The 115343-nt window shown below is 70.6% G+C and carries 101 protein-coding genes and 1 pseudogene (1 of these 102 running past the window's edge); 46 read left to right on the top strand and 56 right to left on the bottom strand.

Translation table 11 applies throughout. The features are described 5' to 3' along the window. From ACZ6N8_RS25495 to ACZ6N8_RS25505, 3 genes are all read left to right on the top strand, one after another. Positions 1-388 (top strand): C39 family peptidase (locus ACZ6N8_RS25495; protein WP_466013034.1); only part of this gene is annotated, 388 nt, incomplete at its 5' end. 245 nt (positions 389-633) lie between these two features. Continuing rightward, the gene (locus ACZ6N8_RS25500; RefSeq protein WP_466013035.1) at positions 634-1527 is read left to right on the top strand and encodes a DUF1996 domain-containing protein; all 894 of its coding nucleotides are present in this window, start codon (positions 634-636) and stop codon (positions 1525-1527) included. 72 nt (positions 1528-1599) lie between these two features. Continuing rightward, positions 1600-2205: a DUF305 domain-containing protein gene (locus ACZ6N8_RS25505; RefSeq protein WP_466013036.1), complete on the top strand. Its 606-nt coding sequence runs from the start codon at positions 1600-1602 to the stop codon at positions 2203-2205. A gap of 53 nt (positions 2206-2258) precedes the next feature. Here the strand turns inward: ACZ6N8_RS25505 and ACZ6N8_RS25510 are convergent. Together ACZ6N8_RS25510 and ACZ6N8_RS25515 are read right to left on the bottom strand one after the other, a co-directional pair. Further along, positions 2259-2498: pseudogene (locus tag ACZ6N8_RS25510) on the bottom strand (alpha/beta fold hydrolase); the annotation flags it as partial. Then, positions 2495-3115 carry a TetR/AcrR family transcriptional regulator gene (locus ACZ6N8_RS25515; RefSeq protein WP_466013037.1) on the bottom strand — a complete coding sequence of 207 codons (621 nt, stop codon included), beginning with the start codon at positions 3113-3115 and terminating at the stop codon, positions 2495-2497. The gene ACZ6N8_RS25515 and the pseudogene ACZ6N8_RS25510, both read right to left, overlap by 4 nt. A 105-nt stretch (positions 3116-3220) precedes the next feature. On the opposite strand from ACZ6N8_RS25515, the gene ACZ6N8_RS25520 reads away from it, so the two are divergent. Beyond that, the gene (locus tag ACZ6N8_RS25520) at positions 3221-4324 is read left to right on the top strand and encodes an aldo/keto reductase (RefSeq protein ID WP_466013038.1); all 1104 of its coding nucleotides are present in this window, start codon (positions 3221-3223) and stop codon (positions 4322-4324) included. A 79-nt stretch (positions 4325-4403) separates the two neighbouring features. Here ACZ6N8_RS25520 and ACZ6N8_RS25525 read toward each other — a convergent pair whose 3' ends face one another. From ACZ6N8_RS25525 to ACZ6N8_RS25540, 4 genes are all read right to left on the bottom strand, one after another. After that, a complete protein-coding gene (locus ACZ6N8_RS25525; RefSeq protein ID WP_466013039.1) occupies positions 4404-5372 on the bottom strand; it encodes an alpha/beta hydrolase in 969 nt (322 codons plus the stop codon). Positions 5373-5449: 77 nt separating this feature from the next. Next, complete coding sequence (locus ACZ6N8_RS25530) at positions 5450-6343, bottom strand: acetyltransferase (RefSeq protein ID WP_466013040.1); 894 nt, start codon at positions 6341-6343, stop codon at positions 5450-5452. Positions 6344-6500: 157 nt separating this feature from the next. Continuing rightward, positions 6501-7697 (bottom strand): low temperature requirement protein A, encoded by a 1197-nt coding sequence (locus ACZ6N8_RS25535; protein ID WP_466013041.1) that lies wholly within the window; start codon positions 7695-7697, stop codon positions 6501-6503. A gap of 92 nt (positions 7698-7789) precedes the next feature. Then, entirely contained in the window at positions 7790-8197 is a 408-nt protein-coding gene (locus tag ACZ6N8_RS25540) for a VOC family protein (protein WP_466013042.1), read from the bottom strand. A gap of 193 nt (positions 8198-8390) precedes the next feature. Between ACZ6N8_RS25540 and ACZ6N8_RS25545 the strand changes: the two genes are divergently transcribed. Continuing rightward, complete coding sequence (locus ACZ6N8_RS25545) at positions 8391-9464, top strand: glycoside hydrolase family protein (RefSeq protein ID WP_466013043.1); 1074 nt, start codon at positions 8391-8393, stop codon at positions 9462-9464. 6 nt (positions 9465-9470) lie between these two features. On the opposite strand, the gene ACZ6N8_RS25550 is transcribed toward ACZ6N8_RS25545, so the two are convergent. After that, a complete protein-coding gene (locus ACZ6N8_RS25550) occupies positions 9471-10355 on the bottom strand; it encodes an NAD-dependent epimerase/dehydratase family protein (RefSeq protein WP_466013044.1) in 885 nt (294 codons plus the stop codon). 316 nt (positions 10356-10671) lie between these two features. Here ACZ6N8_RS25550 and ACZ6N8_RS25555 point away from each other — a divergent pair, with 316 nt between their 5' ends. From ACZ6N8_RS25555 to ACZ6N8_RS25570, 4 genes are all read left to right on the top strand, one after another. Then, complete coding sequence (locus tag ACZ6N8_RS25555; RefSeq protein ID WP_466013045.1) at positions 10672-11550, top strand: hypothetical protein; 879 nt, start codon at positions 10672-10674, stop codon at positions 11548-11550. Beyond that, on the top strand, positions 11547-13214 hold the full coding sequence (locus tag ACZ6N8_RS25560; protein ID WP_466013046.1) for a hypothetical protein: 1668 nt from the start codon (positions 11547-11549) through the stop codon (positions 13212-13214). Before ACZ6N8_RS25555 ends, ACZ6N8_RS25560 begins: the two co-directional genes overlap by 4 nt. A 35-nt stretch (positions 13215-13249) precedes the next feature. Further along, on the top strand, positions 13250-13669 hold the full coding sequence (locus tag ACZ6N8_RS25565) for a PPOX class F420-dependent oxidoreductase (protein WP_354828129.1): 420 nt from the start codon (positions 13250-13252) through the stop codon (positions 13667-13669). A gap of 151 nt (positions 13670-13820) precedes the next feature. Next, positions 13821-15143: a glycoside hydrolase family 18 protein gene (locus ACZ6N8_RS25570; RefSeq protein ID WP_466013047.1), complete on the top strand. Its 1323-nt coding sequence runs from the start codon at positions 13821-13823 to the stop codon at positions 15141-15143. Positions 15144-15146: 3 nt separating this feature from the next. Here ACZ6N8_RS25570 and ACZ6N8_RS25575 read toward each other — a convergent pair whose 3' ends face one another. After that, complete coding sequence (locus ACZ6N8_RS25575; RefSeq protein WP_466013048.1) at positions 15147-15506, bottom strand: effector-associated constant component EACC1; 360 nt, start codon at positions 15504-15506, stop codon at positions 15147-15149. 168 nt (positions 15507-15674) lie between these two features. Here ACZ6N8_RS25575 and ACZ6N8_RS25580 point away from each other — a divergent pair, with 168 nt between their 5' ends. After that, complete coding sequence (locus tag ACZ6N8_RS25580) at positions 15675-18476, top strand: M14 family zinc carboxypeptidase (protein WP_466013049.1); 2802 nt, start codon at positions 15675-15677, stop codon at positions 18474-18476. A 73-nt stretch (positions 18477-18549) separates the two neighbouring features. Here ACZ6N8_RS25580 and ACZ6N8_RS25585 read toward each other — a convergent pair whose 3' ends face one another. Together ACZ6N8_RS25585 and ACZ6N8_RS25590 are read right to left on the bottom strand one after the other, a co-directional pair. Next, positions 18550-18975, bottom strand: a complete 426-nt coding sequence (locus ACZ6N8_RS25585) for a hypothetical protein (protein WP_466013050.1) — start codon at positions 18973-18975, stop codon at positions 18550-18552. 246 nt (positions 18976-19221) lie between these two features. Beyond that, positions 19222-21288: a cellulose binding domain-containing protein gene (locus tag ACZ6N8_RS25590; protein ID WP_466013051.1), complete on the bottom strand. Its 2067-nt coding sequence runs from the start codon at positions 21286-21288 to the stop codon at positions 19222-19224. 316 nt (positions 21289-21604) lie between these two features. On the opposite strand from ACZ6N8_RS25590, the gene ACZ6N8_RS25595 reads away from it, so the two are divergent. The 6 genes from ACZ6N8_RS25595 (at position 21605) to ACZ6N8_RS25620 (ending at position 25278) form a co-directional block, all read left to right on the top strand. Then, a complete protein-coding gene (locus ACZ6N8_RS25595) occupies positions 21605-22024 on the top strand; it encodes a YbaB/EbfC family nucleoid-associated protein (protein WP_466013052.1) in 420 nt (139 codons plus the stop codon). Further along, entirely contained in the window at positions 22011-22325 is a 315-nt protein-coding gene (locus ACZ6N8_RS25600) for a type VII secretion target (protein WP_466013053.1), read from the top strand. The genes ACZ6N8_RS25595 and ACZ6N8_RS25600 overlap by 14 nt, the downstream gene beginning before the upstream one ends. 3 nt (positions 22326-22328) lie before the next feature. Beyond that, entirely contained in the window at positions 22329-23525 is a 1197-nt protein-coding gene (locus tag ACZ6N8_RS25605; protein WP_466013054.1) for a WXG100-like domain-containing protein, read from the top strand. Continuing rightward, the gene (locus tag ACZ6N8_RS25610) at positions 23525-23863 is read left to right on the top strand and encodes a hypothetical protein (protein ID WP_466013055.1); all 339 of its coding nucleotides are present in this window, start codon (positions 23525-23527) and stop codon (positions 23861-23863) included. Before ACZ6N8_RS25605 ends, ACZ6N8_RS25610 begins: the two co-directional genes overlap by 1 nt. Before the next feature lie 154 nt (positions 23864-24017). Beyond that, a complete protein-coding gene (locus ACZ6N8_RS25615; protein WP_466013056.1) occupies positions 24018-24533 on the top strand; it encodes a Uma2 family endonuclease in 516 nt (171 codons plus the stop codon). Between the two features lie 37 nt (positions 24534-24570). Continuing rightward, the gene (locus ACZ6N8_RS25620; RefSeq protein WP_466013057.1) at positions 24571-25278 is read left to right on the top strand and encodes a SanA/YdcF family protein; all 708 of its coding nucleotides are present in this window, start codon (positions 24571-24573) and stop codon (positions 25276-25278) included. A 6-nt stretch (positions 25279-25284) separates the two neighbouring features. Here ACZ6N8_RS25620 and ACZ6N8_RS25625 read toward each other — a convergent pair whose 3' ends face one another. Genes ACZ6N8_RS25625 through ACZ6N8_RS25640 form a run of 4 tightly spaced genes read right to left on the bottom strand, consistent with a single transcriptional unit; the run spans position 25285 to position 29497 of the window. After that, positions 25285-26268, bottom strand: coding sequence for a LacI family DNA-binding transcriptional regulator (locus tag ACZ6N8_RS25625; RefSeq protein WP_387123790.1), 984 nt, complete (start codon positions 26266-26268; stop codon positions 25285-25287). Between the two features lie 52 nt (positions 26269-26320). Beyond that, positions 26321-27157, bottom strand: a complete 837-nt coding sequence (locus tag ACZ6N8_RS25630; protein WP_364363611.1) for a carbohydrate ABC transporter permease — start codon at positions 27155-27157, stop codon at positions 26321-26323. Next, complete coding sequence (locus ACZ6N8_RS25635; protein ID WP_466013058.1) at positions 27154-28152, bottom strand: carbohydrate ABC transporter permease; 999 nt, start codon at positions 28150-28152, stop codon at positions 27154-27156. The genes ACZ6N8_RS25630 and ACZ6N8_RS25635 overlap by 4 nt, the downstream gene beginning before the upstream one ends. A gap of 52 nt (positions 28153-28204) precedes the next feature. Beyond that, the gene (locus ACZ6N8_RS25640; RefSeq protein WP_364363605.1) at positions 28205-29497 is read right to left on the bottom strand and encodes an extracellular solute-binding protein; all 1293 of its coding nucleotides are present in this window, start codon (positions 29495-29497) and stop codon (positions 28205-28207) included. A 251-nt stretch (positions 29498-29748) separates the two neighbouring features. Between ACZ6N8_RS25640 and ACZ6N8_RS25645 the strand changes: the two genes are divergently transcribed. The 7 genes from ACZ6N8_RS25645 (at position 29749) to ACZ6N8_RS25675 (ending at position 37987) form a co-directional block, all read left to right on the top strand. Beyond that, the gene (locus ACZ6N8_RS25645; protein ID WP_466013059.1) at positions 29749-31374 is read left to right on the top strand and encodes a glycoside hydrolase family 43 protein; all 1626 of its coding nucleotides are present in this window, start codon (positions 29749-29751) and stop codon (positions 31372-31374) included. 225 nt (positions 31375-31599) lie between these two features. Then, a complete protein-coding gene (locus tag ACZ6N8_RS25650; protein WP_466013060.1) occupies positions 31600-32811 on the top strand; it encodes a chitosanase in 1212 nt (403 codons plus the stop codon). Between the two features lie 132 nt (positions 32812-32943). After that, the gene (locus ACZ6N8_RS25655; RefSeq protein WP_466013061.1) at positions 32944-33336 is read left to right on the top strand and encodes a MerR family transcriptional regulator; all 393 of its coding nucleotides are present in this window, start codon (positions 32944-32946) and stop codon (positions 33334-33336) included. After that, a complete protein-coding gene (gene trxA, locus ACZ6N8_RS25660; protein WP_139586651.1) occupies positions 33306-33653 on the top strand; it encodes a thioredoxin in 348 nt (115 codons plus the stop codon). The genes ACZ6N8_RS25655 and trxA overlap by 31 nt, the downstream gene beginning before the upstream one ends. A gap of 249 nt (positions 33654-33902) precedes the next feature. Next, positions 33903-35153, top strand: a complete 1251-nt coding sequence (locus ACZ6N8_RS25665; RefSeq protein WP_466013062.1) for an HNH endonuclease signature motif containing protein — start codon at positions 33903-33905, stop codon at positions 35151-35153. A 248-nt stretch (positions 35154-35401) separates the two neighbouring features. After that, complete coding sequence (locus ACZ6N8_RS25670; protein ID WP_466013063.1) at positions 35402-36043, top strand: hypothetical protein; 642 nt, start codon at positions 35402-35404, stop codon at positions 36041-36043. A gap of 51 nt (positions 36044-36094) precedes the next feature. After that, positions 36095-37987, top strand: coding sequence for an ABC transporter ATP-binding protein (locus tag ACZ6N8_RS25675; protein ID WP_466013064.1), 1893 nt, complete (start codon positions 36095-36097; stop codon positions 37985-37987). An 84-nt stretch (positions 37988-38071) separates the two neighbouring features. Here the strand turns inward: ACZ6N8_RS25675 and ACZ6N8_RS25680 are convergent, their stop codons facing one another. From ACZ6N8_RS25680 to ACZ6N8_RS25695, 4 genes are all read right to left on the bottom strand, one after another. Continuing rightward, the gene (locus ACZ6N8_RS25680) at positions 38072-38593 is read right to left on the bottom strand and encodes a PepSY domain-containing protein (protein ID WP_466013065.1); all 522 of its coding nucleotides are present in this window, start codon (positions 38591-38593) and stop codon (positions 38072-38074) included. A gap of 106 nt (positions 38594-38699) precedes the next feature. Beyond that, positions 38700-39254: a DUF5872 domain-containing protein gene (locus tag ACZ6N8_RS25685; RefSeq protein WP_466013066.1), complete on the bottom strand. Its 555-nt coding sequence runs from the start codon at positions 39252-39254 to the stop codon at positions 38700-38702. A 28-nt stretch (positions 39255-39282) separates the two neighbouring features. Continuing rightward, the gene (locus ACZ6N8_RS25690) at positions 39283-40572 is read right to left on the bottom strand and encodes a sensor histidine kinase (protein ID WP_466013067.1); all 1290 of its coding nucleotides are present in this window, start codon (positions 40570-40572) and stop codon (positions 39283-39285) included. Continuing rightward, complete coding sequence (locus ACZ6N8_RS25695) at positions 40569-41264, bottom strand: response regulator transcription factor (protein ID WP_466013068.1); 696 nt, start codon at positions 41262-41264, stop codon at positions 40569-40571. Before ACZ6N8_RS25695 ends, ACZ6N8_RS25690 begins: the two co-directional genes overlap by 4 nt. Positions 41265-41366: 102 nt before the next feature. Here ACZ6N8_RS25695 and ACZ6N8_RS25700 point away from each other — a divergent pair, with 102 nt between their 5' ends. Further along, a complete protein-coding gene (locus ACZ6N8_RS25700) occupies positions 41367-41831 on the top strand; it encodes a septum formation initiator (protein WP_466013069.1) in 465 nt (154 codons plus the stop codon). 93 nt (positions 41832-41924) lie between these two features. On the opposite strand, the gene ACZ6N8_RS25705 is transcribed toward ACZ6N8_RS25700, so the two are convergent. The 5 genes from ACZ6N8_RS25705 to ACZ6N8_RS25725 all read right to left on the bottom strand — a co-directional run bounded on the left by ACZ6N8_RS25705 (position 41925) and on the right by ACZ6N8_RS25725 (position 50561). Continuing rightward, entirely contained in the window at positions 41925-45851 is a 3927-nt protein-coding gene (locus tag ACZ6N8_RS25705; RefSeq protein ID WP_466013070.1) for a ThuA domain-containing protein, read from the bottom strand. Positions 45852-46106: 255 nt separating this feature from the next. Then, positions 46107-46478: a hypothetical protein gene (locus ACZ6N8_RS25710; RefSeq protein ID WP_466013071.1), complete on the bottom strand. Its 372-nt coding sequence runs from the start codon at positions 46476-46478 to the stop codon at positions 46107-46109. Next, positions 46462-47877 carry an SIR2 family protein gene (locus ACZ6N8_RS25715; RefSeq protein WP_466013072.1) on the bottom strand — a complete coding sequence of 472 codons (1416 nt, stop codon included), beginning with the start codon at positions 47875-47877 and terminating at the stop codon, positions 46462-46464. The genes ACZ6N8_RS25710 and ACZ6N8_RS25715 overlap by 17 nt, the downstream gene beginning before the upstream one ends. A gap of 102 nt (positions 47878-47979) precedes the next feature. Further along, the gene (locus ACZ6N8_RS25720) at positions 47980-49815 is read right to left on the bottom strand and encodes a hypothetical protein (protein WP_466013073.1); all 1836 of its coding nucleotides are present in this window, start codon (positions 49813-49815) and stop codon (positions 47980-47982) included. A 2-nt stretch (positions 49816-49817) separates the two neighbouring features. After that, a complete protein-coding gene (locus ACZ6N8_RS25725) occupies positions 49818-50561 on the bottom strand; it encodes a hypothetical protein (RefSeq protein ID WP_466013074.1) in 744 nt (247 codons plus the stop codon). A gap of 107 nt (positions 50562-50668) precedes the next feature. On the opposite strand from ACZ6N8_RS25725, the gene ACZ6N8_RS25730 reads away from it, so the two are divergent. Beyond that, complete coding sequence (locus ACZ6N8_RS25730; RefSeq protein WP_466013075.1) at positions 50669-52207, top strand: class I SAM-dependent methyltransferase; 1539 nt, start codon at positions 50669-50671, stop codon at positions 52205-52207. Here the strand turns inward: ACZ6N8_RS25730 and ACZ6N8_RS25735 are convergent. After that, on the bottom strand, positions 52191-53630 hold the full coding sequence (locus ACZ6N8_RS25735; RefSeq protein WP_466013076.1) for an FAD-dependent oxidoreductase: 1440 nt from the start codon (positions 53628-53630) through the stop codon (positions 52191-52193). The two genes, ACZ6N8_RS25730 and ACZ6N8_RS25735, sit on opposite strands and share 17 nt — an antisense overlap. A 145-nt stretch (positions 53631-53775) precedes the next feature. Further along, positions 53776-54297 (bottom strand): RNA polymerase sigma factor, encoded by a 522-nt coding sequence (locus ACZ6N8_RS25740; RefSeq protein ID WP_466013077.1) that lies wholly within the window; start codon positions 54295-54297, stop codon positions 53776-53778. An 81-nt stretch (positions 54298-54378) separates the two neighbouring features. Here ACZ6N8_RS25740 and ACZ6N8_RS25745 point away from each other — a divergent pair, with 81 nt between their 5' ends. After that, the gene (locus ACZ6N8_RS25745; RefSeq protein ID WP_466013078.1) at positions 54379-55743 is read left to right on the top strand and encodes a serine/threonine-protein kinase; all 1365 of its coding nucleotides are present in this window, start codon (positions 54379-54381) and stop codon (positions 55741-55743) included. Here ACZ6N8_RS25745 and ACZ6N8_RS25750 read toward each other — a convergent pair. Next, a complete protein-coding gene (locus ACZ6N8_RS25750; protein ID WP_466013079.1) occupies positions 55740-56486 on the bottom strand; it encodes a hypothetical protein in 747 nt (248 codons plus the stop codon). The genes ACZ6N8_RS25745 and ACZ6N8_RS25750 overlap by 4 nt on opposite strands. 191 nt (positions 56487-56677) lie before the next feature. Between ACZ6N8_RS25750 and ACZ6N8_RS25755 the strand changes: the two genes are divergently transcribed. Beyond that, entirely contained in the window at positions 56678-57475 is a 798-nt protein-coding gene (locus tag ACZ6N8_RS25755; protein WP_466013080.1) for an SAM-dependent methyltransferase, read from the top strand. A 61-nt stretch (positions 57476-57536) separates the two neighbouring features. Here ACZ6N8_RS25755 and ACZ6N8_RS25760 read toward each other — a convergent pair whose 3' ends face one another. After that, positions 57537-58268 carry a cellulose binding domain-containing protein gene (locus ACZ6N8_RS25760; RefSeq protein WP_466013081.1) on the bottom strand — a complete coding sequence of 244 codons (732 nt, stop codon included), beginning with the start codon at positions 58266-58268 and terminating at the stop codon, positions 57537-57539. A gap of 317 nt (positions 58269-58585) precedes the next feature. Here ACZ6N8_RS25760 and ACZ6N8_RS25765 point away from each other — a divergent pair, with 317 nt between their 5' ends. Both ACZ6N8_RS25765 and ACZ6N8_RS25770 read left to right on the top strand, forming a co-directional pair. Next, positions 58586-60004: a WGR domain-containing protein gene (locus tag ACZ6N8_RS25765; protein WP_466013082.1), complete on the top strand. Its 1419-nt coding sequence runs from the start codon at positions 58586-58588 to the stop codon at positions 60002-60004. A 60-nt stretch (positions 60005-60064) separates the two neighbouring features. After that, positions 60065-61066: a DUF3800 domain-containing protein gene (locus tag ACZ6N8_RS25770; RefSeq protein ID WP_466013083.1), complete on the top strand. Its 1002-nt coding sequence runs from the start codon at positions 60065-60067 to the stop codon at positions 61064-61066. A gap of 9 nt (positions 61067-61075) precedes the next feature. Here the strand turns inward: ACZ6N8_RS25770 and ACZ6N8_RS25775 are convergent, their stop codons facing one another. Continuing rightward, a complete protein-coding gene (locus ACZ6N8_RS25775) occupies positions 61076-61870 on the bottom strand; it encodes a helix-turn-helix domain-containing protein (RefSeq protein WP_466013144.1) in 795 nt (264 codons plus the stop codon). A 132-nt stretch (positions 61871-62002) separates the two neighbouring features. Here ACZ6N8_RS25775 and ACZ6N8_RS25780 point away from each other — a divergent pair, with 132 nt between their 5' ends. From ACZ6N8_RS25780 to ACZ6N8_RS25790, 3 genes are all read left to right on the top strand, one after another. Beyond that, entirely contained in the window at positions 62003-62374 is a 372-nt protein-coding gene (locus tag ACZ6N8_RS25780) for a nuclear transport factor 2 family protein (RefSeq protein ID WP_466013084.1), read from the top strand. A gap of 133 nt (positions 62375-62507) precedes the next feature. Then, positions 62508-63386 carry an alpha/beta fold hydrolase gene (locus ACZ6N8_RS25785; RefSeq protein WP_466013085.1) on the top strand — a complete coding sequence of 293 codons (879 nt, stop codon included), beginning with the start codon at positions 62508-62510 and terminating at the stop codon, positions 63384-63386. A gap of 9 nt (positions 63387-63395) precedes the next feature. Then, complete coding sequence (locus ACZ6N8_RS25790; protein ID WP_466013086.1) at positions 63396-64331, top strand: acetamidase/formamidase family protein; 936 nt, start codon at positions 63396-63398, stop codon at positions 64329-64331. Between the two features lie 55 nt (positions 64332-64386). On the opposite strand, the gene ACZ6N8_RS25795 is transcribed toward ACZ6N8_RS25790, so the two are convergent. Then, positions 64387-65178, bottom strand: coding sequence for a S1 family peptidase (locus ACZ6N8_RS25795; protein WP_364363518.1), 792 nt, complete (start codon positions 65176-65178; stop codon positions 64387-64389). 209 nt (positions 65179-65387) lie between these two features. On the opposite strand from ACZ6N8_RS25795, the gene ACZ6N8_RS25800 reads away from it, so the two are divergent. Both ACZ6N8_RS25800 and ACZ6N8_RS25805 read left to right on the top strand, forming a co-directional pair. Then, on the top strand, positions 65388-66368 hold the full coding sequence (locus tag ACZ6N8_RS25800; RefSeq protein ID WP_466013087.1) for an ATP-binding cassette domain-containing protein: 981 nt from the start codon (positions 65388-65390) through the stop codon (positions 66366-66368). Then, positions 66365-67192 carry an ABC transporter permease gene (locus tag ACZ6N8_RS25805; RefSeq protein ID WP_466013088.1) on the top strand — a complete coding sequence of 276 codons (828 nt, stop codon included), beginning with the start codon at positions 66365-66367 and terminating at the stop codon, positions 67190-67192. Before ACZ6N8_RS25800 ends, ACZ6N8_RS25805 begins: the two co-directional genes overlap by 4 nt. Before the next feature lies 1 nt (position 67193). On the opposite strand, the gene ACZ6N8_RS25810 is transcribed toward ACZ6N8_RS25805, so the two are convergent. The 4 genes from ACZ6N8_RS25810 to ACZ6N8_RS25825 form a co-directional block, all read right to left on the bottom strand. Beyond that, the gene (locus tag ACZ6N8_RS25810; RefSeq protein WP_466013089.1) at positions 67194-70370 is read right to left on the bottom strand and encodes a BTAD domain-containing putative transcriptional regulator; all 3177 of its coding nucleotides are present in this window, start codon (positions 70368-70370) and stop codon (positions 67194-67196) included. Between the two features lie 85 nt (positions 70371-70455). Beyond that, positions 70456-70968 carry a signal peptidase II gene (locus tag ACZ6N8_RS25815; protein ID WP_466013090.1) on the bottom strand — a complete coding sequence of 171 codons (513 nt, stop codon included), beginning with the start codon at positions 70966-70968 and terminating at the stop codon, positions 70456-70458. 62 nt (positions 70969-71030) lie between these two features. Beyond that, positions 71031-72164 carry a cupin domain-containing protein gene (locus ACZ6N8_RS25820; RefSeq protein ID WP_466013091.1) on the bottom strand — a complete coding sequence of 378 codons (1134 nt, stop codon included), beginning with the start codon at positions 72162-72164 and terminating at the stop codon, positions 71031-71033. 185 nt (positions 72165-72349) lie between these two features. Further along, positions 72350-73345 (bottom strand): GlxA family transcriptional regulator, encoded by a 996-nt coding sequence (locus ACZ6N8_RS25825; RefSeq protein WP_466013092.1) that lies wholly within the window; start codon positions 73343-73345, stop codon positions 72350-72352. A gap of 131 nt (positions 73346-73476) precedes the next feature. Between ACZ6N8_RS25825 and ACZ6N8_RS25830 the strand changes: the two genes are divergently transcribed. Continuing rightward, on the top strand, positions 73477-74115 hold the full coding sequence (locus tag ACZ6N8_RS25830) for an HD domain-containing protein (protein WP_466013093.1): 639 nt from the start codon (positions 73477-73479) through the stop codon (positions 74113-74115). Here the strand turns inward: ACZ6N8_RS25830 and ACZ6N8_RS25835 are convergent. Further along, positions 74087-75004, bottom strand: a complete 918-nt coding sequence (locus ACZ6N8_RS25835; RefSeq protein ID WP_466013094.1) for a pyridoxal-phosphate dependent enzyme — start codon at positions 75002-75004, stop codon at positions 74087-74089. The genes ACZ6N8_RS25830 and ACZ6N8_RS25835 overlap by 29 nt on opposite strands. Before the next feature lie 193 nt (positions 75005-75197). On the opposite strand from ACZ6N8_RS25835, the gene ACZ6N8_RS25840 reads away from it, so the two are divergent. From ACZ6N8_RS25840 to ACZ6N8_RS25850, 3 genes are read left to right on the top strand one after another with little or no spacing between them, the layout of a single operon-like run. Beyond that, positions 75198-75674: an STAS domain-containing protein gene (locus tag ACZ6N8_RS25840; RefSeq protein ID WP_466013095.1), complete on the top strand. Its 477-nt coding sequence runs from the start codon at positions 75198-75200 to the stop codon at positions 75672-75674. Between the two features lie 9 nt (positions 75675-75683). Further along, positions 75684-76898, top strand: a complete 1215-nt coding sequence (locus ACZ6N8_RS25845; protein ID WP_466013096.1) for a hypothetical protein — start codon at positions 75684-75686, stop codon at positions 76896-76898. After that, entirely contained in the window at positions 76891-77472 is a 582-nt protein-coding gene (locus ACZ6N8_RS25850; protein WP_466013097.1) for a hemerythrin domain-containing protein, read from the top strand. The genes ACZ6N8_RS25845 and ACZ6N8_RS25850 overlap by 8 nt, the downstream gene beginning before the upstream one ends. A 210-nt stretch (positions 77473-77682) precedes the next feature. On the opposite strand, the gene ACZ6N8_RS25855 is transcribed toward ACZ6N8_RS25850, so the two are convergent. The 4 genes from ACZ6N8_RS25855 to ACZ6N8_RS25870 form a co-directional block, all read right to left on the bottom strand. Continuing rightward, complete coding sequence (locus ACZ6N8_RS25855; protein WP_466013098.1) at positions 77683-78396, bottom strand: GAF and ANTAR domain-containing protein; 714 nt, start codon at positions 78394-78396, stop codon at positions 77683-77685. Positions 78397-78528: 132 nt separating this feature from the next. Next, entirely contained in the window at positions 78529-81945 is a 3417-nt protein-coding gene (locus ACZ6N8_RS25860) for a hypothetical protein (protein WP_466013099.1), read from the bottom strand. Continuing rightward, positions 81942-82280, bottom strand: a complete 339-nt coding sequence (locus tag ACZ6N8_RS25865) for a hypothetical protein (RefSeq protein ID WP_466013100.1) — start codon at positions 82278-82280, stop codon at positions 81942-81944. Before ACZ6N8_RS25865 ends, ACZ6N8_RS25860 begins: the two co-directional genes overlap by 4 nt. A gap of 67 nt (positions 82281-82347) precedes the next feature. Further along, positions 82348-84063 carry a hypothetical protein gene (locus ACZ6N8_RS25870; protein WP_466013101.1) on the bottom strand — a complete coding sequence of 572 codons (1716 nt, stop codon included), beginning with the start codon at positions 84061-84063 and terminating at the stop codon, positions 82348-82350. Between the two features lie 289 nt (positions 84064-84352). On the opposite strand from ACZ6N8_RS25870, the gene ACZ6N8_RS25875 reads away from it, so the two are divergent. After that, a complete protein-coding gene (locus ACZ6N8_RS25875) occupies positions 84353-84694 on the top strand; it encodes an ArsR/SmtB family transcription factor (protein WP_139586681.1) in 342 nt (113 codons plus the stop codon). Between the two features lie 80 nt (positions 84695-84774). Then, positions 84775-85071 carry a hypothetical protein gene (locus tag ACZ6N8_RS25880; RefSeq protein WP_466013102.1) on the top strand — a complete coding sequence of 99 codons (297 nt, stop codon included), beginning with the start codon at positions 84775-84777 and terminating at the stop codon, positions 85069-85071. Here the strand turns inward: ACZ6N8_RS25880 and ACZ6N8_RS25885 are convergent. Beyond that, the gene (locus ACZ6N8_RS25885; protein ID WP_466013103.1) at positions 85068-85454 is read right to left on the bottom strand and encodes a hypothetical protein; all 387 of its coding nucleotides are present in this window, start codon (positions 85452-85454) and stop codon (positions 85068-85070) included. The two genes, ACZ6N8_RS25880 and ACZ6N8_RS25885, sit on opposite strands and share 4 nt — an antisense overlap. A 502-nt stretch (positions 85455-85956) precedes the next feature. Here ACZ6N8_RS25885 and ACZ6N8_RS25890 point away from each other — a divergent pair. Then, a complete protein-coding gene (locus tag ACZ6N8_RS25890; RefSeq protein WP_466013104.1) occupies positions 85957-87273 on the top strand; it encodes a hypothetical protein in 1317 nt (438 codons plus the stop codon). A gap of 92 nt (positions 87274-87365) precedes the next feature. On the opposite strand, the gene ACZ6N8_RS25895 is transcribed toward ACZ6N8_RS25890, so the two are convergent. The 4 genes from ACZ6N8_RS25895 to ACZ6N8_RS25910 are packed head-to-tail and all read right to left on the bottom strand — an operon-like array spanning position 87366 to position 91668. Next, the gene (locus ACZ6N8_RS25895) at positions 87366-88520 is read right to left on the bottom strand and encodes a serine hydrolase domain-containing protein (RefSeq protein ID WP_466013105.1); all 1155 of its coding nucleotides are present in this window, start codon (positions 88518-88520) and stop codon (positions 87366-87368) included. A gap of 3 nt (positions 88521-88523) precedes the next feature. Then, positions 88524-89348, bottom strand: coding sequence for a carbohydrate ABC transporter permease (locus ACZ6N8_RS25900; protein ID WP_357994297.1), 825 nt, complete (start codon positions 89346-89348; stop codon positions 88524-88526). Continuing rightward, positions 89345-90316, bottom strand: coding sequence for a carbohydrate ABC transporter permease (locus tag ACZ6N8_RS25905; protein ID WP_466013106.1), 972 nt, complete (start codon positions 90314-90316; stop codon positions 89345-89347). Before ACZ6N8_RS25905 ends, ACZ6N8_RS25900 begins: the two co-directional genes overlap by 4 nt. Continuing rightward, entirely contained in the window at positions 90313-91668 is a 1356-nt protein-coding gene (locus ACZ6N8_RS25910) for an ABC transporter substrate-binding protein (RefSeq protein ID WP_466013107.1), read from the bottom strand. Before ACZ6N8_RS25910 ends, ACZ6N8_RS25905 begins: the two co-directional genes overlap by 4 nt. Positions 91669-91958: 290 nt before the next feature. On the opposite strand from ACZ6N8_RS25910, the gene ACZ6N8_RS25915 reads away from it, so the two are divergent. Together ACZ6N8_RS25915 and ACZ6N8_RS25920 are read left to right on the top strand one after the other, a co-directional pair. Continuing rightward, on the top strand, positions 91959-92984 hold the full coding sequence (locus tag ACZ6N8_RS25915; RefSeq protein WP_466013108.1) for a LacI family DNA-binding transcriptional regulator: 1026 nt from the start codon (positions 91959-91961) through the stop codon (positions 92982-92984). Between the two features lie 73 nt (positions 92985-93057). Continuing rightward, complete coding sequence (locus ACZ6N8_RS25920; protein ID WP_466013109.1) at positions 93058-94011, top strand: family 43 glycosylhydrolase; 954 nt, start codon at positions 93058-93060, stop codon at positions 94009-94011. Between the two features lie 63 nt (positions 94012-94074). On the opposite strand, the gene ACZ6N8_RS25925 is transcribed toward ACZ6N8_RS25920, so the two are convergent. The 6 genes from ACZ6N8_RS25925 to ACZ6N8_RS25950 form a co-directional block, all read right to left on the bottom strand. Next, positions 94075-96471 carry a ricin-type beta-trefoil lectin domain protein gene (locus ACZ6N8_RS25925; RefSeq protein WP_466013110.1) on the bottom strand — a complete coding sequence of 799 codons (2397 nt, stop codon included), beginning with the start codon at positions 96469-96471 and terminating at the stop codon, positions 94075-94077. 68 nt (positions 96472-96539) lie between these two features. Beyond that, positions 96540-97391: a sugar phosphate isomerase/epimerase family protein gene (locus ACZ6N8_RS25930; RefSeq protein WP_466013111.1), complete on the bottom strand. Its 852-nt coding sequence runs from the start codon at positions 97389-97391 to the stop codon at positions 96540-96542. A gap of 6 nt (positions 97392-97397) precedes the next feature. After that, the gene (locus ACZ6N8_RS25935; RefSeq protein ID WP_466013112.1) at positions 97398-98582 is read right to left on the bottom strand and encodes a substrate-binding domain-containing protein; all 1185 of its coding nucleotides are present in this window, start codon (positions 98580-98582) and stop codon (positions 97398-97400) included. Positions 98583-98594: 12 nt separating this feature from the next. Then, the gene (locus ACZ6N8_RS25940; protein WP_466013113.1) at positions 98595-99578 is read right to left on the bottom strand and encodes an ABC transporter permease; all 984 of its coding nucleotides are present in this window, start codon (positions 99576-99578) and stop codon (positions 98595-98597) included. Between the two features lie 2 nt (positions 99579-99580). After that, entirely contained in the window at positions 99581-100552 is a 972-nt protein-coding gene (locus ACZ6N8_RS25945) for an ABC transporter permease (protein ID WP_466013114.1), read from the bottom strand. Further along, positions 100549-102060 (bottom strand): sugar ABC transporter ATP-binding protein, encoded by a 1512-nt coding sequence (locus tag ACZ6N8_RS25950; protein WP_466013115.1) that lies wholly within the window; start codon positions 102058-102060, stop codon positions 100549-100551. The genes ACZ6N8_RS25945 and ACZ6N8_RS25950 overlap by 4 nt, the downstream gene beginning before the upstream one ends. Before the next feature lie 525 nt (positions 102061-102585). Between ACZ6N8_RS25950 and ACZ6N8_RS25955 the strand changes: the two genes are divergently transcribed. Continuing rightward, entirely contained in the window at positions 102586-106140 is a 3555-nt protein-coding gene (locus ACZ6N8_RS25955; RefSeq protein WP_466013116.1) for a ThuA domain-containing protein, read from the top strand. A 79-nt stretch (positions 106141-106219) separates the two neighbouring features. Here the strand turns inward: ACZ6N8_RS25955 and ACZ6N8_RS25960 are convergent, their stop codons facing one another. The 6 genes from ACZ6N8_RS25960 to ACZ6N8_RS25985 all read right to left on the bottom strand — a co-directional run bounded on the left by ACZ6N8_RS25960 (position 106220) and on the right by ACZ6N8_RS25985 (position 112364). Beyond that, the gene (locus ACZ6N8_RS25960; RefSeq protein WP_466013117.1) at positions 106220-106978 is read right to left on the bottom strand and encodes an SDR family oxidoreductase; all 759 of its coding nucleotides are present in this window, start codon (positions 106976-106978) and stop codon (positions 106220-106222) included. After that, entirely contained in the window at positions 106975-108000 is a 1026-nt protein-coding gene (locus ACZ6N8_RS25965; RefSeq protein ID WP_466013118.1) for a zinc-dependent alcohol dehydrogenase, read from the bottom strand. The genes ACZ6N8_RS25960 and ACZ6N8_RS25965 overlap by 4 nt, the downstream gene beginning before the upstream one ends. A gap of 67 nt (positions 108001-108067) precedes the next feature. After that, positions 108068-109288, bottom strand: coding sequence for a mandelate racemase/muconate lactonizing enzyme family protein (locus ACZ6N8_RS25970; protein ID WP_466013119.1), 1221 nt, complete (start codon positions 109286-109288; stop codon positions 108068-108070). A 1-nt stretch (position 109289) separates the two neighbouring features. Further along, the gene (locus ACZ6N8_RS25975; RefSeq protein ID WP_466013120.1) at positions 109290-110117 is read right to left on the bottom strand and encodes a carbohydrate ABC transporter permease; all 828 of its coding nucleotides are present in this window, start codon (positions 110115-110117) and stop codon (positions 109290-109292) included. After that, on the bottom strand, positions 110117-111097 hold the full coding sequence (locus tag ACZ6N8_RS25980) for a carbohydrate ABC transporter permease (protein ID WP_466013121.1): 981 nt from the start codon (positions 111095-111097) through the stop codon (positions 110117-110119). The genes ACZ6N8_RS25975 and ACZ6N8_RS25980 overlap by 1 nt, the downstream gene beginning before the upstream one ends. A 4-nt stretch (positions 111098-111101) precedes the next feature. Continuing rightward, entirely contained in the window at positions 111102-112364 is a 1263-nt protein-coding gene (locus ACZ6N8_RS25985; protein ID WP_466013122.1) for an ABC transporter substrate-binding protein, read from the bottom strand. Positions 112365-112510: 146 nt separating this feature from the next. Here ACZ6N8_RS25985 and ACZ6N8_RS25990 point away from each other — a divergent pair, with 146 nt between their 5' ends. Further along, positions 112511-113281 carry a FadR/GntR family transcriptional regulator gene (locus tag ACZ6N8_RS25990; protein WP_364363436.1) on the top strand — a complete coding sequence of 257 codons (771 nt, stop codon included), beginning with the start codon at positions 112511-112513 and terminating at the stop codon, positions 113279-113281. Between the two features lie 74 nt (positions 113282-113355). Here ACZ6N8_RS25990 and ACZ6N8_RS25995 read toward each other — a convergent pair whose 3' ends face one another. Beyond that, the gene (locus ACZ6N8_RS25995; RefSeq protein WP_466013123.1) at positions 113356-114741 is read right to left on the bottom strand and encodes an RICIN domain-containing protein; all 1386 of its coding nucleotides are present in this window, start codon (positions 114739-114741) and stop codon (positions 113356-113358) included. A 340-nt stretch (positions 114742-115081) separates the two neighbouring features. Here ACZ6N8_RS25995 and ACZ6N8_RS26000 point away from each other — a divergent pair, with 340 nt between their 5' ends. Further along, on the top strand, positions 115082-115343 hold the 5' portion of the coding sequence (locus tag ACZ6N8_RS26000) for an L-rhamnose mutarotase (protein ID WP_364363430.1). Its footprint extends 74 nt past the window's final position; 262 of the gene's 336 nt are visible here — the first part of the coding sequence; it begins with the start codon at positions 115082-115084; the stop codon falls past the right edge of the window.

Genomic DNA, 115343 nt, shown 5'->3' on the forward strand with positions numbered 1-115343 from the left:
GATGGGCACCACCGAGGCCGGCACCAACTCCATCAACGACATCACCCCGGTGCTGAACAAGGAGACCGGTAAGAACGACGCCTACCGGTCGGTGGCAATCTCCACCCCGGCGGCGGACGACAAGCAGACCGACACGCTGCGCGCCGACATCGTCAAGACCGTCGACCAGGGTCGGGCCGTGGTCGCCAACATCGCCGGCACCACCACCGACACCGACGGCGGCGTGCACTCCTTCGAGGGCGGGCACTACATCAGCGTCGTCGGCTACCGCGACAACGGCCAGACGGTGAAGATCGCCGACTCGGCCGACCCGAACACCGCCTCCTACGAGGTCACCGTCGAGCACCTCGCCGACTGGATCGCCACCCGCGGCTACGCCACCAGCTGACCCCCACACCAGGTTACGAAGCGAAGGGCCGGACCCCACCAGGGGTCCGGCCCTTCGTCGTCATTTCCACCAACTGCGGCACGTATTGACAAGAATCGACATAGCGGTGAGGCTGGACGACGAGAGAGAGCGCTCTCTTAGCACGGGCTCAACAGGCCACCACCACGTCTGGCCAGGACACTCCGCTGTCTTCGGCGGCGGCACCGGAGCTGTCCCTGACCCGGCCTCCCGACAGGAGTCACAAGATGGACAGGGCCGCACCCCTATCCGGCATCCCCCGCCGACTGCGCCTCGCCACGGCGATCGGCGCCCTGCTGGCACTGCTCGGCACGTACCTGGTCTCCGCCACCGACCGGGCCGACGCCGCCCCGGTCGCGAACGTCATCCGGGTTGCCGAGTTCCCCGCCGACTGCACCTACAGCCACCGGCTGCCGGACGACCCGATCGTCTTTCCCCGGCTGCCCGGCGCCTCGCACATGCACAGCTTCTTCGGCAGCACGGTGACGAACGCCAACACCACGCTCCCGGACCTGGTCACCTCCCCCACCACCTGCAACCCGCGGGTGGACGTCTCGTCGTACTGGGTGCCGACCCTGTACCGGGACAACGTCGCGGTGGAGCCGGCGATCGCCACGTTCTACTACCTGGGTGAGGGCGTCCGTGCAGACGTCGTCGCGAACACCCAGCCGTTCCCGCAGGGTCTTCGTTTGGTCGCCGGCAACGCGAAGGCCACCGGGCCGAACGACAGCATCGCCCGCTGGTCCTGTCTGCACGCCGGACAGGTGCCACCGTCGAAGGACTTCGTCAACTGCCCGGCCGGCACGATGCTGGAGTCGTACCTGGACTTCCCGCAGTGCTGGAACGGCCGGGACCTGGACTCGCCGGACCACAAGAGCCACCTGGCGTACCCGGTGAACCAGGCCTGCCCGAGCACCCACCCGGTGCACGTGCCGAAGTTGCGCCAGGTTCTGCGGTACCCGGTCAGCGGTGACCCGTCGCACTTCCGGTTGGCCTCCGGGCCGGGCTACACCATGCACGGCGACTTCTTCAACGCCTGGCCGGTGGCGGAGATGGCCCGCCGGGTCCAGGACTGCATCCGCCCGGTCATCAAGTGCGGTCACGACGGCCGGCCGATCTGAGCCGACCGGTCGCACCCGAGGCGGCGGGTCCGGTCACGACCGGGCCCGCCGGCTCGGGCGGAAGGAGGCGGTATGCGAGTCCGGATCGCGCTGCTCGTGGCGGTGACGCTCGTCTCCGGGTGCACCACCGGCACACCGGCCGCCGACGCCAGCGCGCCACCGTCCACGGGTGTGGTGTCCACAGCGCCGGCCACTGGCACCGCCGGGCCGTTCAGCGCCACCGACATCGCCTGGCTGCAACTGACGGTCGCGATGGCGCAACGGCTGCTCCCGGTACTGGACCTGGTGCCGAGCCGTACCACCGACCCCGCGTGGCGGCGCCTGGCCGCGCAGATGCGGGCCGGCAGTGGCACCGACCTGGCACGGTCCCACCAGCTTCTGGCCGACTCCGGCGCGCCGGCGACGAACCCGCACGAGGGCCACGACATGCCCGGCATGATCACCGTCGATGAGCTGGCCGCGCTGCGGTCGGCGACCGGCACGCCCTTTCAGCGGCTGCTCGCCGCGCATCTGCGCGCGCACCTCGCGCAGTCCGTCCGGGTCGCCACAGCCGAGCAGCAGGGCGGCGTCCACCAGGGCACCACCGCGATGGCCACCGCCGTCGTCCGGGCCGGCACGGCCGATCTCGCACGCCTCGACCGGCTCGACCGCCCACCGGCGCCGACGCGACCGGCATGAACGCCTCGGCTCGGACTCCGCCCGTTCGCCGCACGCCCGGCCGTGCCGACCACGACCGGCTGGGCGAGGCCCTCCGCCGCCACCTGGTCGTGCACGACCTCGGCGACCTCCGCCATCCGGTAGGACGCCCGCCGGGGTGAATCGCCGTGACCGGGCAGGTCGAGGGCGAGCACCTGCCGGGCACTGTCGATAAGCGCGAGTTCGCGCCGGACCGGGCCCCACTGTCGCCTGTCGAAGGTGAGGCCGTGCGGCAGCACCAGCGGTGGACGGGGCTCGTTCCTATTCATCGTCATGCCTTCCCTGGCTGCCGGCTTGCCGCGCGCTCGCCCAGCGAGTCGATGGTGAGGTCGAGGGCCGCTTCCAGGTGGTCGGTCCTCCCGGTGGAGAGCAGCAGGAGTACGCCGCCCTGGATGCCGGCGAGCAGGGCCGCCGCGGCGCGGTCGGCGTCCACGTCCGGGCCGATGTCCCCGGTCGACTGCATGTGCCGAATGCCCTCGGTGATCGCCGTCTGCCAGCGCCACATCAGCCCGGTCACGATCGCCTGCGCGCCAGGCGCCCGCCGGCCGGTCTGGCCGAGCAGACCGTTGAGCGGGCACTTCACCCCCTGGGCGCGGTAGCGCTCGATCAGCCGGTCCCGCCAGGCCAGCCAGACCGGCCAGGAGGTCAGGTTGCTGAGCATCGGTTCCTGGTCGACGAGCACCTGGTCGGCCTCGTGCTCGGCCACCGCGAGCAGCAGCTCCTCCTTCCCTTCGGGGAAGTAGTGGAACAGCTGACCCTTGCTGGTGCCGGTGGCGGCCATCACGTCCTCGAGGCGTACCTCGTCGACGCCGCGCTCGCGGATCTCGGCGGCCGCGCCGACGACGATCCGCGCGCGCGTCGCCTCGCCCTTGCGGGTCAGCGCGCGTGTCATGGGCCGACCCTAGCGCGGGTTCTGGACTTGCGGGTCCATTTTTGCCGAGCAAAGGTCTGTGACGCGGTCCGCTGCGGGCCGACACCACAGTCGGGAGGCACCACGATGAACCACTACTACCTGCTCGGCCGGTCCGGTCTACGGGTGAGCCGGCTGGCGCTGGGCACCATGAACTTCGGCACCGGCGGCTTCCACGCGGCGTACGGCAGGACCGAGGAGGAGGCCGAACCGATCTTCCGCCGGTACCTGGAGGCGGGCGGGAACCTCATCGACACGGCGGACTTCTACACCGCCGGGGAGAGCGAGACGATCCTCGGCCGCCTCATCGACCGGGCCGGCGTACGCGAACGGCTCGTCCTCACCAGCAAGGCCACAAACACCGTCGACCCGACCGACCCGAACGCCAGCGGCAACGGCCGCAAGCACATCATGCGGGCCGTCGAGGCGTCGCTGAGCCGGCTCGGCACCGACTACATCGACCTGTACCTGCTGCACACCTGGGACCGGATCACCCCGGTCGAGGACGTCGTGCACACCTTCGACGACCTGGTACGCGCCGGCAGGATCCGGTACGCCGGGCTCTCCGACGTGCCGGCCTGGTACGCGGCTCGGGCGCAGAGCTACGCCGAGACGCACGGGCTGGCTCCCATGGTCACCGTGCAGCTGCCGTACTCCCTGGTCTCCCGGGAGATCGAGGCGGAGTTCGTGTCGATGGCGCAGACCCTGGGGATGGGGCTCACCGCGTGGAGCCCGATCGGCGGCGGCCTGCTCAGCGGCAAGTACCGGCGGACCGCGGAGGGCATGACGGGGACCGGCCGGTTGACCAACCCCGCCGCCGCGGGCCGGCAGATCAGCCCCGGCGACTGGCAGGTCATCGACGCGTTGGAGAGCGTGGCCGCCGACCTGGGTCGCAGCATGGCGCAGGTGGCGATCAACTGGGTGGCCACCCAACCGGCCGTCGGCTCGGTGGTCATCGGGGCGAGCAGCCCCGAGCAGCTGGCCGGCAACATGGACGCGCTCGACTTCGAGATCCCGGCCGACGCCCGTCGACGGCTCGACGAGGCCAGCGCCCCGCGGCTCGGGATGCCGTACGGCATGTTCACCCCGCAGTACCAGTCCTGGGTGGTCAGCCCCGGCCTCGGCATCGGCGACAAGCCGGCCGGCTACACCCCGCCTGTGTTCAACGGCGCGGCCGAGCCCACGAGCTAGGGATGCCCGGGGCACGCGGCCGGCCCCGCGGTCACGACCCGCAGAGCAGGTCGTGGCCGCGTTCGGCGCCCGCACGTGGTCACCGCCGGGTGGCAGTGGCGGTCTGCGTCGACTCCCCCTCGTAGAGCGCGACGTACCGCCGGCGCAGTTCGTCACCCTCGGCCCCGAGGGCCCCGAGGTCGAGGGTGTTGTGGCCGACACCCAGCGCCTCGGGCAGCAGGTACACCCGCAGCGGGACGGCGTTCGCGTCGGCGATCCGACGCGCCACGGTCACCGCCGCGGTCGGGTCCACCACGGCGTCGAGCGGGCTGATCGCGACCGCCGCGCTCGCCAGACCGGTCCGACGCGCAGGTTTCGGCAGGCCACGCGCGATCGTCAGGTACTGGGTGACGGCGGACAGGGAGTAGCCGCGCGAGGTGACACGGTCGGCCAGGAGGCGACGCCCGTACAGCACGATCAGCGGTCTGACCGCGAACGCCGGCGCCTGGCGCGGGTGCGGGCCGAAGAACGGCGACAGCAGCAGGAGATGCCGCACGACGTCACAGTGGACCTGCGCGAGCCGGGCGGCAAGCACCGCTCCACCGGAGATGCCCACGACACCCACCTCGTCCCCGAGGCCCGCCACGACGCGCAGGGCCTCGTCGGCGTACGCGGTCAGCTCGACCGCGCCGACCCGGTGATGGGCGCTGTCGACAGTGCCGTGCTGCGGGGCGCGGGGAATCCAGACGTTGTAGCCGCGGTCGAAGAACTCCCGGGCCAGCTCGTCGTACTGCTCGGGCGCGAGGGTGTAGCCGTGCAGCAGCAGCACGGCCCGGGTGGTGCGGCGGCCGTGGCTCAGCAGGCGGCTGTGGGATTCCGGTCGGACCCGCGGATCGTCGGCGTCGGCCGACATGACGGTCTCCGCGGCGCGTACGGCGTCGGCGAAGTCGAGGCGCTGCCCTGAGGTGCCGGCGGCATGGTGGCGGTCCAGCGGCCAGAGGTACAGCCCGGCGACCGACGTCCCGAGCAGCGCCAGGACGCCGACGACGAGTGCGATGATCTCCGGCACGGGTCAGATCCTGGCAGCGCACGCGGGGCTGGCCGGTCCAGGGGTGCGCCCTGGTGACAGGGCGCACCCCCAACTGGTCAGCCCTCGTCGGCCGGCGCGAACAGCACCCGCGCGCGCAGTTGCCGGAAGCCGGTGCGTTCCAGCTCCGCCAGCACCGACACCCGGTGGGCGTCCACGTCGGCGATCACTTCGCGGGCGCCACCGGCGGCGAGCACCCGGACCGCCTCGGCCAGCAGCTCGGGTCGGGCGGCCTCGTCGCGGAGGCCGAGATAGGCCAGCAGCGGGTAGCAGGCGTCCCCGGCCGTTCCGACCAGGCCCACCGGTTCACCGGCCGCCGAAGCGACGCGCCACCCCCGCACCGCCTCGCCCAGCCAGGCCAGCGGGTCGGTGGCCAGGTCGACGCCGCCGACCGCCTGGGCGATCTCGACCCCGGTCAGCACGTCCGGCTCGGCGATCCGGGCGACCAGCTCGTTGATCTCCGCCGGGTCGGCGGGCGGGCGGAAGTCGTACCGTCCGGAGGACGCCGGCAGGGGCGTGCCCGTCCAGGAGCACCTGAGCCGTTCCCCCCGTTCGACAAGGCCGGCGAGGCGGGCCGCCTCCATCGGAGCCCGGACCACGGCCAGCACCTCCGGTCGGCGTCGCCAGTGCGCCGGCAGGGCCGCGTAGTACCGGGTGGGGCCGCCCAGCGCCTCGTGGGCGGCGCGCAGCAGCTCGGCCCCCACCTCCGGCTCGGCGTCCAGGTCGAATCGCTCCAGCCAGGGGGCGCCGACGGCACCCGGTGGGAGGAGCCAGGCCGCCCGGGCGACCGCCCGGCCGGCCCGCAGGGCGACCCAGGTGGTCTCGGGCCGGTAGCCGCCGCCGGCGATCCCGTCGGCGTAGGCGACCTGACGCAGGTACGGCAGCGGATCGGGCATCGAGTCGAACAGATTTTCCTCGCCCGCGACGAGCGGACGGATGACCAGGTCGGTCATGGTTTGGTCCTCCGGAGAGCGAGCGCCCCGGGTCAGATCCGCGTGGACGCCGGGGCGCGGAGGGGGCGCAGAACATCGGACATTGTTCTGACCTCCTCCCGGCTCGACGGCGTGCCCGACACGATACCGGGCGCGCGACGGGTCTGTCGGCCCCGGCTCACAGCGTCGGGTTGGTCTCCGAGCCGCGTTGGTGCGCCTGCCCGTCGAGGACCGCGATCACGGCCAGGATCAGTGCCGCCGCGCCTGCCACGGCGACCGGCGGAAGGAACACGGTGGGCACCGCCGCCACGGCCAGCGCCAGCGCGCCGATGGACAACATCCGGCAGTGCGGCGCGACGGGGGTCGCCTCCTCCAGGTAGCTGCGCCCGAGCAGGAACAGCACCGGACCGCCGAAGATGATGACCACCAGAGCCCAGTCGATGGGCGGATGCGGGTCCTCGATGACCTGGCCGAAGCCGACGGCGGTGCAGATGATGCCACCGACGATGAACAGCAGGCTGTAGCTCGCCCAGCGGGACAGCCGGATCCCGTCCCCCGCGGCGCTGGAGGTCGCGTGCCGACCGGGCCCGACATGGTAGAAGTAGATCCGCCAGAACGAGACCGTCGCCACGAACGCGGCGACGAGGGTGACGGTCCGCTCGAACGAGAAGCCCGGGAAGCTCACAGCGGCGCCGGCTTCGAGCACCACCTCGGCGAGCGCGATCATGAAGAACTGGTTGTACCGCTCGGCGAGATGCTCCTGTGAGACGGTGACCGTGCTGCTGACCGGCTCACGGCCGAACCGGGGCAGCGGCCAGTTGGTGGACGCGCCGATGAGTTCGAGGGCGAGGGCGAGGGACCAGAAGACGCCTCGGCCGAGGCCTCCGCTGATACCGCCGCTGATCCAGAGCACGCCGGACACCACGTGCCAGGTCAGCACCCGGATCGCGAACGCGCGGCCCGGATGGCCCCGCAGGGCGAACGACAGGTAGAGAGGTCTGCCGACCTGGATGATCACGTACGTGGCCGCGAAGATCACGCCGCGCTGGCCGAACGCCTGCGGCAACGAGACGGCCAGTACCAGCGTGCCGAACATGGTGGCCAGCAGGACGACCTGGAGATCGACACGCCGGGGATCGTAGGTGCTGGCCAGCAGGGCGTTCAGGGACCAGATCATCCACATCGCCGTGAAGAACAGCAGCGTCTGGCCGGCCTCCGACAGCAGCGTGTGCCGGACGATTGTCAGGTCGTCCGCGACCCGCCCGGCGAGGCGGGCGAGCGCGAACACGTAGACGATGTCGAACAGCAGTTCCAGGACGGTCGCCGAGCGCGGGCTCCGACTGTCACCGAGGCCGCGCATCCGGGCGCGCATCATCGCCCCGAGCCCTCCTCGCCGCCTGGTCCCTTTTGAGCGATTTTATCGAGGAAGCCGACGATCTCAGCGGGTATGCGGACAGCGGGGGGAATTCAGGCCCGACTGGAGATCTGCTGCACCCCCCAGGCGTTGCCGTCCGGGTCGGCGAAGAAGATGAATCCCACGTTGTCCAACGGGTCCGGCACCGGCCGCGGATTGGCTCCCACCACCTGGATCTCGCTGACCTCGACACCGCGTTCCAGCAGCTCGGCGCGAGCCTGCCGCAGGTCGGGCACCACCAGTTGCAGCCCCTTGAGCGACCCGGGCGGCATGTCGGGCACCACTCCCCTGCCGATGACGACCGAGCAGCCCGAGCCGGGCGGCGTCAACTGCACGATCCGCGCCTCGTCGTTGATGACTGTGTCGTGGTCCACGACGAAGCCGAGCCGGTCGGCGTAGAACTCCTTGGCCCGGTCCACGTCCGAAACCGGTACGACCACCACTTCCAGCGTCCAGTTCATCCGAGCGTCTCCCCCTGTTGTGGAAGCCGGTTCGCGTCCGCCGAGGACGCGAACCGCACCGTGGACGCCGACGGTAGCCCGGGACGGCACCAGAAACCGTTATCCCGGCGCGAACCGCCGGTCTCCTGAGGGGAGGGCGTTGATCCACCAGCCCGCCGGCCGGATGAGAACACCTGACGAAGGAGCCGAGACGATGCGCGCAACCAACCCGGGTGAGTCGGACGCCGCGAAGGCGACCCGGGGCGTCCACGCGAAACCCCGACGGGGACCGCTGTTGCTGTGGCCGTTCGCCGTCGCCGTCGCGGTGGCCGTACTCGTTGCCGTGGTGATCGTCGTGGTCCAGCCCGCCGGTCCCGCGCCGGCCCCGGCGGCGACGCAGGCGCTCGACACGCCGCCGCCCGCCGTCGCGGCGGCCGGCCCACCCGCACCGACCAGTCCTGCCGCGACGGCGAGCCCGACGACGGCGGTCCCGACGCCCACGACGGCGAAGCCCACGGCGGGACGCCCGGCCGCCGCGACGGCGGCCGGGGTGACGTCCAGGCGCAAGGGCGTCGGGGTGTGGACCTTCGACGGGGTCGACCGGGCGCTGGCAGGCTCCGGGGCGAGTTGGTACTACACCTGGGACGTCGCCCACCCGGGCGTCACCAGCCCGAAGGGCGCCGAGTTCGTCCCGATGATCTGGGGCGCGAAGAGCGTCACCGCCAGCAATCTGCGTCAGGCCAGCACGAACGGGCGGCAGCTCCTCGGGTTCAACGAGCCGGACATGGGCGGTCAGGCGAACATGAGCGTGGAGCGGGCGCTGGAGCTGTGGCCGCAACTGGAGGCCACCGGCCTTGCCCTGGGCAGCCCCGCCGTGGCGTGGGGCGGCGACCGGCCCGGCGAGTGGCTCGACCGTTTCATGACCGGTGCGAAGCAGCGCGGCTACCGGGTCGACTTCATCGCCCTGCACTGGTACGGCGGCGACTTCACCACCGCGAACGCGGTCAGCCAGCTCAAGTCGTACCTCCAGGCGGTGCACGACCGGTACCGGCTGCCGGTCTGGCTCACCGAGTTCGCCCTGATCGACTTCTCCGACGGCGTACGGTTCCCCAGCCAGGAGCAGCAGGCCGCGTTCCTCACCGCGGCGACCAGGATGCTGGGCGGCCTGTCCTGGCTGCACAGGTACGCCTGGTTCGGCCTTCCCGCCACGGACAGGGACCGGAGCGGGCTCTTCCGAACGGGCAGCGAGGTGACCGCCGTGGGCCGCGCCTACCAGGCGGCGCGCTGACCGGGCCTAGACATGGTCGCGCCAGGAGTGCTGCGGCTCGTACCCCAGCACCCGGCGGGCCTTGTCGATGCTGAGCAGCGTCTCGTGCTCGCCGAGTTCCTTGCGGATCTCGACGCCCGGGTAGACCTCGGCCATCAGGCTGGCGCTGGAGCGGGTCATGACGGTGTCCGCGTTGGCGATGATGAAGACGTCAGCGCCCGGCTGGTCGTGGGCGAGGGCCCGCTCGACCGCCTGCGCCCCGTCGCGGGCGTCGATGTAACCCCACAGGTTCCACCGGCGCAGCGTCGGGTCGGCGTCGAAGGAGGGGAACGGGGCGTAGTCCTCGACGTCCATCACGTTGGAGAAGCGCAGACCCACCATGACCAGCTCCGGGTCCCAGCGGCAGAAGTGCCGCGCCATCTCCTCCTCAAGGGCCTTGTTCAACGAGTACGTCGACTCGGGGCGCGGCGTGTACGCCTCGTCGACCGGGGCGTACGGCGGCGGGGTGTCGAACGGCAACCCGAGCACCGTCTCACTCGACGCCCACACCACCCGCCGGATCCCGGCCGCCCGGGCCGCGGCGAAGACGTTGTACGTCGCTGCGGAGTTGTTCGCGAACGTGGTCGCGTTCGACATCAACCCGGGCGCCGGTACGGCCGCCAGGTGCACTACCGCGTCTATCCCACCGGCGTGCTCGTCCGCCCCTCCGGTGAACGCCTCCACCACCTGCCCGTAGTCGGTCAGGTCGACGAGCAGGAACTCGCCGTCCACGTCGCGCGGGTCACGTCCGCCGGCGCGGTCGACGGCGAGGACGTCCACGCCCACGCCGCGCAGGTGCGCGACGACGGCGCGGCCGAGTTTGCCGGTGGCGCCGGTGACGACTACACGTCCGGGCAGTGCGGGATCGGTCATGGCCCCATCCTCTCCGGCGGCGCGCATCCCCGCACGAGCGGGTACGCCCGCCTCGCTGGCACCGTGGGTGGCGCGCCCGAGTGGCCGGCGCCGTCCGTGACGCGCCCCGGGGGGCCGGCGCCGTTGACCCGGGCCGTCCGTGGGCGGCGCGCAGATTAGCAGCCGGCACGTGGGGCTGGAAGCGCTCCGCGTGATCCGGACAGGCCTCCTGCTGAATCATCGGATGTGACGGAACCTTCAGCCGATGGGAGTCACCGGGCCAGAAATGCCACGCTGCCCGGACATTGTGCAGCCGCGCTCCCATCGGGAGGAAACTGTGCTCGACACCCCGCCCTTCATCAACGTCGGCGCGACAGCCGGCCTCTACTCGCAGATCGCCGGAGTACTCGCGGGATTCGCCTTCACCACTCTCTTGTCGTACCTGGCCCGACAGCCCGACGACGTCGCCACGTCGGGCCGAGTTCGTGAGGACTCTCGTCAGCCCGATGTCCGCCATCAGGTGACGGTGGTGCTGTTCAACACCCTGGGCGGGCTGATCGTGTGCGCGCTGCTGTACGGCATGCTGGCCGGTGGAGCGCCGGACAGCGGTAATTCCCTCTCCGGAATGATGGTCAACGGACCCGCCTTCTGCCTCGCCATCCTCGGCATCTTCTTCGCCACCGCACTGGCGGCCACTCCGTTTCCGCACCTTGCGCCGATGCTGGTTTCGGCGCGAGTCCTGTTGGGGTCTGTCGGGCCGACGATTGCCATGCTGCTCGTGGCCGGGTCGAGCATGGACCTGTCCATCGAGGAGTGCCGGCGCGCCGCTACCGCGAATTGCCGCGTTAGCGACCAACTGACGCTCACTGAGCCCTTCGGCCTGGGACTCGGCCTGACTCTGCTGCTGGGCATCCTCACGGCAGCCACGATGATCGCCTTTTGGAGGCCGCGCGTTCCACCGCCGTCCTGGACTGCCCGGGTCATGGCACAGCTCACCATCGGCGTCCCTGCGGTGACCGTCGTCGGTGCGATCGCGGTCGCCAGCATGCCCCCTGACTACCTGCTCCCTGACGGGCTCCAGATCCTCATCGAAGTGGCGAGTTTCGTCTTCCTGGCCGTACTCGCCGTGCTCGCGGCGCGGACCTGTCATCACCGTCCCCCAATTTCGCCCCAAGAGGCGTCCGAGTTGCCGGTAAGCACCGAGGTCGTTCGATGACGCCGTCTCCGTCGCCGACGGACGTGCCCGACCTTCCGGCTATTGCCGGTTACTACTCGCAGCTCGCGGCCGTACTCGCCGGTTTCGGTTTCGCAGGCGTGGTCGGCCTGGTCACCACCCAACTGACGGCTCGTAACGCGACGACGACTGTCGTTCGCAGCCTCGGCCCACTGGTGAGCGCCTTCATCGGGCTGGTGGCGGCCAGCCTCGACTACGCCCTGGTGACCGGTGAGCCGGTCGGCTCGGCGCGGGTGGCGAGCTTGCAGACAGTGGCCGGAATGGGGTTCAGCATTGCCGGAGCGATGCTGATATACGCGATCTACATTCTGCTCTGCGATCTTCAGGAGGACGCGCCGCTGAGCCGTTCGCTGAGCATCGCCGCGATCAGGTTCATGCGTACCATAATCGTTTCGTACCTTCCCACGGTGCTCGTCCTGCTGATGTGGAGCGGCCTGCGGGACCATCTCGAACAACGGCAGGGCGACAAGGCTTTCTACGGCTGGCCCGACTGGGTGGCGATCGCCGCCCTCGTCGCGACCCTGCTGGCGGCATGCCTGCTGCGGCTGTTCTTCCGCAGGGCACCGTCCGGTCGCTTCGACACGGTCACGAGGGTCGCGCGTCTCGCCACGCAACTGTCCTTCGCGTCACTGCTGGGCTCGTCCGCGCTGATCACGTTCACCGAGACGAACACCTCGGTGCCGGCCGGGGTCCCGGTCACGGCGCTTGTGCTCGTGGCGGTCTTCGCCCTGCTGACGGCGTTCTCCGCCAGCCGCTACTTCAGCGAGGGCGGATCACCCCTTACGACGGCGGCAGTCAATGCCGCAGCCGTCCCCGACGAGGTGACCCCGACCGTCACGCCGTCGGAGGGCGGTGGACGACGGCCGTTGCAGCCGCTTCACCCGCGGATCCTGCGGGACCGGTCCATCGAGATCTTCCCCCAGGGCTATCTGATGAACATCAGCATCATCCAGGGTGTGGCACTGAGCGTGCTCATCGTGGAGACCGTCCGGACGCTGACCCGCGAGGACAGCCCGCTGCCGTTGGTGCCCACGCTCGCGCAGTCGTCGTTGACCCTTGCCTGCCTGGTGATCGTCTCGTACGAGTATCTGTGGTTCTCCACCGTCATGCGGTGGACTCCCACGTTCCGCGACACCGCCATGCCCGTCGTGCTCGGCGTCGGAGAGATCGTCCCACCGCTGCTGCTGGGCAACCCGCAGGCGTGGTGGATCGCCACAGCTGTCTTCGCGCTGCTCGGCGCGGTGGCCTTCCTCAACACGGTCACCCGGCTCGAGCCGGAGATGTTCCCCCGGAGCAGGCAGGCGTACACGAGGATCCGAGGGCTTCTCGTCACCCTGGCGGTGACCTGCGTGGCGACGGCGGCCCTGTCCGCGGTGATCGCCTACCTGGTCGGACCTGTCCTCTCGACGATCGGCGCGCTCGTCGTCCTGTTCACCTCTGTGGTTTTCGTTGTCGGCCGCTCGGAGCGGGTCCTCAACGACGTCTACGACGATCACGGTGTCGACCGGAGGCCACCGATGTTCGAGCGGCTACGGGGCGTCGAATCTCGCGTGCGGGAGCGGCTCGGCGCCGTCCCGCCCCTGGTGAGCGGGGGTGACGGCTCCCGCCCCGCCCATCCGAGCGCACCAGAGCCCCCGGGTGCGTAACGTGCAGGGGTAACCGTTGACGCGAGGAGGAACGTATGTCCAAGCCACCGCTTCCCGAAGCCGCGGTCGAGATGTTGCGCAAGCCGAATCCGGCAGTCATGACCACGCTTCGCAACGGTGGTCAGCCGGTGTCCGCTGCCACCTGGTACCTGTGGGAGGACGGTCGGATCCTGGTGAACATGGACGAGAGCCGCCGTCGGCTGGAGCACGTCCGCAACGATCCACGGGTGTCCCTGACCGTGTTGGACGAGGCCGGCTGGTACACCCACGTCAGCATCATCGGGCACGTCGCCGAGCTGCGCGCCGACGAGGATCTCGCCGACATCGACAGGTTGTCGCGGCACTACACGGGCAACGCGTACCCCCGGCGGGAGCGGGCCCGGGTCAGTGCCCTCATCGAGATCGACAGGTGGCACGGTTGGGGGTCGCTCAAGGACAACAGCCAGGTCGGCTGAAGGGTGCCGACTAGACGCCCTGGCCGCTGGCGTCAGGGCGTCGCTGCCCCTGGTGGCCGGACGGCTCTTGACCGTCGAGTGTGGTCGGCTTAGCTTCATCAATCAGATAAGTAACTTTACTAATCTGATTGATTCTTCTGGGAGTGTGCCGATGCGACAACTCCGCCACCGCCGTCTCACAGCCGTCGTCGCCCTGGCGACCCTACTGATCACCGCTGCTCCGCCCGCTGCCGCGAGCGCGGGCGCCAAGCCCGACCGGGCCGGCTACCACCGGGTCGGCTACTTCACGCAGTGGGGCATCTACGGCCGCGCCTTCCCGGTCAAGAAGCTCGAAACCTCCGGCGCGGCGAGCCGCCTCACCCACCTCAACTACGCCTTCGGCAATGTCAGCGAGGACGGACGCTGCTACCTGGACGGCGGGCCGGGCGAGGGCGACGCGTGGGCCGACTACCAGCGTCCGGTACCGGCCGAGGAGAGCGTCGACGGCGTCGCCGACGCCCCGGGCCAGGCGCTCAACGGCAACTTCGGCCAGCTCGCCAAGCTCAAGGCCAAGCACCCCGACCTGAAGGTGCTGATCTCGCTGGGCGGGTGGAGCTGGTCGACGTACTTCTCGAACGCCGCACTCACCGACGCCTCCCGCAAGGCGTTCGTCGCGTCCTGCATCGACCTCTACCTCAAGGGCAATCTCCCGGGCGCCCCGGGCGCCGGCGCGGGCGTCTTCGACGGGATCGACCTGGACTGGGAGTGGCCGAACTGGGACGGTGAGCCGGGCAACGTCATCCGCCCGCAGGACCGGGAGAACTTCACCAAGCTGCTCGCCGAGTTCCGCAGGCAGCTCGACGCGTACGGGCGCACGACCCGCACGCACCACCCGCTGACCGCCTTCCTGCCGGCGAACCCGGCCACCATGGACGCCGGCTACGAGGGCCGCAAGATCTTCAAGTACCTGGACTTCGCGACAGTGCAGGGGTACGACTTCCACGGCGGCTGGGAGGCGGTGGCCAACCAGCAGTCCGCGCTGCGCGTTCCGGCCGGCTCGCCGGACAACCCGGACTTCTCCGTCGAGGTGGCCGTCGACGGCTGGATCGCCCGTGGGGCGCCGCGAGACAAGCTCGTCCTGGGCATCCCCTATTACGGTCGCGGCTGGACCGGCGTCACCGGCGGCGGCAACGGCCTATTCGGGCCGGCCGCCGCGCCCGCGCCGGCCACCTTCGAGGCCGGGTACGAGGACTACAAGAAGCTCAAGACCCTGGCCGGCAACGGCTACACCGTGCACCGCGACCTGCGCGCCGGGCACGCCTGGCTCTTCGACGGTACGACGTTCTGGACGTACGACGATCCGGCGGTCGTCCTGCAGAAGATGCTCTACATCCGCCGCACCGGCCTGGGTGGCGCGATGATCTGGTCGCTCGACGGCGACGACGACAACGCCACGCTCACCAAGACGATAGGCCTCGGTCTGACGACCTGGTAGCCGCTACCCGGGGGTGACCGCGCGCACCGCTTCGGCGATGAGCGCGGTCACCTGGCCCATGTCACGGGCCTGACGCACGTCCATCTCGGCGGACCAACCGTCGGCCCGGCCGAGTGTCACAGTCACGTCGTCGCGGCGATGGGTCAGCCAACCGGCGACCGCCTGGACCAGGATCATGGCGGCACCCGCGTCGTCGACCGCCACCCGCAGCACGTCCGCGCCGCTCTCGGCCGCCCCCTTCGGCGGCGTCACCGTCGCCCCGTCCCGCAGCCGGTCGTAGGCGCGCAGCCAGGACGCCAGCGAACGCTGCGCGTCGGCGGACGGAAGATCCGGACTGACCGTGAGCGTGATGACCTCCGGCACGGTGCGCTCCTTCCCGACGACGGCGGGTCACGCCACCATCCTGCCAGCCGACCCCTGCGCCGGCATCCCACGCAGTCACCGAAGTCGATCAGAGGCTTGACCACCCCGTCCGCCCGTCCATAGGCTCCGGCCACTGCGAGGCTTTCCCCCAAGAAGGGAACCCGAGACATGGCCCCATCGTCACGTCCGTTCTGGCCCCTCCCCCCGAAGCGGCTGGCGAGCGCCGCCACCGTCGCGCTCCTGCTCGGCATGACGCCCCTGCTCGGCGGCCCGTCGGCCGCCAGCGCCGCCCCACCATCGAGGTGCAGCACCGACCCGACCGCCCGGCTGAGCGGCGTACCCACCCCGGAGTCGGTGCTCGGCTTCCCGCTCGGGCTGGGCCAGGAGCGGGTCGTCACCAACGACGAGGTCCGCACCTACCTCGGGGCCGTCGACAGCGCCTCGGACCGCGTCGTCACAGGCGTGATGGCCACAAGCGTGCTCGGGCAGCCACTGCCGTACGCGGTGGTGTCCACCGAGCGCAACGTCCGGCCGGCCGCGCTGCGCGAGATCGCCGACAACGTACGCGACCTGCGTGATCCGCGCCGGACCAGCGCCCGCACTGCCGCCCGGACGGCGAAGGACAGCCCGGCCATCGTCTGGGTCACCGCGAACGTGCACGGCGGCGAGAAGAGCGGCACCGACGCCGCCCTCAAGACGCTGTACGAGTTGGCCGCCGGCCTGTCCTGCGAGGTCGCGCGGCGCAACGACAACCTGGTCACCATCATCGTGCCGACGCAGAACCCGGACGGCCGCGACGCGACGCGACGGCAGAACGAGTTCGGCTTCGACATGAACCGGGACTGGTTCGCCCGTACCCAGCAGGAGACCGACGGCAAGCTCGAACTGCTGCGCCGCTACCCGCCGCAGGTGTTCATCGACGCCCACGAGATGGGTGGCCGGCAGTACTTCTTCCCGCCCAACGCCGACCCGATCCACCACGAGATCGCCGGCGAGGCGGTGGACTGGATCAACCGGATCGGCGAGGCCAACAAGGCCGGCTTCGGCTACAACGGCGCCTGCGACGACACCGTCACCACCGAGTGCTACTTCAACTACGACACGTACGACATGTTCTTCATGGGCTACGGCGACACCGTGCCGACGACCGGCTTCGGCGCGGCAGGCATGACGTACGAGAAGGGCAGCGCGTCGGCTGTCGCGGACCGGGTGCAGCAGCAGTTCCACACCCAGTGGTCGACGCTGGGGTGGGCCGCCGCGAACAAGCGCGAGGTGCTCAGCGACTACTTCGACATCTGGACCGACGCGCTGGCCCAGGGCCGGGCGGGCACGCTGGAGCCGAACGAGGTGGTGCAGCCCACCAACGAGGTCCAGTTCCCGGTGCCGGACGTCACCATCCGCTCGTACTTCCTGCTTCCCGACCGGCAGCTCGCCGACGTCCGCCAGCTCGTCGAGCGGCTCCGCCGGATGGACGTCGAGGTGTACGAGGTACAGAAGGCCACCCGGGTGCCCACCGCGCGGATCTTCGGCGGGCGCAGCGCCACGAACGTGACGGTGCCCAAGGGCGCGTACTGGATCCCGATGGACCAGCCGCAGAAGCACTGGATCCAGGCGATCATGGGCGAGGACCCGTACGTCCCGTTCCCGTACTTCTACGACGTGTCGTCCTGGAGCAACCCGCTGCTGATGGGCGTCAACGCCCTCTACACGGGAGACGCCGTCCGGCCGAAGGCCCAACTGGTCCGCACGGTCTCCGGCGGCCGCAGCGGGTTGGCGTGGCCGTGGGGCTCGTACACGTACAAGCTGGACTCGGCGGCCGCCGCGGAGTTCACGTTCACCCTGCTGGGCAGCGACGTGCCGCTCACGCGTGACCTGGAGACCAACACGGTGGCAGTCGCGGCGACCAGGGTGAGCCGCACTGTCGACGACCTGGCCGAGTCGCTCGGCGTCACCCTGACCCCGGCGGGGCGGGTCACCGGCACCCGGCTGAGCCTTCCGGATGTCGGGCTGTTCCAGGGCACCGGCATCTCCACCACCTCCGGCTCGCACGGCGAGGCCCGGTACGTGCTCGGCAAGCGGTGGGGCCTCGACCTGAAGCCGGTCACCACCGCCGACATCAACGACAACACCGAGGCGTTCACCGGGCGTACGGTGCTGCTGGTCCCGGACGGCAGCAGCCCGACCGGCGGTCTCACCGCCACCGGGCAGGCCAACCTGCGGGACTGGATCGCCCAGGGCCACACGTACGTCGGGCTGCGCAACGAGGGCACCCGGCTGGCCCGCGCCGCAGGCCTCACGTCCACCACCGAGAAGACCAAACCGGCCGACTACCTGGTGATCGGCTCGCACCTGCGGGTCGACGTGGACACCGACAACCCGGTCGCCCTGGGCCGCCCGGCGGAGGACTTCGAGTTCAACAACAGCGACCCGATCCTCAACCCGAGCACCACCGGGACGAACGTGCTCACCTACCCGACGGACGACACGTTCTGGGCCAACGGCTACACCGTCGGCGCGGACACACTGAAGGGCACGGCGGCAGTGGTCGACGAGCCGACCGGCACGGGTCGGGCGGTGCTGTTCGCGTTCAATCCGCTCTTTAGGGCGTACAACGAGAATGGTCTGCACCTGGTGGCCAACGCGCTGCTCTACCCGACGGGCGCGCCGGACGCCCGGCGGACGACGGGCACCGACGCGGCGCGCGCCAGCGCCGCCGCCACGCCCGTGGCGGCGGACCTGGGCGGCGGGTGGCGGCCGATCACCGTCGAGGTGGCGTCGGCGGACCTGCCGCGCGCGCAGGCCATCGTCGGACGCTTCGCCACCGACGCCCGGGTGTCCGTGAAGGACGGTTCGGCGTACGTGGTGATCCCGAACCCGCAGGGACTCCAGGCCGACGAACACCCGTTCGCGAAGGATCTGGTACGCGCGCTGCGCAACGCCGGGGTGCCGCTGCGGTCCGTGGTCGCCTGACGGACCTGGCACGACAGAGCGCCCGTCCCCACGGTGGGGGCGGGCGCTCCGTCGTGCGCGCGGGTGATGGGGACTATGCGCCGAGCCGGCGGAAGACCTCACCACACACGTCGACGCAGTGCGCCAGCACCACGTCGGCCGTCCGCACCCCGGCCGTGGTGAACAGGAAGACCTCGCGGTCGACACGTTCGACCGACTCGGTCCACGGCGCGGCCGTCAGCACCTGCTCGAAGAGGTCGCTGCCGGGTCGGGACAGGCCGAAGACGCCGAGCTTGCCGTCGTCGAAGCTGAGCGTCCACTCCCGGCCGTCCCTGGTGGAGACGGCCAGATAGCCCGGCAGATCCTCCAGCGCCGGATCCTGCGGCAGGCGCGCGGCGGCCTCGGCCACCGCGGGTGACCCGGCCAACGCGTCACCGTCGAAGACGTCCCAGCCGTCGACGCGCTGCGGCTTGACACCGTCGACCGCGTAGTCAGGTCGGGACCGTTGCCACCAACTCATGGTCCTCACTATCGTGGCCCCGCCAAAATTTGGCCCTTGAATGGTTGGTTATCCACATCTGCGACCGACCATTGTCGGCCAGGCCGGGATCCACGCCTCGGCCTCGGTCGCGGCCGTCGAACGGCAGCGCCGGCGCAGGATCGCCGAAGCGGTCCGCCCCCGGGCGTGGACCAGAAAGGACCGGCCCGGTTGATCGGGTGGCCGACCGGCCCGACGAGCGGGCGGGGAGGCCACCCGACGGCAGCGTCAGCCGGTCGCGCACACGGTGCCGTTGAGGCTGAACGCCGTGGGGAGCACGTTGGGGCCGCTGTACGCACCGACGAAGCCGGCGCTCACGCTCGCACCCGGGGCGATCTGCCGGTTGTCGTCGGTCGGGGTGACCCGCACGGCGGTGCCGACCTGTTCCCAGGTGGCGCTCCAGCCGCTGCTCACCTGCTGCCAACCGGTCGGCCAGGTCCAGGTGAGCGTCCACCCACTGATCGGCTTCGTACCGTTGTTGGTGATCTCGACGCCGCCGATGTAGCCGTTGCCCCAGTCGTTGGCGGTGGTGAAGCGGACGGTGCACGCGCTGGCCGTCGGGCTTCCGGTGGCGAAGGTGAGCGGCGGAGAGGACCAGGACACCCGACCTGCGGTGTCCCGGGCCAGCACGTTGACCGTGTACCTGCTGCCCGGCACCAGGTTGCCGACGGTGAACGAGGTCGCGTTGGTCTCGCCCAACTGCTCGCTCACCGCGCCGTTCTGCCGGTACACCTCGTACTTGGCGATGGGGCTGCCGCCCGGGGTTGCAGCCGGCCAGGTGATCGTCGCGGCGCGGTCGGTGACGCCGCTCGCGGTGGGTTGGCCCGGGGCCGAGGGGCGCCCGGCGGACGTGCCGGCCGGTCGCAGCACGATAGTGGTCAACGAGTACGCCGGCAGTGTGCGGCTGGTCGCCGACCCGGACTGGCTGGTGGCGATGCCTGTGGCGCCGTTGGTGAATGTGGACACCGTCGGCGCGACTGCCGCCGGGGTGAACCCGGCGTAGTCGATGGTCACCGGGTGGTCGTTGTCCGGGTCCTTGTTCACCAGCAGCACGGCGAGGTCGCCGTTGCCCCGACGGACGGCGTGGGCGGTGACCAGGGGCTCATCGGTGCCCGCGCGCACGAACTGGTCGCCCGTCCGGGCGAACAACTTCATCATGCTGAGACCGTGGTACGGCGCGAACGGCGTGTTCAGCGGCGGTTCGCAGACCGAGCCGTCCTCGTTGCAGGAGCCGCTGGAGAGCATCCCGAAGTCGCCGTAGTCGGTCTGGCCGGCGACCTGCGTCACCGCGCCCAGCCCGTTGTGCACGTTCCACCACTGGACGGTGAAGACGCCGCTCTCCAGCAGCCCGCTGTAGACGTCGGCCAGGAAGAGCGCCGCCGGCTGGGTGGTCCGGCCCGCGTCGACGTTCAACTCGGTGAAGCTGATGCCGATGCGGTCCGCGTTCGCGCCCGCGTACCGGCTGAGCTGCTGCCGGAGCAGGTAGGTGGCGTCCGGAAGGTGGTTGACGCGGGACAGCGATTCGGCGGCGGTGCCACCTGGGTACCAGTGCACGTCCACGAAGTCGATCTTCGGGCCGGCGATGGAGAGCACCGTCTGGTTCCACGGGCCCGGGTCGCTGCCGGCGGTGATGCCGTCCGGCCAGTTGCCCGGCATCGTCAGCACCGCGCCCACCTTGATGCTCGGGTCGACAGCCTTCATGGCGTCGGCGTACTCGACGACCAGCCGCGCGTACTGGCTGGCGCTCTTGTCCGGGTGGTTGTCCGCCTCCCACGCCGAGCCGTAGTGGCCGTTGCCGTAGTTCTCGTTGCCGACCGTCCAGTAGCGCGCGCCGTAGCCCTTTGTCACGTTGGCGTACCGCACCCAGTCGGCGGCCTCGGCGGGCGTGCCGGTGCCGTAGTTCGCGATGATCATCGGCTGTGCGCCGACCCGCCGGGCCGCGGCCATGAAGGTGTCGAAGTCGGTGTTCGGTGCGACGTACCCGCCGGGCGCGGTGTGGTCCTTCCAGCGGTAGATGTCGGCGTACGAGCCGCCGGGGTAGCGCATCATCTGCACGCCGGCGTCGCGCAGCAGGTCCGACGTCTCGGCGGTGCCCAGGTTCTGGTCCCAGATGGCGTGGTTGACGCCCAACGCGGTGTCCGGCACCGTCGCCAGTCCCGCGCGGGCGTTGACGGTGACCGCGACGGCGGCCGGTTCGGGTGTCGCGCTGGCGGTCGATGGGGTGACGCCGGAGAGAGCGGTCGCGGCGAGCAGCAGGCTCGCCAGCACCGTCGCCCTGCTTCGGGGGATGCGCATGGCGGGGTTTCCTTCGCGGTGAACGACGGTGAGTCGCCCGGCCGGCAGGGCGCCCCGCGCAGGACGGGCGGACTCGTGGACGGACAGGCCCCGGTGCCCTGTCGCTGGTGCCCGTCCCCCGCGATCCGTGGTCGGATCCCGGTTGCCCAGTGGACGGCGTCGGCCCGCGCGTGGCCTGTAATCGACGGCCAAGAATGTCACGGCCGGATCGGGGACCTCAAGGGGCGCCGGGTCAACGGACCTCCGCGCCGAGCGGGGACACCACGCAGCGCCACTGGTTGGTAACGTGGCGGCGGTTACGCGGTGATGGTCGCCGATGTCCCGGGGGGTCGACGTGTGGGCCGATGATGCCGCGTTGGACGCGGCGGACCGCCGCCTCGACGAATGGGAGACGTCCCTGGCCGAGCGGGCCGCCCGCGCGCGAGCCCTCTCCACTCGACTGCGGCCGATCACCGGCACCGCCACCAGCGCCGACGGCGCCGTCGAGGTGACGGTCGACTCGAACGGCCTGCTGACCGACCTGCGCCTCGACGAACGGATCCGCCAGCAGCCCGCCACCCGCACCGCCCGGCAGATCACCGACACCACCCGCGCCGCCCACGCCGACCTCCTCAAGCGGGTCACCGACGCGACAGTCGAAACCCTCGGCGCCGGCGACCCGACCGGGCAGGCGGTCATCGACTCCTACCGGCGGCGGGTGGACCCGACCGAGGACGAACCGGATGCCCGACGCTGACGGCTTCCACGTCGATCCGGACGACCTCACCGCGCACGCCCGTCACACCGACCGCCTCGCCGACCGGGTCGACACCGCCCGTCGAGCTGGCCAGCACGTCCAGTTGGGTGCCGACGCGTACGGGCGGCTCTGCGCGATCATGCCCGCCCTCCTGGACGGTCTTCAGCGCACCCTGGTAGCCGGCATCGGCGCGGCAGCCGAGTCCGCGCGCGACACCTCCGACCGGCTACGCGTCAGCGCGGACCGCTACCGGGCATCCGACGCCCGCGCCGAACAACGCCTGCGCCGCCCACGGAGCTGACCCGTGACGGTCAACCCGCTCATCGGCACCGCCGCCGACACGACTCCCCACGCCTGGGCCGGCATCTGGATCTGCGAGGACATCGACCTCATCGCCCAGGGCATCCGGACCGGCAGCTGGATCGACGGCACCCTCGGTGTGGTCAGCGCCGGCCTCGACGCCCTCGCCCTCGTCTCCGACCCCCTCGGCGCGCTCCTGCAGTACGGGATCGCCTGGCTCATCGAACACGTCAAACCGCTCACCGAAGCCCTCGACTGGCTCGCCGGCAACCCGGCGGAGATCACCGCCCACGCCCAGACCTGGCGCACCGTCGCAGCCTCGCTACGCGACGACGCCACCGGGCTGGCCGCCGCCGTCCGCACCGACGTGCCAGCCTGGGGCGGCACCGCCGGCCCCGCCTACCGCACCTGGGCCGGAGAGCAGCAACAGGCCATCATCGGGCTCGCCCAGGGCGCCGACACCCTGGCCGCGATCACCGAAGGCGCCGCCGGCCTCGTCGCCGCCGTCCGGCTCCTCGTCCGCGACGCCATCGCCACCTGCGTCTCCCGCCTCATCGTGTACGCCGGCGAACTCGTCGCCACCGGCGGACTCGCCGCACCGCTCGTCGCCGAACAGGTCACGACACTTGTCGCGTCGTGGGGGGCACGGATCGCGCGGCTGCTCCGCGGACTGCTGGCCAGCCTCCGTCGACTCATTCCGATGATCCGCCAACTCGGTGGACTCATCGAGAGACTCCAACAGCTCCTCCGACGGCTCCAGAGAGGCGAACCGCCACCGGACCGAAACACCCCAGGATCCGATCCGCGTCACGAGACACCCGCCGCCTCTTTCAGGACGGAGCAGCAACGGATTCATGACCTCGGAATGGATCCGGCGACTGGGAAGTTCCGGCCCGGCGAGGCAGAGACAGCTGTCCGGTTGGAGCAGGAGCTGGGCGTAAGGCTGACCCGCGCTCCGGTGGGGTCGTCGGCGGACTGGCTCGACGAGGCCGGGCGGACCTACGATGCGGTGGGCAACTTTCCGGCGCAGTTCTTTGACCGCCAATGGCCCCAACTGCAGTATCAGATAGTGCGACACCTGGATAAGGCGGATCTGGTGCCGGTGGACGTCTCGAAGTTCACGCCGGCACAGGTAGCGCAGCTCGAACAGTTCGTCGCGGACCGAGGCCTCGGTCCGCGAGTGTTCCTCGTGGGGAGATGATGGCTGGCCTCATCGTGCTGAAACCCGGCGTCGACTGGACCGCGACGGGCGGCTTGTTCGACTGGACGCTCGAGTTCTTGATCTCTCGCCTCTCGGACAGGCAGGCCGCCGACCACCTACAGGAAATCGTCGACAACAATCTCGGTTCGCTCTGGGTCGACGATCTGCCCGCCCCGGCACGGCGCGAGATCGTCGGGCTGTGGCGGGACAGCCTGGTCGAGGCCGGCGAAGGGCAACTCCCCGACACCGAGCAGAAGGCTGACGTCATCCGGCACCTTCAGGAGCTGGTGGACGCCACCTACTCGGCCGGGTTCCCGGGACCGAATGATTCGGAGTAGTGGAGCCGCTGCCAGTCCGCAGACTGGCGGTAGGAGCCGCGACGACACACGTACGGAACGAGCGTCGAAGCGGCTCCCACCAGAGGTTTCCGGAGTTGAACGGTACGATGCGCCCATGAGCTCAGAGGCGGTTGGCAGGTATATGCCCCCGGTCGTGACGCTCGACGACCTCACAGCGATGATGGCCGCAGACGAGAACCACCGGTACGAAATCAGCCCTGAGGGAGTCGTCTCGATCATGCCGCCGCCGGGATATGCCCACGCGATCATCGCGACCCGGCTCATGGTCTGGCTCACGCAGGGCGGTGTCCCGGCCGACCGCGTCGCCCAAGCCGTCGGGCTGCGGATACCTGGCCGTGACGGCGGTGTCGGCGGACGAATCCCCGACCTCGTGGTCTGGAGCAAGCCGCAGGCCGATGGTGTCTGGTTGCCGGTCGCGGACGTGCTCCTCGTGATCGAGATCGTCTCGCCCGGCTCCGAGGGGGTCGACACGGTGACGAAGCGCAGCGAGTACGCCGCCGCGGGCATTCCCCAGTACTGGGTGGTAGACCAGGATGCGGCGCAGACCGTCACGATGCACCGCCTGGACGGCGGCGACTACGTGGCGCGCGCGACGATGCCACTCGCCTGGGTCCTCAACACCGGCCTGGATGAACACGACCTGGGCTGAACAACCCGTCCCGGTTATGACAGGAATGATTGGCGGCATGCGAGGACGACTGATCGCGGCCAGGCCGTGGTACGCGCAGCGCGGGCGGTTGGTGCGCCTCACGCTTCGAGCGCTCATCGCGGGTGCGGTGGTGCTGACGGCGGGCACGGTGGCCAGCGTGTCGTGGATCCGGGACACCGCCCAGGGGCATCTCTACGGCGAGGTCGACGTGCCGGAGGCGCCTGTCGCGCTGGTCCTGGGCACCAAGGTGGACGCGGACGGTAACCCGTCACCTGTGCTGGCGGCCCGGCTGGAGATCGCGCGGCGGTTGTTCGACGCGGGCAAGGTCCGGGCGATCCTGGTGTCGGGCGACAACATGAACGCCGACTACAACGAGCCCGCCGCGATGCGTAGCTGGCTGGTGGGGCGGGGCGTGCCGGCGGGCAAGGTGGTGCTGGACTACGCCGGGTTCGACACGTACGACTCGTGTGCGCGGGCGGAGCGGATCTTCGGGGTGCGGCGGGCGACTGTGGTGACCCAGTCCTTCCACCTTCCGCGCGCCGTCGCGCTGTGCCGGCGGCTCGGCATCGACGCCAACGGGGTGGGCGACGACAGCGCCAAGCGGTACGCCCACACGTGGTGGTTCAGCTCGTCCCGGGAGTACGGCGCCTCGGTGAAGGCGGCGGTGGATCTGCTGTCCGGTAGGGATCCAGCTCACCTCGGTCGCCGGGAGACCGGCGTCGACGACGCGCTGCGCGACGGCTGACGCGCGTCACGACCGGGGTGGCGCGGCGCTGTCCCGTTCGACGAGTTCGGTGGCGAGTTCGACGCGAGGGCTCTCGACCTTCTCTCCCCCGGCGAGCCGCAGGATGGTCCGCGCGGCCATCATGCCCATCTCGGCGAGGGGCTGGCGGACAGTGGTCAGCGGGGGCGAGCACCAGCGGACCTCGGGCAGGTCGTCGAAGCCGACGACGCTTATGTCGTCGGGCACCCGCAGGCCGCGTTTGCGGACCGCCTCGTAGACGCCCAGTGCCATCTGGTCGCTGGCGGCGAAGATGGCGGTGGGCGGGTCGGGCAGTGCCAGTAGCTGCGTGCCGGCGGTGTAGCCGGCCTCGTGGTAGAAGTTGCCGGGTCGGATGAGGGCGTCGTCGACGGCGATGCCTGCGGCGCCGAGGGCTGCCCGGTAGCCGTCCAGTCGGGCCCTGCTGCACGTCAGGTGCGGCGGCCCGGCGATGAACCCGATGCGGCGGTGGCCGAGCCCGATCAGGTACTGGTTGGCGCTGAGGCTGCCCGCCCAGTTGGTGGCGCCGATGGTCGGTGACTCCTGCGGGTCGACGCCGGCGGGGTCGATGATGACCACCGGAAGGTGCAGCCGGCGCAACTCGGCCTGCAGTGGCGGGTTCACCATCGAGGTCACGAAGATGACGCCCTCGGTGGATCGGGTACGCATGTTGTCGAGCCACTGTTTGGCCGAGGAGATGCGCCAGTGGATGGCGGAGACGACGGTCCCGACGCCGCTGCTGCGGGCGACGTCCTCCACGCCACGGATGATCTCCACGGCCCACGGGCTGTCGAGGTCGTTGAAGACCAGGTCGATGAGCGCGGCGTCGTCGCGCCGAGCCGGTGACCGCCGGCGGTAGCCGTGATGGTTGAGCAGGGCCTCGACGCGTTCCCGGGTGTCGGGGGCCACGTCGGAGCGCCCGTTGATGACCCGGGAGACCGTGGGCACCGAAACACCGGCCAGCCGCGCGATCATGGCGATGGTGACATTTCGGCCGTTGTCGGAGCCCACGGTCCGCCCTTCGTTCTCAGCCCTTGACGCTGCCGGTCAGGCCGCCGATGAGTTGGCGTTCGGCCACGGCGTAGAAGCCCAGCGCCGGGAGCATGGACAGCACGACGTAGGCGAGCACCCGTGCGGTGTCGTCCGCGTACTGACCCTGGAACGCCTGGACCCCGACGGGCAGGGTCCACCAGCTCTGGTCACTGAAGACGACCAGCGGGAGCATGAAGTTGTTCCAGCTGGTCACGATGGCCAGCACCGAGACGGTGGCCAGCGCGGGGCGGGCCATCGGCAGCAGGACCCGCCAGAAGAAGCCGAAGGAGCCGCAGCCGTCGAGAACCGCTGCCTCCTCGACCTCGGCGGGGATGGTACGGAAGAACTGTCGCAGGATGATGATGGTGATCGGCAGCCCGAAGGCGGCCTGGGGCAGGATGACGCCGAGCGGGTTGTCGAGCAGGCCCATGCCGCGCAGCAGGACGAACAGCGGCAGGATGGCCACCGCGAACGGGAACATCAGACCGATCGCGAACAGGGTGACCAGGAACTCGCGGCCCCGGAAGGCGTAGCGAGCGAAGACGAAGGCGGCCATCGCCGCCGCGCCGACGACGATGAAGGTGCTGGTCACGGCGATGAGCAGGCTGTTGCCGAGTTGCCGCCAGAACACCCCGTTGCCCAGGATCTCGAAGTAGTTCGGTACCCACGGGTCGGGCCAGCCCAGCGGGTTGGTGGACAACTGGCCGTTGTCCTTGAAGCCGCCGAGCACGCCGAAGTACACCGGAACGACGATGAGCACGCCGACGGCGATGCAGACGAGGTGCAGCACGACGCTGCGGGTCCGCTGGGCGCGACTCGCCGTGGCGGTCATCGCTGGCCTCCCTGGGTGGTGATCGCGCCCGCCGTGTCACGACGCAGGACGATGCGTTGGTAGAACAGGGCGAAGACGAGGCTCAGCAGGAACATCACGATGCTGATGGCGCTCGCATAACCGACCTCGAAGCGACGGAAGCCGAACTGGTACATCGTGACGGCCAGCGTCTCCGAGGAGTGGATCGGCCCACCACCGGTGAGCACCCACACCATGTCGAACAGTTGGATGGTGCCGATGACCGACAGGAAGATGCTGATGCGGATCGTCGGGCCGAGCAGGGGCAGGGTGACGTGTCGGAACGCCTGCCAGCCGGTGGCACCGTCGGTGACCGCTGCCTCGTGCAGTTCCTTCGGGATGCCCTGCCGGGCCGCCAGGAAGAGCATCATGTAGAGGCCGAAGTACTTCCAGGACACCACCAGGAAGACGGCGTAGAGCACGGTGTCCGGGTCGGCGAAGACGGTGCCCGCGTCGGCGCCCAGCCACTGGGCGACGCCCTCGCCCAGCCCTCGGTTCGGTGAGAACACCAGGGTGAACAGGACGGCCGTGGTGACCTCGGAGAGCACGTACGGGGCGAAGAAGATCAGCCGATAGATGGCCCGCCCGCGAAGTGGCTGATTGAGGAGCATGGCCAGGGCCAGCGCAGCAGGCAGCTGCACGACCAGGGACAGCACCACCAGAATCAGGCCACGCCACAGGTCGCCGCGGAACGTCGGGTCGCCGAAGGCACGGGTGTAGTTGTCCCACCCGATGAAGTTCTCCGGCAGGCCGAAGCCGTTCCACTTGAAGAAGCTGGCGTAGGCGGCCACCACGATGGGGGCGAGGACCAACAGCACGAACAGCGCCAGGGCAGGCGCCAGGAACACGGCGAGGACGCCGCCCCGGCCCGGCCGGGGCTGGCGGCCACGCTTGCGCGCGGTGCCCGGCCCCGGTGCCGGCGGATCGGTCGCCGTGTCGCCGCGCCTCAGGTCGGACACGGTCGATGGCCTGGTCATTCCTGCTCCACTCGGGTTCTACGGCCGGCTACGGACGGGTGACGGGTCACGATCAGGCGGTCTTTGCCACCTGCGTGATGTCCTTGACGATCGCCGCCGGGGACTTCTTGCCGGCGATGATCTCCGCGACGCTGTCGTTGATTTGCTGCCCGAGCGCGGGCGCGTACGCCTGGTCGAGGTAGAGCTGGAAGCCGGTGTTCTTGGACAGGGCCTCCGCGACGGCCTTGTTGTTGGGGTCGCTGATGGCGGAGGTGGCGTCCTTCACCGTGGGCAGCACCGCGCCGGTCTGCGCGGAGCGCTTCTGGTTCTCGACGCTGAGCAGGAACTTCAGGAAGTCGATGGTGGCGGCCGGCGCGTCCTTGCCGACGGCGAAGCCGTTGCCACCGCCGAAGACCTCGGTCGCCGCGCCCTTGCCGCCGTCCACGGAGGGGAACGGGAAGAAGCCGAGCTTGTCGCCGAGGCCCTTCTTGCTGGTGGAGCTGGACGCCTGCACCGCCGGCGCCCACTGCCCCATCAGCTCCATGCCGGCCTTGCCGTTGCCCATGGTGGCGGCCTGACCGTCGGGCGAGCCGAACTCCGCGCCGAGGAAGCCCTTCTGGAACGGCTGCAGGTCGACGAGTTCCTTGAGCCGCTCACCGGCGGCGACGAGGTCGGGGGTGTCGAAGTTCTTGCTGTCCACGGCCTTCTGCAACGCGTCGACACCGCCGATGCGCATCGCCAGGTAGGACCAGTAGAAGTGGGCCGGCCACTTGTCCTTGCCGGCCAGGGCGACCGGGGTGATGCCGGCAGCCTTGAGCTTGCGGACCGCGTCGAGCACACCGGTCCAGGTGGTGGGGGTCTCGGTGATGCCGGCGCGGGCGAAGAGTTCCTTGTTGTACCAGAACCCGACCATGCCGATGTCGAACGGAATGCCGTAGATCTTGCCGTCGATCGTGTACGGCTGCATGGCGGCGGGCAGGATCCCGGCGACCAGGTCCTTCACGTCGTCGGTGAGGTCCTTGACCAGGCCCGCGTCCACCTGCTGCTTGAGCACGCCGCCGCCCCAGGACTGGAACAGGTCCGGCGGGTCGCCGGCCTGCGTGGCGGTGGTGAGCTTGGCCTTGAAGGCCTCGTTCTCCAGCGGCTGGATGGTGAACGTGACGTTGCTGTGCGCGGTCTTGTACTCGTTGGCCATCGCCGCCCAGACCGGCAGCATCGGCTCGGTGTTCTGGATGTGCCACCAGTTGATCGTCTGCGGAGCGTTCGGGTCGGCCGACTCTCCATCACTGCACGCGCTGAGCAGGTAGGCGCCGGCGCCGGCGCCGGCGAGGCCGAGCAGCGTTCGGCGGGAAAGGTGCGCTGTCATGATCCATCCCTTCGGGGACTCACGGGTTGCTCGGAACGCCGGCCGAGCCGGCAAGGGTTCGAACCTGGATCTCCGGAACTTTCATTGCTTCGCCGGTATTACCGATCGATGGCGGGGACGCTACGAGCAGTTTCCCCACCGGTCAAGACCCTCTGTCCTATCGCGCGAAGACCGGCTAGCGTAGGCAGGACTTCCAGTCATCCTGGACCGCAAGTTTCCGGAAGTTTTCAGAGTCACCTAGAGGAGCCTTCGTGTCGACCGACACCGCTGACGTGGCGACCGCTGCCCGGTCGATCCGCAATCCCGTCCTCGCCGGGTTCCACCCGGATCCGTCGATCCTGCGCGTCGGCGACGACTTCTACCTGGCCACCTCGACCTTCGAGTGGTATCCGGGGGTACGGATCCACCACTCGCGTGACCTCGTCAACTGGCGTCCCCTCGGCGGTGTCATCACCGACCGCCGCCTGCTCGACCTGCGGGGCTGCGGCGACTCCAACGGGGTGTGGGCGCCCGACCTGACGTACCACGACGGCGAGTTCCACCTCGTCTACAGCGACGTGGCGAGCTTCGCCAGTGGCTACTGGGACCCGCAGAACTTCCTGGTCACCGCACCGGACATCGCCGGCCCCTGGTCGGATCCGGTGAAACTGCACGGCCGCGGTTTCGACGCCGCGCTGTTCCACGACGACGACGGCACCACCTGGCTGTTGAGCATGAGCGCGGACTGGCGACCCGGGCGGGACCGCTTCGGCGGCATCGAGATCCAGCAGTACGACAGGGCCACCCGCACCCTCGTCGGGAGGCCCCGCATCCTCTTCACCGGCACTCCGGTCGGGGTGACCGAGGGGCCGCACCTGTACCGCCACGAAGGCTGGTACTGGCTGATCACCGCCGAGGGCGGCACGAGCTGGGAGCACCAGGTGACCGTCGCGCGCTCGCGCGACCTGTTCGGGCCGTACGAGGTGGATCCGGACGGGCCACTGCTCACCTCGGTGGGCCGGCCGGATCTGCGGTTGCAGAAGGCGGGGCACGGCAGCCTGGTCCGTACGCAGGACGGCGAGTGGTATCTGGCGCACCTGGTCGGCCGCCCCTACTCCCCGCTGGGCAGTTGCGTGCTGGGCAGGGAGACCGCGATTCAGCGGGTCGACTGGCCGGCCGGCGGTTGGCCCCGGGTGCCGGGCGGGGTGCCCGCCGACGAGGTGGCCGCACCCGACCTGCCCACCCACCCGTGGCCGGCGGAACCGGCCACCGACCACTTCGACGACGCCGAGCTGGGGCACTGCTGGTCGACGTTGCGCCGGCCGGCCACCCCGGACTGGGTGGACCTGCGGACGCGTCCGTCACACCTGCGCATCCATGGTGGACAGTCGCCGGTCGGCAGGCAGGCGCCCAGCCTTGTCGCGCGGCGCGTCGGCGCCACCAGGTGTTCGCTGGAGACCGTCGTCGAGTTCGACCCGGTGGACCACCGCCAGCTCGCCGGAGTCACCGCCTACTACAACACCCTCAACTGGCACCACCTCTACCTGACCCGGGCGGACGACGGGCGCACCGTGCTGGAGCTGCTCAGCTCCGACAACGGGCGGCGCACCCCGTACCCCGAACTGACAGTCGACGCGAGCGGCGTCACCCGGGTCGGCCTGCGGGCGGTGTTCGACGGGCCTGTGGTGCGTTTCGACTACGACCTCGGTGCCGGTTGGCAGCGGCTTCCCGTCGACCTGGACGCGACGATCCTGTCCGACGAGCACGCCGCGTTGATCATCGACGGTGAGCCCGCGGCGTGGGGCTTCACCGGGGCGTTCCTCGGCCTCTGGGTGCAGGACCTCGGCGGCGACGGCGTGTACGCCGACTTCGACCTGGCCACCTACCGGGAGCAGTGACAGGCGCGTCGCCCCCGCCTGACCTGGGCGGGGACGACGCGCGCCGGGTCATCAACTGACTGAACAGGGCCCGTCACGCCTCGCGGTCATCGATTGACGAGGAATCGACGCACTGGTATCTGTTAATACAGTTTCCTGATGCTCGCGGTAGCCCGCCGGGGCCGGACCGCCGCGCCGGGCCACCGACCGGCCGGCGGCACGCCGCCCCTTCCCCGAGGAACACCAATGGTTCACAAGAGAACAGCCGCCTACGCCGTGGGCGCCCTGCTGATCACGGTCGCGGGGCTCGGCTACGGCCTGCCGTCGGCCAGCGCCGCGACCGCCGGCCCGATCACCGGCCTCGGCGGCAAGTGCGTCGACGTCGCGGCCGCCAACCCGGCCAACGGCACGCCGGTCCAGCTCTACGACTGCAACGGCAGCGCGGCCCAGACGTGGACCGTCGGCAACTCCGACGCCTCGATCCGAGCACTCGGCAAATGCCTCGACGTCACCGCCGCGTCGACCGCGAACGGCGCCAAGGTGCAGCTGTACGACTGCAACAACACAGGTGCGCAGAAGTGGACCGCCAGCAACGGCGCGCTCGTCAACTCCGGCTCCGGAAAGTGCCTCGACGTCACCGACCGCAGCACCGCGAACGGCGCCCGGCTGCAGATCTGGACCTGCGGCGGCACCACCAACCAGCAGTGGACCCTGCCCGGCGGCGGCACCCCCACCACTCCCCCGCCCACCACCCCCACCGGGGCGAACCTCGACGACCCCGCGAAGAAGGACGTCGCCATGCAGCTCGTCTCGGCTGCGGAGAACTCCTCGCTCGACTGGCGGGCGCAGTTCTCCTACATCGAGGACATCGGCGACGGGCGCGGTTACACCGCCGGCATCATCGGCTTCTGCTCCGGCACCGGCGACATGCTCGAACTCGTCGAGGCGTACACCCGCACCAAGCCGGGCAACGTGCTGGCCGGCTACCTGCCGGCGCTGCGCACCGTCAACGGCACGCCGTCGCACTCCGGCCTCGACCCGAACTTCCCCCGGGACTGGCGGGCGGCGGCCAACGACCCGGTGTTCCAGGCCGCCCAGGAAGCCGAGCGGGACCGGGTCTACTTCAACCCGTCGGTACGCGACGGCAAGAACGACCAGGTCCGGGCGCTCGGCCAGTTCGCCTACTACGACGCGGCAGTCATGCACGGGTACGAGGGCATGCGCCAGATCCGCAACCGTGCCCTGGCCCGGGCCAAGCCGCCGGCCCAGGGTGGCGACGAGCGGACCTGGCTCAACGCGTTCCTCGACGAGCGGGTCATCGAGATGAAGAAGGAGGCGGCCCACTCGGACACGTCCCGCGTCGACACGGCCCAGCGGGTGTTCCTCAACAACGGCAACTTCACCCTGAACACGCCGCTGGTGTTCGCCGTCTACGGCGACCAGTTCCGCATCGGCTAGACCCTCGCGCAGGCGCTCAGGGCGCCGCCCAGCGGCGCCCTGAGTCGTGCCCGGGGAACCCCGGGCGCGGCCTTGCCTTGACGCTGACGACAAGGTTTAGCCTGGTCGCGACGGGCTGGTCGAGGAGGTCTGATGCTGATCGGTGAGCTGGCGGAACGGGCTGGCACGAGCACCCGGACCCTGCGTTACTACGAGGCACACGGGCTGGTGTGCCCGCGGCGCTCGGCCAACGGCTACCGCGTGTACGACGAGGCGGAGCTGCGGGTCGTCCGGGAGATCCGGGCACTGCTCGACGTCGGTTTCGGCCTCGACGACGTCCGTCCGTTCGTCGCCTGCCTACGAGCGGGCAACACGTCCGGCGACGTCTGTCCGGATTCGGTGCAGGTGCTGCGGCGCAAGCTCGCCGAGGTCGACGACTACCTCGATCGGCTCACGGCGGTCCGTCAGCAGTTGCACACCCAACTCAGCCACGCCATCGCGCACCGGGAGGAAACATGCCCCAGGAAACGACAGTCGGGTCCCTGATCACCGTCACCGACGACACGTTCGCCGAGCTGGTGCTGGCCAGCGACCGGCCCGTGGTGGTCGACTTCTGGGCCGAGTGGTGCCCGCCCTGCAAGATGATCGAGAAGAGCCTCGTCGAGCTGGCCGGGGAGTTCGGCGACCGGATGGTCATCGCCAAGCTCAACTCCGACGACAACCCGCAGGCCACGCGGCGCTACGGCGTCATGTCCCTGCCGACGCTTCTGGTGTTCCGCGGGGGCGAGGTCGTCGGCTCGGTCGTCGGGTCCCGGCCGAAGCTGCACCTGCGGCAGAGCCTGACCATGCACGCCGGCCTGTGACCGCCACCGCCGGTCGACTGCCGCCCCCTGCTGTTGAGCGGTGCGACGATGGTCCTCACGGTGGCGGCACGGGTCCTCGCCGGGCGGTGGTGGAGACGGCTGCCGATGGCGCCGACATCGGCGTCGTGATTTGCGGGTGAACTGACCCGGTCGTCGCCCGGGAGGAGTCCGCCGACGAGTCTCCGGTGACCAGCCGGCACATCGATCATGATGACCGACAGTGTCGTACACCTGTTCTAGTCTCGGACCATGGTTGAGGAGTTGGCGCAGGCAGACGATGCGATCTCTGCCTGCGTCGACGCCCCCGCGTGGCCGCTCCCGGAACATGACCTGATCGCCGCGCTCGACGCCGCGCACCGCCTTCAGCAACGCCTCGCCGCCGTCACCCTCACCCTGATCCGTGAGGTCGACGGCCGCGGCACCGCCCGCACCCAAGGAGCCTCCTCCACCGCGGTGTGGCTCCGCGAACGACTGCGGCTGACCGTTCCCGCCGCCCGCCGCCTGATCGACCTCGCCACCGCTTTGGACACCGGCAGCCCCGGCATCCGACAAGCGCTGGCCGATGGCGCCATCAGCCTGGACCAGGCCCGGGTCATCGTCGACACCGTCGACACCATGAGCACGTCGGCCGACACCGAGACCGCCGACAAAGCAGTCGCTGTGCTCGTCGGCTGGGCCGCCCAGTTCGACCCCACCCACCTGCGCAAACTCGGCACCCGCATCCTCGACCACGTAGCCCCCGACATTGCCGACGCCACCGCCAAAGCCGCCCTCGACACCGAGGCACGCCGCGCTGCCCGCGACCGGCACCTGACCCTGTCCGAGCAGACCGACGGCCGACTACGACTCACCGGCACCCTCGACACCGAAACCGCCGGCCTGCTGCGCGCCGCCATCGACCCACTGACCGCCCCATCCGGACCCGACGACACCCGCTCCCCCGGGCAACGACGCCACGACGCCCTAGCCGACGTGTGCCGACTCGCTCTCCGAACCGGCGAGCTGCCCGACGGCGGTGGCGATTCCGCCCAGATCGTCATCACCACCAACTACGACGCGCCGACCCGGCAGCTGTCCGCCGGCACCCTCGACCTCGGCCTCCGACTCACCCCGGAATCCGTGCGCCGACTCGCCTGCGACGCCACAATCCTGCCCACCGTGCTCGGCGGCGCCGGTCAGGTCCTCGACGTCGGTCGACAACGCCGCCTCGTCACCGGCCCGCTGCGCCGGGCCCTCGTGCTCCGCGACGGCGGCTGCGCCTTCCCCGGCTGCGACCGACCACCCCGCTGGTGCGACGCCCACCACATCCACCACTGGGCCGACGGCGGCCCCACCAACCTCGACAACGCCGTCCTGCTCTGCGGCCACCACCATCGCCACCTGCACCACAGCGACTGGACCGTGCGGCTCGGCGACGACAGCCACCCCGAGTTCATACCGCCAGCCTGGCTCGACCCCGACCAACTTCCCCGCCGCAACCACTACCACCGACGAACGTAGGCACCGCCAGCGGAGAGTGGTCGGTCACGCTGGCGGGGTCCACGCGATTCGCGCGTGTGCCGACGTCCAGTCGTGCGTGCGCGCAATGGCCCGCACTACCGCGTTGGTGGCCGGTCGCCGTCGCTCGGCGCGGTCCCGATCAGCACGATCCCGGCTCCTGTCCAGAGTCGCTCAGCGCTCGGGCCGGGTCCGGTGGCTGCGGGGCGTGCGATATCTTTCGCGCGACACTCACCACGGGGACGGAACTCATGACGCGCACGGTGCCGACTGGCTCAGCGATCGTCGGCACGCTGACGTCGACGATCCTGCTGTTCGCGACCGGGTGTTCGGGGCAGTCCGACACTCCCACGGCGGCAGCGGCTACGCAGTCGTCAACTCCCGCCGCGGCGATGCGCATCGACAAGCCAGCCAAGCTACTGGGCACCTGGCCCGAGTCCGTGGATCGGGTCATCCGCGGCCAGGCTGAGCAGACCATGGGCAACTTCACGAAGCTGCTCGCCGCCGGGCCCACAAGCGCGACGGGCACCGCCTACGTCCGGGCCGAAGAGGTGCGCTCCGGAGAGCGTGGTCTGCACATCCCCGGCGATGACCAGCGGGTCATCCAGATCAGCGCGGTGTCCGGCACGATCACCGACCCGACCGCGACACTGGACAAGGTCTTCGCCGGGCTGCCGAAGGTCACCGACGTGGGGTCGGTCGCGCCGGGCCCGCTGGGTGGGGTGGCCGGCTGCGGCACCGGTCAGGCCGGGACGGGCATCCCGGTCGACGTCTGCGTGTGGAGCGATCAGCACACGATCGGCATGGTGACCTTCGTGAACTTCACGAAGGCCGATGACCCGCGAGGTGTGTTCGGTCAGATCCGCGCCGAACTGGAACGCCCCGCGCGGTGACTTGACCTCAAGCGCGGGTGAGGTCCTAACCTCCCGTATCGGAGGTAGGGCATGAGCATGGAATTTGCCGCGTGGACGTCTCTGCACCACGCGATGAACGCGCAGCAAGAACGACCACTGTCCCGTGTCACACTGAAGCGCATCGTGGAGTTCGCGCGGCCGCACCGGGCCCTGATCGTCAGGTTCCTGCTGCTGAGCGTGGTGACGGCGGTCCTCACGGTGGCGGCGCCCGTCCTCGCCGGACGGGTGGTGGAGGCCATCGTGGACGGCGCCGACAGCGGCGTCGTGATCCGGTTGGCGGTGCTGATCGCGGTGATCGCCCTGGCTGAAGCCGGCCTGGGTATGGTGACGCGGTTCCTGTCCGCCAGCATCGGCGAGGGGCTCATCGTCCAGTTGCGGACGGCCGTCTTCGACCACGTGCAGCGCATGCCTGTGGCGTTCTTCACCCGGACGCGCACCGGTGCGCTGGTCAGCCGCCTGAACAACGACGTGATCGGCGCGCAGCGGGCCTTCAGCGACACCCTGTCGAGCGTGGTCGGCAACGCCGTCACGTTGATGCTGACGTTGGCCGTGATGCTCAGTTTCTCGTGGCAGATCACGGTGCTGGCGCTCGTGCTGCTGCCCATCTTCGTTCTCCCGGCGCGCCGGATGGGTTCGAAGCTCGCCCAGTTGCAGCGTGAGGCGGCCGAGCACAACGCGGCCATGAGCACACGGATGACGGAACGCTTCTCCGCGCCCGGCGCGACCCTGGTCAAGCTGTACGGGCGGCCGGCCGAGGAGTCCGCCGAGTTCGCGGCGCGGGCGCGTCGGGTGCGGGACATCGGCATCCGCACCGCCATGCTCCAGTGGGTCTTCATCACCGCGCTCACCGTCGTCGGCTCGCTGGCGCTGGCCCTGGTCTACGGGCTGGGCGGTCTCTACGCCCTGCGGGGCAGCCTCGACGCCGGGACCGTGGTCGCCCTGGCGTTGCTGCTGTCGCGCCTCTACGCGCCGTTGACCTCGCTGGCCAGCGCCCGGGTGGAGGTGATGAGCGCGCTGGTGAGCTTCGAGAGGGTGTTCGAGATCCTCGACATCAAGCCGCTGATCCTCGACCGGCCCGACGCCCGCCCGCTTCCCGACGGGCCGGTCGCTGTGGAGTTCGACGACGTACGGTTCGGCTACCCGTCAGCGGACAAGGTGTCGCTCGCGTCTCTCGAAGACGTGGCGAAGCTCGACGCCCGAGGCGGCGAGGAAGTGCTGCACGGTGTGTCGTTCCGCGCCGAGGCGGGGCAGATGGTCGCCCTCGTCGGTTCCTCCGGGGCGGGCAAGTCGACGATCGCGCAGCTCGTCCCCCGCCTGTACGACGTCGAGGACGGCGCGGTGCGGCTCGCCGACGTCGACGTACGCGACCTGTCGGCCGAGTCGATCCGGACGGCGCTGGGTGTGGTCACTCAGGACGGGCATCTCTTCCACGAGAGCATCCGGGCCAACCTCGCGTTCGCTCGACCGGACGCGACCGAGGACGAGATGTGGGAGGTCCTGCGGCGGGCCCGCCTCGACGACCTGATCCGCACACTTCCCGATGGGCTCGACACAGTCGTCGGTGAACGCGGGTACCGGTTGTCGGGCGGGGAACGGCAACGGCTCACCATCGCGCGACTGCTGCTGGCCCGTCCACGCGTGGTCATCCTCGACGAGGCCACGGCGCATCTCGACTCCACCTCCGAGGCCGCGGTTCAGGAGGCTCTCGCCGAAGCCCTGACCGGCCGTACGAGCGTGGTCATCGCACACCGACTCTCCACCATCCGGGCGGCCGACCAGATCCTCGTCGTCGAGGACGGACGCATCGTCGAGCGTGGGCGACACGGCGACCTGCTCGCCGCCGGCGGTCGGTATCAGGAGTTGTACCGCACCCAGTTCGACCAGGACCAGCCGACGGTTAAGGAGCAACGCGTCGCCATCTGAGGCCGGCGCACCGGCCGCGCCCGCTGCCGGACCAGAGCCGCCGCCCGTCGCGGGGTCCCCGCGACGGGCGGCGGCGCCGGACGGTCAGTCGTCGTCGTTGTCGTTGTCGTCGTCGTCGTCGTCGTCGTCGTTGTCGTTGTCATCGTTGTCGTCGGCGTCGTCGTCGTCGACCGGCTCCTGCTCGGCCTTGACCACCGAGCCGTTGTCCCGGTCGACGTCCACCTCGTGCTCGGTGTCGCCAGCGACGATCTCGACGCTCCACACCTGTCGACCGTTCTCCTGCTCGGACTCGACCTCGACGATCTGACCACCGCCGGCCTTGGCGAGCGCGATCTCGCCGGCACGCTTCTCGTCGACGGTGCCGCCCGCCGACGAGGTGCCGGCCGACGGCGTACCCGACGGGGTGCCCGCCGACGGCGTGCCGCTGGCCGACGGCGAACCGCTGGCCCCGGGCGCGTCCGTGGCCGTCGGCGCGACGGTCGCCGCGGCCAGTGCCGTGCCGCCGGTCCGCGAGTCGTTCGCGGCGTTGACGCCGAGCGCGACCCCGGCCACCGCAAGCACCGCCGAACCGCCGACCGTCGCCAGAAGCAGATTGGTGCGCTTCATGGTGGTGTCCACCTTTCCTCGGTTTTCGACTCCGAGGATCGGTCAAATCGGGATAGCAGCGCGCTGTCGGGACGCTAAGGCCGGGTTAAGGTGGTCGACGGGCACGTCAGCCGCGCCTGTCGAGTTCCGCTTCGAGCCGCCGGACGAGCGTCTTGCGATCCTTGCTGGCGCGCTCGTTGCGCAGCGCGGTCCTGAGCTGGCGGGTATCGAGCCCACGGACCAGCTTGGCGGCCTCGGCCACCGACATCTCCGACATCCGGCCGGCCGTGGTGGCGTCCCGACGTGCTCGCTTGGCGGGCCCGGTGTTGGCGACGTACTGCCTGCCCGTCCGGGAGGCTTCGCGCTTCTTGGTGTCGGTGGCGCGTTTCTGGCTCTCCGACATCTCGTCCCAGGCCTTCTTGGGCAGGTATCGGCTCGTCGTACCGTCCTTGCGGGCCCGGGTGTCGCCCTCCTTGGTCTGCCACTTCTCGTTGCCCCAGCGCTGGAGGGCCTTCTGCCGCTCGTCCTTTTCGCCGAGGAATCCCCCGCCGCGCCTCTTGTACTCCTGAGTGACCAGCTGTGACTTGCGCGCCGACCACTGCCCCGGCCTGCCACCCTTGTCGGAAGCCTTGATCTCTTCCTTGATCTGCTCTCTGAGCTCGGGTTTCGTATACCGCGCCATAGGGGGCAGCTACCCGGCACCGCAGCGCCTATGCCTGCGGTGGCGACGTCGGGGGGCCGAGCCGAAGCAGCACCTGCGCCCCACCCCGCGGGCCGGTCCGCACCTCCAGGCGACCACCGCCGGCCTGCGCGGCACGCCTGGCGATGTCCAGGCCGAGGCCCGTGGACCCGGCCGCGCTCGCGCCCCGCCGGACCGCGCCGTCCGGCATACCGGGCCCCTCGTCGGCGATGGCGAGGACCACCTCCCCCGCCTCCCGGGCGAGCCGGACCGCGAACGGCGTGCCGTCGGAGGTGTGCGCGAAGACGTTGCCGAGCAGGGCGTCGACGGCCGCGGTCAGGTCGTCGGCCGGTACGCCGACGGGGAGCGGGCCGGCGGCCAGGTCGAGCGTGACGGCCCGGCCGGTGTCCTCGGCCAGCACCGACCAGAACGCGACCCGCTCTGCGACGATCGCCGCCGCGTCCGAACCCGCCGGCGCCACCGCCGGTGAGTGACGCCACCGGGCCTGCCTGATCAGTCCGGTGACCGCGCGTTCCAGTCCGTCGGCGGCGGCGGTGATCCGGGCCACGTCGTCCGGGTCACGCAGCGACTCCGCCTCCAACCGCAGCGCCGTCAACGGTGTACGCAACCGGTGCGACAGGTCGGCGACATGCTCGCGTTCCTGCACCAGGAGCACCTGGATACGGCCGGCCAGGTGGTTGAGCGCGCCGGCCACCTCGCGCAGCTCGGCCGGGCCGGCGGGTGTGACACGGGCGTCCAGTTCGGCGTTGGCCAGCCGGTGCGACACAGCGGACAGGTCGCTGATCGGCCGGACCAGGGTGCGTGCCAGCCGGTCGGCCACCGCCAGCCCGATCAGCACCAGGAGCACACCGAGCAGGGCCAGCACCAGCCACGCCCGGGTCACGCCGGCGGTCAGCTCGTCCCTGGGCACCACGGTACGGATCACGCCGGTGCCGTCCGCCCTGCCCTGCACGGCGATGACCACCTCCCGCCCGGCCCCCGACGCACCGGTGAGGCTCTGCCCGCGCGCGGCCAGGGCCACCGCGGGCGTACGCGGCGCCGACGCGCCGAGCACCGTGTCGTCGGGCAGGAAGACGCTCACCGGTCGACCGGACTCGGCGGCGAGCTGCTCGACGGTGAGGCGGATGGTGGCCGCGTCGGCGGTGCCGACCACCGGCACCAGGCTCTGCGCGTCGGCGGTGGCCCGGACGGTGGCCCGGTCCTCCGCGACGGTGCGCACGAGCAACGCCAGCGGCACCAGGAACGCGATGAGGGTGAGCACGCTCACCGCGGCGACCAGCAGCGCCAGGCGCGCCCTCACGGCTGCGCCGCCGGCGCTTCGAGGCGTACCCCGACGCCACGGACGGTGTGCAGGTAGCGGGGCTGCTGGGCGTTCTCGCCCAGCTTGCGGCGCAGCCAGGACAGGTGCACGTCGACCGTCTTGTCGGCGCCGCCGTACGGGATCTGCCAGACCTCGGTGAGCAGCTCGCGTTTCGTGACCACCTGGCCGGGACGGGCGGCGAGGTGGTGCAGCAGGTCGAACTCGCGGGGCGTCAGCTCCACCGCCACCCCGTCCAGGGTGACCTGCCGGGACCGGGGGTCGACGCGCAGCCCGCCGACGACGAGCGACGGGTCCTGCCCGTCGGTGCCGGACGGGCCACGTCGCAGCACCGCCCGTACGCGGGCGTCGAGCTGCGCGGCGGTGAACGGCTTGACCACGTAGTCGTCGGCACCGGCGTCGAGCACCCGGACGATCTCGGCGTCGTCGTCGCGGGCGGTGGCCACGATGACCGGCACCGAACTGACAGCGCGCAGCATCCGCAGCAGCTCGCGTCCGTCCAGGTCGGGCAGGCCCAGGTCGAGTACGACGAGGTCGGGCCGGTCGTCCAGGGCGTCGCGGAGGCCGGTCATCGCGGTCGAGGCGGCGGCCACCGCGTGCCCGCGTTCGCGCAGCGCCCGGATCAGCGGGGTACGAATCGTCAGGTCGTCCTCGACGAGCAGTAGGCGGGCCACAGGTGGCAGGCTAACCGCTACCGCTGGCGGCGAGGCGGACGTTAACCGTGCCTTAGCGTCCGGATGTGCCGCCGACAACTGTGGATCGGGGATAGTCAGGTGATGGGCCGTCGTTCGATCCTCATGGCCGCCGGGTGGGTGGCCACCGCCGCCGTCGCCACCCTGATCGGGCTGGGCGCCATCCGTCTGGTCGGCGAGAGCATCACCGGCACCCCCGGCGGGGTACGAAGCGAGGCGGAGATCGAACGGGCTCTCGCCTCGCCCGAGCCGGCGCCGACCGGGGCCACGGGCGGCGCCTCGCCCGGCGCGTCCACCGGGACCGTCGCGCCCAGCACCAGTTCCGGAGTCCGCCGGGTGTTCGCCACCGACGGCGGTACGGCGGTGGCCGAGTGCGGCGCCGGCGGCGTACGCCTCGTCTCCTGGGCGCCCGCGCAGGGCTACCGGGTCCGGGACGTCGACCGTGGCCCGGACGACGACGTCGAGGTCACCTTCGCGGGGTCGGCCGGAGAGCACGAGCTGAAGGTGCGCTGCATCGGCTCGGAACCGGTGGCGGTCGCCGACGACTGAGCCCGCCGGGTCAGGCGAACGGCGTTCGACACTGCCGGGGCCGACGGGGACCGGCACGGAAGACTCCGCGCCGGTCCCGTCGCCGGTGCCGGTTCAGCTGGCGTACGCCTCCAGCTCCCAGAGCGAGTGGCCGTATCCGGTGCCCCGCGCTGTGCCGTAGATCCGCAGGTAGCGGCCATTGGCTCCGAGCGCGGTGTGCTCGTCCACCCCGCCGTCGGCGCCGGTCACCGTCTTCACCGTGGTCCAGGTGGTGCCGTCGTTCGAGGTCTGGATCTGGTACGCGCTGCTGTACGCCGCCTCCCAGCTCAGCTTGACTCGACCGATAGCGGTGGGGCTGCCGAGGTCGACGCGGATCCACTGCGGGTCGGAGAAGGTGCTCGACAGGCGGGTGGTGACGCTGCCGTCGACCGCCTGGGCCCCGGACACGTCGGCCCCCTCGTTGCTGGACGTCGCGGTGGGTTTGTTGAGCAGCAGGTTGTCGCCGGTCGGTCCGCCGGTGCCGCCGTACACCTCGAACTCGAACAGCGAGTAGCCCCACGCGGTGCCCCGGGCGGTGCCGAGCAGCCGGACGTACCTGCCGGAGCCGATCAGCCCGGTCAGGTCGTCCACGCCGCCGTCGCCTCCGGTCACCGTCCGGATCGTGGTGAAGGTGACCCCGTCGGTGGAGGTCTGGATCTGGTACCCGCTGCCGTACGCCGCCTCCCAGGTCAGCTTCACCCGACCGATGGCGTACGTGGCGCCCAGGTCCACATCGATCCACTGCGGATCGCTGAACGAGCTGCCCCACCGGGTGCCCACCGCCCCGTCGAACGCGTTGGCCGCGACGAAGGCGCCCTCGAAGCTGGACGCTCGCGCGGGCTTGCCCCGGGCCAGGTTCGCGCCCGGCTCGGGATCCGGGTCCGGCCCCGGCCCGCCGGGGCTGCCGGAGAGGGTGAACTCGTCGATGTCGAACCACGGGCCGGCGCCCTTGAACACCAGGAACAGGGTGCGGGTGCCGGTCGCCGCGGTGACCCCACCGGTGACGGTGGCGAAGTTGGCGTACCCACCGGTGGGTACGACGGTCGCCGAGCCCACCAGCGGCCCGCTGGGTGAGTCGACCCGCAGCTCGAGGGTGCCACCGCCACCGGCCGGCGCGCCCACCCGGGCGCTGAAGGACTGGACGCCTGTCAGGTTGTACGGCCGGAACGAAATCCAGTCGTTGTTGTCGATGTAGCCGACGGCGGCCCCGCCGTGCCCGGCCGCCCCGGCGACGACCTGGACGCCTGACGAGTCACCGAAGTGCTCGGCCTGGCGTACCCGTGGTTGCAGCACGGCCTGGGTGTGCGTGGTCAGTGGCGGCTGGCCACCGCCCAGGTCGGTGTACTCGGCGTCGATGATGCCGAAGATGTTCGCGGCCGTGTCGTGCTCGCCGTCGGCCGAGGTCTGGATGACCCCGGTGCAGCCCTGCGCGCTGCCGAGCTGGTGCCCGTGCGAGTCGTGCCCGAGGACGTAGTTCACCTTGACCCGGGCGCAGTCGACGGCACCGTCCTGGGCGTCGGTGACGGTGACGCTGAACGGCACCGCGTCCCCGAAGCTGAAGGTCTGCCCGTTCAGCGGGGTGTTCACGGTGACCACCGGGGCGCTGTTGCCGACCGTGACGACCACGCTCGCGGTGGCCGTCTTGCCCGTGGTGTCCCGGACCGTCAACGTCGGGCTGCGGGTCCCGTTCGTGGTGTACGTGTAGCTCGGGTTCGCCGCTGTCGAGTCGGTGGTGCCGTTGTTGTCGAAGTCCCAGGCGTAGGTGAACGGGTCACCGTCCGGGTCGAGTGTGCCGGCCGAGGAGAAGGCCACGGTCAGCGGCGCGGTGCCGCTGGTCGGGTTGGCCGACACCTTCGCGACGGGCGCTCTGCCCTCGCGGGCGTACTCGATGCGGTACAGCGCCGAGTTGGCGTCGCCGTTGAACCAGCCGGTGCCGTAGTCGAGCACGTAGAGGGCGCCGTCCGGGCCGAACTCCATGTCCATGACCTGCGTCCCGGTCCACGGGAACGGGTTGATCTTCAACGGTTGGCCGGACGCGTCGAGCTTGATGTTCTTGATCCAGCGACGGCCGAACTCGCCGGCGAAGTAGGTCCCGTCGTAGTACTCGGGGAACGCCACCGGGGACGTGTTGTTCGGGTCGTACCGGTAGACGGGCCCTCCCATCGGCGACAGGCCGCCCCCGGTGAACTCCGGCGGGGAGCCGGAACCGCCGTACGGCAGCCACGCCGGGATGGCCGGCGGCAGCTGGGTGATGCCCGTGTTGTTGGGTGAGTCGTTCACCGGCCCGCCCGCGCAGTTGAACTTCGCCCCGGACGGCCCGGACGGGAAGGTGTAGTCGTTGTACGCGTCGTTGCGGGCCGTGCAGTACGGCCAGCCGTAGAAGCCCGGCCTGTCGATCCGGGCGAACTCGACGTTGCCCGCCGGCCCCCGGTTCGGGTCGGCGGTGCCCGCGTCGGGACCGTAGTCGCCGAGGTAGACGATGCCTGTGGCCTTGTCCACGCTCATCCGGAACGGGTTGCGGAAGCCCATCGCGTAGATCTCCGGGCGCGTCCGCGCGGTGCCCGGCGCGAACATGTTGCCCGCCGGGATGGTGTAGCCGCCGGCCGCGCTCGGCTTGATCCGGAGCACCTTGCCGCGCAGGTCGTTGCTGTTCGCCGAGGTGCGCTGCGCGTCGAACGCCGGGTTGCGTCCGGCCCGCTCGTCGATCGGGGTGAAGCCGGCCGAGTCGAACGGGTTGGTGTCGTCGCCCGTGGACAGGTACAGGTTGCCGGCCGCGTCGAAGTCCATGTCACCGCCGACGTGGCAGCACATGCCCCGGCTGGTCGGCACGTTGAGGATCAGCGTCTCGCTGGCCAGGTTGATGGTGTTGTCCGCGTTCACTGTGAACCGGGACAGCCGGTTGACGCCGTCCCAGACGGCGAAGTCGGAAGGGGTGCCGGTGGCCGGGGCGCCGCCGCCGGGCGTGCTCAACGGTGGCGCGTAGTACGCGTACACCCAGCGGTTGCCGGCGAAGTTGGGGTCCGCCTTGATGCCCTGCAGGCCCTCCTCGTCGCCTGTGTAGACAGGCAGGGTGGCGGCGACCTTGGTGTTGCCGGAGGCGTCGGTGTGCCTGATCACGCCGTTGCGCGAGGTGTGCAGCACCCCCCGGTCGGGCAGGACGGTGAGGCTCATCGGCTCGCCGGTCTCGGCCGCCCCCTTGGCCAGCTCCACCTGCTGGAAGCTGCTGGTGACGGTGGGACCGCAGTCGGCGTCGACGGCCCCGGCCGCGGTCATGATGCCGCCGAGCAGGTGCTGGCGGAAACCGGCCTCGGTGTACGACGCGTCGGTGTGGCCGAGGCCCGTGTACCAGGCTCGACCGCCTGAGTAGTTCTGGCACCAGGAGATGGGGTGGTCGGCTCCCATGCTGCCGCCGGTGTAGGTGCTCTCGTCGAGGGTGGCCAGCACGTGCACGTTGCCGCGGGGGTTGGTGCGGTAGTTGTACAGCTCGTCGAACCGGCTCCACCGCTGCGGTAGCGCCCTGGTGGACGGGTGCACCTGGTCGGCGACCTTCACGGTGGCGGTCTGCTCGGCGGGGTGCGAGGCGAAGTACGCGCCGACGAGGCCGCCGTACCACTGCCAGTCGTACTCGGTGTCGGAGGCGGCGTGCACTCCCACGTACCCGCCACCGCCGGTGATGTAGCGCTCGAACGCGGCCTGCTGGGCGGCGTTGAGGACGTCGCCGGTGGTGGACAGCCAGATCACGGCCGCGAAGCGGTCCAGGTTGGCGTCGGTGAACTGGGCGGCGTCCTCGGTGGCCTCGACGGTGAACCCGTTGGCGGCGCCGAGCTGCTGGATGGCGGCGATGCCCGGGGTGATGGATCCGTGCCGGAATCCGGCTGTCTTGCTGAACACCAGCACGGTGAACGGCGCGGCGCTGGCCGTGGGGGGCGCGGCGACGACGCCGCCCATCACGAGGATCGCGCTCAGCACGGCACCGAGCCACGATCTCAGGGATCTGCGCACGGGAGGTCCTTTCGCGGTGCGGGGGGACGGCGTGCGCCGATCACGCCAGGCGGTGGAGACGAGCCATGTGAATGCATCGTTACGGCTCGATCACATCCGCGTCAAGCGTTCTCCCACCATCCGTGAGAGCGCTATCTCCGCAGGTCAGGGCCGACCGTGCAGGACGAGATCGAATTACGCTTTTCCGCCTGCGAGTCGTACGGCGCAAGAACCGCGAGCCCCGGGCCGTGCGGCACACGACCCGGAGCGCGACGCCTACAGCGCGGCGAAGTCCGAGTCGGGAGCGAAGCGCGCGGCGTTCTGCCGGTACCGGTTCCGCAGGAACTCCCCCAGGTCGCCGTCGACGAGGTTCGCGATCTGGGCCGAGTGCATGAGCAGGTCCGCGACGGCGGACGCCAGCGACTCACGCAGATCGCCGACGTCGACCGGCTCGCCACGGTGGTCCGTGTGGTCCGCCGGCTCGACGAGCTTGGCGATCTTTCCGACCGTGACCGACAGGTGGATGTGGACGTGGCGCAACTTCGCGAAGGCGGGGTCCTCGATGTCCCACATCGCGTCGTCGTACGCCCGCTGCGCCTCCTGCATCGCGACGAGGCCGGCCTCGGTTCGCTCAAGAAGCTGGCTCACCCCTGCCGTGCTTGCCACCCCAGGGAAAGACGAAGTCTCCATCGACTACCTCCTCATAGAAGTCCACTGCGGATGTCTGTCGGGGATCGACCACCAGGGCGGCACGGCGAACCTCGTAGCCGAAGCCCTTGAGCATCTCGGCGATCGCGTACTGCACCCGCCCACCCACGACCCGGTCGTCGAAGATGAGGGCGCGCGAGCCCGCCGGGAAGTCCCGGATCACATTGGGAAGGAACACGTCCCACTTGTCGGACTCGTGGTGGAGCCAGCCGCCGTTGGACGCCAGTTTCTCGAACGCCAGATTGTGCCGGCTGCGATCGGGTCGGCGGGGAAACGTCACCGCCGCCAGCAGCGGCGGATCCTCGCTGGAGTGCGCCAGGCAGTACGCCGGAGCGAAGTTTCCCGGCCCCGACATCGCCACCAGGAAGTCGGGCGCGAAACTCCTCGCGATACGTCTGTGAAGTCGCATCAGTTTGGGGGCCAGCGACTCCCAGGTGAACTCCTTGATACCCGGTGTCGGGACCGCGTTGGCCTCCCGCACGATGTCGGCCAGATACAGCTCCAGATCGTCGTACGCGTCGCCGTAGGCCAGAGCGTTCACACCGAGCGCCCGGAATCGGGACTGCGCGGACGCGAGTTCCCTGTTTCTGACCAGAACAGCGGGTGCGATACCACTCGACCCGAGGGTGGATGTCAGCCACGTCGTGAGGGCCGCGAAATTCGGGTCTTCCAGGCCCTGGCCGAAACCGACGAAGACGATCGCCTTGGTGGCCAGCAACGCGCGCAACATCGCCTGCGACTCCGAGTCACCGATGACCCGTGCGTAGCTTTCGTAACCGAAGACGATCGTCTCCGGCTCACGCCAGTGCCCGTGCAGGTGGACGATGAATCGGCCCGGCTGCTTGATCTCGTCCTGCAGATGGGAGATCCGCTGCCAGGTGGCGGCGTCCCGACCGGTGCCCTGTTCCAGAAGGCTGTCGTAGTTCGTCGTCAGGACCGGCGCTCCGGAGTCCTTCAGGACGTCGATGATGCCCCTGCGAACCATCGGCAGGCTGCCTACCGTCTCGGCGAGAAACTTGCCGTAGTGATTACCGGGAATCTGCTTGAGGTGGCGTTCCACCTCCTGCGCCACACTGATCATCTGGGCGCTGTCGGCAGTGGACGACAGGGCCTTCAGTTTGCTCGACCGCCACCGCCCGGAAAGGGATTGGTCGAGGTCGGCGGATCGGTCGACGCCGGCCCGGATCAGCCCTTTCCACGATGCACTTTCCGCGCCGTCCGAGGCGAGCAGAGAGACGCCCGCGCCGACGATGAAGATCGCGTCGCCGCGCCGGATTGCTTCCACGATCTCGTTCCGAAGGTAAGGGCTCACCGGAACCTCCGCGTCAACCTTGATCAATTGTGCAAGGCTGCCGTCATAGTAGCGGCGCTGGTCTGGATCTTCGGACGGCGAACAATACCTATCGGTAACTAAGTTGCCCTCGGCGAGACCAACTGTCCGTCATGGCCGGACGCCGTCGAGCCTGTCGATCAGCCGGGTCGCGACGTCGACAAGCGCCTCACCGGCGAACAGGGGCCGTCCGTCGGGCCGACCGGCGACGTAGTCGCGAAGGGCCTCGGCGACCAGGGCGCGGGCTCCGGGAAGGTCACCGTCGGCGGCGGCCAGCACGGCGAGGGTGACCGCACAACCGGCGGCGCCGGGCAGGTCGTCGGCGGCCCGGTAGGTGGCGCGTAGCGCGCGCATGTCGTCGCGAACGTCCACCGGGCCAGGTCGGGCTCCCAGCAGGGCGACCAGCGCCCGCAGCAGCCCCCGATGCTGCCGGACCAGCGCGAGGCGGTTGCCGTTGCGGGCCAGGCGCGCCGCCTGTCCACCCAGGACCGCGGCGCCCCGGCAGAGGATGGCGACGACAGGCCACATCGGCCGTGGCGCCACAAGCACCAGTCGTTCCAGCAGGCGCAGCGATGTCTGCTGGAGCGCCCGGTACGCGTCGCCTGCCTCCTCCGGCTGACGGCGACCGTTGCGGGTGACGACTATGACGTGCGCCGGCCGCGCGTACGCCTCGACCAGGTCCGACACGATCCGTACGCCTCTGGCGTCGCGCGCCGCCCGACCCCGCGCGATGTCGCCCAGCCGCAGCAGGCAGTGCAGCCGGGTCGCCGCGTCCGCCGCGCCGGCCGCCACAGTCCGGAACATCCGGCCGGCTCGGACCCGGTCGTCGCCCCGGGCCCGGTTGTAGAGGATCTCCGCGTGTCGCAGCCGCGCGCCAGGCGCGTCCTCGGGCAGGGCGCTGAGCATCGCCTCGGCCGCGTCCAGGTCGCCGATGTCGGCGATCAGCCACGCCCAGGACTGCGCGACCAGCTCGTCCGGATGCGCCGCGCGCAGTCCCCGCCTCCACCTCTCGAAGCGCACCTGGTAGCCGTCGCCCGGGATGCGTACCGACGGCCAGGCCGGCGGCGGGACCCCGCCGAGGAGCCCCCGCAGCGCGGTGACCGCCAGTCCGTCAGGCACCCCCTGCACCAGGTCGATACCGTGCCGGCGCGCGTCCGCCGGGACTGTCGAGGCGACGGGCAGGCTCAGGCAGCACCAGGTGGTGGACGTGCGCGCGCCCGCCGCCAGCAGCGGGCCGTACACGTCCGGGTCGCCGCCGGAGTACCCGGTGATGAGGAGACGATCGGCGTCGCCGAGACCTTCGACCGCTGCCGCCCGTTCGGCGGTGAGCTGGGCGAGCTCCTCGATGTCCACCACCACCACGTCGGCGAGCGTGCTCTGCCGCCGGTCCAGGCCGCCGTGCACCTTCAGCAGCGCGGGAGGTCGACCGGCGCGCAGCCAGTCGGCGAACTCCCCGTGGCTGGAGACCGCGAGCAGCGCCGGCGGATCGGACGGCGCGAGCGCCCGCCAGGCCGGGAGAGCGTCGTGATAGTCGTGCGGCGCGTCGGCGGGCAGGTCCGCGCGGCCGCAGATCAGGTCGTACGCCAGCTCGATCCCCACGTCGAAGTTGACTGTCACGTGGGTGCCACCGCGCAACAGGTGCAGCGCCGCCAGCAGGTGCGCCTCGTTGGGTACGCTCACCCGCAGCGCGAAGACGCAGTTCAGCGCGTCCGGCCCGACGGTGCCCCAGAGCCGGCCGAGGACCACCTCGAGTTTGTACGACTCCGCGCGCACGGCCTCGAGCTGCGCGTCGGTGACCAGGCCGGCCAGCCGACGGCGGGCCGCCTCGTGCATCGTCGCCAGCACGTCGTCGCGCAGGCCGAACCCGCGGGGCAGGGCGGCTGGCTCGTCACCGCTGATGCCCGCCCCGGTGAACACGGCGGCCGGCGCGACGCGGGGCCCAGCCACCGTCACGACCCGTCGGTTTCGAGGGTCGAGCGCCAGATCTCCTCGAACTGGTCGAGCCAGTACGTGTACCACTGGCCGTCGTCGCGGGTGAGGTGGATGTGCATGCGGGAGCGGATGGCGTCGTTGCGGAAGCCGTGGAACTCGACGTTCGCGTACCCGCCGGCGGCATGGGGATTCACCGCGACCAGGCTGAACCCGGGGTTGAATCCGATCTCGCCCCAGGCGAAGGTGCCCTGCACCGTCCACTGCCGCATCGACGCGAGCCGCGCCCTGGTCTCGCGCAGCGAGTCGGCGGCCCGCTGCACCGGGAAGTCGAGCAGCGCGTCGAGCTGCTCCGATATCGGGTCGCCCGCGTCGAATTCCTGCAACACCACGATCCGGACCGTGCCGTCGGCCCGCGCGAGCGGGCCCCGGCGCAGCACGTCGCAGCGCTCCTCGGTGAGGAAGTTCGAACCGACCGGGGCGAAGATCCACACATCCCGGGCCGTGCGGAGGTCCTCGGTGATCGGGTTCCTGTCGTAGTCACTGCGGTCCAGGAACCGGTCCTCCCGGTGGTTGGCGAACGCCAGCCGCAGCAGCAGGAATCCCAACCCGGCGAAGAGCAGCGACCACCGGACGCTGTCCGGCAGATCCGCGCCGACGAGCAGCAACGCCGCGAAGACGAACGCGACGACTGTGGTGGCGTACAGGTCGATGAACCGACGGTGCCGCAGGTCCGCGAGGATGTGCCTGATTCGCCGCCGCACTCCGTCATGATGCCGTGGGCGAGGTCTCGCGGTGCTCCCCCGTTCAGGCGACGCGCGGTACCGACTCGCTATGCTCGTGCGTCCCACTCGGCTCCGCACCACATGGGGTGATCACGATCGGCCTGCCGCCACGGTTCGTGCTCTTCCCGGGCCGTCACCATCTGCTGACCCGTTTCCAGGCGGACTACCTCGGTCGACTCGCCCGCTCCGGCGACACCACGATCGTCTGGGCGGTGACCTCCGCCAACCACGACAACACCAGGCGCAACCCGGTGCCGTACCACCGCCGCGAGGCCGCGATCGAGCGGTTCAGCGCGCCGACCGGGCTGCGTTCGCTGGTCGTCCCGGTCTTCGACACCGCGCCCACCGACGCCTTCGCCGAGGTGACCCTCAAGACCATCACCGTCGCCACGGGCCTCGATCTCACCCCCGCCGACACCGTCGTGGCCTGCTCCACGCCCGCCGTCGCGAAGCTCTACGAACGGATCGGCTTCCCGATCGCACAGGTCGAGGCCGACCCTGAGCTGGACGTCGTCCCGGAACGCCCCTGGGATGTGCTGCTCCGCCTGGCCTCGGGTGACCCGGCCTGGCGCACGCTTGCCCACCCGGCGACGATCGACGTCTTCGAGCGCTACCGCCTGGTCGAGCAGGTCCGGTCGGTGGTCAACGACCCGCTCGTCGGTGACGAGGGCGGTCTCACCGCCACCCGGGACTACCGGACGTACGTGGACGCCTTCACCGAGGCCGCCGAGCGCAAGTGGACCGCCGTACGCCGGCACGTGCAGCCCGGGCGCATCGTCGACATCGGCTGTGGCGCCGGTTCCGTGCTGGAGCTGGCCGACCGGGAGGCCGCGCTGCACGAGAGTGACCTGATCGGCGTCGAGGTCGCCCGACACCTCTACCAGGAGTGCGTGCACAAGAAGGCGCAAGGCGTCTTCCGCAATGCCAACGTGTACTTCTACCAGCGCAACGTCCTCGGCGGCGCGATCTTCGCCGACCGTTCCGTGGACACCACGCTCACCTTCGCCCTGACCCACGAGATCTGGTCGTACGGGCGTCAGCGGGAGTCGCTGTTGCAGTTCGCCCGCCGCATCCACGACCACACCGTGCCGGGCGGTGTCTGGATCAACAGCGACGTGTGCGGGCCGGCCGACCGGCGACGCCAGGTGGTCCTGCGCCTGGCCACCGAGGACGGCGCCAACCCGCCGGCCCCACGTCACGACCTCGCCGAACTATCCGAAGGCGAGGTCAGGCGGTACGTCGGCGGGTTGTCGACGCGGGCACGGCTGGACCAGTTCGCCGTCGACTTCGCGTTCCCCTTCGCGTACGAGGTTGTCGACGAGAGCGCCGTCCGGCTCGAACTCGGCTCGGCGATGGACTACCTGACCCGCAAGGACTACGTCGACAACTGGCTGTCCGAGACACGTGAGCAGTTCTGCGGCCTCGGCTTCGACGAGTGGCTGGAGCTGCTGGCCGAGGCCGGATTCGAGATCGACCCGGCGTCCGCGCCGCTGCGGAACGACTGGGTGATCGACAACCGGATCGCCCCGGTGGCAACGCTTACCGACACCGACGGCCGGCCGCTGGACTGGCCGGACACCCACCTGCTGGGGATCGCCCGGCGGCCCCTCACCGAGGAGCCCTGACGACGGCCGTCGCGGCCGGGCGGCGGAACAGGCCGAGCCGCAACGCCCGCAGCAGGGTGCCGGGGCGGCTCAGGGTCGCCGGATGCTCCAACATGGTGGTGACCCGACCCAGCCGGTCGTTGAGCACCGGATCGGTGAGCGACGTGCGGAACAGCAGGTCCCCGAACCACTTGGTGATCCGGTAACCAGGCGGGTACGGCCCGTCGACGTGCGGCAGCTCGATGTCGGCCGACGTGGAGATCTGCCAGGCGGCGTCGACGATCACGCGGACCTGCTCGAAGTACGCCCGCGCCGGCTGCTCGTGCGGTGCCGGGCCGGAGCGCAGGTACGCGGACAGGCAGGAGGCGTGCAGCGTCGCGGAGGTCATGCCCTGGCCGTACACCGGGTTGAACGACGCGACGGCGTCGCCTGCCGCGACCAGCCCGGCCGGCAGCCGGTCGAGCTTGTCGAAGTCACGCCGCCGGCTGTCGGCCTGGTGGTACGTGACCACGCCGCCGAGCATCTCCCCCCGCTCGGCGATGTCGCCGAACATCTGCGGATAGTGCTGGCGGCAGCGGGTGACGAAGTCGGTGACGTCGCGGCTGGGCCGGTCCTCGTCGTAGCCGGCCACCAGCATGATCCAACGGTCCCCCTCGACCGAGTTGATCCCGCCGATGCGCGCGGTACGGCCCTTGCCGGCCATGGTGTGGTAGACCGCCACCCAGGCGTCGCTGACCGTCTCGTCGCGTCTGAACAGCGCCGTCGCGTAGTTCAGTCTGATCGGCATCCGGCGCATCGGCGGCCGGGGCCAGCCGTTGTCGGCCAGCCAGTCGCCCAGTCGGCTGGACCGCCCCATCGCGTCGACCACCAGGTCGGCCGGCTCGACGACCGGCTCGGCGCCGCCCTCGGGCACGTAGCGGGCGCCGGTGACGCGTCCGTCGGCGAAGACCAGGCCCTCGGCCCGCCCGTACACCATCGTGATGTTGTCGACGGCGAGGGACCGCCGGCGGACCAGCGCCTCCAGGAACGGCCGCGTGGTGATCAGCGCCGGCCCGGCGCCGGACGGCGCCGGCGGCAGGCCCAGCTCGCCGTTCACGAAGATCTTCGCCCGGGCGCCGCCGTCGCTCGGCGGCTGCGGCGCGCCGAGCGCGAGCGCCTCCTCGGCGAAGCCGGGAAACCAGCGCTCCAACTGCACCTGGCCGGCTGGCAGCAGGGCGTGCACCTGGCTGCCCTGCGGAACGCCGGGCCGTGGGCCGCCGTCGGCATCGGACGGGTCACGCTCGACGATCAGCACCTCCTCGGCGTGGTCGCTCAACACCCGCGCGGCCATCAGGCCGGCGATGCTGCCGCCGAGCACCACCGCACGGCGCATCACCACGCTGGTCCGCGCCGGTCGTTCGGCGGTCGTCAACTGGGCGAAGACCCGGGACGGGGAGAGCGGCATGCGATCACTCCTGAAAGGGGCGGAGAGCCGGCACCACGACCGTAGCCAGTTCCGCGCCGGTAGTCACCGCCACAGCCGACGACGAGTGTCCACTGGAGGTCGGGCGAACACCGGGAGTCCTGTCGACAGGCATGACCGGCGGGGCTCACCCGCCCTGCAACGTCGTGCGAACGTGTCTGCGGGCGTGATGGATGCGGGACTTCAACGTGCCGACCGGGATGCCGAGCTGCGCGGCGATCTCCTGGTAGTCCAGTTGGCAGACATCACGAAGCACCAGCGCCGTCACCAACTCCGGTCGGTGGGCCTCCAACCGCTCCAGGGCGTCGAGCAGATCCAGACGCGATCCGGCGATGACACTCGTCGTACGGGGGTCGGCCACCGCGACGGGCAGCAGCGCGCTCGGCCGCTCGGCTGCTCGGCGCCGCAGCGAGCGGTAGGTCTGGCGGGAGCAGTTGGCGACCACCGTGTGCAGCCAGGTCGAGAACAGCGACCGCCCCTCGAACCGGTCGATATGGCGGGCCACCTGCATCAACGCGTCCTGTGCCGCCTCCTCGGCGTCCTGCCGGCAGGGCAGGAACCGCGCACACTGGTCGAGCACCCGCGGACCGATCGCGGCCAGTAGCTCGTCGAGTGCCGCGCTGTCGCCGGCCGCCGCCCGGCGTGCCATGTCCTCGATGGAATGCCCGTCCGCCACCCGCGCCCCCGCTCGTGTGCGTCACCGGCGTACCGGTCATCGGATAATACGGTGGTGTCCATCCCGTCACAGGTCGGCAGGTATCGCGTCGTGCGCCCCGTCGGCGCAGGAGCGTTCGCCACCGTGTGGCTGGCGTACGACGACGAGTTGCAGTCCCCAGTTGCCGTGAAGGTGCTGGCCGACAACTGGTCGCAGCGTGCCGACATCCGGGCTCGCTTCCGCCAGGAGGCCCGGTTCATGCGACAGGTCGACTCCGATCACCTGGTCCGTGTGCTGGACGTCGGCGAGTTGCCCGACGGCCGGCCGTACCTGGTGATGACGTATGCCGGCGGCGGCACTCTCGCCGACCGGCTGACCGACGGCCCGCTGCCGGTGTACGAGGCGCTGCGCATCGCCGTCGACATCGCCAGGGCGGTCGCCGTCCTGCACGACAACGGAGTGCTGCACCGCGACCTCAAGCCCTCCAACGTCCTCTTCGACACCGCTGCCGCCGGCGGCCGGGTGCTGGTCGCCGACCTGGGCCTGGCCAAGACACTCGCGCACGCCTCCGGGTTCACGGTGGTCGCGGGCACACCCGGTTACATGGCGCCTGAGCAGCTCGTCCCGGGCGGTGGGCTGGACGCCCGGGCCGACGTGTTCGCGATCGGCGCCCTGACCCATCACATGGTGACAGGTCTGCCGCCGGGGCAGACCGCGGTGACGACGCACCGCGCACCGGCCACCGTCGAACGGGTCGTACGTCGGGCGCTGCACCGCGATCCGGACCGCCGCTGGCCGTCCGCGGCCACGTACGCCTCCGCGCTGGAGGAACTGCTCGCGGCGCACCGGGTCCCGGCCCGCCCCCTGCTGCGGCGTACCCGCCGGCTCGTCGCCGCCGTCGGCATCGTCGCCGCGACGCTGCTCGCGGCAGGGTCGTCCGCCGTTCCCCCGACACCACCGGGCTGGACGCGGGTGAGCGACGTGACGGGCACCGTCTCCGTCGCCGTACCCGACGACTGGGCGAGGCAACTGCGCGATGCCGGCTGGAACCCGGCAGTGGTCGGCCTGCCCGGCGGACGTGGGCCCGGCCTGCTCGTCGGGTCCGACCTCACCGTCTGGCCCGACGTCCGCAGTCAGGTGTCCGGGGTCTTCGCCGGGGTGAGCCGGTCCCTCACCGGCGGTCGCCGGCCAACGCTGCCTGATCACAGCGGTTGCATCCGTCAGGCCGACCGCGCGATCGCCGTCGGCACCCTGCGCGGAAGCGTCGGGCGATGGACGCGGTGCGGCGGCACCGCCACCTCCTTCAGCGAGGTCACCCTGCTCGCGGCCGATGGCTCGTTCGGGGTCTACGTCCAGCTCAAGCAGATCGGGGAGACGGATCGCACCGACGAGATCCTCGGTACGTTGCGGGTGGACGGGTCGGCGGTCGAGCACGGCTAGTACCGCTCCCAGTTCCCGCTGCCGTCGGCCTTGCGCCACCGACGGGTCTCGGTGCTCCCATCCAGCCTGCGGACAGTCGCTTCCACGTTCTGCCCCACCACCCGGTAGGAGAGGAACGTCATGACCTGGGAGCCTGTCGAGCTGGAACGGTCCCCCTTGATGACCGGCCACGCGTACCGGCCCCGTCCGTTGTCCGAGAGCTGGACCGGCACGAGGGCCTGCTGCCGTGCGGCGCCGGGGTTGCCCAGTTCGACGAGTACGAGCGCGTCGTCCGTCGAGGGCGCGTTCGCCGGCTCCTCGACCACGAACTCGGCGTACACCGGCTGCGCACCACCGGGCAGGATCGTGCACGGTATGTCGAGGCCGTTGGACCCGTTGCGGAACGTCACGCTGTCGTCGGACTCCCCGCAGAAGCCCAGGTTGCTGATCACCGCGTTGCGCCAGTCGGTGTCTCGGATGTCGCTCGCCTGACCACCTTGTCCCGGGGTGCGGGTGGGCAGAACACCCGGGGCGGCACTGCGGGTTGCCGGCGCACCCGGCCCGGAACCGTCGGTCGCCGGAGCACCCGGCCCGGTGGTACCGGGCGCCGGCGTACTCGACGCCGATGGGTTCGACGGGCTGGCGGTGCCGGGTGGCGAGCCCGCGGGTGCCGCGTCGCCGCCGAGACGATCGATCGGCGACGAGCACCCGGCGACGACGATTGTCAGGCCGGACAGCACACCGATGAGCGGTCTTGCGCGCATGGGCGTTCCCTTTCCCTGGAGGATCTGTCAGAGAGTTGGATGCCCCGGACCGGGCGCCGGTTCACGCCGTTGTTCCCACCCGGGTCGCTTCCGGCCAGCTCCTCGACACTCACGTCGACAGTGGACCGCACGGGGGTACGATCCCGGTCTGTTGTAGGTCTGTTCGTCGAACCCCTCGATAGGAGCCTGGCATGGCCGGCCCGGATGCCGAACTCGCCGCGAAGCTTCAGCCCGACGTGCCGCACGCGGCGCGGATCTGGAACTACTGGATGGGCGGCAAGGACAACTTCCAGTCCGACCGGGCGGCCGGCGACGCCGTGGCCGAGGTCTACCCGGAGATCGTCCTCATGGCGCAGCAGTCCCGCGTGTTCCTCGTGCGGGCGGTGCGCTACCTGGCCGCCGAGGCCGGCATCCGGCAGTTCCTGGACATCGGCACCGGCCTGCCCACCATGCAGAACACGCACGCCGTGGCCCAGGGGATCACTCCCGACGCGCGGATCGTCTACGTCGACAACGACCCGATGGTCCTCGTGCACGCCCGGGCGCTGTTGTCCAGCGCGACGTCCGAGGGTGTCACCACCTACGTGCCCGCCGACTACCACGACCCGGAGAAGATCCTCGCCGAGGCGGCGCGGACTCTCGACTTCGACGAGCCGATCGCCGTGATGTACATGGGCGTGATGGGTTACGAGCCGGATCTGGACGTGGTGCGCTCGATCGTCGGACGGACGATGGACGCGATGCCGTCGGGCAGTCACCTGGTGCTGTGGGACGGCACCAACACCAGCCCGGCGGTGGTCTCCGGGGCCGAGCGGCTGGCGCAGTCCGGCGGTGTGCCGTACATCCTGCGCAGCCCGCAGGACCTCGCGAGCTGCTTCTCGGGGTTGACGATGGTCGAGCCCGGTCTGGTGCCGATCCCGCTGTGGCGCCCCGAGGCGGCCGACGCGGAGGGCATCGACGCGTACGGCGCGGTGGCCCGCAAGCCCTGACCGATGTGCCGCCGCCCCGCTCTCGCCACGACGGCGGAAGCGGGGCGGCGTTGTTCACCCGCTAGCAGGTGAGCGTCAGCCCGTCGGGCACCGCGCTCGTCGACACGACCAGCCCGAACGTCGTGGCGGCGCCGGGCGCCAGCGTCCCGTTGTACGGGGCGTTGCGCACCGTGACGTCAGCACCCGCCGTCTCGGCCACCCCGCCCCAGACCGTCTGGACGCGTTCGTCCCCGGACCAGCGCCAGGAGACCCGCCACGCGTCGATCGACTCCGTTCCGGTGTTGCGGACGGTGGCCGTGGCGACGAACCCGTTGCCCCAGCGGGCGTCGATGGTGGCCGTCGCCCGGCAGGTCGACTGGGCGAGGGTACGGGCCGGCCCACCGACGATGTACGGGTCGCGGCGGCCCTCGACGTCGCCGAACCGGTACCAGTACTCGGTGTCGGGCGTCAGCCGGCCGATGGTGATGGTCCCGTCGCGCTCCGGGCCGGACACCGCCTCGGCCACCGGGTTCAGCCACTTCATGGCGTCGTCCCGGCTGGCGAAGAGCTGGACCGCAATCGGCGGGTCGTAGCCGCAGGGCGGCCGCAGGAAGATCGAGTACGAGAGGGTCAGGCTCGTGGTGGTCGCCCCGGCCACGGTGGCGGTGATCGGCAGCACCGGCGGGCAGGTGAGCGTGGGCGTCGGCGTGGGCGTGACCGACGGGGTGGGCGTGGGCGTCGCCTCGGTGGCGCTGCTCGTCGGTGTCCAGGCGACCAGCGCCAGGGTGGTGACGGCGAGGAACGTACGGAGCATCGGTACCTCCGGTGGTTACCGGGCACCGGGCGACCGAACTGGCCGGTGCCGCACACGGGTGTCCGGCCACCGACGAGGACTGCCCGGCACGGGTGGCGTGGCCACCTCGTGCGTCCCGTGGGCCGGAGAGGACGCGGGTCGCGCTGGCTCCCGAGCACGACCGAACCACAGCATGGCAGTCGACATCCATCGATACAAGGCCGTCGCATGGGGCGTCGTCGCCGCACCGGATCTTGTCGGGGGTGGCGGTTAGCGTGTGGGCACCGTCGCCGCGCCGGCCATGTCGGGCCGGCAGCTGACCCCTCTCGGAGGCCCCCATGTCCCAGGAGACGACCTACCTCGAACTGTCCGAAGTGGATGGTGCGCACAAGTTCTACGAGGTCGTGGTCGACAACGCCACGCTGACCGTGCGCTACGGGCGGATCGGCGACCAGGGGCAGGTCAAAGCCAGCGCTTACCCGGACAACGCCCGCGCCCGCGCGGCCGCGGCGAAGAAGATCGGGGAGAAGGTCCGCAAGGGGTACGCGCCGGCGGTCCCCGGCGTCCGCCAGAAGCGCAGCGTCTCGCGGCGACAGATCGTCAGCACCCGGTCCACGGCGCACACCGCTCCGGTGCTCTGGCGGTACGACTCCGGTGCTCCCGCCTTCGGCATCTTCGTCGACGACGAACACTGCATGGTCGGCAACGAGCACGGGGTGATCACCACCCTCGGGCACGACGCCCAGGTGCGCGGCCAGGTCCGCCTCCCCGACGGAGTGAAGTGCATAGTCGCCGACGACGCCTGGGTCTACGCCGGCTGCGACGACGGCAACGTCTACGACCTCTCCGGAAAGGTGCCCCGGGTCGCGTACGCGATCGCCCCCGAGATCGACATCTACTGGCTCGACATCCACGACGGCGTCCTCGGCGTCTCGGACGCCGACGGCGGGATCGCCGCCATCGACCACGAGGACGAGTTCCTCTGGCGTCGGCCCGGGCGGGGCCGCTCGGCCTGGATGGTGCGCTGCGACGCCGACGCGCTCTACCACGGCCACTCGCAGGGCGTGACCGGCTTCGACTGGCGTACCGGCCGGGAGCTGTGGCACACGAGGACCGGCTCGGTGCTGTTCGGTTGGCAGGAGCGCGGCAGCGTGTTCGCCGGGACGGGCACCCGCGAGGTGGTGCGCCTGGCCAAGGACGGCCGCGTCGAGCGCAGCTACCGGTGCGACGCCCCGGTCTTCTCCTGCGCGACGGCCCAGGGCGGCGAGTACGTCTTCGCCGGCGACAGCCAGTCCTCGATCTACTGCTTCGACGCGGCCGGCACCCGCCTGTGGAAGCTCGGCACCGGCTGCGGCTCGGCGTACTCGATGCAGTATCACGACGGTCGGCTCTACGTGGTGACCACCGGCGGTCACCTGGCCTGCGTCGACGCCAGCGAGCCGGCGATCCGGGCGGCCCAGCTCGGCGACGTGCCGCAGGTGCGCGACATCAAGGCGCCCCGCGAGACGCCGCGTACCGTGCAGCCGACGATCGTCGAGGTGGCCGGCGACTCGGGCGCCGGGGTCGTGGTGCAGTGCCTGGACGACCGGGGACGGCTGCGGGTTCAGGTGCTGTCCGACGGGTATCGGCGGGACTGGGCCGTGCAGTTCCCCAAGGGCATCCGGGAGCCGGGCGCCCGCTACCTGGTGACCGAGGTCCGCGAGTCCGGCCGGGGTGGCTTCTACCGGGCGTACGGCGACATCCGCCGGCTCCGCTGATCCCGGCCACCCGTACACAATCGGCTTGTCCGCCGCGGGTGTGCGGACGAGCATGGCGGCATGGGCGGGGGTTCGGGTGTGCGGTCGCCACTTCAGGGCGGGCTCCCGCCGAGCGGCCCGCTGGTCGGCGCGGTCGTGGAGGTCGCCTGCGACGAGTCGGGGTTCTCGGGCACCAACCTGCTGCACTCGACCGCCCCGGTGATCACGCACGCGAGTGTCGACCTGGCCGTCGACGAGGCCGTCGCGCTCGTCACCGCGCTGCGGTCCGGGTTCCGGTTCTCGCCGCACGAGTTCAAGTCCGGGCACTTCCTGCGCCGACCGGGTGCGGACGAGGCCCTGGAGTGGTTCCTCGCGGCGTTGACCGGTCGCGCACATGTCCACCTGATCGACAAGGAGTTCTTCCTCGTCACCCGGATCGTCGACCTCCTGCTGACCGAGCCGTCGTACGCGGCCGGCACCCGCCTGGCCCGCGACCACCACCAGGCCGCAGTCGCGCTGCACGATGCCGGCCGCTCGGCCGGGAGCGACTGGGCGCTCTTCCTGTCGGCGTTCGTCGATCTCGTGCGGATGAAGCGGCGGTTGCCTGTCGACCTGACGGTACGGCGGTTCTTCGAGGCCCGGGACGCGCTGCTGGGTCACCGGCTCGGTGCGGCGGCGGACGCCGTCCTGGACGGGCTCGACCCCCGGCGGGTGCGGGCCCTGGTGGCCCGGCTCGACGGGGACGACAGGTCGGTCCCCCCGCCGCTGGAGCCGTTGCTGCCGGCATTGGCGGAGACGGTCCTGTCGTGGAGCGACGGCCGGCGGCAGGTGCTGGTGACGCACGACGAGCAGAGCGCCCTGACCGCCGACCGGTTGACCCGTCTCCAGCGGGCGCTGGCCGGCGCGCCGGAGGCCGGTGCGCTGCCGCCCGGGGTGTCACCCCTGGCCGGCCTGCTCATGGTGGACTCCCGCGACGACCCGCGCGTCCAGGTCGCGGACCTCCTCGCGGGGGTGGCGCGGCGGATGCCGGGAATCATCGACGACCGACTCCGCCAGCCGCTGCCTCCCCAGCGCGATCCGTAGGGGTGAGGCTCACGACGGGGCGATAGCGCGCAGCACCTCGGTGGTCACCGGGTCGGCGGGAAAGAACGCCTCGACGGCCAACCCGGCGACGGTGACGTCCAACGGCGTACCGAAGAGGGTCGTGGTGCTGACAAAGGCCAGTTCCCGGTCGTCGTGTCGGTAGCGCAGGGGCACGAGGACACGGGACAGGGTGTCGCTGACCGGTGACGTGCTGGCGTCGGCACCGGGGTAGCCGAGGAGTTCCTCGTACAGGTCGGACAGGACCGGATCGTTTGTCACGTCGACCTGCTGGCGCAACCTGTTGAGCAGGTGGGAGCGCCACTCGGGCAGGTTGAGGATGCGCGGCGCCATGCCGTCGGGATGCAGGCTGAGCCGCAACACGTTGACGGGTGGCGTGAGCAGGTGGGGCCGCGCGTCCGCGGTGAACAGGCCGACGGCGGGGTTGGCGTCGACGAGGTGCCAGTGCCGGTCCACGAGCAGCGCCGGGTACGGGCGGTGCCCGTCGAGGATCTGCCGGACGGCGGCACGTACGGGCGCCAACTCCGGATCGCTCAGCTCGTGGCTCGGGTACGCGGGCGCGTACCCGCCGGCGAGCAGGACCGTGTTGCGCTCGGCCAGCGGCATGCCCAGGTGTTCCGCAAGCCGCAGGATGAGGTCCGGGCTGGGTCGGGATCGGCCGGTCTCGACGAAACTCAGGTGCCGGGTCGACACGCCCGCCTCGATCGACAGGTCGAGCTGACTCAGCCCGCGGGTCCGACGCCAGTCACGGAGCAGCTCCCCCACCTGTCGCCCGGTCCTGGTCATGATCGTCACTTCACCGACCCTAGTTCCGCGGCGGCGCACGGACCATTACCTCCGACGTAATCGACAGCGCACCACGGCCCGGGAAAGGCTCCTCACCGGAAACAGCAGTTCCCCGCTGACGAGGAGAGACCCATGACGACCGCGTTCGACAAGCTGGCCGAGCGGTACATCGCGACCTGGAACGAGACCGACCCGGAGCGACGACGCCGCGACATCGACGACCTGTGGGCCCCCGACGGGCGCTACGTGGACCCGATGGTCGTCGCCGAGGGCCGCGACGCGATCGACGCGACGATAGCGGCCGTGCAGAGCCAGTTCCCCGGCATGATGTTCCGGCTGGTCGGACCTGTCGACTCCCACCACAACCAGACCCGTTTCACCTGGGAACTCGGACCGGACGACGTCGAGGCGCCGGTCGTCGGTTTCGACGTGGCGGTGACCGACGACAACGGCCGGCTGACCCAGGTGCTGGGCTTCCTGGATCGGGTGCCCCCGACGTCGTGACACCCCCGTGGGCCGCGGACCCGCCGGACGCCTCCGCGGCCCACACCCTCGCCCTCACGACCAGCGCCGAAATCCGCCGCGCCACGTGCTCATCGCACTCCCGGACGGATCCGCCGGCCGTAGTCTCACCCGCATGACGGACATCCGGACGCACAGCCTCTCCATTCCCGGCGTCGACCTCGTCTACGACGTTCGCGGGCCGCTGCCCCCGGCCGGCGGTCACCGTCCGCTGCTCATGATCGGCCAGCCGATGACGGCGGACGGCTTCGGAGCGCTCGCTCCGCACTTCACGGACCGCACGGTCGTCACCTACGACCCGCGCGGCCTGGGTCGCAGCGTCCGCACCGACGGCCGGATCGACAACACGCCGCAGCAGCAGGCGGCCGACCTGCACGCGCTTATCGAGGCGCTCGACGTCGGGCCGGTCGACGTGTTCGCCAGCAGCGGCGGCGCGGTGACCGCCCTCGAACTGGTCGCCACCCACCCCGAGGACGTCGCCACGCTCGTGGCACACGAACCGCCGATCAACGCGGTCCTGCCCGACGCCTCGGCCGCCGAGCGCGCCCGGGCCCGCTTTCACGAGGCGTACCAGGCGAAGGGGCGCGGCGCGGGGATGGCCTCGTTCATCGCGATGACGTCCTGGCAGGGCGAGTTCACCGACGCCTACTTCGCCCAGCCGAGCTCGGACCCGGCGATGTTCGGCATGCCGGCCGACGACGACGGCACCCGCGACGATCCGCTGCTGTCGAAGAACTCGTGGGCGATCACCGACTACCGTCCCGACGCCACAGTGCTCACCGCGGCCCCGACGCGGATCGTGATCGCGGTCGGCGAGGAGTCGGCGGGGACGTACACCGCGCGCACGGCCCTGGGCACCGCGACGCTGCTCGGTCAGGAGGCCGTGGTCTTCCCCAGCCACCACGGCGGATTCCTCGGCGGCGAGTTCGGTTACGCCGGCAAGCCCGAGGAGTTCGCCGCCCGACTGCGGGACGTCCTGGACGCCGGGGCATAGCCTGCCCAGATGCGACACACCCTCACCCCTGGCGACGCCACCCTGCACGGTCACTTCTCCGTCGACTTTCCGCCGGTGTTGACCATCGACCCCGGCGACACCGTCACCTATCGCACCCTGGACTGCTGGTGGTCGGCCGGCCCGTACCCCGGTGGGTACAACCGCGACCGACCCCGGGTCCCGCAGCGCCAGCCGGAGCACGGGCACGCGCTGATCGGCCCGGTCGCGGTGCGCGGCGCCCGCGCCGGCCAGACCCTCGAGGTACGCGTCGACGCGATCACCCCGGGCACCTGGGGCACCACAGTGGCCGGCGGCTGGCCGAGCGGCTTCAACGAGCGCTACGGCGTCGAGCACGACCAGGTGGTGCACTCGTGGGAGTTGGACCCGGTGACGATGACCGGCCGCAACCAGCACGGCCACACGATTCCACTGCGCCCGTTCATGGGGGTGCTCGGTATGCCGCCGGCCGAGCCGGGGCGGCACTCTACGACCCCACCCCGACCGCACGGCGGCAACCTGGACTGCAAGGACCTGACGGCCGGCAGCACCCTGCTGTTGCCGATCCCGGTCGACGGCGCGCTGTTCTCGGTCGGGGACGGGCACGCCGCGCAGGGCGACGGGGAGGTCGGCGGCACCGCGATCGAGTGTCCGATGGAGGAGGTGACGTTGACCTTCGACGTCCGGGACGACTTCCCGATCACCGGCCCGGTGGCCCGTACCCCGGACGCCTGGTTGACGCTCGGCGTCGGCGCGTCCCTCGACGACGCCACGTTCATGGCCCTGGACTCGATGCTCGCCCTGCTGCAACTGTCGCACGGTGTCAGCCGCGCGGACGCGGCCGCGCTGGCCAGCGTCGCGGTCGACGTACGGGTGACGCAGATCGTCAACGAGACCGTCGGCGCGCACGCGGTCCTGCGCGACGACGCGCTGCACTTTCCCGGATGACGACTGCCGGGCGGCCCGGACCGCGTGGTCCGGACCGCCCGCCGGGCCGTACGGGTCAGCCGCCGAGGCTCGCGGCGGCCGAGGCGATAGTCGAGGCGAAGTAGCTCACCTGGGTGTAGACACCCGGGTAGTTGGGTCGGGCGCAGCCGTTGCCCCAGCTGACGATGCCGACCTGGATCCAGGCGTTGTTGGCGTCGCGGCGGAACATCGGGCCACCGGAGTCACCCTGGCAGGTGTCGACGCCGCCGCTGGCGTACCCGGCGCAGATCTCCTGGGCGGCGATGATGTCGCCGCCGTAGTAGGAGTTGCAGGTCGAGTCGCTGACGAACGGCACTGTCGCCTTGAGCAGGTAGCGCTGCTGGCTGCCGCCCTCGCGCGCGGCGCCCCAGCCGGCGACGGTGAAGGTGCCGCTGTCGTAGGCGGTCGTGTTGGCGATCGGCAGGGTGCTCAAGCCGGTGACGGGGGTGGCCAGCCGGATCAGCGCCCAGTCCCGGCCACTGCCGTTGTAGCCGGGGGCACGGTAGACGTAGTTCGACCGGACGGTGATCCGGCTGGACGACTGGAGGTCGACCACGCCGAGGGTCGCGGTGATGCTGGTGTTGGTGCCCGTTGCGCCCACGCAGTGCGCCGCGGTGAGCACCAGCCGGGGGCTGTACAGCGCCCCGCCGCAGCCCATCGAGAGACGCACCATGAACGGGAACTCGCCCTGGGCGGCGCGGGTGCCGCCGACGACGTTCGGGGTGATCGGGCTGTCAGCGGCGGCCGGGGCCGCGAGCGTGAGGCTGCCCGCGGTCACCGCGGCCAGCGCGGTGGCCAACAGGCCGGTGAGGGTGCGCCAGCGAACCATGCATTCCTCCGCATCGGTACGGCACGCCCCGTGAGCGCACCAGATCGGGATAGCGGTCATCATATTGATTGCCGTGGATGTTGCGCGTCATCCCCTCTGGGTCGTACTCCCCGGGTTATGGATCTACCGCCCCGCCGACCCGCCCGTGTCGGTGGCGGTGTCGGTGCCGTGTCGGCGCGGTGTCAGGAGCCCGGCGCAGGCTGTGGGACATGACAGCTGACCTGGTGATCGAGGCCGAGGGCCTCGTGAAGAACTTCGGGAAGACGAGGGCGCTACAGGGCGTCGACCTCGCCGTACCCCGGGGGACTGTGCTCGGGGTCCTCGGACCCAACGGCGCCGGAAAGACCACCGCCGTACGCATCCTCTCCACGCTCCTCACCCCGGACTCCGGCACCGCCCGGATCGGCGGTTTCGACGTCGTCCGCGACGCCGAGCGGGTCCGCCAGAGCATCGGCCTCACCGGCCAGTACGCCTCCGTCGACGAGGACCTGACCGGACGGCAGAACCTGGAACTGTTCGGGACGCTGCTGGAGCTGGGCCGCGTCGGCGCCCGGCGGCGGGCCGCCGAACTGCTCGACTGGTTCGACCTGACCGAGGCCGCCGGCCGGCCGGCGAAGACGTACTCCGGCGGCATGCGCCGGCGGCTGGACCTGGCCGCCAGCCTCGTCGGATCACCGGACGTGATCTTCCTGGACGAGCCGACGACAGGCCTCGACCCGGCCAAGCGCGAGGACATGTGGGAGGTGGTCCGGTCGCTCGTCACCAACGGCTCGACGGTGCTGCTCACCACCCAGTACCTGGAGGAGGCCGACGCGCTCGCCGACTCGATCACCGTGATCGATCACGGGCGGGTCATCGCGCACGACACCCCCGAAGGGCTCAAGCGGGTGGTCGGCGGGCAGACCCTGGAGGTCCGGCCGTCCGACCTCGCGGACCTGCCCCGGATCGCGGCGATCCTGTCCGAGGTCGGCTCCGGCGCGCAGGCCGACGAGATCCGCAAGGGCGTACTCGCGGTACCGGTCACCGACGACCGGGCGCTCACCGGGAGCGTCGCGCGGTTCGCCGCCGCCGGCATCGCGGTCACCGAACTCTCCCTGCACCTGCCGAGCCTCGACGAGGTGTTCTTCACCCTCACCGGGCGTACGGCATCCGAGGACGACACCACCCACCGCACGGAGGTCGCGGCATGAGCACCCTGGTCGGCGCACCACCCACGGCGAGTTCCGCCCTGTCGACGGTCGCCCCGAACCCACGACCGTTCCGGCTCGTACGACACTCGTTGGCACTCGCCAAGCGCAGTCTCATCAAGACCTGGCGTACGCCCGAGGCCCTGATCGACGTCACGCTGCAACCGGTGCTGTTCCTCGTCATCTTCGTGTACGTCTTCGGCGGCGCGGTCGCCGGCTCCACCCACGACTACCTGCAGTTCCTGCTGCCCGGGATCCTGGCGCAGACCATCGCGACAGGGGCCATCGCGATCGGCGTCAACCTCAACACCGACATCGCCAAGGGCATCTTCGACAGGTTCCGGTCGCTGCCGATCCCGCGCTCCGCGCCGCTTGTCGGCGCGGTCCTGGGCGACGTCGTCAGGTATGTGATCGTCACGGTCTCGACACTGGCGATCGGCTACCTGATGGGGTTCCGGATCGAGACCGACCCGTTCCGGGCAATCGCCGGTTGCCTGCTCGCGGTGCTGTTCGCGCTCTGCCTGAGCTGGCTGCCGGTCTACGTGTCGATGAAGGTCCGCACCCCGGGCGCCGTGCAGGGGCTGATGTTCGCGCTGATCATGCCGCTGAGCTTCGCGTCAAACGTGTTCGTCGGCGCGGACACCCTGCCCGGCTGGATGCAGGCCTTCGTGGACGTCAACCCGATGACCCACCTGGTGGATTCGGTACGCGGGCTGTTCCTCGGCACTCCGCTCGGCGCGCACGTGTGGTGGACCCTCGCCTGGTGCGTCGGCTTCGTGGCGGTGTTCATGCCGCTGGCGCTGGGCGCGTACCGCAGGAAGATCTGACCTACGCCAGCAGGTCGTCCATCAGCTCGCGGATGCGGGCGACCACGACGGCGACCGGTCGGCCGCGCCACACGGCAAGTGACGGCTCGCGCTGCTCCTCGTCCCCGAGGACGGCGTCGAGCCGTTCGCCGTGCCCGAGCGGGAAGAGCGTCTCGACGTGCGTGCCGATCCGCGTCCCGAGCGCGGACAGTTCGCGGGCGGTGCCGGCGTCGCCCCGGTACGCGGCGAGTTCGGCGCCGCCAAGCGCCCACGCCCCGATCACCGGCAGGTCCCGGGCGGCCAGCGCGTCGTCGGCGGCGACCGCCAACAGGGCGGCCACCTGCGGATCGACCTCGTCCGCCGGAGTCCGGCACACCTCGGCCACCCGCAGCCGCAGCACCGCCACGGCGACCCGGAGCAGGGCACGCGGCTGCGGTGGCGGCCCGACGTCCCGGCTGAGTGTGCGGACCACGCCGTCGGCGTGGGCGAGCGCCTCGTCGTACCGTGCCCGCTGCCAGGCGAGGTGCGCCAGACCGAGACGCGCCTGGGCGACGTCCATCTGCTCGGCCTGATCCGAGGTCGCCGTCTCGGTCAACCGTCGCTCGGCCTCCGCGTCCCCGGACAGGGCGAGCTGCATGTCCAGCCGCACCCGGATCGACCGCGCGTCCTGCGTGGCACCGATCATCTCCATGTGCCGGACACTGCGCGCCAGCCAGTCGGCCGCCCGGGGCTCCCCGGCCGGCGTCACGAACTGCCCCACGGCTCCGGCCGCCATGGCCATGCCCCAGTGGTCGCCGACCGCCTCGAAGCGGTGGTACGCCCGCTCGGCGTCGGCGATGGACGCCTGCGGCATGCCGCCGTTCTCCCGTACCGCCGCGCGGGCGAACAGGCCGAGCCCCTGCATGTACGGGTCCGGGTGCGCGATCATCTCGGTGGCGCTCTCCAGGCTCTTGTCCAGGTCGGACTCGTCGAAACCGGGCAACGCCGACGCGAGCGCGGTCATCCGGGGCGACAGCTCGCCGGGCCGCTCGGCCAGGACTCTCCGCAGGACCCGCCGGGCCAGTCCGGCGAGCCGCAGTTCACCGCTGATGCCGGCATTCACCCCGATCAGCAGGGCCAGCCAGGCGAGGCGGTCGGCGTCGGGCAGTGCCCGGTCGACGACCCGGCCCTGGATCGCCGAGCGCCGCCGCCGCAGTGGGTCGTCGATGTGCAGCAGACCCCGCGCCCACCCGGAGACCTCGAGGTGTAGGCCGCGCACCGTCCAGAGGTGCAGCAGCGCGGTGGCGACGTCGACCGCGGCCGGCTCGTCGTCGTGCCCGAGGGCCCAGCGCAGAGCCGCGATCAGGTTGTCCTGCTCGGTGGCGCAGTCGTCGAGCGCCTCGACCTGGTCGGGGCCGACGAACCGGCTGGCGAGGTCGACGGCTCGCGCCTGCGCCCAGTCGACCAGCCCGGCCATGGTGCGGTCCCGGTCACCTGCCGCGTCGAGCCGCGCTTCGCCGTACTCGCGGACGGTTTCGAGCATCCGGTATCGCGGTGGCCCCTCCCCCTCGACCAGGGTCAGCAGGGACTGTTCGACGAGCGTCGCCAGACCGCGCCGTACGTCAGGGGTTCGGGCGACCGAGGCGGCGAGATCGGCGGTGAACGCGGCGGGGACGACAGCCACCCGCTGGAGCAGCTCACGGTCGGCCGGCGCGAGCAACTCGCGGCTCCAGTCGACCATCGCCCACAGGCTCGCGTGCCGCTCCGGCAGGCCACGCAACGCGTCGTCGAGCAGCGCGAACCGGTCGGTCAGACCGGCCAGCACGTCGTCGATCGGCATGTGCCGCAGCCGCGCGGCGGCCAGTTCGAGCGCCAGCGGCAGGTTGTCGAGCCGGTGACACAGGGCGAGTGCCCGTTCGTCGTCCCAGGTCGGCACCGCGCCTCCGGCCCGCGCCCGGGACTCGACCAGGGCGAGCGCGTCGGCGTCCGGCAGGGCGGTGAGCCGGTGCACCAGTTCGCCGGCCAGGCCCAGCGGCGCCCTGCTCGTCGCGAGGACCGCGAACTCCGCCGATGTCACCGCTACCAGGTCCGCGACGACGGTGGCGGCCGCGTCGAGGACGTGCTCGCAGTTGTCGAGCACCAGCAGCCCGTCGAGGTCCGGCGCCACGGCGCGCAGCCGCTCCACCGGGTTGAGGACGCGCCGTTCCAGGCCCAGGTTGCCGCCTGTCGGCGACGTGTCCGCACCGCCCAGCGCGGCGAGCACCGTGGGCAGCACCTCGTCGGGTGAGCGCAGGCCGGCCAGCTCGATCACCCGTACCGCCTGCCCGGCCGCCGCCGCGCGCCGCGCCACCTCGGCGGCGAGGCGGGTCTTGCCCGCGCCGCCGGTCGCCACGATCGTCACCAGCGCCGTCCCGGTCAGCGCGTCGGCGACGGCTTCGACGTCACGCTCCCGCCCGACGAGGGCGGTCAGTGGCCGACGCCACGCGGCGGGCAGCGTGATCCGTGCCGGCTGCCGGGGCGGCGCCACGACGGTCGGGGTGGTGAGTTCGCCGCGCAGCAGGGCCAGGTGGACCTCGGCGATCACCGGCGACGGGTCGGTGCCGTACCGGTCGGCCAGTTCGGCGCGCAGCCGCTCGATCACCTCCAGGGCCTCGGCGTCGCGGCCCTGGGCGGCGAGCACCCGGACCAGCAGCGCGGCCGACGGCTCGTCCGGTGGGGTACGCGCGGCGAGCCGGCGCAGGTCCGCCTCGTCGAACGGCCCCGCACCGGCGAGCGCCGCCCGCGCGCGCAGCGCGGCGACGTCGGCGAACAGGCGGGCGTCCTCGGTGGTGTCGAGATCCGGGACCTCGGGGAACAGCGCCCGCGCCCGGTCGGCCACGTCCCGGGCGGCCGACGGATCCCCGGCCCGGAGCGCGGAGTTCGCCCGCTCGACAAGCGCCCGCGCCTCGACCACGTCGACGGTGATCTCGTCGGAGGGCAGCCGGTATCCACCCGGTACCGCGACGACCGGCAGCCCGAGACGGCGTGCCCGCGACACCAGCGCCTGGACGGCGCCCGTCGCGTCGTCCGGCGGGACGCCGTCCCACACGGCGTCCACGAGCAGCGCGGTGGAGACCGCCCGCCCACGCGCGTCGACCAGGGCGCGCACCACCGCCGCGAGCCGCTCGCCCCGGACCGGTCGACCGTCGACGGCGAGCGGGCCGAGGATCGTGATCTGCACGCGACAAGCATCCCCCACCGACGTTCACCGGCCGCCGGCAACCCGTGGGACGTGCCGGTCAGCTGGTGCCGTGCCGATGCGTACGTCAGGGATTCGGCAGTGCCCGCTCGTCGGCGCGGGCGTCGTCGGGCACGGCCGGCGCCCGCAGCGGTACGCCCCGCAGGTTGAGCAGCAGGACGATGCCGACACCGACGACGAGCGCGATGTCGGCGACGTTGCCGATGAAGAACCCGGCGTAGTCGATGAAGTCAACCACGTGCCCCCGGGCGAACCCGGGCTCCCGGAAGAGGCGGTCCAGCAGATGGGTCGCCGCCCCGCCGAGCACCAACCCCAGTGCCACGGCCCACTGACGTGAGGTGACCCGTCGCGCCACGACCGTCACCGCGACGACCGCCGCGGCCGCCGTCAGCCCGAAGATCCAGGTGTACGACGAGCCGATGGAGAAGGCGGCGCCCGGGTTGTAGACCAGCCGCAGTTGCAGGAGGTCACCCACGAGGGGAACGGCCTGCCCGTCGGAGAGCGTGGACTCGGCCCAGAACTTCGTCGCCTGGTCCACGGCGAGCACCACGGCGGCGATGATCACGACGATGCGGAACACAGCGGAACCCTAGCCGGTCGCTCTCGGGCCCCACCACCAGGAGAGTCTCGCACCCGTCCACGTCAGATCACTGTCTGTTTGGTGGCCGGCAGCTCGTCGATGATCGACTTCTCGACGTTGATCGTGTCGGCGATGATCTCGTGGGGGGTGTTCGCCATCCACTGCATCACCGAGATGTCCTCGAACCGGGGATGCTTGAACATCTCCAGGAACACCAGAGGTTCGTCACCGGTGTTCTCGATGTAGTGGCCGTAGGCGAAGGGCACGTAGCCGACGTCGCCGGCCTGGAAGTCGAACGTCCGGGCGCTGGCCTGGGCCGCGTACACGCCCATCCGTCCGGTGCCCGAGATGTAGTACTGCCACTCGTCGGTGGTCGGATGCCAGTGCAGCTCGCGCATCCCCCCGGGTTCGACCTCGACGAGGGCGGCGGCGGTCGTGGTGGACGCGGCGAAGTTGGTCGAGTCGGTGATGCGGACCGACCCACCACGGAAGCGCTGCGGGGTCTGGGCGGTCATCCGGTGTTTGAAGCTGCGCGGGATGTCGCCGGTGGGGCTGATCACCCGGTCGCTCTGCAGGGGCGGCGGGACGTCGCCCTGGAAGATGTACTTCTCCCGCTCGGGCAGGTTCTCCATCTGTTGCGTCGTCCAGCCGAAGTTCTTCGCCAGCACGTGCCGGGGCGTGTGCGCGAAGAAGTCGCTGAGCAGGAACGTGTTGTTCTCCGAGAAGGCCCCGTCGTCGAAGACCAGCAGGAACTGTGCGCCCTCGTCGAGCGCCTGGATGTTGTGCGGCACGCCCTGCGGAAAGAACCACAGGTCGCCCGCCTTGACGTCCTCGATGAAGTTGCGTCCCTCGTGGTCGACGGCGCTGATGCGGCAGCTGCCGCTGAGCATGTACGCCCACTCCGACTGCTGATGCCAGTGGATCTCCCGGTACGCACCCGGTTCGAGTCCGAACTGGACGCCCGCCATCATCGTGGCGATCGGCAGGTCCCGGACTGTCACCTCGCGGGTCCAACCGCCCCGCTCCACCCGGGTGTGCGCCTGGGAGAACGAGAACTTGAGGTTGGGTACCAGCCGGCTGTCGGTCGTCGGCGGTACGAGGAGATCCGGATTCTGCCGCTCCAGCTCGACGTTACGGCCCGCGATGGGCGCGCTGCCCTCGTCACCGCGACGCGGCTGGGGGTCGCTGTTCGCCATGGTCACTGACTCCTCACTCCGATCGGACCGGATCCGGGTGCGAGACGCCGCCGTCCTTCGATCCTCGGGGTTGAGCAGGTGCGCCCACATCACGCGATCGCGCCATAGCCGCTCGTCGCACCGGGGACGGCACACACGATTCGACGCAGCGTGTTCCGTTCCGGGCTCGACGGGGCGGGGAACGGTCAGTCCTCGTCGTCCGGCGCCGCGCCGCGCGTCGACGTCCGGAACCGCTGCTGGTAGGCGCTCGGCGAGACCCCGACCCGCGCGAGGAACATCCGGCGCAGTGTCTCGGGGCTGCCGACGCCGACCCGTTGCGCACAGGTGGTGACCGAGTGCCCGGCGTGCAACAGCCGGATGGCCGCGTCGACCCGCACACCCTCCACGTACTTGGCGGGGCTGCTGCGGGTCTCCTGCCGGAACATCCGGGAGAGGTGCCGGGGGCTGACATGCGCGCGGGCGGCGAGCGCCGGCACCGAGTGGTCGGCGGCCGGGTCGGCGGCCACCGCGTCGGTCACCTGCCGTAGGACGGGGCTGCTCGGCCGGGGCAGGGTCAGTGACGGCGAGAACTGCGACTGACCACCGGGCCGTTGCAGGAACACCACGAGCGACTGCGCGACCGATCGCGCCACCTCCTCTCCGTGGTCCCGCTCCACGAGCGCCAGGGCGAGGTCGATGCCGGCGGAGACGCCCGCGGAGGTGATGATCGTCCCGTCCTCCACGAAGATCGCGTCGGGCTCCACCCGAACGCGCGGAAAGGCGGCGGCGAGCAGCCGGGTGTGCCGCCAGTGCGTCGTGGCCCGACGGCCGTCCAGCAGGCCGGCCTCGGCCAGCAGGAACGCGCCTGTGCAGACCGACGCGGTACGACAGGCGCGGCCCGACAGCGACACCGCAGCGGCCCTGAGCTCGGAACTGATCGGGGTCGTCGGCAGGTCGTCGCCGCCGACCACCAGGGCGGTTCCGACATCCGTCGCCGACTCGACGTCCCCGTCGACGGGGACGCGCAGGCCGGTCGAGGAGCGGACCGGAGCACCGTCGCCGGACCGCACCTCCAGCTCGTACCGGGCACCGAACCTGACGGCCTCCGCGAACACCTCGAACGGTCCGGCCAGGTCGAGCATCTTCATCCCGTCGAAGACGAGGGCGCAGACCCGGTGCGCCCGTTTTGCGTGGTCCGTCACCGTGCCGCCCTCCCCGACGTGTCCCGATCTGAGGGAAGCATGGCAGACAGGACAGGGCAGCGGACGGCCTCCCGGCGTGACGCTTGACGCACCGGAGCACGCCACGGGCTCCCCGGACCGACAGGACATCCATGATCCAGACAATCGCGGGGGTCAAGATCCCCGACTCGCCGCTCGCCACCGAGGCCACCGACCTGGTCCGGGCCGCCACCGACGACCTGCTGTTCCACCACTCCCGGCGGGTCTTCGTCTTCGGCACCCTCCAGGGCCGGCGGCTCGGTCTGACGGCCGACCCCGAGCTGCTCTACGTGGGGGCGATGTTCCACGACCTGGGCCTGACCGAGCGGTACCGTCGCGACGACCAGCGCTTCGAGCTGGACGGCGCGGACGAGGCACGCCGATTCCTGCGCTCACACGGGATCGGCGAGCACGAGGCGCGCCTCGTGTGGGAGGCGATCGCCCTGCACACCACGCCCGAGGTGCCGCACCGGCTGGAGCCCGAGGTCGCCCTCGTCAGCGCGGGCGTCGAGACGGACGTGCTCGGCATCGGCTACCGGGAGCTGTCCCCCGCCGACATCGCCGCGGTGGTCGCGGCGCACCCACGGCCGCACTTCAAGCGCGCCATCGTCGACGCGTTCGCCGACGGGTTCCGGCACCGACCGGACACCACGTTCGGGACGGTCAACGGCGACGTGCTCGAGCACCGCGTGCCCGGTTACCGCCACATCGACTTCGTCCGGGTCATCGAGGAGTCGGACTGGCCGGAGTGAGGTCCCCGACCTCGGCATGACCGAAGAGTCCCGGCAGTCCACCGCTGTGCACGAACACGACCCGGTCACCGTGCGGGAAGCTGCCTTCCAGCAACGCCGCCATCGCCCGACCCGTGTACGTCGGGTCCAGGAACACGCCCTCCTCGCGGGCGGTCGCGTACAGGGCCGCCCGCACGGCGTCGGTGACCGTGCCGTAACCCGCGCCCACCTGCGATCCGTCGATGCGCAGGGCGGCCGGCTCGACCTGACCGTCAAGCAGGTCGGCAACCGTGGCGCGGGGGTCGGGTATCGCGCCGGTGTCCACGCCGACCACCCGCTCGGCGCCCAGCTCGCGGACCAGCCCGGCCATCATGCCGCCGGAGGCGAGCGCCACCACGACCTCGACCCCGTCGATGTCCGGCACCTGGGCGCGCAGCTCCCGGCCACAGTCCACGTAGCCCTGAAGCGACACGGGCGAGGTTCCGCCCAACGGAATGACGTACGCCGACCGCCTCTGCGCCTCGACCGCCACCACCTCGGCGATCGGCCGGTCCCCGCTCCAGACGATCTCCGCACCGGCCAGCTCGTCGAGGAGCAGGTTTCCGCGCCGGTGCGGAGCGGGCGGGCCGGCGAGCACCAGCACGCAGGCCAGGCCCAGACGCGCGGCCGCCGCGGCGGTCAGCCGCGCGTGGTTGCTCTGCGGCCCACCCGAGGTGATCACCGTGGTGGCACCGACGGCCACCGCCTCCGCGCAGGTGTAGCGCAGCTTGCGGACCTTGTTGCCACCTCCGCCGAGCCCACTGAGGTCGTCGCGCTTGAACCACAACTCCGCCAGCCCCAGCCGGGCGGCGAGGCGCGGCGCGGCCTCCAGAGGGGTCGGCCACGTACCGAGGGAGACCGGGGTCGTCATCCGCACAGCTAACCACCCCGCTCCGGGTACGCGCCTCCGTCCGCGCCACGCCGCCCCGACGACCGGCTGTTTCACCTCCGGAGACGGCGGGTAGGGTGACTGTCGGGTCAAGACATGCGCCCTCCAGTGGTCAACCCTGCCCCGGCACCACGCCCGGCGGGTGGGCCACCCTCGTCGAGGGCGGAGGCAGCATGTGACAGACCAGTTCACCGATCGCCGGCAGCTGCCACCGGGCCTGCACACGCCGATCATGTCCCTGGCCTGGAGCCGCGACGGCTCCACCAGTTTGATCACCGTCGCCGGTGAGATCGACATGAGCAACTCCCACCTGCTCACCGAGCTGGTGGAGTTCCTGTGCCGGTCGCCCGTACCCCTGATCGCGGTGGACCTGTCGGCGGTTCGCTTCCTCGGCGCACACGGGATCACCGCCCTGCTCCAGGCCAACAAACTCGTCACCTCGACCGGAGCCCGGCTCACGCTTCGTGATCCCTCACCGTTCGTACTCCGCGTCCTCGGCGCGGCCGGGGTGATGTCTCAGGTGGACCTCGACGGCGCACCCACGCCGGGCGGCACTGCGCCCACGGACGTCGTCCTGCGGCTTGCCCGCCCCCCACCGGCGCGACGGTCCTCGAACCGCGTGGCCGGACAGCGCCCATATTCCCCCAGATAGAGGAGAGACATGTTCAATCCACTGGATCACAAGGGGATCCCACTGGAGAGCCAGATCCGCAACTGGCGCGAGCTGAACGTCGAGCCCATCGACCCCGAGGCCGTCGACCCGTACACCCGCTGCCGGATCATCACCATGAACGGCATCGAGGTCGAGGCGATCAACTTCCAGCACCAGTTCGCCCGCAACTGTCCGGACCAGGAGGTCCGCCGGCAGCTCGCCTACGTCCGGTACGTGGAGAGCCAGCAGCAGCGGGTGGTGAACTGGCTGCTTCCGGGTGTCGCCAGTGTTTTGGAGACGACGCTCGGCTACGAGCAGGTGGCAGTCGACCTCACCGCCTGGGTGGCCCGGCACGAGCCGGACCCGTACCTGAAGCAGGCGTACGAGTTCGGCGTGCTCGAGGACTTCGACCACCTGTACCGCTACGCCAACCTCTACGAGATGGTCGAACGGCGCAAGGCGGAGAAGATCGTCAACGGTCTCACCGAGGTCATGCCGGGGCGACCGACCATCGTCGAGCACCGGCACCCCTTCGACGAGGTCCGCACCCCGTACGACCGCAACTCGGTGGACCCGCGTTCCAAGCTGCACGCGCTGACGATCCTCTCGGCGGAGCAGCAGGTGATGTTCTACTACATGAACGTCGGCCCGCAGTACATGGAGCCGATCGCACGCCAGCTCTACCAGGAGATCAGCCTGATCGAGCAGGAGCACGTCACCCACTACGAGTCGCTGCTGGACCCGGGCGAGAACTGGTGGGAGCGGCTGCTCACCCACGAGTACAACGAGTGCTGGCTCTACTACTCGTTCCTCGAGCAGGAGAGCGACCCTCGGATCAAGGCGGTCTGGGAGCTGCACCTGCAGATGGAGCTGGCCCACCTCCAGCAGGCCGCCGACCTGCTGCGCCGGCACGACGGCCGGGAACCCGAGGAGATCGTCGGCAGCGCCGGACTGCCGGAGCCGCTGACGTTCGAGCCCAACAAGGACTATCTGCGGCACCTGCTGGCCACCCAGATCGACGTGAACAAGCTCGGTGAGGGTTACGTCCGGGAGGCCCACGAGCGCTTCGAGTGGATGCAGCAGCAGCTGCACGACGGCCAGAAGCCGCCCAGCGAGCAGGTCATCGACATGCACCGGGAGCGCTTCGGCGACGAGTACCGCATCGAGACCGAGGGGCCGCACCCGGTCGAGTCGCTGCGTCCCACGGGAGGCAGCCATGCCTGAGACCGGCATCCCTGCCACGCCGGGTCCCGAGGAGGACGTGGTGGACCTCCTGCTCGCCCAGCACGCTCAGGTCGAGCAGCTCTTCCTGCTGGTCATCGGCAGCACCGGCGACACCCGCCGGGAGGCCTTCGACGACCTGGTGAAGCTGCTCGCCGCGCACGAGACCGCGGAGGAGGAGGTCATCCATCCGCTCTCGCGTGGCCTGCCGGGCGGTGGCGGTGACGCCATGGTCGACGACCGGCTCGAGGAGGAGCGGCAGGCGAAGGAGACACTGCGGACGTTGATCGCGGGCGGTGTGGACGCCGACGGCTTCGACACAGGCATCCTCCTGCTGCGCGACGCGGTCCTCACCCACGCCCGCTACGAGGAACGCTACGAGTTCCCCCTGCTACGCCAGCACGTTCCGGCCGAGCGGCTGCGGAGCCTCGCCGCCGCCGTCCGGGCGGCGGAGAAGACAGCGCCGACCCGGCCGCATCCCAGCACCCAGTCGGCGACGGGCAACCTGGCCGCCGGTCCGGCACTGGCCGTCATCGACCGAGTCCGTGACGCCGTGCGCAGGCCCTCGGACAGCTGACCCGAGGCCATCCGGCGAAGGGCCGCCCGTGCTCCCCGCACGGTCGGCCCTTCGCCGTCACCACACCCGCGTCAATGCGCATACTGACGGGCGCGCTCAGCCGGACGATCGTGCCGAAGTGCCCCGGCAGCGCCGCGGAGTCGTCGGGCAGGCTGGCGAGGGCGAGCAGCGCCTCCGACAGGTCATCGGATCGCTGGTCCGGGCTCGCCCTCATACCCGGGCGCCCCGCGCCGCCCTCGCGGCGATCGCCTCAGCGACGTCGCGCACCTTACGGTTGGTGTCCTGGGAGATCTTCGACAGCAGCGCGAATGCCTCCTCCGGCGAGCACCGGCGCTCACCCATGATGATCCCCTTCGCCTGCTCGATCACCGCCCGGTTCCGCATCGCCTCCCGCATCTGCTCGGCGAGCGTGGCGGCGCTGTCGTACAGGTGCGCGTTGGCCAGCGCCACCGCCGCGTACGCGGCGAAGCCCTCCGCGACGGCGATCGTCGACGGGTCGAAGGCGTTCGGTGCGGCACCGTAGACGTTCAGCGCACCCACCACCGACTGCTGGATCGGCAGACCGATGGACAGCGAACTCCCGGCTCCCGCGGTGCGGGCGACGGCCGCCCAGGTCGGCCAGCGCTGCTCGGCGACCATGTCCGGCACCGAGATGGTGTCGCCGCTGGCGGAGGCGTCCAGGCACGGGCCCCGGTTCTGCTCGTACTGCCACTCGTCCAGTTCACGCGCGAGGTCACCGGTGAATGCCGCGGTCCAACCGGCCCGACCACGTACGAGCGTCACCGACACCTCCCTGGCACCGGGAACGCTCCGGCTGGCCAGCTCGGCGGTGCGGCTCAACATGTCGTCGAGGCTGGTCTCGTCAAGCCTGATCCGACCCAACTCGGCCAGCGCGTCGGCCGGATCCAAACTCGGCTGCGTCATCGCGGAAGTCCTTGTCGGCCGGCGTGCGCCGGCAGGTCGGGGCCACGGGCCGGCGACCACCCGTCAGATGTCTGGCAGCATCTCGCCGGAGCGGCCGTCGTGGCTGTTGTCCCTACCCCTCGGGTCCTCCGCTCACACCTGCCCCGAGGAGTGGCCCCGCTCGCGGCCCTGCCTTTCCCTCTGCTGGAGAGTGACGAACTCATCGACGATCGCCGGCAGATCGGCAGGACAAACCCGCGCGATCGTTTCCAGTGGACCGTGCCATCGCAGCATCGGGTACGCCGTGGCAATGAGCTTGACCGCTGACGCCTGATCGAGCGCCTCGGCGAGCCGCAACAGAAGCCATGGGCGTCCGTGGGCGTATTCCGTCGTCGGCCGCAGCTCCACGATCGTGCTGGAGAGTCGCCGTGCGCGGTCGGCCTCTCCACCGACGGCCACGTCGACGAGAACGTCGGCACGAACGTCGGGCGACGTGATCATGGCGGCGATCTGCTCTGCCTGATCCAGTTCGCCGGCCTGCACGAGTCCCTGGACGCGTGCACGGGTCAATCGTTCGTGCTCGATGGGGTCAACTACCGACTTCGCGATAGCGGTCACGCGCTCGATGTGTCTGCCGGCTCGCACCGCCGTCTCGATGAGGACACAAGCCGCTCGCAGCGCCGCGTCGGAATCACGAATGGCACGCACGAGTTCTTCAGCTCGTCGGACGTCACCGGCGACGAGCACCGCGTTGGCGAGCGAACCAAGCACGCTTCCTTCCAGGTGCGGGTCGTCGATTGATTCCAGAACGTCCTCCACGTCGACCACGGACTGGCTGAACTGGTCAGCGTCACCCAACGTGGCGTAGATGGTCGCGAGTCCGGCTCCACGCTCCGCCCGCCCATAGGTCTGGGACACCGAGGGCAGAAGAGCGCGGATGATCTCGGCCAGGCGACGAGCACGATCGTGATCATCGGCAGCGATCGCCGCCTCGGCGATGCAGAGCAGATGCCCCACCTGATCGAGATGGTCGGTGAGCGTAAGAGCGTGGCGTTCCGCCTCGCACAGGGCGCCACGTCGTATCAGGCCCCGAACGCGTGCGTCGACGACGTGATCGAGTCGCTCGGGTTCGACCCAGGCGGTGACGCGGGATTCGGCACCGACCGCGTAGCCGTTGGCCGCCGTGATCGCCTCGATCAGGTCACAGGCCTGTCGGTCCCTGTCGCGCACGTCGAAGACGAGATGGGTCGCCTGCTGCGCCTCGTGAGCGAGTGCGAGAGCTTCATCGGGGTGGCCGGCTGACAGCCTCGCCAGAGCAAGCCCAGTCAACCCGGCAGGCCGCAGGTCTGGGGTGGTCTCGACGAAGGCTCGGGCACGGTCCAGATCCCCCGATTCGGCGACGCCGAGGACCAGGGCGCCGTACGCCTCGGCGCGGAGATGACGATCGGCAATCATGGCTCCGATCTCGGCGGCCCGCTCGAACGCATGCGTCTGCGCATAGGCGCGCACCAGGTTGAGTCGCGCTTTGGACAGTAGGTAGAGATCCTCACCCTCCCGGCACAGCGCCTCGGCCCGGCTGAGATCGCCGGCCTGGGTGGCCGCACTGACCAGGGCCGCCACCGCGGCAGCCGACGCACTGGTCTCGGTCACCCGTGCCTGCATCGCGTCGGCCCGTTCCACCTGGCCCGCGAGCGCCAGGCTCCCCATCAGCACCGCCGCAGCCCGAGGGCCAAACAGCCAGTGAGTGATGGATCTGGCGACTGTCTCGGCCTCGTCGTAGTCCGAGGCCGCTGCCAACGCCTCGACAAGTCGGACCAAGGCCCCTTGCCGGTCCTCCGGATCTGCAAGCGAGAGTGCCAGCGCCCGGACGTCGCAGGCCAGGGTCCGGGCCCGCCGCACGTCGCCGTTGGAGGCCTCGGCCCAGGCGAGTGCGGCGAGCGCGCTGGCCCGCTCCCGCGCGCCGACGAGACCTGCGGCGACGACTCTGCACCGCTCGAGCTCGCCGGACCGGGCCAGGATCCGGATCAGATCGGCGCTGCTGTCGGCGAGCGCGTCCGGTTGGTCGGCGAGTGGCTGAACGAGCCTCTCGGCCCGGCCGGCGTGTTGCGACGACACGAGCACCCGCATCAGGTTGGCCCGGGTCTCGGCTGTCGGATCGACCTCCTGGGCGAGCAGAGCTAGTTTCTCGGCTCGCCCGAAGTGCCCGAGCATGGCCCAGAGGGCGGGTAGGTAAGTGGGGATGTGCGTGTTGCGGTCGTACAACCTGTCCCGGTGCATGGTGATCCGGGCTAGTGCCGCCAGATCCGGCACGGCCGAGTCAACGATCGCTCGCTGGGTCACGAGGAGGTTGTCCAGCGCCTGCGCATCGCTGCCGGACCTGTCCAGCATCCGGTCGTGGCGGGCGGCGTCGCTCGCTGACGCGATCATACGGCCCAGGTCACACGTACTCGTGAGCATCCGGTGGTACCCGCGGAGGAGGTATTCCGGAGTGCGGTCCGGCCAGTCACGGTCCCGGTATCCATCCGCCCACTGGTGCAGTCGTTGCCGGTAGGCGGCCAGTCTGGTCTCACCCAATTCCGCGACGGCGGTTCGCTGGAGTTCCTCGTGACCCATGACATAGGTGACCGGCGCATCCGCCGAAGCCCAGTGGCTGGGTCGGGACGCAAAGGACCGGCCGGCGACCCTGCTCAGCTTCCGTTCGACCTGGCGTAGAGAGCAGCCGGTCAGGTCGGCAAGATCATTACTACTCAGTCCACCGCCAGCGGCCACAACCAGCCCGAGAAGGTCCTGGTCGGTCTGCGGTCCGGCCAACATCCGGTCGAGATCCCGTTCCATGTCCGCGCGGACCGCCCGCGCCGCTGGGGACGGGTGCAACGGTCGCACCACCGCCGGATCTCGCAGTGGGTGATGGTCCGGAACGTCGCCGGGGATCGGCGGGTCGGGGCGTCCGGAGACGATGACCCGCATGTCGGCGGCGGGCTGGGCCGGTAGCAGCGCGGCGACGCTGTACGAATCTGGACCGGTGTCCTCATCGAGACCGTCCACCAGCAGCACCAAACGCTCGCCGCGCGCGCGGCACAGGTGCGCCGCCTCCCTGAGCAGCCCCAGAAGGTGCGCTTCCCTGGTCGTCGGCGTGAGGTAGGCAGGAACAGGTTCCTTGGTCAAGGCCGCCACCTGTTCCAGGACGTTGTCCGCGAAGGCGACCCGATCGTCCTGACTTGCCAGCCGCGCGGTGACGAAGAACGACACGATGCGGACCGCTGGCGGCGGGTTCAACACGAACCAGGACATCAGCGCGGACTTGCCGGCCCACGCCTCGGCCCGCCACCACATGTACGGCGTGGGCACGTCGGCAGCGGTGCAGAAGGTGGCCAGCTCAGCCAGTTCCTCGTCGCGGCCGACCAACTCCGGCGGCGCGATCCGCCGAACCTGCTCCTCGTAGCGCGATCGGACCGGCACACCGGCGAAGACGTCGCCGATGACGACTCCGGAAACCGCGACCCCGCCGCGGTCTGCGGACGCGGACCCGGCCTTCATCGATGTGACCGAACCGGCTTCCACCTCGGTCAATCCAGCCGTATGCCGGATGTCGCCTGTCCGTCGCCGACACTCGCGGCATCTCCGGTGCGATCGGCACGCATCTCCGCGGCCGTGCCGGACGCCTGTACGCCGCTGACGGCCACACCGCCGTCAGCGGTCGCCGCACCGGATCGGGAAACTCGAATCGAGTTCACCCGTCCCGGCGTCGCTGCCCAGATCGCCACCCCAACAGCGGCGACCGCACCGAGGGCCGAGGCCATGGTCGCGACCCGATTCGCGGAGTCCCACCGCAACAGAACGAACGTCGCAGCCAAGCCCGCCACAACAACACAGGTGACCACCGCGACGACACGTCGAACGTTCACATCAGCAGGATAGCCCCGTCCCGCTCGGCCGCCACGGCTCGCCTGGCGCGAGGTCGAACGTCGTCGGTCAGGCTCGGCCGGCCTCGGCCGACTGGGTGCTCGCGCGGCGACGAGGGGTCTCCGAGGCCGGTCGCGGATCCGCGTCGTCGCGCCGGCGCTGCCGGGGTCGCGGCGCCGGTCGTTGCTCCGTGGCACCCTGCGCCCGGTCGGACGACGCGGTGGGTGGCGTGACGCGGCTCGCCGCGGCGTCCACGAGGTCCGGCAGGTCCCGACCGACCACCAGGGGCAGCTCCCGGGTGTGTGCGGCGAGCGGTCCCGGCTCCCCCACCGGGTCGGCGACCCGAGCCACCCGGGCCCGTCCGGTCGCGGTTCGCGCCGTCGGCGTGGCGCTACGGCTGGTCGCGACCGGCGCTGCGGTGGCCGGCGGTCCGGCGGCCGGCGCTGCCTCTGCCGCCCGTGCGTCCGTGGCTGGCGGCACCTCAACCCGGCTGGCGTCCGATCGGTCAGGCGTGTTGCGCGTCGTCCGTCGCGGCGCGGCGGCCGGCAGGAGCGGGGCGAGCTCCGCGTGCAGCGCGGCCCAGTCCGAGGCTCGGGGCGGGTCGGGCTGATCGCCGGTCGAGGCGGGCTGGTCCGGGGCCTCCGACCGCGTCGCCGGCTGGCCGCCACGGTCCGGTGTCGTCCGGGAGCGTCGTGCCGTCGGTCGCTCGGCGCCGTCGTCGACCCGCTCGATGGTCCTGGGACGCTCGAAGAGATCTGCCGGCGGCCCGTCCCGGTCGGCGTCGGCCGGGGGCGTGACGAGCTCGGGCGCCGCGACCACGGCCGGCTCGGGGACGGCCGGGAGCAGTCGCTCCGGGGCGTCGGCGAGCAGCCGCGCGGCCGACGCCAGCGCGACCGGGTCGGGGTGGCCGGAGCGACGCCACAGTCGGCGGCGGCCGTTCGTCGGCAGGTTTCCGGCCAGTACCCGCGCGGGTGCCAGATCGGCGGCGATCAGCGCGGTCAGCCCGTCGTAGTCGGCGTGCTCGGCCAGCCGCCGGGCGATCTCGTCGAGGTCGTACACCGCCACGGCGATGTCGGCGGTGGTGGCGTCCAACGCGCGGGTGATCTTGCGGTGCAGCACCTTGCTGAGCGCGGCCTGCCGCCGTTCCGCGCGGATCTGCGCACGGGCGGCGTCGAGCGACGCGTACAGCCCGAGGCCCGGGTCGGCCTTTGCCAGCGAGCGGGCACGACGGGTCAGCCAGGGGTGCCGCAACCAGTGCCCGATCGGCTCGTACGCCGGCGTCGTGGGCGGCAGCTGCCGCTTGGCCCGTAGCCGGTCCCGCCGCTGGTTCCCTGTGTTCATCAGCCAGACCAGATAGCCGAGCAGGGACATGCCGGCGTAGAAGCCGCCCTCGAGGTGGTTGCTGTGCGCCAGCCAGTTGAAGGCCACGGCGGCGACGGCGATGGCGGCCGACAGCACCCGGGACAGGACCGCCTGTTCGCCGAGCCGGCGCCGCAGGTCGGCGTTGGCCAGCACCACGACACCGCCCAGCTCCAGCGCGCCGACGGCGGGGAGCGCCACGTACCAGGGCATGTCGAGCCGTTCCATCGCCCCGGACACCTGACCACCGAGGGCGACCAGCAGGACGACGACGTAGAACCCCGTACGGACCACGGCGACCCGCCGTACCGCCCTGGCGAGTTCCGCGTCCCACGCCTCCGGCGCGGGGTTGTCCGACGCGCCACGGCGCGTCCCGTCGAGTGGCTCTCCGCCGATCATCTGACTCCGGTCCGGTTCCTGGAACACGCCGAGCAGGTTCCTCTCTCACTGCGACCCCGGCGCACCGGCGCCGCGACCGCCGGTCCGGCACTGTCGCGGCGAGTCGTGCCGGAGCGCGCTCCGACTGCCGCCCGTCGTCCGCCGCATGCTACAGGTCTCATGTTCCGACAGGTGACGACGAGTACGGCGACCGTGCGCGTCAGGTGGCCGACGTGGACACCGCCGGATGACGCCTTCGAGGTACTCGTGGCGGTTCCACCCGTCTATCCCTGGTGTTGGTGGGACGATGGGGAGCGTGGGAGCTGCGAAAACCGATATGCCTGCTATCTCGCCCCTGGTTGGCGAGCCGATCAAGCGCGTCGACGCCGAGCGACTCGCGGGAGTGCTCAAGGCACTCGCCGACCCGGCTCGGCTGCGACTTCTCAGCCTGATCCAGTCCGCTCCGGAGGGAGAGGCGTCGGTGAGTGACCTCACCGCGCCACTCGGCCTCTCCCAGCCGACAGTGAGCCATCACCTTCGGATCCTCACCGAGGCCGGCCTGCTCGAGCGTGACAAGCGCGGCGTCTGGGCGTACTACAGTCTGGTGCCATCCGCCATCGGGGCGATCGCCGACCTGTTGACGCCGCCGCGCAAGCGGCCGACGAAGAGGGCCCGTTGAGCACCTGAGGCGGCACGACATCGTCGCGGGCCGAATCACTGGCGGAAGGGCTCTGCCCCTGGCACGCGGGCCGGCTCGCCGTGAAGGACCGGGACCGGCTGCCGCTGCTTGACCGGGTTGCCGGTGAGGCGATGCGTGACTGGCGGGCCGTGACGGTGCCGCCGGCCGCCCCGCTGCGGTTCGTCGAGCTGTCCTACCGGGAGGCCGGCGGCCGGAGGAGATGCGGAACGGGCTCGGCGTGGGCGCAGCTCGCCGCGGGTGTGTCAGGCGCGCTCGCGGTCACCGTCGTCGTCGCCGCCCGGGAGCCGCCCCTGGCCGGAGGGCAGCGGCAGGCCGCGTACAGGGCCGGTCGGCTCCCCCCGTCAGACGCCGCCTAGGCGAACGCCATGACGAGGCCCACCAACGTGGCGACGACCGTGAGCCCGCCGACCAGATAGACCCAGCCGGCGTTGAGCCCGACCCCCTTGCCCTCGAGCTTGTCCAGCCGACTGGCCAGCTCGGTGATCTGCCCGGCGTGGCTTTCCCGCACCACCTCGAACTCGACCCTGGCGATGAACGTGTTGGTCTGGTCGGACAGGGTCTGCCGGAACTCGTTGACGCTCTCGAAGCGTTTCTCAGTGGCGGTTTCCGCCTTCGTCACCGCCTTGTCGGCCGCCGCGAGAGCCAGTCCAACCTGCGCGGCCTGCGCGTCGATCTTGGTGGTGAGGTTCGCCAGCTTGGCATCGGTCAGCCGTTCGAGGGAGCTGAGGCGCTGCTCCATCCGCCACTCCACCGCGTAACGCAGATCAGCGCTCGGGTCGAGGTTCCTCGGGGTTGACTGTTCGTTGTCCACTTGTCACAGCTCCTCCCCCTTCCGGCGCCGCCACGGGCTCACCCGTCGATCGTCACCGCCGACGGGGACTGCGGTAGCAGCCTCACCGGTGCAGCGACTTCCGGAAGACGCGCTGCCGTTCGGTCCTCGGTGAAACGAAGAACAGCATCCATGCCGCCGCGCTGAGGCATGCCCACCATAAGCCGGTCAGCGAATAAAAGACCAGGTCAGAGCCCATATACGACAGCAATCGCCGCGCCGCGCGACCCGGCGGCACAGATGAAGTTCACCGGGTGCCGCCGCGGCACACTCCGCGTCGGCCGTCACCACCCGCAGGTCTCCCACGTTTTCGCGGGAGCCGGGTATTGACACGTCCCGAGTCGCCCCCCATGCTCTGCTAAATCAGTTTAGCGGCCGTGTCGCACGACATCTTCTTCGAGAAAGGACTCGCGTGAGACTGCGAAGAGGACTGATCCCGCTCGTCACCGCCCTCGTTCTGACCGCCGCCTCGGGCACGGCGTACGCCCTCCCGGACGGCGGCCCGCGCGAGGACGGAATCCGCGGCATCACTCCGATCACCACAGTCCAGACGTACGGGCAGAAGGTCTCCGCGGTGGCGATCGAGTACGCCGCCACCGTGAACCCCCGCAGCCTCGACACCACCACGTTCACGGTGGCCGACACGATCTACAACTTCCGGTTCAACCCCGTCGAGGACCTGCCGAAGCTCGCCGACCGGACCGTCACGCACACCTACACCAACGATGTACCGGACATCCGGGCCGACCACCGGTCGGCACCCGGCAGGTACGTCATCGTGGAGCTGGACCCGGCCGACCCGGGTGGCTGGACGGTCGTCGTCTCCAAGTGCCCGACGTTCCTGTGCACGGTGAAGGTCAACCCCGAGTTGCCGACCCGGGTGGTGCAGCGCAAGGACGTGCACGGCCAGCCGGGCCGCGGGTCCGGCAAGGGGCCCGTGCTGGCCGGGGCGACCCCCCGGGAGTCCCGCCCGGTCACCGAGAAGCCCGTCAACCGGCTGGTCGACGAGTTCAGCTACGGCTCCTTCCTCAGCGGCGGCATGGTGCTGCCGTACCACTACCACCTGCCCAAGAACTACCAGCCCGGACGCAGGTACCCGCTCATGGTCGTCCTGCCGGGCCACGGCATGGGCTGGGACGGCGACAACCTCGGCGTCCAGCTCGCCGCCGACATCCCGGCGACCGCGTGGCTGCAACAGGAGTGGACCGGCACCTCCGAGGACGTGATCGTCCTGGCGCCGCAGCACCAGCGGGTCGGCGGAGCGGCCGAGGCAGACCTGCTGATCAAGCTGCTCGACGACTTCGTCAAGCGGTTCGCCGTGGACACCAGCCGGGTGTACGCGACCACCGTGTCGTACGGCTCCCAGCTGCTCTGGGCGGCGTTCACGAAGCGACCGGACCTGTTCGCCGGCGGGCTGGTGACCGGCGGCTTCCCGGTCGACGCGACGCAGGCCACCGCCATCGCGGCGGCCGAGATCCCACTGTGGATCACGCACGGCGAGCACGACCACCTGCTCAACGTCTCCGGCGCGCGGAACTCCTCGGCGCTGCTGCGGCAGGCGTACGAGGCTCGGGGCCGGTCCCCGGAGCAGGCCGCCGACCTGGTGCGCTACACCGAGTACGCCGACGAGTCGTTCTCGTTGCCGGACTACCACGCGGCGTTCGGCCCGACCTACGAGGACGGCGACATCCTTCGCTGGCTGCTCGACCAGGACAAGACGGCGGACTGAGGCCGGGCACGCGACGCGGGGCTCCGCGGTGTCGACGCCGCAGCGGACGGACACACCGGGGAGCCCCGCGTCGTCGGCGCAGGCCGGGCGGGTCAGGCGTCGAGGCAGTCCCGGACGGCCGCGGTGAGACGGTTCGCCCGGTCGTCGCCGACGCCGCGCATCTGGTTGACCACGTAACCGAAGCCCACCTGATGATCCGCGTCGCCGAAGGCGAGGTTCCCGCCGGCTCCGTCGTGGCCGAAGCTGCGCTCACCGAGCAACGGCCGGGCCGGCGGGGAGTGCAGCAGGAAGCCGCTGCCCCAGCGCTGTCCGGTGTCCGGCGGGCCGTGCCGCTGCGGGCCGCGCGACCGGACGACAGTCGCGTCGTCGAGGGACGACCCGCTGAGCAGAGGCTCGTCCAGGACTGTGGAGACGCAGGCGGCGTAGAGACGCGCCAGGCCGTCCGCGGTGCTCACCGCGCCCGCGCCGGGGACGCCTGCGGCCCGGATGGCGGGGTCGTTGAAGCTGACCAGCCCGTCGGCGTCGGCGGGGAAGGCGAAGGCGCCACCCATGGTGATTCCGCGCTCGGCGACCGGGTCGACGAACGGGTCGGCGTCCGGTGGTGGCGCCAGTCCCCAGGCCACGCTGTCGTTCTCGGCGGCGGGAAGCCCGAGCCAGGTACGCAGGCCGAGGGGCCCGGCCACGGTGTCCCGGAAGAACGCGCCGGGCAGCTGGCCGGTGATGCGGTGGATCACCTCGCCGACCAGCCAGCCGTAGGTCATCGAGTGGTAGCCGTGCGCGGTGCCCGGCTGCCACAGCGGGGTCTGCGCCTCGATCGCCTTGATGACCGGATCCCACGCGAGGACCTCGTCGAGGGTCAGGGGTCGGTCCAGGGCGGGGAGGCCCGCCTGGTGGGTGAGCAGCCAGCGCACGGGGATGTGCTCCTTGCCGTGCTGCCCGAACTCCGGCCAGTAACGCGTCACCGGAGCGTCGAGGTCGAGCCGACCCTGCTGCACGAGCAGGTACGCGCAGATCGCCAGGATCCCCTTGGTGCAGGAGAAGACGACGACGGGCGTGTGCGCGTCCCAGGGCCGACCGGTGCGGGTGTCGGCGGTCCCGCCGTACAGGTCGACGACCTTGCGACCCCGCACGTAGACGGTGACCGCCGCGCCGACGTCTCCCCTGGAGGCGAAGTTGTCGCGGAAGACGTCGGCGACGCGTCCGTAGCGTTCGTCGACGTCGCCGTGGATCTGCGGCTGTGTGACCACTGTCTATCCCTTCAGTGACCCCTGGATCAGGGCCTTGATGAACTGTCGCTGAAAGATCAGGAACACGATCAGGGTGGGGGTGAGGATCAACAGCGATCCGGCGCACAGGAGCACCAGGTCGGTGCCCCACTGACCCTGGAACGCCCCGAGCGCGCCGGCCATCGTGCGTTTGGTGGCGTCGTCGACCAGGACGATGGCCAGCAGGAACTGGTTCCACGTCCAGAGGAACATCAGGATCGTCAGCGAGGCGATGGCCGGGCGTGCGAGCGGCACCTGGACCCGCCAGAAGAGCTGCCACGTGCTGCTGCCGTCCACCCGCGCCGCCTCGGACAACTCGACCGGCACGTTTGTGAAGTGCGCCCGCATCCAGAAGACCGCGAACGGCATGTACAGGCCGATCAGCGGCAGGATGATGGCCCACCGGGTGTTGAGCAGGCCGAGATCCTGCATCTGGTAGTAGAGCGGGGTGACCACGGCCTCGAAGGGCAGGGTGAGACCGAGCAGGAGGAGACCGAAGACGATCCGGCCGCCGGGCACCCGCAGCTGGCCGAGCCCGAAGCCGGCCATGGTGGCGATGAGCACGGACACGGGTACGACACCCGCCACGATGAGCAGGCTGGAGCGCAGCAGGGCACCCATGTTGGCGGCGGTGAAGGCGTCGGCGAAGTTCCCCCACTGGGGGTCCGACGGCCAGGCCAGACCGCTGGGCACTGTGCCACGCGGCTGCAACGCCGCCGAGAGCATGCTCACGAACGGCAGCAGGGTGACGAGGATCAGGGCGATCAGGAAGACCCGTCCGGTCACCTGTTCACGTCGGCTCAGGTTCACGGCTTCTCCCCTCGGGTCAGGCGCTGGATCGGCAGCACACACACCAGCACCAGCACCATGAGGACGACGGCGAGCGCCGAGGCGAGCCCGACCTGCCGCTGCGAGAACGCCAGCCGGTAGATCTCCAGGCCGGGAACGGTGGTCTGCAGGCCGGGGCCGCCGCTGGTGGAGATGTAGACGATGTCGAAGCTGGCCAGCGCGGCGATGATCGTGACGGTGAGGCAGACGCCGATCTCCTGCCGCAGGCTGGGCAGGGTCACCGCGAGGAACTCGCGGACCGGCCCGGCGCCGTCCAGGCGGGCGGCCTCGTAGAGGGCCGGGTCGATCTTGCTCATGCCGGTGACGAGCAGGATGGTGCAGAGGCCGAGCAGGACCCACGCGCCGATAACGCCCACGGCCGGCAGCGCGGTGTCGAAGTCGCCGAGCCAGGCGCGGGCGACGCCGCCCAGCCCGACGGCGCGCAGCGCCTGGTTGATCAGGCCGTTCGAGGAGAGCAGCCAGCTCCACGCGATGCCGGCCGCCACCAGGGGGATGACCTGCGGCAGGAACAGGACCGTGCGGACGACCGTCCCGAACGTGCCGGTGGTGATCCGGCGGACCATGCTCGCCACCAACAGCCCCAGCGCGACGGGGATGAAGCTGAAGAAGACGATCAGGATGATCGCGTTGGAGATGATTTTCAGCAGGTCGCTGTCGGTGAACACCGTGAGGTAGTTGTCCAGGCCAGTCCACCGGGCCACCCCGATGCCGTTCCAGTCGTAGAACGAGTACTGGACCGTCAGGGCGAGGGGGCGCAGCACGAAGACCGCGTACATCACCAGGGCGGGCAGGACGTACAACCAGCCGGTCCCGGCCGCGCGGGCCCACCGGCGTCGGTGGGCCCGCGCGGGCGTGGGGCGGGCGGGACGACCCGGTGACGACACCCGGTCGTCCCGCCCGGTTGGTGCGCTGCCGAGGGCAGACGTCATCGGGACAGTTCCTTCGCGTACTCGGCCTGGACCGCCTTCACGTACCCCTCGGGCGTCTGCTGGCCGGCGACCAGCTTCTGCATTTCAGGCGTGATCGCGGCGGCGAAGATGCCACCTGTCGCGTTGGCGGTGAAGTCCACCGCGCCGTTCTCCGCGCCGAGCTGCTGGGACGCCTTCAGCGTCTCGGCCAGCACGGTGTTCGGGGCGGCGGTCGGCACCGGCAGGTCGCTGGGTCCGCCGGGGCTGGAACCGCCGACGGTGACGGCGATCTCGCGGGCCTTGGCGTTGGTGTGTGCCCAGTTCAGGAAGTAGGCGGCGGCGTCCGGGTTCTTGGCCTTGGCGGAGACACCGAAGGTGTTCGGGGCGGACATCGCCACGTGCTTGCCACCGGCGGTCTCGGCGGGAAACAGGAAGAAGCCCACGTTGCCGGGCATCGACTTGTCGAGGTTGGCCGACTCCCAGTCGCCGTTGAACATGAACAGGCCGTTGCCCTTCTGGAACTCCCCCACCATGGCGGCGTAGTCCAGGGCGTTGGCGTCCTTGGGGAAGTAGCCGGCCTGGGCCCACTTCTGGATGGTCTGGGTGGCCTTCAACGCGGCAGGGGTGTCGAACGTGGCCCCCGGCTTCTGGAAGATCCAGTCGGCGACCTGGGTCGGGTCGCCGAACTGGTTCTGCAACGCCTGGTGCGGGAAGTTGATGCCGGCGGTGTTCTTGTTGAACTGCATGATCGGCTGTACGCCGCTGGTCTTCGCCTTCGCCAGCAGCTGCTCGAACTCGGCGACGGTGGCGGGCGGCTGGGTCATGCCGACCTGGGCGGCCAGCTTCTTGTTGTAGAAGACGCCTGTCACGCTGTAGCCGAGCCCCATCCCGTACAGCGAGCCGGTGCCGCGGGTGTTCTCGCCTACCCGCAGCTGCATCAGCTGGGACGCGGGGAACCTGTCCCAGCCGTACGCGGTGAAGTACGGGTCCAGGTTCTTGAGCAGGTCGTCCTTGACCAGGTCGACCATGGTGGGGAGCCGGATGATGTCGGGCGAGTTGTCCGAGGCCATCACTCGCGGCGCGTTCTCCACGATGACCGTGAACTGGTCCTCGCGGATGGTGAACTTCACGTTCGAGTGCTGCTTGGAGAACTCGTCGGCCAGGGCCTTGGCGAGCGGAAACCCGGTCTCGGCGTACATCTCCAGCGTGATCGGTTCGGTCCCGAGGTCCGTCTTGACGACGGCGTCGGACCCGGTGGTCGACGACCTGTCCGCGCCCGGCGCGCTACAGGCCGTCGCGGCCAGCCCGACGGCGAGCAGCGGGGCGAGGACCGCCATCCGACGTCGCGGGAACCTGGTCAACAACTCTGCCACTTCACGACTCCTTGACTCCTCCGCGCGTCGCGCGGCCGATGGCCACGCGACCGCTCCCATCGGAAATTTCGGGGCCGCGGGAACGGCCACGAGGTCATGTGTTCACGTGCAAAAGGTGGTCGCTAAACTGATTTAGCAGAGCATGCGCGTGGCACGGGAGGCTGTCAAGGACGAGTTGGCAACGGTCCGGAAACACCTGCTTCACAACCCCGGCGGACGTGTCGTCGGACGCCGACGCATCATGATGGGCAGGAGCGGGCCCGTGGCACCGCGCCTGATTCGGAGGACTGATGGGCCGCAACAGAGCAACCCTGGCCGACGTCGCGCGGCGAGCCGGGCTCTCCAAGACCGCCGCGTCGATGGTGCTCAACGGCAGGGAGGGCACCCGCCTCTCGGCCGACGCGCACCAACGCGTGTTCGCCGCCGCCGAGGAGCTCGGCTATCGGCCCAACGTCGCCGCGCGCAGCCTGCGTACCCGCAAGACCGCGACCATCGCGTTCGTCTCCGACATCGTCGCCACCACCCGCTTCGCCGGCGGCCTGATCCGGGGCGCGCTCGACGCCGCTCGGGAACGGGACCACGTGCTGCTCATCACCGAGACACAGGGCGACGCAACGTTCGAGCAGTACGCCATCGAGGCGATGCTCGACCGGCAGGTCGACGGAGTGATCTACGCGGCGATGGCGACCCGCCGGCTGACGGTGCCCCCGGCCATCCTGGGCGGCCCGGTGGTGCTGCTCAACGCCACCAGCTCCGACGACCTGCCGTGCGTACTCCCCGACGACGACCGGGCCGGTCGCTCGGTCGCCGCCGCCCTGCTCGAACACGGTCACCGCGACGGGATCGCCCTGATCGGCCGCAACCGCCTCAAGGAGGGCGACCCGGAGGTGTCGCTCGCCGCCGAGGCCCGCCTGAACGGCATCCGGCAGGCGCTCGGCGAAGCCGGCGTGACCCTGCTGGCGGAGAGCTTCTGCACCGAGTGGCTGCCGGAGCACGGCTACGCCGCGACGCGTGGGCTCCTGAACCGGTCGCCTCGACCCAGCGCGATCATCTGCATGAACGACCGCCTGGCCTTCGGGGCGTACCAGGCGCTCGGCGAGGCCGGGCTGACCGTGCCGGACGACATCTCGGTGATCTCGTTCGACGACGACCCGATCGCCGCGTGGCTGCGTCCGGGTCTGACCACCACCGCGCTGCCTCACGAACCGATGGGCCGACGCGCGGTCGAGCTGCTCCTGGACGGCGCCCCGACGGGCAACGCACTGGTGCCGTTGCCGATGCGCCGACGCAGGTCCCTCGCGCCGCCCGCCGGATAGAGGCGTCGACGGTCCGACCCGACCGGGTCCGCCGCACTCGCTGGCTAAAACGATTTAGTGCTAGGTTCCGGCCATGCTTCGTCTAGCCGACCACTGGGTGTGGGACAGCTGGTACGCGCGGGACGACGACGGCCTCTGGCACGTCTTCTTCCTGCGCGCGTCCCGTGCCCTGCACGATCCGCACCGACGCCACCGCCGTGCCACGATCGGCCACGCCGTCTCGGCGGACCTGCGCTCGTGGCGCCTCGTCGCCGACGCGGTGGTGCCCTCCGACGCTCCCGGCTGGGACGACCTGGCGACCTGGACCGGCTGCACCGTGCGAGGCCCGGACGGGCTGTGGTACCTGTTCTACACAGGCGTCGGTCACGCCGAGGGCGGGCTCGTCCAGCGCATCGGTCTGGCCGTCTCGGACGACCTGACGACGTGGCGCCGGCACGGCACCGAGCCGATCGTCCAGGCCGACCCCACGTGGTACGAGCTGCTGGACACGGACCTGTGGTACGAGCAGGCCTGGCGCGACCCGTGGGTCTTCCCCGACCCGGACGGCGCGGGGTGGCACATGCTCATCACCGCCCGCGCCAACACCGGTCCGGCGGACACGCGCGGCGTCCTCGGCCACGCCACCTCCAGCGACCTGCTGACCTGGACGGTGCGGCCACCCCTGTCGACGCCGGGCGGCTTCGGTCACCTCGAGGTGCCCCAGGTCGCGGTCCTCGACGGACAGCCGCTGCTGCTGTTCTCCACCGACGCCACCGGCAGCGCCCGGCGGGACGACCACCGGATCTGGGTGGCGACCGGCGAGACCACCCTCGGCCCGTGGGACATCGCGTCCGCCCAGCCGTTCGCACACCCGCACCTGTACGCGCCCCGGCTGGTCCCCGAGCCCGCCGACGACTGGTCCCTCATCGGCTTCCTCGACCACGTCGACGAGACGTTCGTCGGGGAACTCACCGATCCCATTCCCGTGCGGTACCGGGCCTCGACCGGGCTGGTCGTGGACCCGACGCGGGCGAACGGCGGGCGCTAACCGGACAGGTCCGGGCCGGGGTGCGCCCCCCGAGCCCGGACCTGCCGGTCTCCGGCTGCTACCTCAGCTGCGCGGCTGCCACTGCTGGTTCGCGCCGCCGTTGCAGGACCAGAGGATCAGTTTGGTGCCGTTCGCCGTCCCGGCGCCGTTCGCGTCCAGACACAGGCCCGACTGCACCCCGGTGATCGTGCCGTTGGCGTTGATGGTCCACTGCTGGTTGGCCTGGCCGTTGCAGTCCCAGATGACCACAGCGGTGCCGTTGCTGGTGCCCTGGCCGGAGGCGTCCAGGCACTTGGTGCCGTAGACCACGAGCTGCCGGCTGGCGGTGGCGGTCCACCGCTGGTTGGTGGCGCCGCTGATGCAGTCCCAGATCTGGGCCTGGGTGCCGTTCGTCGTGCTGGACCCGCCGATCTCGGCACAGCGACCCGACTGGACGCCCACGAGCTGCACGTTCTGCGGGTTGGTGCTGCCCCCGCTCTGCACACCAGCCGCGTTGATCACCGTCTGCGCGCCGGCCGGCCAGCTCCCGTTGCTGACCGTCACGTTGCCGTTGACCACGTTGCCGCGGTCGCCGTTGGTCACGTTCGTGCTGTTGTTCGTCGACCAGTTGTTGGTGACTGTGAAGTTGCCCATGTTCTCCGCGTACCAGTAGTTGGCGGTGGCCCAGGTGCCGGTGGAGGAGAACACGTTGTTGCGGGCGGTGTAGTAGCGGGAGCCCTCGTCGAAGTAGAGCCCGAACCAGCCGTTGGTACGCAGGCAGTGGTTCTCGTTGATCGTCCCGCCCGGGTTCGCCGAGAGCGTGTAGATGCACCCGCCGTCGGTCATCTGCTGCATGACGTCGTGCACGTAGTTGCCGATGACCTGGTTGTTGGCAGCCGTGGTGGCCGTGGTGTAGCGCGGCTGGTAGTTGTACAGGCCACGATTGGCGTAGTGCTGGCTGCCGCCCGCGTCGTTCGCGCCCCAGCCGTAGCCGACCGACAGGCCTGTGTACGGCATGTTGTAGACCTCGTTGTGCGAGACAAGCGCGGTGTTCACGTAGGTGGTCAGGATCGAGACCACGCCCCGGTACTCCAGCCCGAGATCGTGCACCCGGTTGTTGCTGATGGTGATGTTGCGGTTGACCATCCGCTGGTCGCTGGGGTGGTGGGCGTCGGCACGTACGCCGCCGACGACGATGCCGCCGGCCGAGTTACGGGCGATCTCGGAGCGGGTGACAGTGATGTTGCTTGCGCCCAGCCCGACGCCGCTGGCGTGGGCGTTGGCGTCGTTCCCGATCCCGATGGCCGTCTGCCCCAGGTTGACGAACTGGGAGTCGCCGAAGGTGATGGTGTTGGCGGCGGAGACCTGCACGGCGGCGGGCATCTGGTTCCAGTTCGGCCTGGTGGCCTCGAACTGCGGGCAGCCGGCCTGGCAGGACGTCAGCGCGTCGGACGGGCGGGACCAGGTGCCGGTGATGTGCGCGCCGGTCTGCTGGTCGGCGAAGCCGTTGCTGCTGCTCGGGCCGAGCCAGCTGGTGCCCGTGAAGGTGATGCCGCTGAACGAGATGTGGTGCGCCGGCGCGTCGTAGGTGCCGCCGATGGCGACCAGGGACTGCAACTGCGGCAGCTCGACGCTGACGGTGCTCATGTTCTGCCCCGCGAGCGGGATGTAGTTGAGCTGGCCGTTGCCCGGGTTCAGATACCACTCCCCCGGCGAGTCCAGGAACTCGTACGCGTTGGTCAGGTAGAACGGCCCGGCCCGGTGCGGGCTGGAGAGCGTGTCGAAGCCGAACGTGTTGTTGTTCCACGCGGGCTGCTGCATGGTGAGGACGTTCCCGCTGATGCTCTGCACCGGCGAGTACCTGTCGGTGAACGAGCCGACGCTCTCCACCTCGACGCGGTTCTGGTTGCCCAGGTTGTTGAGGTAGCTGAGCGCGCTGGTGCTGAACCGCATTCCGCTCGTGGTGAAGGTGAAGTCGGACCGGTTCACGGCGGTGCGCGCACGCGTGGCGACGGCCCCGTTCACGTAGAGCTGACGGGAGTCGAGCCCGGCGGGAACGTTGGCCCGCCAGATGTTCTTCCCGGAGTCGACGAGCGACCAGCCGGTGACCGCGCGGGCGCCGGTGATGGTCGGACGTGCGCCGGAGGCCGCCCGCCAGATCACCTGATAGCCGTTGGTGCCCGAGTCGGCAGCGGAGAACCGCAGCGGCGACGAGAGTCGGTACGCGCCGCCGGCCAGCTCCACCACGATGTCACCGGACATCGTGCTGTTGACCGCCCGCACCGCGGTCTGCGCGGCGGACAGCGAACACGGCTGGCTGGCCGAGCAGGTGGTGCCGGTGCCGGAGGGTGACGCGTAGAGGGTGGTGGTCGCCGCCTGGGCCGGGGACGCCGAGGCGGTCACCGCGACCAGCGCGGTGAACGCTGTCGCGGCCGCGCCGGCCAGCAACCGGCGCGGCGTTGCGATGGACGGGACGGGCACGGGATGGTTCTCCTGACGTGAGAGGGGCGCGGCGCCTGGACGGCGCGGGTTCCGAGCACGGCGGCGGATCAGGCGAGCACCTCCCGCAGGTAGCGCAGACCGTCGGTGGCGAGACGGTCCTGCGAGGGTGCCAACGGTCGCCAGATCGACGCGGCGGTGGCGATGGTCTCGTTCTCCGCCGTGAACGACTCGATGCAGACGGCACCCCGGTAGCCGGTGTCGCACAGGAAGGTGAAGAAGCGGGGCCAGTCGAAGTGGTCGGTGCCGGGAGCGCCGCGGTCGGTGCCGCTGACCTGGACGTGCTTGATGTGCCCGCCGGCGACGGAGAGGGCCGCGTAGGGATCGGACTCCTCGATGTTCATGTGGTAGGTGTCGATCATGAGGCCGACGTTCGGTGGCAGTCCGTCGATCAGGTCGAGGGTCTGTTCGACGGTGTTGACGACGCTCGTCTCGTAGCGGTTCAACGCCTCCACACCGATGCTGACGCCCGACTCACCAGCCTGCTCCGCCACCGGTGCCAGAGCCCGCCGGAAGTCCGCGTAGCAGGCCGCCCGGGCCGTCGGCGACATCCGCCAGGTGCGGCCGACCGAGGCGTAGACGGGACCGCCGACGCACGGCGCCCCGACGGCCGCCGCGCTCGCCACACACCCCATGAGGTACGCGACTGTCGACTCGACGACGGCCGGGGCGGCGTCCACCAGGTCCCGACCCGGCGGGGTGACCGCGCAGACCCCGGCCGCGACGAGACCGTGCGCGGCCAGCAGGTCCCGGGTACGGATCGGGTCCCAGTCCCCGGGCTGCTCGATCGGCAACTCGACCGCGTCGAAGCCGAACGACGCGATCCGGGGAATCAGCTCGGCGAGGGCCTCGTCGTCGACAGGCGAGGCCCACACCCAGGGGTTGACGCCGATGGCGTACACCGGAACCTACTTCCAGCGCTGCGGGTAACCGGGCAAGTCGGTGCAGCCGCACATCGCGTAGTGCAGCGGCGGCATGTTCGGGTCGAGGTACCGGTCCAGGTTGTCCTGGGTGATGGTCGGCTGGGGCAGCTTCCAGGGGTTGGAGACCTGCTCGCCGTCGAGGATCCGCAGCGCGGCGATGATCGGCGTACGCCACTGGTAGGTCGGGTAGGTAGGCGCGATGGCGGTGAGGTTCTTGTCCTTCCAGATCTTCAGGAAGTCGAGCTGGTCCTCGCCGTTGATCGGTGGAACGGGCTTGCCCGCGTCCTGGAACGCCTCGACGGCGGCGACGGCGACGGCCCCGGCGTCCATCCAGATGCCGTCGATGGTGCCGTACCGCTGGATGTAGTCGTCGACGATCTTCTTGGTCTTGGCGGGGTCGCCGTCGGTGAACTCGACGCCGACGACGTCGACCTTCGCCTTGTCGAACGCCACCTTCGCCGCCGACCAGCGGGTCTCCAGGACGTCGACACCGGGCAGGATCCGCAGGGCCAGGACCTTGCCGCCGGGCTTCATCTTCTGGCTGACGAACTCGGCCCCGACGTGACCGAAGCCGTAGCCGCCGATCGGGTTGATGAACGTCACGGGGCACTTCGTGTTGACACCACGGTCGAAGACGACGACCGGCAGCCCCGCCTGGCAGGCCGCCTCGACGGCAGGGGTGAGGGTGGCGGTGGTGTTCGGCGAGACGATGAGCGCGTCGCAGCCCTTGCCGAGCAGGTCGTTGATGTCCGCGATCTGCTTCTGGTCCTTGCCTTCGGCGTCGACGTGCACGAACTCCTTGATGCGACTCTTCTGCGCCTCGACCTCGGCCTGCATGGTCTTGAACCCGACCTGCCGCCACGGGTTGTTGAGCGCCGCGTTCGAGAAGCAGATCTTGTGCGGGCCGTTCTTCTTGAACTTGGCGGTGTCCACCATCGTCGGGTTGAGCACCTGCTCCCACGGCTTGTCGGCCGGGCCGGTCGGGGCCGCGTCGAGCAACGCGAGCTCGGCGTCGTAGTCGGCCTGCACGAAGAACTTCGACTGGTCCCCGGTGCCCGACCCGGCGGCGGCGGAGGCACTGCCCGAGGGGCCCGCCGCCGGCTCGTCCGTGGCGCACGCCGCGAGGGACAGCAGGGTGACGGCGGCCAGAGCCGCCATGGAACGTCGCACTATGGTTTCCCCTTATCTCGACGAAGAACGGGTTGCCGAGACCGCCACGGCGAGCAGGATGATCGCGCCCTGGACGGTCGACCTGAGGGCGCCGGAGACGCCGTAGAAATTCATGAGGGCGAACAGCAGTTCGAGGGTCAGGGCGCCGAGCATCGCGCCGACGACGGAGCCGCGACCCCCACCCAGGGCCACACCGCCGAGGACGACCGCGGTGATCGCGCCGAACTCCAGGCCCGCGCCGGCCTGGAACGAGACGCCGCTGTAGCCACCCAGGAGGATCGCCGCCACGGCCGCCGCGAGCCCGCTGAGGATGAAGGCGATGGTCCGGGTACGCCAGACGCGTACTCCGCTCAGCTCGGCGGTGCGCGGGTTGTCGCCGACGGCGACGAGCGTCCGGCCGAAGTCGGACCGCATGAGCAGCACGGCGAGGGCCGCGAGGACCAGCAGGACCAGCAGGGCGTACGGCAGGCGACCGAGCACCGGCACGTCCTCGACGGCACGCCTGCCGAACCGCCGGAACTCCTCGGAGAGCTGACCCTTCGGAGCGCCGTCGGACCACAGGTAGACGGCGCCGACGAGGATCAGGAACATGCCGAGGGTGGTGATGAACGACGGCACCCGCAGTCGCGTCGTGATCAGGCCGTTGACCAACCCGACCACCGCCCCGAAGGCGAGCAGCAGCAGGACCACCGGCCAGGTACGCGCCGGATCGCCGTCGATCAGCCGGGCGGCCACGACCACCTGTGCGGTGACCAGCGAGCCGACGGAGAGGTCGAACTCGCCGGAGACGATCACGAAGTACTGGCCGGCGGCGAGCAGGATGATCGGCGCCGACCGACCGAGGAACGACATCAGCGACGACGGGGCCAGGAAGTCGGGCTGCCGGATGCCGACGAGCACCAGCAGCACCGCGAGGATCGCGAGGATCGGCAGGACGCCACCGGGCCGGAGCCGGGGCACCCGCAGCGACAGCGTACGGGGCTGGACGGTCTGCATGGCTAGGCCGCCTTTCGCATGGCGCGGCGGGCGTAGACGGCGACCGCGGCGATGATGATGGCGCCCCGGATCACCTGCTTGAAGAAGGCATCGACCTCGAGCTGGTTGAAGATGGCGTCGATGCTGGCGAGCAGCAGCACGCCCCCGACGGTGCCGACGACACCGCCGCGCCCACCGGCGAGGGCGGTGCCGCCGATCACCACAGCGGCTATCGACTCCAGGTCGTACAGGCCCTCGGTGCCCACCCGGGGGGCGCCCGAGCCGAGCCGGCTGGCGAGGTAGATCCCGGCGAGCCCGGCACACAGCGAGCACAGCACGTGGGCGGCGACGAGAACCCGGTCGTTGCGGACGCCGGAGAGCCGGGCGACCTCCGGGTCACCGCCGACCGCGACCAGGTGGTGGCCGAAGCGGGTCCGCGAGAGCGCGAACCAGGCCGCCCCGGTCACGGCGACCAGCAGCAGGAACGACAACGGCACCGGACCGATCCGCTGGTAGCCGAGGGTCTGCACCAGGGTCGGCGAGGTGGTGCCGGCGGGGCCGTCGTAGCCGCTGTCGAGGTAACCCTTGAGCAGCAGCCCGACGCCGAGGGTGGCGATGAACGCGTTGACCCGGAATTTCGTGAACAGAAGCCCGTTGAGCAGCCCGACAGCCGCGCTGACCCCGAGCGCCAGGAGAATCGCCGGCAGCAGCGCGCCGTCGCTGCCGTTCATCGTCTCGGCCGCGACGAGGGTGCTGAGGCTGATCACGTACGCCACGGAGAGGTCGAGCGAACCGCCGAGGATGACAAGGGTCTGACCCACGGCGACGAGCCCGAGGCCGGCGGCGACGTGCAGGAGGCTCACCGTCGTGGACTGGTTGAACAGTTGACCACCGTCGACAAGGACGACCAGCCAGCCGATGGCGAGAGTGAGGGTCAGGGCCACGAACACGCCCGGCACGGGGCGTCGGGCCGGCAGCAGCGACAGGGCGCTCATGCGGCGGCCTCCCGTACGGTGCCGACGGCCAGGGCCATGACGTCCTCCTCGCTCGCGCCGGCGGGCAGTTCGCCGGCGATCCGGCCGTCGCGCATGACGACGATGCGGTCGCTCATCCCCAACAGCTCGGGCAGATCGGACGAGATCATCAGCACGGCCGCGCCGTCTCGGGCCAGACGGCGGACGAGGTCGTGGATGGCCGACTTCGCTCCCACGTCGATGCCGCGGGTCGGTTCGTCGAAGAGCAGGATCCGTGGGTTGAGCGCGAGCCACCGGGCCAGGACGACCTTCTGCTGGTTGCCGCCGGAGAGGAAGCGGATCTCCTGGTCGTCGCCGGCGCCGCGGATCTCCACGGCGGCGAGCAGGTCCCGTACCCGTGCGGTGCGCGCGGCGTGACCGGACCGGGCCGCGAAGACGGCCCGGCTGGCGAGCAGCGCGTTGTCGAGCACCGACTGCCGGGGCACGATCCCCTCGCCCTTGCGATCCTCGGTGACGTAGGCGATGCCGGCCCGCGTCGCGGTGCGCGGAGAACGGAGCCGGACCGGTCGGCCGTCGAGCGTGACGTCGCCGGTCGTGAACGGGGAGACGCCGAAGAGCGCGCGGGCCAGCGCCGAGCGCCCGGAGCCCTGGAGGCCGCCGATGCCGAGCACCTCGCCGGCGCGCAGCTGGAGGCCCACGTCGCGCAGCTTCCGGTTCCCCGCGGCGCGGACGCTGAGCCGTACCGGGCCGATGTCGTCGGGCGCGGCCCGGTCGGGGTAGTAGCTGGACAGCTCCCGGCCGACCATGTGCCGCACCAGCTCGTCGGCGGTGGTCGCGGCGGTGTCCACAGTGGTAACCCGGCGGCCGTCCTTGAGGACCGTGATCCGGGTGGACAGGTCGAAGACCTCGGTGAGCCGGTGCGAGACGTACAGCAGGCCGATCCCCCGCTCCTGGAGCCGGCGCACCAGCCCGTAGAGCAGCTCGACCTCGTGGTCGGCCAACGCCGCTGTCGGTTCGTCCATGATCAGCAGGCGCGCGTCCAGGGCGAGCGCCTTGGCGATCTCGACGACCTGCTGCTGCGCGACCCCGAGGCGTCCCACCCGGGCGTCGGCCGGCAGGGCGGTCTCCCCGATCGAGGCGAGCAGCCGAGCGGTGCGGTCGAGCATCTCCCGGCGGTCGACCAACCCGCGGCGGACCGGCTCGTGTCCCAGGTAGACGTTCTCCGCCACGGTGCGCTCCGGCAGCAGGTTGAACTCCTGGTGGATGATCCCGATGCCGGCCCGCTGGGCGTCGCGCGGTCCACGGAACACACGTGGCTCGCCGTCGAGTTCCACGGTCCCCCCGTCGGGGGCGTACCCGCCCGACACGATCTTCATGAGGGTGGACTTCCCGGCGCCGTTCTCCCCGACGACGGCGTGGACCTCGCCCGGCGCGACGTCGAGGTCGACACCGTCGAGCACGCGTACACCGAGGAAGGACTTGCCGATGCCCCTGAGGGTGAGCAGCGGCGCCGGCCGTGGGTCTGACATCCCGAAAGCCCTCGCAGACAGTAGTCATCAGCAGGATTCGATGTGACCCTACGGTCACGTCAAGGACCTGAACATCGAACTTTCGTAGACATCGACGGATACTTACGTTCTTGCGGTACGAACATTCCCTTGACATCGCCGAAACATCACACGTATGAAGATAGATGTTTGGATAGGGGTCCGCAATCCTCGACCGGGGCTGATTGACGGGGCCACAGTAGGAGCCGTCGGCGGTCCCGCCGCCGGCGGGTCGATCTCGCTCGCCGTCCACTGGGCAGGACGGCGGCGACGTTCATTGATTGACAGCTACCTATTGCTGGCTCATCCTGACCCCGTGAATCATCAGACGAAACTCGCGAGCTTCATCACGCTGGGTGACGTCTCCCGGTTCTGACTGCCGTCTTCGGCGAACGGCACGAGGACCGACCACCACAGTCGTGCCCTCGCGCGCGTCCAGGCACAACCTGGCGCGGCGCGGGGCCCATGGCCGCTACCGCAGTTGCCCGTCCGACCTAGGAGACGCCCATGCGTCGCAACACACTGCTCATCGCGATGATCGCCGGCTTGTTACTGGCGCTCGGCCTCGCGCCACCCGCCTCGGCGGCCCCGGCCTTCCGCGCCCTGCTGTTCACCAAGACCGTCGGCTACCGGCACGACTCGATCCCCGCCGGGATCTCCATGTTCCAGCAGCAGGCCGCGGCCAACAACTTCGAGCTGGTGCAGACCGAGGACTCCAGCGTCTTCACCCCGGCCAACCTCGCGACCTTCGACGTCATCATCATGTTCCAGACCTCCGGCATGGTCTGGACCTCCGCCGCCCAGCGCCAGGCCGTCGAGGGCTACCTCGCCAGCGGCAAGGGCATCGTCGGCGTCCACAACGCCACCGACATGGGCATCGAATCCGAGTACCCGTGGTGGGACCAGACCATCAACGGCGGCGCCCACATGCCCGAGCACTCCCCCGGCGTGCTGCCCGGCACCGCCATCGTCGCCGACAAGCAGCACCCGTCGACGGCGGGACTGCCGGACCGCTGGAACCGCAGCGAGGAGTGGTACAACTTCGACAGCAACCCGCGCGGCAACGTACACGTCCTGGTGACCGCCGACGAGCGGACGTACAACCCGGGATCCCGGGCCATGGGCCCGGACCACCCGATCTCCTGGTGCCGCAACGTCAGCGGCGGTCGGGTGTGGGCGACCGCGATGGGCCACGCCATCGACTCGTACAGCGAGACGAACTTCCGCAACCACGTCCTCGGTGGTGTCAAGTGGGCCGCCGGGAACGTCCCCGGCGACTGCGGTGGCACGGTGTGGGGCAACTTCGAGAAGAGGACCCTCGACGACAACACAGTCGACCCGATGGCGCTGGCCGTGGCACCTGACGGACGTGTCATCTACGTCCAGCGCGGCGGACAGGTCAAGATCTTCAAGCCCTCGACAAACAGCACAGTCACCGCCGCCACGCTCAGCGTCTACACCGGAGGTGAGGACGGCCTGACCGGCATGGCGTTGGATCCGAACTTCGCCAGTAACGGGTACGTGTACCTGTACCACTCGCCGGCGAGCAGCACGACCGACGTCAACCGCGTCTCGCGCTACACGCTCACCGGTGACACGCTCAACCTGTCCAGCGAGGCCCGGATCATCGACATCCCCGCCTACCGCGACCGCACGTTCCCCGAGCCCGGCCACACCGGTGGGTACATCGACTTCGGGCCGGACGGCAACCTCTACATCGCCACCGGAGACGACACGCCGCCGAACCTCGACCCCAACTGGCAGGGCTACGCACCGCTGGACTGGCGCTCGGGCAAGTCCAACCTCGACGCCGCCCGCAGCGCCGGAAACACCAACGACCTGCGCGGCAAGCTGCTGCGCGTCAAGCCCTCGGCCAGCGGCGGCTACACCATCCCGACCGGAAACCTCTACCCCCAGGGTACGGCGCAGACCCGGCCGGAGATCTACGCGATGGGCTTCCGCAACCCCTTCCGGTTTTCGATCGACAGGGCCAACGGCTGGGTCTACCTGGCCGACTACGGGCCGGACCGGAACCCGCCCACCACCAACCGCGGGCCCGAGGGGCTCGTCGAACTCAACGTGATCAAGTCGGCCGGCAACTACGGCTGGCCGTTCTGCCACGGGGACAACCAGCCCTACGCGCCGTACAACCCGGACACGGGCGTCGTCGGCGCGAAGTTCAACTGCAACGCGCCGGTCAACAACTCGCCCAACAACACGGGCCTGACCAGCCTCAAGCCGATCGTCGCGCCGAACATCTGGTACGGGTACGGCACCTCGCCGACCTTCCCGGAGCTGGGCTCCGGCGGCTCCGCGCCGATGGGCGGGCCGGTCTACCGGTACGACCCGGCGAACCCGTCCGCTACCAAGTTCCCGCCGTACTACGACGGCGTGCACTTCTTCTACGAGTGGTCCCGCAGCTACATCAAGGAGGTGCACTTCGACTCCGCCACGGCGGTGACCAGGACCAACCCGTTCCTGCCCAACACGCGCTTCAACAAGCCGATGGACATGGAGTTCGGCAAGGACGGCTCGCCCTACCTGTTGGAGTGGGGCACCAACTTCGGTGGCGGCAACAGCGACTCCGGGCTCTACCGGATCGACTACATCCAGGGCGGCCGCTCGCCGATCGTCAAGGCCACCGGCACTCCGACCAGCGGCAGCGCGCCGCTCACCGTCCAGTTCAGCAGCGCGGGCACTGCCGACCCGGACCCGGGCAACACACTGAGCTACCAGTGGACGTTCGGCGACGGCACCACCTCCACCGCCGCCAATCCGTCGCACGTCTACACCTCCAACGGCAACTACACGGCGCAGTTGAAGGTCACCGACAACACAGGCAAGACAGGCTTCGCCAACGTCCAGATCACCGTCGGCAACAGCGCGCCGGTGGTCACCATCACCACCCCGACCAATGGCGGGATGCTCACCTTCGGTGACAAGGTGCCGTACCAGATCAGCGTGACAGATCCGGACGGCGGGACGGTCGACTGCTCGAAGGTGTTCCTCAACCCGGCGCTGGGGCACGACGACCACGCGCACGAGACCACTGAGTACCCGGGTTGCTCGGGCACCATCTCCACCGACCTGCTCGGCGGGCACCCCGATGGAGCCAACCTGTTCTACGTGTTGAACGCGCGGTACACCGACAGTGGCGGTGCGGGTGGCGCGGCTCCGCTCACCGGCACCGCGCAGGCAATCCTCCAGCCGAAGCACAAGCAGTCGGAGTACTTCAGCAGCCAGTCCGGCGTCCGGGTCGTCGACCAGGCGGCGGCGGAGAGCACCAAGCGCGTCGGTGACATCTCCAACAACGACTGGATCGCGTTCAGCCCGATGAGCCTGTCCGGCATCTCGACGGTCAGCTACCGGCTGTCGTCGCCGTCCGGTGGCGGCACGATCGAGCTGCGGGCCGGTTCACCCACCGGAACGCTGCTGGCCACGACACCCGTGCCGAGCACCGGCGGCTGGGACAACTACCAGTCCACGGCGCCGGTGAGTGTCGCCGCCCTCGCGGGGACGCAGACGCTGTACATGGTGTTCAAGGGCAGCACGAACAACTGGTTCGACCTCGACTCGCACACCTTCGGCGGGGCAGGGGTCGGCGTTCCCGGCACCGGCACGGGCACCGGCGTGGCGGGCAAGACCTGGACGCTCACCGCGCAGCACAGTGGCAAGCTGATGGACGTCAGCGGCGTCTCCACCGCCGACGGCGCCCAGCTCACCCAGTGGGCGGCCACCGGGGGCAACAACCAGAAGTGGCAGGCCGTCGACGCCGGCGGTGGCGCGGTCTACCTCAAGGCGGTCCACAGCGGCAAGTGCGCCGAGGTGATCGGCGGCTCCACGGCGGCGGGCGCGTTCCTCCAGCAGGCCACCTGCAACAACAGCAACCAGCAGAAGTTCACCGCCACGGCCACGACGACGGCCGGGATCTACACGGTACGCAACGTGCAGAGCAACCTCTGCCTGGACGTCAACAGCGCGTCCACGGCGGACGGCGCCCGGCTCCTGCAGTGGACCTGCCACGGCGCGAGCAACCAGCAGTGGAGGTTCACCCAGGTGTGACGAAACCGCACTGACGACGGCACGCCCCGGTCGGGGCCGGCACCGAGCAACGGAGCCGGTCCCGGCCGGGGCGCTCCCGTCACCTGCCGAGCCAGCCGCCGTCGACGGGCAGCACGATCCCGTTGACGTAGTCCGACGCGGCAGACGCCAGGAACACCGTGGCACCACCGAGGTCGTCGGCGCGACCCCACCGGCCCGCCGGGATCCGGGCAAGGATCGCCGGTTCGCGCTCCGGGTCCTCGCGCAGGGCCCGGGTGTTGTCGGTGGCGATGTAGCCGGGGGCGATGGCGTTGACGTTCACCCCGTGGCCCGCCCATTCGTTCGCCAGCGCGCGGGTGAGCCCGGCGATGCCCGACTTGGACGCCGCGTAGCCCGGGACGGTGATGCCGCCCTGGAAACTCAGCAGCGACGCGGTGAAGATGATCTTGCCGTGGCCACGCTCCACCATCGTCCGGCCGATCTCCCGGCTCAGCACGAACTGACTGCTCAGGTTGACCTCGATCACGTGGTCCCACATCTCGTCCGGATGGTCGACGGCCGGCGTACGGGCGATCGTGCCCCCGTTGTTGACCAGGATGTCGATGGGGCCGAGGGCGGTGAGGTCCCGGCTCAGCCGGTGCACGGCTGCCCGGTCGGCGAGGTCGGCCCGCAGGGCGGTGAACCGGCGGCCGGCCGCGCGCACCAGGCGTTGCACCTCGCTGCCGTCGGCTTCGAGCTGGGCGGAGACCCCGATGACGTCGGCGCCGGCCAGGGCCAGCGCCTCGGCCATCGCGAGCCCGATCCCGCGCCGGGCGCCGGTCACCACGGCGGTCCGTCCGGTCAGGTCGAACAGGGTCATCGGTTTCCCTCCGACAGGTCGAGCAGGACCTTCATGACGCCGCCACTCTCCAACGCCGTGAACGCGGCGTCGGCCGCCTCGACGGGCTCGACCCGGGAGATGAGCTGCCGGGCCGGGATCGCGCCGGACGCGACCAACCGGATCGCCTCCACCACGTCGTCGCGCTGGTAGAGGCGTGCGCCCAGCAACTCCAGTTCGCGCCAGAAGAACCGGTGCAGGTTGACCTCGCGCGGCCTGGGGTGGATCGCCACCATCACCAGCCGGCCCCGGGTGGTGAGGACGTCGACCGCGGTGGCGACACCGCCTGCGGAGCCGGAGACCTCGAACGCCACGTCGGCGCCCGCGCCGTCGGTCCGATCGTTGACAAGTGCCACGACGTCGGTCGTCGTCGGGTCGACCGCCTCGACCCCGATCCTGCCCGCCACGTCGCGGCGGAACGGGTCCGGCTCGACGAGGAGCACGCGCGCCCCCCGACCCCGCGCGACGGTGGCGATGAGCACCCCGACCGGACCGCCGCCCACCACGACCACCTGGTCGTCGGCGCTCACGTTCCCCCGGCGGACGTCGTGCACCGCGACGGCGACCGGTTCGACGAGCGCCGCGTGGTCCAGGGGCAGATCCTCGGGCAGCGGCAGGACCAGGTCCGTCGGCACCGTCCAGGAGGACTGCATGGCGCCGGGTGAGTCGATGCCGAGGAAGTTCATGGAGTGGCAGATGTGGGAGAGCCCGCGTCGGCAGGCGGCGCACTCCCCGCACGGCCGGGCCGGCATGACGGTGACGGCCTGGCCGACGGTCAAGCCTGTGGCGCCCTCGCCGACTGCCGCGATCCGTCCGGACATCTCATGCCCGATGATCGCCGACGCGCCGACCCGCGCGTCCATGTCTCCGTGGTAGATGTGCAGGTCGGTGCCGCAGATCCCGGTGTAGGCCACCTCGATACGCACCTGGCCTCGGCCCGGTGCCTCCGGTTCCCGTTCCTCGACCCTGAGGTCTCGCGCACCCCGGTAGACGACTGCCTTCATCGATCCTCCAACTCGGCGGTCGGAACGCCGTTCGTCCCGACCGGGTGGGTGGTCAGCTCACGTGTTGTCAGTGACGTGCGGTGGACGACACCTCGTTGTGCGAGTTCAGCGGCACCACGGGGACCTTGCGGGCGGAGACGCCGTCGACTCCTGCCAGCAACCGGCGCCCGGCCCGTTCCGGCCGGACGTTGGGGCTCTCGGCCGTCTGCGCGTGCGGGCGGCGGCTGGCCGCCCGGATCCGCTCCTCGTCGACGCGGACTCCCAGTCCGGGTGTGTCGGCGAGAACGAACGCACCGTCCTCGACGTGGTGGTCGACTGTGACGCCGACCGGTGGGCGCAGGTCCTGAAGTTCGCTGGTCAGGTGGTTCGGGACCGATGTCGCCGCGTGCAGCAGCCCGATCGGGCTGTTGCCGATCGGGCTGACCGGCAGGTCGTGGGCGTGTGCCAGCGCCGATGCCCGCAGGAAGTGGGTGACGCCCCAGACGGCAGCCATCTGGACGATGTCGACCGCGCCGGCGGCGATCAGCGGCCGGTACTGTTCGAGCCCGGTGAGGTTCTCCCCGGTGGCGACCGACGCGTTGATCCCCCGGCCGACCGCCGCGTGGCCCTCGGCGTCCCAGCGCCGGACCGGCTCCTCGATCCAGATGAGGTCCAGGGCGCGCTCGATCTCCACCACGTGCCGGACCGCCTGCTTGCGGGTCCACGCCTCGTTCACATCGAGCATCAGACCCGGCCGCAGCCCGTTCCCGGCCTCGGTCAGCACGTCCCGGACCAGGGCGAGGCGGTGCCTGTCGCGCTCGATGTCCAGGCCACCCTTGAGCTTGGCGGCCCGCAGGCCGTGGCTGGCGTAGACCTCGTACTCCGCGACGAGTTCGTCGTCGGTGAGCCCGATGTCCAGGCCGGACGCGTAGGCGGGTACCCGCCTGTCGCGTCCGCCCAGCAGTCGCCACAGCGGCTCCCCGACGGCCTGCGCCTTGATGTCCCACAGGGCCGTGTCGATGGCGCCGATGGTGCCGAACACCGGGCCCGCGTGGCCCGCCTTGAAGGTGTGCCGCAGCATGCGGTCGTACAGCGTGGTCACCGCCCGCGGATCCTCACCCTCGACGGCGGCGAAGATCCGCTCGATCTCGACGTGCGGCCCGAGGCCGACCCCCGAGATGCCCTCGTCGGTCTCGACGATGACGATCGACACCGGGACCACCCCGTCGGCGAAGACGCCGTTGGCATCGCCGACCGGCCGCCCCCATTCCTGGACCGTGGCGAGTGTCCGATATCCAGTGATCCGCATGTCAACCCTTCGTGGAACCGGCGGCGACGCCGTCGGCGATCTGGCGCTGGAGGAACAGGTAGACCAACAGGACGGGTATCGCGGCGATCAGAACGCCCGAGGCGAAGGTGGGGATGTTGTCGGAGTACTGCCCGCGCAGGGACGTCACCCCGACCATCAGCGTCCGGTGCTCGGCCGAGGGCATCATCACCAGCGCCATGAGGACGTCGTTCCAGCAGAACAGGGCGTTGAGGATGCCGACCGACAGCAGCGCGGGGGTGCCCAGGGGCAGCATGATCCTGCGGTACACGCCGTACACGGTGTTGCCGTCGATCCGGGCGGCGTCGACGATCTCCGGCGGGATGCCCCGGTAGTAGCTGGTCATCAAAAAGACGGTGAAGGGCAGGAACTGCGCCACGTAGACGAGGATCAGACCGGGGTACGTGTCGATAAGCGCGGTGTCGGACATGATCCTGGCGAGCGGCACCATGATCACCTGGAACGGGATGAAGAGTCCGGCCAGGCATCCCAGGAACAGCGTCGACGAGCCACGGAACCGCAGCTGGCTCAGGGCGAAGCCGGCCATCGACCCGAGCAGCAGCAGCAGGACCACCGACGAGGTCACCACGAACAGCGAGTTGGCGAAGTAGCGGCCCATGCCGACGCTGTTCCAGGCGGTGTCGATGTTCTCCCACCGCAGGGTGTCGGTCAGAGAGAACCGGTCCAGGATGTAGTCCCGGCGGGTCTTCATCGCGACGTTGGCGGTGAACAGCAGGGGGTAGATCGTCGCCACGGCGAGCAGCGACATGGGGATGGCGATCAGCCATCGTCCCAGGCGGAGGCGAGGCATCAGTCCTCCTTTCCGGAGCGCTCGAGCAGCTTGATCTGCAACAGCCCCACGACGAGCATGATCATGAAGAGGACCGTCGACGCGGCCGACGCGAGAGCCGGCCTGTTCATCTGGCCCTGCTGCTTCCAGATGTAGAACTCCGGCAGGTACGTCGCACCCTCCGGCCCGCCGCTCGTCATCACGTAGAGCAGCCCGAACATCGAGGTCAGCATCCCGATCATCGTGGTCACGAAGACGAACTGGATGGTGCGCGAGAGGCTCGGAACGATCACGTGCCAGACGACCTGGGGCATCGACGCGCCGTCCACACGTGCGGCGTCCAGCAGCGCGGCGTCCAGGGTGGCGAACCCTGCGAGGAACACCACAAGAGCCATGCCGAAGGTGGCCCAGATGTGCACGCCGACCACCATGAACATCGCGACGCTCGGGTCGCCGAGCCAGTCGATCGGGCCGACCCCGGCCGCCCCGAGGACGGCGTTGAGGGGGCCGTCGAAGGCGAGCAGCAGGTTGAAGATCGCGCCGACGATGACCGGGGACAGTACGGCCGGGAAGAAGTAGACGCTGCGGTAGAAGCGGTGCCCGGGCACCCGCAGGTAGATGAACGTGGCGAGCAGGCCGGGGATGGCCACCGCCACCGGCAGCAGCAGCACCAGCAGCCCGACGTTGCTCAGCGCGGTCCGGAACAGCGGGTCGGCGAACAGCTCCCGGTAGTTGCCGAACCCGACGGCCGTCCCGTTCTGCGCGCCGTCGCCGGTGAAGGAGAAGTTGACCCCCAGGACCAGCGGGTAGAGCCGCAGCAGGACGATGATCAGCACGGCCGGGGCGACCAGGATGTAGGGGGCGAGGCGCTCGGCCCCGGCACCGCCGCCGGCGCGACGGCGGAGGGTGCCGCCGCGCCGGGTGGACGAGGTGACTGCGGGCCCGCCGGCCCGCCCGGCCGGAGCCGGACGGACCGACGGGTGCGTGTTTCCGATCGGCACGTGCTCAGCCCGCCTGGTCGGAAGCGGCCAGTTGCTTCACCACCTCGTCGACGGTGATCGAGCCGCTGAGCAGCTGCTGGGAGAGGCGTCCCATCAGGTCGATCGTCTTCGAGGAGAGCGCCACGTGCAGGGCGGGCTTACCGCTCTTGAGCTCGCCGACGATCGTGGCGGCGGCCGGGCCGGCCTGCGACACGTCGATTGTGGTGTCGGCGACGATCGCGCCCGCGCCGGAGTAGAAGGCGTTGAGCGCCTCGGTCGACGTCAGGGAACGCACCAGGTCGGCGGCCACCTTCGGGTCCTTCGTCCACTTGGCGACCGCGTAGCCGATGCCCCCGTCGTACGGGAGGCTCGGCGTGGTGCCGGCGGTGACGATCGGCGGCTTCATGACGCCCAGCTTCTCCGGGGTCAGGAACTCGTTGAAGTCCTGCCAGTGCCCGACATCCGACATCAGGCCCATGACGTGGGCGGCCTTGCCGGACTGGAAGAACGCGAAGGAGTCGTTGAACATGGCCGTCGAGTTGGCCCCGTCGCTGTTCATCTTCCGGTCGGCGGCCTCCTTCCAGAGCTGGAAGATCCGCTTCACGTTCGCCGAGTTCCAGTCGCGCTTACCGGCGATCCAGGCGTCGTACTCCTGGGAGGTGAGGGTGGTCGAGCCCAGGCTGGAGAGCCAGAACTGGATGCCGACGCCCTCCTTGTTGCCGAGGGCGAAGCACTTGGCGCCGGCCTTGGCGATGGCGGCGCAGTCGGCGACGAACCTGTCCCACGTGGTCGCCGGGCTCGCCGGGTCGAGACCGGCCTTCTCGTAGATCCCCTTGTTGTAGTAGATGGGATAGCCCTGCAGCGTCACCGGGCCGCCGTAGATCTTGCCGTCCTTGGTGAACGCGTCCCAGCCGGCCAGGCGCTGCTTGTCCTCGGCCACGTAGTCGGTGAGCGGCACGAGCGCGTCCACCCGGTCGCGGATCTGGCCGCCGCCGTTGAACATCATGACGTCCGGGCCCTTGCCGGACTGGATGGCCGCTCCGAGCAACGTGTAGTACTGGTCGAACGGCTGCGCGACGAACTCGACAGTGACGTCCGGGTGCTTTTTCTTGAAGTCCGCCTTCGCCTTGTCCAGATAGGATTTGGCGAACGCCTCACCGGACTTGAAGTCCCACACCACCAGCTTGCCGTCCGAAGTGGTGGACTTTCCCGAATCGCTGGCACTTCCACAGCCGGCCAAGGCCAGGCTCACAACGAGGACGGCCGACCACATTGCTCGCTGTCTCATCAGTTGTCACCTCTGAAAGTGGGGTGGCCGGCGGGCGTCCCGCGAGCCAATATTGACGGGAAGGTAACTCGTATGACGTGTGACGTCAATAGTCGGCCGTACACTGAGCCGGACGTCGTGCCACGGCGAGCAGTTCGGAGGGGGACATGACGCCACCGCAGGAGACAGCCCTGAACAACTCGGCGACCCCGGCGTGGGTTCATCGACCGGCCAACCTCGCCAGGGCGGTCACCGCCGAACTGGTGGAGCGCATCGTCCGCGGCGTACACCCGTCCGGGACGTCGCTACCTCCCGAGCCGATCCTCTGCGAGACCTTCTCGGTGAGCCGGACCGTCGTCCGGGAGGCGGTGAAGATCCTTCAGGAGAAGGGGCTGGTCCAGGTCCGCCAGGGCGCCGGCACCATGGTCACCCCCGAGTCGGACTGGCACATGCTCGACGAGCTGGTCCTGGCGGCCACCATCGCCGTGGACGACAGCCTCGCCATCCTCGACGACCTCGTCGTCACCCGGCGGGTGCTGGAGTCCGACATGGCGAACGTCGCCGCCCGGCTCGCCGACGCGGAGACCGTCGAGCGGCTACGCGCCCAGGTGGACCGGATGGACGAACTCGTCGACGACCAGGTCACCTACCACGAGCACGACAGGGCCTTCCACGACACGATCATGCAGGCGTCGGGCAACCGCATCGCCCGCGGCGTCGTACGGGCGCTGGAGAGCCAGGTCATCAACACCGCCCGCTACATGGGGCGGACCGAACGGTCCCTGTGCGTGGCCTCCAACAAGGGTCATCGGCGCATCTACGAGCGCATCGCCGCACAGGATCCGGACGGCGCCGCCGAGGCGATGTTCACCCACATCACCGAGGCGTGGCTGGTCCGCCGCAGCGGTTCGGGCAAGCCGGTCCGCCTCCAGCGCTGACCGTCGCGGACGGTACGGCGGCGCCCGCCCCCCGGCACACGGGAGCGGACGCCGCCGCCTGACGCCGACCGACGTCACGAGAACTGCGAGAAGAACCTCCAGATCTCACCCTTGGTCCAGGTCGTGATGCCGCTCTCGGCGTACGTCCCGTCCACAGGTCCGGGCATGTGGCCGTTGTCGTACGCGGCCCACTGCACCGGATAACCCGACCGGCAGCCGGAGTAGGTGGTCGTGATGTGCGTCCGGCTGCCCGCCGCCGGCTCTGGCGGGTTCTGGGCGGTGCAACCGTTGTTCCGGACGAACGTGTCGCGCAGCGCCCGCCCCTGGGAGATGTTCAGGACGTTGTCCGAGATGCCGTGCAGCCCGAAGTAGGCGATGGGCTGCGTACCGCCGCTGCACCCGCTGATCTGCGCGCCGGAGATGACCGCGACGGCCCGGAACACGGTGGCCCGCGCGCAGGCCACGGCGTAGCTCATGCCGCCACCCCAGCTGAAGCCGAGGGCGAACCGCTGCCGCGGGTTGACACACAGGCCGCTCTCGATCCGGCTGATCATGTCGTCGACGAAGGTGATGTCCTCGCCGCCGGCGTTGCCCCAGCCGTTGCCGAATCCCTGGGGCGCGACCAGGATCGCGCTGTTGTTCGACTGCTCCTGCTGCCCGTAGTAGGACCACGCGGCCCCGCTGGTGCCGCCGGAGGAGATGTCCTGCATGGTGCCGCCCCGCCAGTGGAACGCGAAGATCAGCCGGTACGGGTTGCTGTTGTTGTAGTTCGCGGGCACCCGCAGGATGAACGTCCGGCTCTTGCCGTTGCTCTGGATCGTGTGCGTGCCGCTGGCCAGCGTCGGCGCCTTGCCGCACCCGCTGCCGCCCGACGGCGGCGGCTCGGTGCTGCCGGTCGGGACGAGCTGCCACTGCTGGTTGGCGCCGTTCCAGTCGGAGTACTGCACGACGTTCGCTCCGTCGGCGGTGGAGGCGCCCTGCACCTCCACGGCCTTGCCGCTGTGCCTGCTGATGAGCCGAACGTAGCCGCCGTCCGAGTCGGCCAGGCGGAACTGCTGGTTCGTGCCGTTGAGGTCGGACCACTGCACGACGGTGCCGCCGTCGGCTGTGGAGAAGTTGGACACGTCGAGGACCTTGCCCGAGTGCCGGGACTTCAGCCGGTAGTAGCCGCCTCCCGAGTCCACGAACTGCCACTGCTGGTTCGCGCCGTTGTTGCGCGTCCACTGCGTGATCCGCGCGCCGTCGTTGGTGGCCGAGCCGTACAGGTCCAACGCCTTGCCGCTGTTGCGGTTCACCAGGACGTACGAGGCGTTGGTGTCCACTGTCGCCGCCGCCGCGGGCGCCGCGTCGACCGCGACGAGCGTGCCGGCGGTCAGGACCGCGGCGGCCGCCGCGGCCGACGCCGACCGCCAGCGACGTCTCGGTCGAGAGGCGGGACGAGCCTCACCGATGGCCTTCATGGTCACTCCTTCGGTAGGGGTCACCCACGGGCGAGACGCACGCGCGTGCCCTGGCGTGTGTGCCGGCGTCCGATGGTGGCGTCAGCACGGTGGGGGGTGTGGTGCGGGCGGGATGCGGCCGGCCCGGTGGAGCGCTGCCGCGCATCCGGGCCCCCGGCGGCCCACGCGACCCGCGAGTCAGAAGTTAGCGCTCACAACGTCATACGTCAAACGACTGCCATCGATACGACGCGCGCGTCTCGACGGCCATCGGACGGGTCGGTATGGTCGCGGCGTCCGGCAGGGGCAGGCGCGCCCAGGCGCGTGCCGACGCCCCTGTCCACTATCGCGGAGGCGTGAGATGCGACGACACGCAATGGTCATCCGGCTCCGGCCGGAGCACCGGGAGACCTACCTTCGGCTGCACGCCGCCGTCTGGCCCGCCGTCGAGGAGACCCTGCGGCAGGCGAACATGCGCAACTTCAGCATCTTCCTGCACGACGACCTGCTGTTCGGCTACTACGAGTACGTGGGCGACGACCACGCCGCCGACCAGGCGCGGATCGCCGCCGACCCGCAGACGCAGGAGTGGTGGAAGCTGACCGAGCCGTGCCAGGAGTCGC

The sequence above is a fragment of the Micromonospora sp. NPDC047521 genome, assembly GCF_055587305.1.

Excerpts from the sequence above, each read along its gene's own strand:
- ACZ6N8_RS25500 (WP_466013035.1), top strand. The coding sequence starts at position 634 with ATGGACAGGGCCGCACCCCTATCCGGCATCCCCCGCCGACTGCGCCTC.
- ACZ6N8_RS25505 (WP_466013036.1), top strand. The coding sequence starts at position 1,600 with ATGCGAGTCCGGATCGCGCTGCTCGTGGCGGTGACGCTCGTCTCCGGG.
- ACZ6N8_RS25515 (WP_466013037.1), bottom strand. The coding sequence starts at position 3,115 with ATGACACGCGCGCTGACCCGCAAGGGCGAGGCGACGCGCGCGCGGATC.
- ACZ6N8_RS25520 (WP_466013038.1), top strand. The coding sequence starts at position 3,221 with ATGAACCACTACTACCTGCTCGGCCGGTCCGGTCTACGGGTGAGCCGG.
- ACZ6N8_RS25530 (WP_466013040.1), bottom strand. The coding sequence starts at position 6,343 with ATGACCGACCTGGTCATCCGTCCGCTCGTCGCGGGCGAGGAAAATCTG.
- ACZ6N8_RS25535 (WP_466013041.1), bottom strand. The coding sequence starts at position 7,697 with ATGATGCGCGCCCGGATGCGCGGCCTCGGTGACAGTCGGAGCCCGCGC.
- ACZ6N8_RS25540 (WP_466013042.1), bottom strand. The coding sequence starts at position 8,197 with ATGAACTGGACGCTGGAAGTGGTGGTCGTACCGGTTTCGGACGTGGAC.
- ACZ6N8_RS25545 (WP_466013043.1), top strand. The coding sequence starts at position 8,391 with ATGCGCGCAACCAACCCGGGTGAGTCGGACGCCGCGAAGGCGACCCGG.
- ACZ6N8_RS25550 (WP_466013044.1), bottom strand. The coding sequence starts at position 10,355 with ATGACCGATCCCGCACTGCCCGGACGTGTAGTCGTCACCGGCGCCACC.
- ACZ6N8_RS25560 (WP_466013046.1), top strand. The coding sequence starts at position 11,547 with ATGACGCCGTCTCCGTCGCCGACGGACGTGCCCGACCTTCCGGCTATT.
- ACZ6N8_RS25565 (WP_354828129.1), top strand. The coding sequence starts at position 13,250 with ATGTCCAAGCCACCGCTTCCCGAAGCCGCGGTCGAGATGTTGCGCAAG.
- ACZ6N8_RS25570 (WP_466013047.1), top strand. The coding sequence starts at position 13,821 with ATGCGACAACTCCGCCACCGCCGTCTCACAGCCGTCGTCGCCCTGGCG.
- ACZ6N8_RS25580 (WP_466013049.1), top strand. The coding sequence starts at position 15,675 with ATGGCCCCATCGTCACGTCCGTTCTGGCCCCTCCCCCCGAAGCGGCTG.
- ACZ6N8_RS25585 (WP_466013050.1), bottom strand. The coding sequence starts at position 18,975 with ATGAGTTGGTGGCAACGGTCCCGACCTGACTACGCGGTCGACGGTGTC.
- ACZ6N8_RS25590 (WP_466013051.1), bottom strand. The coding sequence starts at position 21,288 with ATGCGCATCCCCCGAAGCAGGGCGACGGTGCTGGCGAGCCTGCTGCTC.
- ACZ6N8_RS25595 (WP_466013052.1), top strand. The coding sequence starts at position 21,605 with ATGTCCCGGGGGGTCGACGTGTGGGCCGATGATGCCGCGTTGGACGCG.
- ACZ6N8_RS25600 (WP_466013053.1), top strand. The coding sequence starts at position 22,011 with ATGCCCGACGCTGACGGCTTCCACGTCGATCCGGACGACCTCACCGCG.
- ACZ6N8_RS25610 (WP_466013055.1), top strand. The coding sequence starts at position 23,525 with ATGGCTGGCCTCATCGTGCTGAAACCCGGCGTCGACTGGACCGCGACG.
- ACZ6N8_RS25620 (WP_466013057.1), top strand. The coding sequence starts at position 24,571 with ATGCGAGGACGACTGATCGCGGCCAGGCCGTGGTACGCGCAGCGCGGG.
- ACZ6N8_RS25625 (WP_387123790.1), bottom strand. The coding sequence starts at position 26,268 with ATGATCGCGCGGCTGGCCGGTGTTTCGGTGCCCACGGTCTCCCGGGTC.
- ACZ6N8_RS25630 (WP_364363611.1), bottom strand. The coding sequence starts at position 27,157 with ATGACCGCCACGGCGAGTCGCGCCCAGCGGACCCGCAGCGTCGTGCTG.
- ACZ6N8_RS25635 (WP_466013058.1), bottom strand. The coding sequence starts at position 28,152 with ATGACCAGGCCATCGACCGTGTCCGACCTGAGGCGCGGCGACACGGCG.
- ACZ6N8_RS25640 (WP_364363605.1), bottom strand. The coding sequence starts at position 29,497 with ATGACAGCGCACCTTTCCCGCCGAACGCTGCTCGGCCTCGCCGGCGCC.
- ACZ6N8_RS25650 (WP_466013060.1), top strand. The coding sequence starts at position 31,600 with ATGGTTCACAAGAGAACAGCCGCCTACGCCGTGGGCGCCCTGCTGATC.
- ACZ6N8_RS25655 (WP_466013061.1), top strand. The coding sequence starts at position 32,944 with ATGCTGATCGGTGAGCTGGCGGAACGGGCTGGCACGAGCACCCGGACC.
- trxA (WP_139586651.1), top strand. The coding sequence starts at position 33,306 with ATGCCCCAGGAAACGACAGTCGGGTCCCTGATCACCGTCACCGACGAC.
- ACZ6N8_RS25665 (WP_466013062.1), top strand. The coding sequence starts at position 33,903 with ATGGTTGAGGAGTTGGCGCAGGCAGACGATGCGATCTCTGCCTGCGTC.
- ACZ6N8_RS25670 (WP_466013063.1), top strand. The coding sequence starts at position 35,402 with ATGACGCGCACGGTGCCGACTGGCTCAGCGATCGTCGGCACGCTGACG.
- ACZ6N8_RS25675 (WP_466013064.1), top strand. The coding sequence starts at position 36,095 with ATGAGCATGGAATTTGCCGCGTGGACGTCTCTGCACCACGCGATGAAC.
- ACZ6N8_RS25680 (WP_466013065.1), bottom strand. The coding sequence starts at position 38,593 with ATGAAGCGCACCAATCTGCTTCTGGCGACGGTCGGCGGTTCGGCGGTG.
- ACZ6N8_RS25685 (WP_466013066.1), bottom strand. The coding sequence starts at position 39,254 with ATGGCGCGGTATACGAAACCCGAGCTCAGAGAGCAGATCAAGGAAGAG.
- ACZ6N8_RS25700 (WP_466013069.1), top strand. The coding sequence starts at position 41,367 with ATGGGCCGTCGTTCGATCCTCATGGCCGCCGGGTGGGTGGCCACCGCC.
- ACZ6N8_RS25735 (WP_466013076.1), bottom strand. The coding sequence starts at position 53,630 with ATGCCGCTCTCCCCGTCCCGGGTCTTCGCCCAGTTGACGACCGCCGAA.
- ACZ6N8_RS25740 (WP_466013077.1), bottom strand. The coding sequence starts at position 54,297 with ATGGCACGCCGGGCGGCGGCCGGCGACAGCGCGGCACTCGACGAGCTA.
- ACZ6N8_RS25750 (WP_466013079.1), bottom strand. The coding sequence starts at position 56,486 with ATGCGCGCAAGACCGCTCATCGGTGTGCTGTCCGGCCTGACAATCGTC.
- ACZ6N8_RS25755 (WP_466013080.1), top strand. The coding sequence starts at position 56,678 with ATGGCCGGCCCGGATGCCGAACTCGCCGCGAAGCTTCAGCCCGACGTG.
- ACZ6N8_RS25760 (WP_466013081.1), bottom strand. The coding sequence starts at position 58,268 with ATGCTCCGTACGTTCCTCGCCGTCACCACCCTGGCGCTGGTCGCCTGG.
- ACZ6N8_RS25765 (WP_466013082.1), top strand. The coding sequence starts at position 58,586 with ATGTCCCAGGAGACGACCTACCTCGAACTGTCCGAAGTGGATGGTGCG.
- ACZ6N8_RS25770 (WP_466013083.1), top strand. The coding sequence starts at position 60,065 with ATGGGCGGGGGTTCGGGTGTGCGGTCGCCACTTCAGGGCGGGCTCCCG.
- ACZ6N8_RS25775 (WP_466013144.1), bottom strand. The coding sequence starts at position 61,870 with ATGACCAGGACCGGGCGACAGGTGGGGGAGCTGCTCCGTGACTGGCGT.
- ACZ6N8_RS25780 (WP_466013084.1), top strand. The coding sequence starts at position 62,003 with ATGACGACCGCGTTCGACAAGCTGGCCGAGCGGTACATCGCGACCTGG.
- ACZ6N8_RS25785 (WP_466013085.1), top strand. The coding sequence starts at position 62,508 with ATGACGGACATCCGGACGCACAGCCTCTCCATTCCCGGCGTCGACCTC.
- ACZ6N8_RS25790 (WP_466013086.1), top strand. The coding sequence starts at position 63,396 with ATGCGACACACCCTCACCCCTGGCGACGCCACCCTGCACGGTCACTTC.
- ACZ6N8_RS25795 (WP_364363518.1), bottom strand. The coding sequence starts at position 65,178 with ATGGTTCGCTGGCGCACCCTCACCGGCCTGTTGGCCACCGCGCTGGCC.
- ACZ6N8_RS25800 (WP_466013087.1), top strand. The coding sequence starts at position 65,388 with ATGACAGCTGACCTGGTGATCGAGGCCGAGGGCCTCGTGAAGAACTTC.
- ACZ6N8_RS25805 (WP_466013088.1), top strand. The coding sequence starts at position 66,365 with ATGAGCACCCTGGTCGGCGCACCACCCACGGCGAGTTCCGCCCTGTCG.
- ACZ6N8_RS25820 (WP_466013091.1), bottom strand. The coding sequence starts at position 72,164 with ATGGCGAACAGCGACCCCCAGCCGCGTCGCGGTGACGAGGGCAGCGCG.
- ACZ6N8_RS25830 (WP_466013093.1), top strand. The coding sequence starts at position 73,477 with ATGATCCAGACAATCGCGGGGGTCAAGATCCCCGACTCGCCGCTCGCC.
- ACZ6N8_RS25835 (WP_466013094.1), bottom strand. The coding sequence starts at position 75,004 with ATGACGACCCCGGTCTCCCTCGGTACGTGGCCGACCCCTCTGGAGGCC.
- ACZ6N8_RS25845 (WP_466013096.1), top strand. The coding sequence starts at position 75,684 with ATGTTCAATCCACTGGATCACAAGGGGATCCCACTGGAGAGCCAGATC.
- ACZ6N8_RS25850 (WP_466013097.1), top strand. The coding sequence starts at position 76,891 with ATGCCTGAGACCGGCATCCCTGCCACGCCGGGTCCCGAGGAGGACGTG.
- ACZ6N8_RS25855 (WP_466013098.1), bottom strand. The coding sequence starts at position 78,396 with ATGACGCAGCCGAGTTTGGATCCGGCCGACGCGCTGGCCGAGTTGGGT.
- ACZ6N8_RS25875 (WP_139586681.1), top strand. The coding sequence starts at position 84,353 with ATGCCTGCTATCTCGCCCCTGGTTGGCGAGCCGATCAAGCGCGTCGAC.
- ACZ6N8_RS25885 (WP_466013103.1), bottom strand. The coding sequence starts at position 85,454 with ATGGAGCAGCGCCTCAGCTCCCTCGAACGGCTGACCGATGCCAAGCTG.
- ACZ6N8_RS25905 (WP_466013106.1), bottom strand. The coding sequence starts at position 90,316 with ATGACGTCTGCCCTCGGCAGCGCACCAACCGGGCGGGACGACCGGGTG.
- ACZ6N8_RS25915 (WP_466013108.1), top strand. The coding sequence starts at position 91,959 with ATGGGCCGCAACAGAGCAACCCTGGCCGACGTCGCGCGGCGAGCCGGG.
- ACZ6N8_RS25920 (WP_466013109.1), top strand. The coding sequence starts at position 93,058 with ATGCTTCGTCTAGCCGACCACTGGGTGTGGGACAGCTGGTACGCGCGG.
- ACZ6N8_RS25940 (WP_466013113.1), bottom strand. The coding sequence starts at position 99,578 with ATGCAGACCGTCCAGCCCCGTACGCTGTCGCTGCGGGTGCCCCGGCTC.
- ACZ6N8_RS25945 (WP_466013114.1), bottom strand. The coding sequence starts at position 100,552 with ATGAGCGCCCTGTCGCTGCTGCCGGCCCGACGCCCCGTGCCGGGCGTG.
- ACZ6N8_RS25950 (WP_466013115.1), bottom strand. The coding sequence starts at position 102,060 with ATGTCAGACCCACGGCCGGCGCCGCTGCTCACCCTCAGGGGCATCGGC.
- ACZ6N8_RS25955 (WP_466013116.1), top strand. The coding sequence starts at position 102,586 with ATGCGTCGCAACACACTGCTCATCGCGATGATCGCCGGCTTGTTACTG.
- ACZ6N8_RS25960 (WP_466013117.1), bottom strand. The coding sequence starts at position 106,978 with ATGACCCTGTTCGACCTGACCGGACGGACCGCCGTGGTGACCGGCGCC.
- ACZ6N8_RS25965 (WP_466013118.1), bottom strand. The coding sequence starts at position 108,000 with ATGAAGGCAGTCGTCTACCGGGGTGCGCGAGACCTCAGGGTCGAGGAA.
- ACZ6N8_RS25970 (WP_466013119.1), bottom strand. The coding sequence starts at position 109,288 with ATGCGGATCACTGGATATCGGACACTCGCCACGGTCCAGGAATGGGGG.
- ACZ6N8_RS25975 (WP_466013120.1), bottom strand. The coding sequence starts at position 110,117 with ATGCCTCGCCTCCGCCTGGGACGATGGCTGATCGCCATCCCCATGTCG.
- ACZ6N8_RS25985 (WP_466013122.1), bottom strand. The coding sequence starts at position 112,364 with ATGAGACAGCGAGCAATGTGGTCGGCCGTCCTCGTTGTGAGCCTGGCC.
- ACZ6N8_RS25990 (WP_364363436.1), top strand. The coding sequence starts at position 112,511 with ATGACGCCACCGCAGGAGACAGCCCTGAACAACTCGGCGACCCCGGCG.
- ACZ6N8_RS25995 (WP_466013123.1), bottom strand. The coding sequence starts at position 114,741 with ATGAAGGCCATCGGTGAGGCTCGTCCCGCCTCTCGACCGAGACGTCGC.